The sequence below is a fragment of the Streptomyces sp. NPDC028907 genome, assembly GCF_055564995.1.
On the sequence record NZ_JBVHVE010000005.1, the window covers coordinates 333,072 to 447,863 of the forward strand.

At 70.3% G+C, this 114,792-nt stretch carries 98 protein-coding genes, 1 tRNA gene and 3 pseudogenes (2 of these 102 running past the window's edge); 51 read left to right on the forward strand and 51 right to left on the reverse strand.

What is annotated here, in order from left to right; all coding sequences use genetic code 11:
- On the forward strand, positions 1-905 hold the 3' portion of the coding sequence (locus ACZ4UU_RS17540) for a nucleotide pyrophosphatase/phosphodiesterase family protein (protein ID WP_468041120.1). It extends 550 nt beyond the left edge of the window; the window shows 905 of its 1,455 coding nt (coding positions 551-1,455); its start codon lies off the left edge, out of view; its stop codon occupies positions 903-905.
- A gap of 83 nt (positions 906-988) precedes the next feature.
- Entirely contained in the window at positions 989-2,047 is a 1,059-nt protein-coding gene (locus ACZ4UU_RS17545) for a sugar phosphate isomerase/epimerase family protein (protein ID WP_468040736.1), read from the forward strand.
- A gap of 111 nt (positions 2,048-2,158) precedes the next feature.
- On the opposite strand, the pseudogene ACZ4UU_RS17550 reads toward ACZ4UU_RS17545, so the two are convergent.
- The 5 genes and pseudogenes from ACZ4UU_RS17550 to ACZ4UU_RS17570 form a co-directional block, all read right to left on the reverse strand.
- Positions 2,159-2,566 (reverse strand): annotated as a pseudogene (locus tag ACZ4UU_RS17550) (MFS transporter); the annotation flags it as partial.
- A 1-nt stretch (position 2,567) separates the two neighbouring features.
- Positions 2,568-3,953 carry an OFA family MFS transporter gene (locus ACZ4UU_RS17555; RefSeq protein ID WP_468040738.1) on the reverse strand — a complete coding sequence of 462 codons (1,386 nt, stop codon included), beginning with the start codon at positions 3,951-3,953 and terminating at the stop codon, positions 2,568-2,570.
- A 120-nt stretch (positions 3,954-4,073) separates the two neighbouring features.
- Complete coding sequence (locus tag ACZ4UU_RS17560) at positions 4,074-6,218, reverse strand: acetate--CoA ligase family protein (RefSeq protein WP_468041122.1); 2,145 nt, start codon at positions 6,216-6,218, stop codon at positions 4,074-4,076.
- A gap of 4 nt (positions 6,219-6,222) precedes the next feature.
- Complete coding sequence (gene frc, locus ACZ4UU_RS17565) at positions 6,223-7,473, reverse strand: formyl-CoA transferase (RefSeq protein WP_468040740.1); 1,251 nt, start codon at positions 7,471-7,473, stop codon at positions 6,223-6,225.
- A gap of 10 nt (positions 7,474-7,483) precedes the next feature.
- Positions 7,484-9,166, reverse strand: coding sequence for a thiamine pyrophosphate-binding protein (locus ACZ4UU_RS17570; RefSeq protein ID WP_468040742.1), 1,683 nt, complete (start codon positions 9,164-9,166; stop codon positions 7,484-7,486).
- A 145-nt stretch (positions 9,167-9,311) separates the two neighbouring features.
- Between ACZ4UU_RS17570 and sucC the strand changes: the two genes are divergently transcribed.
- The 3 genes from sucC to ACZ4UU_RS17585 all read left to right on the forward strand — a co-directional run bounded on the left by sucC (position 9,312) and on the right by ACZ4UU_RS17585 (position 13,015).
- The gene (gene sucC / locus ACZ4UU_RS17575; protein ID WP_468040743.1) at positions 9,312-10,445 is read left to right on the forward strand and encodes an ADP-forming succinate--CoA ligase subunit beta; all 1,134 of its coding nucleotides are present in this window, start codon (positions 9,312-9,314) and stop codon (positions 10,443-10,445) included.
- Between the two features lie 14 nt (positions 10,446-10,459).
- Positions 10,460-11,344 (forward strand): succinate--CoA ligase subunit alpha, encoded by an 885-nt coding sequence (sucD, locus tag ACZ4UU_RS17580; RefSeq protein WP_468040745.1) that lies wholly within the window; start codon positions 10,460-10,462, stop codon positions 11,342-11,344.
- Positions 11,345-11,473: 129 nt separating this feature from the next.
- Positions 11,474-13,015 carry an aldehyde dehydrogenase family protein gene (locus ACZ4UU_RS17585; protein ID WP_468040747.1) on the forward strand — a complete coding sequence of 514 codons (1,542 nt, stop codon included), beginning with the start codon at positions 11,474-11,476 and terminating at the stop codon, positions 13,013-13,015.
- 39 nt (positions 13,016-13,054) lie between these two features.
- Here the strand turns inward: ACZ4UU_RS17585 and ACZ4UU_RS17590 are convergent, their stop codons facing one another.
- Positions 13,055-14,386 carry a DUF2254 domain-containing protein gene (locus tag ACZ4UU_RS17590; RefSeq protein WP_468040748.1) on the reverse strand — a complete coding sequence of 444 codons (1,332 nt, stop codon included), beginning with the start codon at positions 14,384-14,386 and terminating at the stop codon, positions 13,055-13,057.
- A gap of 142 nt (positions 14,387-14,528) precedes the next feature.
- Here ACZ4UU_RS17590 and ACZ4UU_RS17595 point away from each other — a divergent pair.
- Positions 14,529-14,613: transfer RNA gene (locus ACZ4UU_RS17595), tRNA-Leu, on the forward strand.
- A 100-nt stretch (positions 14,614-14,713) separates the two neighbouring features.
- The gene (locus ACZ4UU_RS17600; protein ID WP_468040750.1) at positions 14,714-15,079 is read left to right on the forward strand and encodes an iron chaperone; all 366 of its coding nucleotides are present in this window, start codon (positions 14,714-14,716) and stop codon (positions 15,077-15,079) included.
- A gap of 26 nt (positions 15,080-15,105) precedes the next feature.
- Here ACZ4UU_RS17600 and ACZ4UU_RS17605 read toward each other — a convergent pair whose 3' ends face one another.
- Positions 15,106-15,636, reverse strand: coding sequence for a MarR family winged helix-turn-helix transcriptional regulator (locus ACZ4UU_RS17605; RefSeq protein ID WP_468040751.1), 531 nt, complete (start codon positions 15,634-15,636; stop codon positions 15,106-15,108).
- A 214-nt stretch (positions 15,637-15,850) separates the two neighbouring features.
- Here ACZ4UU_RS17605 and ACZ4UU_RS17610 point away from each other — a divergent pair, with 214 nt between their 5' ends.
- From ACZ4UU_RS17610 to fusA, 4 genes are all read left to right on the forward strand, one after another.
- A complete protein-coding gene (locus ACZ4UU_RS17610) occupies positions 15,851-17,068 on the forward strand; it encodes a cytochrome P450 (RefSeq protein WP_468040752.1) in 1,218 nt (405 codons plus the stop codon).
- Positions 17,069-17,119: 51 nt separating this feature from the next.
- A complete protein-coding gene (locus ACZ4UU_RS17615; RefSeq protein WP_468040754.1) occupies positions 17,120-17,344 on the forward strand; it encodes a ferredoxin in 225 nt (74 codons plus the stop codon).
- 107 nt (positions 17,345-17,451) lie between these two features.
- The gene (locus ACZ4UU_RS17620) at positions 17,452-17,577 is read left to right on the forward strand and encodes a hypothetical protein (protein WP_468040755.1); all 126 of its coding nucleotides are present in this window, start codon (positions 17,452-17,454) and stop codon (positions 17,575-17,577) included.
- Between the two features lie 151 nt (positions 17,578-17,728).
- The gene (gene fusA / locus ACZ4UU_RS17625) at positions 17,729-19,795 is read left to right on the forward strand and encodes an elongation factor G (RefSeq protein ID WP_468040757.1); all 2,067 of its coding nucleotides are present in this window, start codon (positions 17,729-17,731) and stop codon (positions 19,793-19,795) included.
- Positions 19,796-19,861: 66 nt separating this feature from the next.
- On the opposite strand, the gene ACZ4UU_RS17630 is transcribed toward fusA, so the two are convergent.
- Entirely contained in the window at positions 19,862-21,664 is a 1,803-nt protein-coding gene (locus ACZ4UU_RS17630; RefSeq protein ID WP_468040758.1) for a coagulation factor 5/8 type domain-containing protein, read from the reverse strand.
- A 207-nt stretch (positions 21,665-21,871) separates the two neighbouring features.
- Between ACZ4UU_RS17630 and ACZ4UU_RS17635 the strand changes: the two genes are divergently transcribed.
- The 4 genes from ACZ4UU_RS17635 to ACZ4UU_RS17650 are packed head-to-tail and all read left to right on the forward strand — an operon-like array spanning position 21,872 to position 26,445.
- Positions 21,872-23,191, forward strand: a complete 1,320-nt coding sequence (locus ACZ4UU_RS17635) for an ABC transporter substrate-binding protein (RefSeq protein ID WP_468040760.1) — start codon at positions 21,872-21,874, stop codon at positions 23,189-23,191.
- 5 nt (positions 23,192-23,196) lie between these two features.
- Positions 23,197-24,186, forward strand: a complete 990-nt coding sequence (locus ACZ4UU_RS17640; RefSeq protein ID WP_468040762.1) for a carbohydrate ABC transporter permease — start codon at positions 23,197-23,199, stop codon at positions 24,184-24,186.
- Between the two features lie 7 nt (positions 24,187-24,193).
- A complete protein-coding gene (locus tag ACZ4UU_RS17645; RefSeq protein ID WP_468041123.1) occupies positions 24,194-25,033 on the forward strand; it encodes a carbohydrate ABC transporter permease in 840 nt (279 codons plus the stop codon).
- A gap of 47 nt (positions 25,034-25,080) precedes the next feature.
- Positions 25,081-26,445 (forward strand): GH1 family beta-glucosidase, encoded by a 1,365-nt coding sequence (locus tag ACZ4UU_RS17650; protein WP_468040763.1) that lies wholly within the window; start codon positions 25,081-25,083, stop codon positions 26,443-26,445.
- Positions 26,446-26,448: 3 nt separating this feature from the next.
- Here ACZ4UU_RS17650 and ACZ4UU_RS17655 read toward each other — a convergent pair whose 3' ends face one another.
- Positions 26,449-26,841 carry an SCO5389 family protein gene (locus ACZ4UU_RS17655; RefSeq protein WP_468040765.1) on the reverse strand — a complete coding sequence of 131 codons (393 nt, stop codon included), beginning with the start codon at positions 26,839-26,841 and terminating at the stop codon, positions 26,449-26,451.
- A gap of 50 nt (positions 26,842-26,891) precedes the next feature.
- A complete protein-coding gene (locus tag ACZ4UU_RS17660) occupies positions 26,892-27,839 on the reverse strand; it encodes an ATP-binding protein (protein WP_468040767.1) in 948 nt (315 codons plus the stop codon).
- Positions 27,840-28,009: 170 nt separating this feature from the next.
- Here ACZ4UU_RS17660 and ACZ4UU_RS17665 point away from each other — a divergent pair, with 170 nt between their 5' ends.
- The 4 genes from ACZ4UU_RS17665 to ACZ4UU_RS17680 are packed head-to-tail and all read left to right on the forward strand — an operon-like array spanning position 28,010 to position 33,063.
- A complete protein-coding gene (locus ACZ4UU_RS17665) occupies positions 28,010-28,546 on the forward strand; it encodes a GNAT family N-acetyltransferase (RefSeq protein ID WP_468040769.1) in 537 nt (178 codons plus the stop codon).
- Positions 28,547-28,549: 3 nt separating this feature from the next.
- Positions 28,550-30,043 (forward strand): ABC transporter substrate-binding protein, encoded by a 1,494-nt coding sequence (locus tag ACZ4UU_RS17670; RefSeq protein ID WP_468040771.1) that lies wholly within the window; start codon positions 28,550-28,552, stop codon positions 30,041-30,043.
- A 3-nt stretch (positions 30,044-30,046) separates the two neighbouring features.
- Entirely contained in the window at positions 30,047-31,837 is a 1,791-nt protein-coding gene (locus ACZ4UU_RS17675) for an ABC transporter permease subunit (RefSeq protein ID WP_468040772.1), read from the forward strand.
- Entirely contained in the window at positions 31,834-33,063 is a 1,230-nt protein-coding gene (locus ACZ4UU_RS17680) for an MDR family MFS transporter (RefSeq protein WP_468040773.1), read from the forward strand. Before ACZ4UU_RS17675 ends, ACZ4UU_RS17680 begins: the two co-directional genes overlap by 4 nt.
- A gap of 603 nt (positions 33,064-33,666) precedes the next feature.
- On the opposite strand, the gene ACZ4UU_RS17685 is transcribed toward ACZ4UU_RS17680, so the two are convergent.
- On the reverse strand, positions 33,667-34,428 hold the full coding sequence (locus ACZ4UU_RS17685; protein ID WP_468040775.1) for a CDP-alcohol phosphatidyltransferase family protein: 762 nt from the start codon (positions 34,426-34,428) through the stop codon (positions 33,667-33,669).
- 108 nt (positions 34,429-34,536) lie between these two features.
- Between ACZ4UU_RS17685 and ACZ4UU_RS17690 the strand changes: the two genes are divergently transcribed.
- From ACZ4UU_RS17690 to ACZ4UU_RS17710, 5 genes and pseudogenes are all read left to right on the forward strand, one after another.
- Positions 34,537-35,520, forward strand: coding sequence for a zinc-dependent alcohol dehydrogenase (locus ACZ4UU_RS17690; protein WP_468040776.1), 984 nt, complete (start codon positions 34,537-34,539; stop codon positions 35,518-35,520).
- 151 nt (positions 35,521-35,671) lie between these two features.
- Positions 35,672-36,070, forward strand: a complete 399-nt coding sequence (locus tag ACZ4UU_RS17695; protein ID WP_234768421.1) for a 6-pyruvoyl trahydropterin synthase family protein — start codon at positions 35,672-35,674, stop codon at positions 36,068-36,070.
- A 26-nt stretch (positions 36,071-36,096) separates the two neighbouring features.
- Positions 36,097-37,299, forward strand: a complete 1,203-nt coding sequence (locus ACZ4UU_RS17700; RefSeq protein ID WP_468041125.1) for a glycosyltransferase family 4 protein — start codon at positions 36,097-36,099, stop codon at positions 37,297-37,299.
- A 137-nt stretch (positions 37,300-37,436) separates the two neighbouring features.
- On the forward strand, positions 37,437-38,384 hold the full coding sequence (locus ACZ4UU_RS17705; RefSeq protein ID WP_468040778.1) for a class I SAM-dependent methyltransferase: 948 nt from the start codon (positions 37,437-37,439) through the stop codon (positions 38,382-38,384).
- A pseudogene (locus ACZ4UU_RS17710) lies at positions 38,381-39,433 on the forward strand (lysylphosphatidylglycerol synthase transmembrane domain-containing protein); the annotation flags it as partial. The gene ACZ4UU_RS17705 and the pseudogene ACZ4UU_RS17710, both read left to right, overlap by 4 nt.
- A gap of 155 nt (positions 39,434-39,588) precedes the next feature.
- On the opposite strand, the gene ACZ4UU_RS17715 reads toward ACZ4UU_RS17710, so the two are convergent.
- The gene (locus tag ACZ4UU_RS17715; RefSeq protein ID WP_468040779.1) at positions 39,589-40,377 is read right to left on the reverse strand and encodes a creatininase family protein; all 789 of its coding nucleotides are present in this window, start codon (positions 40,375-40,377) and stop codon (positions 39,589-39,591) included.
- 41 nt (positions 40,378-40,418) lie between these two features.
- On the opposite strand from ACZ4UU_RS17715, the gene ribA reads away from it, so the two are divergent.
- Entirely contained in the window at positions 40,419-41,087 is a 669-nt protein-coding gene (ribA, locus tag ACZ4UU_RS17720) for a GTP cyclohydrolase II (protein WP_468040781.1), read from the forward strand.
- A 12-nt stretch (positions 41,088-41,099) separates the two neighbouring features.
- On the opposite strand, the gene ACZ4UU_RS17725 is transcribed toward ribA, so the two are convergent.
- The 3 genes from ACZ4UU_RS17725 to ACZ4UU_RS17735 form a co-directional block, all read right to left on the reverse strand.
- Complete coding sequence (locus tag ACZ4UU_RS17725) at positions 41,100-42,332, reverse strand: serine hydrolase domain-containing protein (RefSeq protein WP_468040782.1); 1,233 nt, start codon at positions 42,330-42,332, stop codon at positions 41,100-41,102.
- A gap of 66 nt (positions 42,333-42,398) precedes the next feature.
- Positions 42,399-43,748: an MFS transporter gene (locus ACZ4UU_RS17730; RefSeq protein ID WP_468040784.1), complete on the reverse strand. Its 1,350-nt coding sequence runs from the start codon at positions 43,746-43,748 to the stop codon at positions 42,399-42,401.
- Entirely contained in the window at positions 43,745-44,326 is a 582-nt protein-coding gene (locus ACZ4UU_RS17735) for a TetR/AcrR family transcriptional regulator (RefSeq protein WP_468040785.1), read from the reverse strand. The genes ACZ4UU_RS17730 and ACZ4UU_RS17735 overlap by 4 nt, the downstream gene beginning before the upstream one ends.
- Before the next feature lie 113 nt (positions 44,327-44,439).
- Here ACZ4UU_RS17735 and ACZ4UU_RS17740 point away from each other — a divergent pair, with 113 nt between their 5' ends.
- Together ACZ4UU_RS17740 and ACZ4UU_RS17745 are read left to right on the forward strand one after the other, a co-directional pair.
- Positions 44,440-44,889 (forward strand): PPOX class F420-dependent oxidoreductase, encoded by a 450-nt coding sequence (locus tag ACZ4UU_RS17740; protein WP_468040786.1) that lies wholly within the window; start codon positions 44,440-44,442, stop codon positions 44,887-44,889.
- A gap of 774 nt (positions 44,890-45,663) precedes the next feature.
- A complete protein-coding gene (locus ACZ4UU_RS17745; RefSeq protein WP_468040788.1) occupies positions 45,664-46,104 on the forward strand; it encodes a VOC family protein in 441 nt (146 codons plus the stop codon).
- Between the two features lie 64 nt (positions 46,105-46,168).
- Here ACZ4UU_RS17745 and ACZ4UU_RS17750 read toward each other — a convergent pair whose 3' ends face one another.
- Positions 46,169-47,515 (reverse strand): MFS transporter, encoded by a 1,347-nt coding sequence (locus ACZ4UU_RS17750; protein WP_468040789.1) that lies wholly within the window; start codon positions 47,513-47,515, stop codon positions 46,169-46,171.
- Between the two features lie 173 nt (positions 47,516-47,688).
- Entirely contained in the window at positions 47,689-48,354 is a 666-nt protein-coding gene (locus tag ACZ4UU_RS17755) for a TetR/AcrR family transcriptional regulator (RefSeq protein WP_468040790.1), read from the reverse strand.
- Positions 48,355-48,523: 169 nt separating this feature from the next.
- Here ACZ4UU_RS17755 and ACZ4UU_RS17760 point away from each other — a divergent pair, with 169 nt between their 5' ends.
- Positions 48,524-49,417, forward strand: a complete 894-nt coding sequence (locus tag ACZ4UU_RS17760) for a shikimate dehydrogenase (RefSeq protein ID WP_468040792.1) — start codon at positions 48,524-48,526, stop codon at positions 49,415-49,417.
- A 29-nt stretch (positions 49,418-49,446) separates the two neighbouring features.
- A complete protein-coding gene (locus ACZ4UU_RS17765) occupies positions 49,447-51,243 on the forward strand; it encodes a bifunctional sugar phosphate isomerase/epimerase/4-hydroxyphenylpyruvate dioxygenase family protein (protein WP_468040793.1) in 1,797 nt (598 codons plus the stop codon).
- Positions 51,244-51,258: 15 nt separating this feature from the next.
- Here the strand turns inward: ACZ4UU_RS17765 and ACZ4UU_RS17770 are convergent, their stop codons facing one another.
- Genes ACZ4UU_RS17770 through tkt form a run of 8 tightly spaced genes read right to left on the reverse strand, consistent with a single transcriptional unit; the run spans position 51,259 to position 61,597 of the window.
- Positions 51,259-52,725, reverse strand: a complete 1,467-nt coding sequence (locus ACZ4UU_RS17770) for a membrane-associated oxidoreductase (protein WP_468040795.1) — start codon at positions 52,723-52,725, stop codon at positions 51,259-51,261.
- Between the two features lie 51 nt (positions 52,726-52,776).
- Positions 52,777-53,364: a histidine phosphatase family protein gene (locus tag ACZ4UU_RS17775; RefSeq protein ID WP_468040797.1), complete on the reverse strand. Its 588-nt coding sequence runs from the start codon at positions 53,362-53,364 to the stop codon at positions 52,777-52,779.
- 6 nt (positions 53,365-53,370) lie between these two features.
- The gene (gene gnd / locus ACZ4UU_RS17780) at positions 53,371-54,249 is read right to left on the reverse strand and encodes a phosphogluconate dehydrogenase (NAD(+)-dependent, decarboxylating) (protein WP_468040798.1); all 879 of its coding nucleotides are present in this window, start codon (positions 54,247-54,249) and stop codon (positions 53,371-53,373) included.
- 1 nt (position 54,250) lies between these two features.
- Entirely contained in the window at positions 54,251-55,903 is a 1,653-nt protein-coding gene (gene pgi, locus ACZ4UU_RS17785) for a glucose-6-phosphate isomerase (RefSeq protein WP_468040800.1), read from the reverse strand.
- Complete coding sequence (gene opcA, locus ACZ4UU_RS17790) at positions 55,896-56,831, reverse strand: glucose-6-phosphate dehydrogenase assembly protein OpcA (RefSeq protein WP_468040801.1); 936 nt, start codon at positions 56,829-56,831, stop codon at positions 55,896-55,898. Before opcA ends, pgi begins: the two co-directional genes overlap by 8 nt.
- Positions 56,828-58,357, reverse strand: coding sequence for a glucose-6-phosphate dehydrogenase (gene zwf, locus ACZ4UU_RS17795; protein ID WP_468040802.1), 1,530 nt, complete (start codon positions 58,355-58,357; stop codon positions 56,828-56,830). The genes opcA and zwf overlap by 4 nt, the downstream gene beginning before the upstream one ends.
- A complete protein-coding gene (gene tal, locus ACZ4UU_RS17800; protein WP_468040803.1) occupies positions 58,354-59,502 on the reverse strand; it encodes a transaldolase in 1,149 nt (382 codons plus the stop codon). Before tal ends, zwf begins: the two co-directional genes overlap by 4 nt.
- Positions 59,503-59,521: 19 nt before the next feature.
- A complete protein-coding gene (tkt, locus tag ACZ4UU_RS17805) occupies positions 59,522-61,597 on the reverse strand; it encodes a transketolase (RefSeq protein ID WP_468040805.1) in 2,076 nt (691 codons plus the stop codon).
- Between the two features lie 176 nt (positions 61,598-61,773).
- On the opposite strand from tkt, the gene ACZ4UU_RS17810 reads away from it, so the two are divergent.
- Together ACZ4UU_RS17810 and ACZ4UU_RS17815 are read left to right on the forward strand one after the other, a co-directional pair.
- A complete protein-coding gene (locus ACZ4UU_RS17810) occupies positions 61,774-62,673 on the forward strand; it encodes a helix-turn-helix domain-containing protein (protein WP_468040806.1) in 900 nt (299 codons plus the stop codon).
- Positions 62,674-62,740: 67 nt separating this feature from the next.
- On the forward strand, positions 62,741-63,133 hold the full coding sequence (locus ACZ4UU_RS17815; protein WP_468040807.1) for a spore germination protein GerW family protein: 393 nt from the start codon (positions 62,741-62,743) through the stop codon (positions 63,131-63,133).
- A 77-nt stretch (positions 63,134-63,210) separates the two neighbouring features.
- On the opposite strand, the gene ACZ4UU_RS17820 is transcribed toward ACZ4UU_RS17815, so the two are convergent.
- The 3 genes from ACZ4UU_RS17820 to ACZ4UU_RS17830 all read right to left on the reverse strand — a co-directional run bounded on the left by ACZ4UU_RS17820 (position 63,211) and on the right by ACZ4UU_RS17830 (position 66,061).
- Positions 63,211-64,608 carry a glycoside hydrolase family 16 protein gene (locus tag ACZ4UU_RS17820; RefSeq protein ID WP_468040809.1) on the reverse strand — a complete coding sequence of 466 codons (1,398 nt, stop codon included), beginning with the start codon at positions 64,606-64,608 and terminating at the stop codon, positions 63,211-63,213.
- Between the two features lie 202 nt (positions 64,609-64,810).
- The gene (locus tag ACZ4UU_RS17825) at positions 64,811-65,617 is read right to left on the reverse strand and encodes an IclR family transcriptional regulator (RefSeq protein ID WP_468040810.1); all 807 of its coding nucleotides are present in this window, start codon (positions 65,615-65,617) and stop codon (positions 64,811-64,813) included.
- Between the two features lie 18 nt (positions 65,618-65,635).
- The gene (locus ACZ4UU_RS17830) at positions 65,636-66,061 is read right to left on the reverse strand and encodes a MarR family winged helix-turn-helix transcriptional regulator (RefSeq protein WP_468041126.1); all 426 of its coding nucleotides are present in this window, start codon (positions 66,059-66,061) and stop codon (positions 65,636-65,638) included.
- A gap of 236 nt (positions 66,062-66,297) precedes the next feature.
- Here ACZ4UU_RS17830 and ACZ4UU_RS17835 point away from each other — a divergent pair, with 236 nt between their 5' ends.
- The 4 genes from ACZ4UU_RS17835 to ACZ4UU_RS17850 are packed head-to-tail and all read left to right on the forward strand — an operon-like array spanning position 66,298 to position 70,079.
- A complete protein-coding gene (locus ACZ4UU_RS17835; protein WP_468040811.1) occupies positions 66,298-67,215 on the forward strand; it encodes an SDR family NAD(P)-dependent oxidoreductase in 918 nt (305 codons plus the stop codon).
- 11 nt (positions 67,216-67,226) lie between these two features.
- Positions 67,227-68,102, forward strand: a complete 876-nt coding sequence (locus ACZ4UU_RS17840) for an amidohydrolase family protein (protein ID WP_468041128.1) — start codon at positions 67,227-67,229, stop codon at positions 68,100-68,102.
- 10 nt (positions 68,103-68,112) lie between these two features.
- Positions 68,113-69,615: an o-succinylbenzoate--CoA ligase gene (gene menE, locus ACZ4UU_RS17845; RefSeq protein ID WP_468040813.1), complete on the forward strand. Its 1,503-nt coding sequence runs from the start codon at positions 68,113-68,115 to the stop codon at positions 69,613-69,615.
- An 8-nt stretch (positions 69,616-69,623) separates the two neighbouring features.
- Positions 69,624-70,079, forward strand: a complete 456-nt coding sequence (locus tag ACZ4UU_RS17850; protein WP_468040814.1) for a MaoC family dehydratase — start codon at positions 69,624-69,626, stop codon at positions 70,077-70,079.
- 98 nt (positions 70,080-70,177) lie between these two features.
- On the opposite strand, the gene ACZ4UU_RS17855 is transcribed toward ACZ4UU_RS17850, so the two are convergent.
- The 8 genes from ACZ4UU_RS17855 to ACZ4UU_RS17890 all read right to left on the reverse strand — a co-directional run bounded on the left by ACZ4UU_RS17855 (position 70,178) and on the right by ACZ4UU_RS17890 (position 81,732).
- Positions 70,178-71,035 (reverse strand): hypothetical protein, encoded by an 858-nt coding sequence (locus ACZ4UU_RS17855; protein ID WP_468040816.1) that lies wholly within the window; start codon positions 71,033-71,035, stop codon positions 70,178-70,180.
- Entirely contained in the window at positions 71,035-72,720 is a 1,686-nt protein-coding gene (locus ACZ4UU_RS17860; RefSeq protein WP_468040817.1) for a PHP domain-containing protein, read from the reverse strand. Before ACZ4UU_RS17860 ends, ACZ4UU_RS17855 begins: the two co-directional genes overlap by 1 nt.
- Positions 72,721-72,739: 19 nt before the next feature.
- Positions 72,740-74,581 carry a LamG-like jellyroll fold domain-containing protein gene (locus ACZ4UU_RS17865; RefSeq protein WP_468040819.1) on the reverse strand — a complete coding sequence of 614 codons (1,842 nt, stop codon included), beginning with the start codon at positions 74,579-74,581 and terminating at the stop codon, positions 72,740-72,742.
- Between the two features lie 36 nt (positions 74,582-74,617).
- Entirely contained in the window at positions 74,618-77,539 is a 2,922-nt protein-coding gene (locus ACZ4UU_RS17870; protein ID WP_468040820.1) for a glycoside hydrolase family 2 TIM barrel-domain containing protein, read from the reverse strand.
- Positions 77,536-78,396, reverse strand: coding sequence for a carbohydrate ABC transporter permease (locus ACZ4UU_RS17875; RefSeq protein ID WP_468040821.1), 861 nt, complete (start codon positions 78,394-78,396; stop codon positions 77,536-77,538). Before ACZ4UU_RS17875 ends, ACZ4UU_RS17870 begins: the two co-directional genes overlap by 4 nt.
- Positions 78,397-78,410: 14 nt before the next feature.
- Positions 78,411-79,361 carry a carbohydrate ABC transporter permease gene (locus ACZ4UU_RS17880; protein ID WP_468040823.1) on the reverse strand — a complete coding sequence of 317 codons (951 nt, stop codon included), beginning with the start codon at positions 79,359-79,361 and terminating at the stop codon, positions 78,411-78,413.
- Positions 79,361-80,647 carry an ABC transporter substrate-binding protein gene (locus tag ACZ4UU_RS17885; protein WP_468040824.1) on the reverse strand — a complete coding sequence of 429 codons (1,287 nt, stop codon included), beginning with the start codon at positions 80,645-80,647 and terminating at the stop codon, positions 79,361-79,363. The genes ACZ4UU_RS17880 and ACZ4UU_RS17885 overlap by 1 nt, the downstream gene beginning before the upstream one ends.
- Before the next feature lie 65 nt (positions 80,648-80,712).
- Positions 80,713-81,732: a carbohydrate kinase family protein gene (locus tag ACZ4UU_RS17890; RefSeq protein WP_468040826.1), complete on the reverse strand. Its 1,020-nt coding sequence runs from the start codon at positions 81,730-81,732 to the stop codon at positions 80,713-80,715.
- A 127-nt stretch (positions 81,733-81,859) separates the two neighbouring features.
- Between ACZ4UU_RS17890 and ACZ4UU_RS17895 the strand changes: the two genes are divergently transcribed.
- Genes ACZ4UU_RS17895 through ACZ4UU_RS17910 form a run of 4 tightly spaced genes read left to right on the forward strand, consistent with a single transcriptional unit; the run spans position 81,860 to position 88,357 of the window.
- Positions 81,860-82,624: a DeoR/GlpR family DNA-binding transcription regulator gene (locus tag ACZ4UU_RS17895; RefSeq protein WP_468040827.1), complete on the forward strand. Its 765-nt coding sequence runs from the start codon at positions 81,860-81,862 to the stop codon at positions 82,622-82,624.
- A complete protein-coding gene (locus tag ACZ4UU_RS17900; protein WP_468040829.1) occupies positions 82,621-83,961 on the forward strand; it encodes a 6-phospho-beta-glucosidase in 1,341 nt (446 codons plus the stop codon). Before ACZ4UU_RS17895 ends, ACZ4UU_RS17900 begins: the two co-directional genes overlap by 4 nt.
- Positions 83,962-84,018: 57 nt before the next feature.
- On the forward strand, positions 84,019-87,102 hold the full coding sequence (locus ACZ4UU_RS17905; RefSeq protein ID WP_468040830.1) for an alpha-mannosidase: 3,084 nt from the start codon (positions 84,019-84,021) through the stop codon (positions 87,100-87,102).
- 4 nt (positions 87,103-87,106) lie between these two features.
- Positions 87,107-88,357, forward strand: coding sequence for an alpha-L-fucosidase (locus ACZ4UU_RS17910; RefSeq protein WP_468040832.1), 1,251 nt, complete (start codon positions 87,107-87,109; stop codon positions 88,355-88,357).
- A gap of 218 nt (positions 88,358-88,575) precedes the next feature.
- Here ACZ4UU_RS17910 and ACZ4UU_RS17915 read toward each other — a convergent pair whose 3' ends face one another.
- The 3 genes from ACZ4UU_RS17915 to ACZ4UU_RS17925 all read right to left on the reverse strand — a co-directional run bounded on the left by ACZ4UU_RS17915 (position 88,576) and on the right by ACZ4UU_RS17925 (position 92,432).
- On the reverse strand, positions 88,576-89,298 hold the full coding sequence (locus ACZ4UU_RS17915) for a hypothetical protein (RefSeq protein WP_468040833.1): 723 nt from the start codon (positions 89,296-89,298) through the stop codon (positions 88,576-88,578).
- Positions 89,299-89,453: 155 nt separating this feature from the next.
- Positions 89,454-91,139 (reverse strand): carbohydrate binding domain-containing protein, encoded by a 1,686-nt coding sequence (locus tag ACZ4UU_RS17920; RefSeq protein ID WP_468040834.1) that lies wholly within the window; start codon positions 91,137-91,139, stop codon positions 89,454-89,456.
- Between the two features lie 159 nt (positions 91,140-91,298).
- A complete protein-coding gene (locus tag ACZ4UU_RS17925; RefSeq protein WP_468040836.1) occupies positions 91,299-92,432 on the reverse strand; it encodes an ATP-grasp domain-containing protein in 1,134 nt (377 codons plus the stop codon).
- Positions 92,433-92,728: 296 nt separating this feature from the next.
- Between ACZ4UU_RS17925 and ACZ4UU_RS17930 the strand changes: the two genes are divergently transcribed.
- On the forward strand, positions 92,729-93,589 hold the full coding sequence (locus tag ACZ4UU_RS17930; protein ID WP_468040838.1) for a metallophosphoesterase family protein: 861 nt from the start codon (positions 92,729-92,731) through the stop codon (positions 93,587-93,589).
- The gene (locus ACZ4UU_RS17935; RefSeq protein ID WP_468040840.1) at positions 93,586-94,266 is read left to right on the forward strand and encodes a 4'-phosphopantetheinyl transferase family protein; all 681 of its coding nucleotides are present in this window, start codon (positions 93,586-93,588) and stop codon (positions 94,264-94,266) included. Before ACZ4UU_RS17930 ends, ACZ4UU_RS17935 begins: the two co-directional genes overlap by 4 nt.
- 27 nt (positions 94,267-94,293) lie before the next feature.
- On the opposite strand, the gene ACZ4UU_RS17940 is transcribed toward ACZ4UU_RS17935, so the two are convergent.
- From ACZ4UU_RS17940 to ACZ4UU_RS17950, 3 genes are all read right to left on the reverse strand, one after another.
- A complete protein-coding gene (locus ACZ4UU_RS17940) occupies positions 94,294-94,524 on the reverse strand; it encodes a hypothetical protein (protein WP_468040841.1) in 231 nt (76 codons plus the stop codon).
- A gap of 107 nt (positions 94,525-94,631) precedes the next feature.
- Complete coding sequence (locus ACZ4UU_RS17945; RefSeq protein ID WP_468041129.1) at positions 94,632-95,156, reverse strand: toxin-antitoxin system, toxin component; 525 nt, start codon at positions 95,154-95,156, stop codon at positions 94,632-94,634.
- Positions 95,157-95,196: 40 nt separating this feature from the next.
- The gene (locus ACZ4UU_RS17950) at positions 95,197-95,847 is read right to left on the reverse strand and encodes a helix-turn-helix domain-containing protein (RefSeq protein ID WP_468040843.1); all 651 of its coding nucleotides are present in this window, start codon (positions 95,845-95,847) and stop codon (positions 95,197-95,199) included.
- Between the two features lie 223 nt (positions 95,848-96,070).
- Between ACZ4UU_RS17950 and ACZ4UU_RS17955 the strand changes: the two genes are divergently transcribed.
- The 7 genes from ACZ4UU_RS17955 to ACZ4UU_RS17985 all read left to right on the forward strand — a co-directional run bounded on the left by ACZ4UU_RS17955 (position 96,071) and on the right by ACZ4UU_RS17985 (position 104,917).
- Positions 96,071-96,733 carry an MmyB family transcriptional regulator gene (locus ACZ4UU_RS17955; protein ID WP_468040844.1) on the forward strand — a complete coding sequence of 221 codons (663 nt, stop codon included), beginning with the start codon at positions 96,071-96,073 and terminating at the stop codon, positions 96,731-96,733.
- A 90-nt stretch (positions 96,734-96,823) separates the two neighbouring features.
- Positions 96,824-97,822: a LacI family DNA-binding transcriptional regulator gene (locus tag ACZ4UU_RS17960; RefSeq protein ID WP_468040846.1), complete on the forward strand. Its 999-nt coding sequence runs from the start codon at positions 96,824-96,826 to the stop codon at positions 97,820-97,822.
- A gap of 110 nt (positions 97,823-97,932) precedes the next feature.
- Entirely contained in the window at positions 97,933-99,279 is a 1,347-nt protein-coding gene (locus ACZ4UU_RS17965) for an ABC transporter substrate-binding protein (RefSeq protein WP_468040847.1), read from the forward strand.
- A 6-nt stretch (positions 99,280-99,285) separates the two neighbouring features.
- Positions 99,286-100,242 carry a carbohydrate ABC transporter permease gene (locus ACZ4UU_RS17970; protein ID WP_468040849.1) on the forward strand — a complete coding sequence of 319 codons (957 nt, stop codon included), beginning with the start codon at positions 99,286-99,288 and terminating at the stop codon, positions 100,240-100,242.
- Positions 100,239-101,099: a carbohydrate ABC transporter permease gene (locus ACZ4UU_RS17975; protein ID WP_468040851.1), complete on the forward strand. Its 861-nt coding sequence runs from the start codon at positions 100,239-100,241 to the stop codon at positions 101,097-101,099. Before ACZ4UU_RS17970 ends, ACZ4UU_RS17975 begins: the two co-directional genes overlap by 4 nt.
- A 32-nt stretch (positions 101,100-101,131) precedes the next feature.
- The gene (locus ACZ4UU_RS17980; protein WP_468040853.1) at positions 101,132-102,709 is read left to right on the forward strand and encodes a glycoside hydrolase family 13 protein; all 1,578 of its coding nucleotides are present in this window, start codon (positions 101,132-101,134) and stop codon (positions 102,707-102,709) included.
- 66 nt (positions 102,710-102,775) lie between these two features.
- Positions 102,776-104,917 carry a discoidin domain-containing protein gene (locus ACZ4UU_RS17985; protein ID WP_468040854.1) on the forward strand — a complete coding sequence of 714 codons (2,142 nt, stop codon included), beginning with the start codon at positions 102,776-102,778 and terminating at the stop codon, positions 104,915-104,917.
- Here ACZ4UU_RS17985 and ACZ4UU_RS17990 read toward each other — a convergent pair.
- The 4 genes from ACZ4UU_RS17990 to ACZ4UU_RS18005 are packed head-to-tail and all read right to left on the reverse strand — an operon-like array spanning position 104,886 to position 108,238.
- Complete coding sequence (locus ACZ4UU_RS17990) at positions 104,886-105,698, reverse strand: ABC transporter ATP-binding protein (RefSeq protein ID WP_468040856.1); 813 nt, start codon at positions 105,696-105,698, stop codon at positions 104,886-104,888. The genes ACZ4UU_RS17985 and ACZ4UU_RS17990 overlap by 32 nt on opposite strands.
- 25 nt (positions 105,699-105,723) lie before the next feature.
- Positions 105,724-106,500 carry an ABC transporter permease gene (locus ACZ4UU_RS17995; protein WP_468041130.1) on the reverse strand — a complete coding sequence of 259 codons (777 nt, stop codon included), beginning with the start codon at positions 106,498-106,500 and terminating at the stop codon, positions 105,724-105,726.
- Positions 106,500-107,273, reverse strand: a complete 774-nt coding sequence (locus ACZ4UU_RS18000; RefSeq protein ID WP_468040857.1) for an ABC transporter permease — start codon at positions 107,271-107,273, stop codon at positions 106,500-106,502. The genes ACZ4UU_RS17995 and ACZ4UU_RS18000 overlap by 1 nt, the downstream gene beginning before the upstream one ends.
- Positions 107,270-108,238, reverse strand: coding sequence for an ABC transporter substrate-binding protein (locus tag ACZ4UU_RS18005; RefSeq protein ID WP_468040858.1), 969 nt, complete (start codon positions 108,236-108,238; stop codon positions 107,270-107,272). The genes ACZ4UU_RS18000 and ACZ4UU_RS18005 overlap by 4 nt, the downstream gene beginning before the upstream one ends.
- A gap of 158 nt (positions 108,239-108,396) precedes the next feature.
- Here ACZ4UU_RS18005 and ACZ4UU_RS18010 point away from each other — a divergent pair, with 158 nt between their 5' ends.
- Positions 108,397-109,248, forward strand: coding sequence for an IclR family transcriptional regulator domain-containing protein (locus ACZ4UU_RS18010; protein ID WP_468041132.1), 852 nt, complete (start codon positions 108,397-108,399; stop codon positions 109,246-109,248).
- Here ACZ4UU_RS18010 and ACZ4UU_RS18015 read toward each other — a convergent pair.
- From ACZ4UU_RS18015 to ACZ4UU_RS18025, 3 genes are read right to left on the reverse strand one after another with little or no spacing between them, the layout of a single operon-like run.
- On the reverse strand, positions 109,163-110,101 hold the full coding sequence (locus tag ACZ4UU_RS18015) for a PDR/VanB family oxidoreductase (RefSeq protein ID WP_468040860.1): 939 nt from the start codon (positions 110,099-110,101) through the stop codon (positions 109,163-109,165). The two genes, ACZ4UU_RS18010 and ACZ4UU_RS18015, sit on opposite strands and share 86 nt — an antisense overlap.
- Positions 110,098-110,316, reverse strand: a complete 219-nt coding sequence (locus tag ACZ4UU_RS18020; protein ID WP_468040861.1) for a hypothetical protein — start codon at positions 110,314-110,316, stop codon at positions 110,098-110,100. The genes ACZ4UU_RS18015 and ACZ4UU_RS18020 overlap by 4 nt, the downstream gene beginning before the upstream one ends.
- Complete coding sequence (locus tag ACZ4UU_RS18025) at positions 110,313-111,383, reverse strand: Rieske 2Fe-2S domain-containing protein (protein WP_468040863.1); 1,071 nt, start codon at positions 111,381-111,383, stop codon at positions 110,313-110,315. Before ACZ4UU_RS18025 ends, ACZ4UU_RS18020 begins: the two co-directional genes overlap by 4 nt.
- Positions 111,384-111,959: 576 nt before the next feature.
- Between ACZ4UU_RS18025 and ACZ4UU_RS18030 the strand changes: the two genes are divergently transcribed.
- Positions 111,960-112,169, forward strand: a complete 210-nt coding sequence (locus tag ACZ4UU_RS18030) for a DUF1569 domain-containing protein (protein WP_468040864.1) — start codon at positions 111,960-111,962, stop codon at positions 112,167-112,169.
- A gap of 149 nt (positions 112,170-112,318) precedes the next feature.
- On the opposite strand, the gene ACZ4UU_RS18035 is transcribed toward ACZ4UU_RS18030, so the two are convergent.
- Positions 112,319-112,831 (reverse strand): 2,4'-dihydroxyacetophenone dioxygenase family protein, encoded by a 513-nt coding sequence (locus ACZ4UU_RS18035; protein WP_468040866.1) that lies wholly within the window; start codon positions 112,829-112,831, stop codon positions 112,319-112,321.
- A 212-nt stretch (positions 112,832-113,043) separates the two neighbouring features.
- Between ACZ4UU_RS18035 and ACZ4UU_RS18040 the strand changes: the two genes are divergently transcribed.
- Positions 113,044-114,012, forward strand: coding sequence for an AraC-like ligand-binding domain-containing protein (locus ACZ4UU_RS18040; protein ID WP_468040867.1), 969 nt, complete (start codon positions 113,044-113,046; stop codon positions 114,010-114,012).
- Positions 114,013-114,128: 116 nt separating this feature from the next.
- Here the strand turns inward: ACZ4UU_RS18040 and ACZ4UU_RS18045 are convergent.
- Positions 114,129-114,792 (reverse strand): annotated as a pseudogene (locus tag ACZ4UU_RS18045) (NF041680 family putative transposase) (its annotated part continues 98 nt past the right edge of the window); the annotation flags it as partial.

A 114,792-nucleotide genomic window follows, 5' to 3' on the forward strand; every position in this document is an offset into this window, starting at 1 on the left:
TCCACTTCTGGGGCCCCGGCGCCGACCTCGTGTCCAGCCGCTGGATCATCGACGCGACCCGCCACGTCATCCGCACCCGGCACCCCGACCTGGCCCTGTGCTACCTCCCTCATCTCGACTACGACCTGCAGCGCTTCGGCCCCGACGACCCGCGTGCGTTGAAGGCGGCCGCCGACCTCGACACCGCCATGGCCCCGCTGCTGGACGACGCCCGCTCCGAGGGCCGTACCGTCGTCGCGCTGTCCGAATACGGCATCACCCGGGTGAGCCGACCCGTCGACATCAACCGCGCCCTGCGGCGGGCAGGCCTGCTCGAAGTACACACGCAGGACGGCATGGAGTACCTGGACCCGATGGCGTCACGTGCCTTCGCGGTCGCCGACCACCAGATCGCCCACGTCTACGTACGCCGCCCGGAAGACCTCGACGCGACGCGGGCCGCCCTGGACAGATTGCCCGGCATCGAGCAACTCCTCGACGACGAGGGCAAGAAGGCCCACCACCTCGACCATCCGCGCTCCGGCGAACTCGTCGCCCTCGCGGAGCCGGATGCCTGGTTCACGTACTACTACTGGCTGGACGATGCACGCGCGCCCGACTTCGCGCGACTCGTCGAGATCCATCGCAAACCAGGCTACGACCCGGTCGAACTGTTCATGGATCCCCTCGACCCCTACGTCAAGGCAAAGGCGGCGACCGCGCTCGCCCGCAAGAAACTCGGCATGCGCTACCGCATGGCGGTCGTGCCCCTGGATCCCTCACCTATTCGCGGCAGCCATGGCCCCATACCAGCGAGCGACGACGACGGTCCGCTCCTCATTTGCTCCACCCCCCGCGCTGTCGGCGACCGCGTCGCGGCCACCGATGTGAAGTCACTTCTGCTCCAACTCGCCGGTCTCGGCTGAGTGGTCAGCCCGCTCAGCTCCGACTGATCACAAGTGAAGCACTCACCACTGACAACGGCCTTCGATCACAGGGAGTTCCAGGCATGAGCCGCTTTTCCCAAACGGATCCCGAACTCACCCACCGCCTCACCAGACGAGGCATGCTCGGCGTGGCCGCGGGCACCACGGCCACGGCGCTGCTGGGTGCTGCCGCTGCCCCCGCGACCGCCGCTGCGGGCACCACGTCCACGACCGAAGCGGCCTCGCGTGGCGCAGGCCGCGGCCGCCCCGTCCTGCCGCCCGGTCGCCTCGGCATCCAGCTCTACAGCCTGCGCGACAAGGTCTCCACGCTCGGCTTCGGGCCCGTCTTCGCCGAGTTGGAGAAGTACGGCTACGACGAGGTCGAGTTCGCCGGATACACCCAGGGCTCGGCCGGACCGATCACCCTCGCCCAGCTCAAGAGGCTGGCCCGGAACCATGGCCTGAACCCGATCGGCAGCCACGTCGGCTACTACTCCGACGACCCGAACGCCTACACCTTCGCCCAGAATCTCACCAAGGTCCTCGACGACGCCCAGGCCCTCGGCCTGAAGCACATAGGCACCGCGTCCGGCCCGTTCCGCTACGGCTCCACCGTCGACGCCTGGAAGCGTGCCGCCGAGGAGTTCAACACCTACGGCGCCGCGGCGAAGGCGCGCGGCATGAAGTTCTACCAGCACAACCACTCCGAGGAGTTCTCCTTCGCCACCGACAACCCCAAGGTACGCCTCTACGACGTGCTGCTCGCGGAGACCGACCCCGACCTCGTGTTCCTGGAGATGGACATCTTCTGGGCCTACTCGGGCCAGTTCCGCTTCTCGAAGCGGCCCGACGGGTCGGCCGCCCCCTTCGAGCCACTGGACTACGTGCTGAAGCAGCCGCACCGCTACCCGCTCTTCCACGTCAAGGACGGTGTGAGCGATCCGACCAACCAGTACGGCTACGACATGGTCGACGTCGGTGACGGCGACATCGACTACAAACGCTTCATCTCCGCCGTGACCAGGCTGCGCGGACAGCGGTTCGCCCATCACTGGCAGGCGGAGCACGACAACCCGACCGAGTCCTTCACCTTCGCACGCCGTTCGAGCGCGCATCTGCACTCGCTGCGGGAGAAGTGCTGACGGGCCTCGAACCGACATGAGGAGGCCCTCCCCGAGCGGGGAGGGCCTCCTCACATGCGCGATCCGTCAGTGCACGGGGTGCGGGACCGTCGCGCTCCGTCCCGGCCGGCGCAGGTGCGGGAGGGCGAGGAACCCCACCAGGCACATGCCCGAGCCCAGGTCCGTGGCCCTGCGGGCTGTCAAGGTGCCCTTCTCACGCAGCCGACCCGCCGGGAAGGCGATGCCGGCCTGCAAGAACACCCAGCCGCTGAGGACCCAGAAGGTGCTGCTTCGGGGCCAGCCGTGCGCGTGGGACAGGAAGCCCTCGGCAGAGCCGTACGCGTATTCGAAGACGCTGATGGTCATCAAGGCGATCCACGGGAGATACACCATGATCCTGCGGGAGTGGGCGGGGATGTCGCGGTCGGTCTCGCCGATGCGATAGACGCGTCCGCGCGCGTCGGTCACCTCACGGTGGGGACGGTGTGCGGCGTCGGATGGTACGGACGAGCTGCTTGCTGCGTACGGATCTGCCGTCATGTCAGGCCGTGTCCTCGCCGAGCGGTCGTGGGTTGGGAGCGATGCGCTTTTCCTTGTCACGTCCCGGCGGGCTGAGGAACACCGCCACGCAGCCGGCGAAGAGCGAGATGGAGCCGGCCAGGATGAACGCCCCGGAGTGTCCCCAGGCGCTGACGACCACGGCGCCCATGCCCGCGCCCAGACCGGAGACGAGCTTGGCGCTGTAGACCATGCCGTAGTTGGACGCGTTGTTGTTCTCGCCGAAGTAGTCGGCGGTGAGCGCCGCGAACATCGGGAAGATGGCGCCGCCGCCGAAGCCGGAGATCGCGGAGAAGATCAGGAACAGGGTGAGGTTCTTGCTCTCTGCCGACCAGAGGATGCCGTACTGGGCGAGGCCCAGGATGAGGCAGACGACGAGCAGGCACCGCTTGCGGCCGTAGAGGTCGGACAGCCAGCCGATCACGCCGCGGCCGGTGCCGTTGACGACCGCCTTCAGGGACATGGCCGTCGCCACGATGCCGCCCGCGAAGCCGGCCTCCTCGCCGATGTCCACCTGGAAGGCGATACCGAAGATGTTCACGCCGGACGTGCACGCCAGACAGAACCACATCAGGGCCACCCGGCCGGTCTTCCAGGCTTCCCGGGGCGTGTACTGGCGCACCGCGGGCGGGTTCATCCGCAGCGAGCGCGCGGCACGAGGGTCCTTGGGAGGGTTGAGCGGGTCGATCGTGGCGGGCCACCAGTTCTTCGGCGGGTCCTTGAAGAAGAAGCCGGCCGTCCCCACCATCAGAGCGAGGATGAGCCCGACGGAGACCAGTACCCAGCGGAAGTTGGTCAGGTCCATGTAGCCGGTGAAGAGGAATACGAAGGGCACCGAGCCGTAGGCGAAACCGCCGTTGACGAAGCCGGTCTTGCCGCCCTTGCGCTCCGGATACCACTTGCCGACCATGTTGACGCAGGTGGCGTAGACCATGCCCGCGCCCATGCCGCTGAACATGCTGAAGCCGATGTAGGCGACGACGACATGGGGTGCGTAGGCCAGCGAGAGATAGCCCAGCAGAGTGCCCGCAGCACCCAGCATCATGGCGAAACGGGCCGGCAGCTTGCCGGACTCGCGCAGTTTGCCGGCGGGGAAGGCCACCGCGGCCTGGAAGAACACCCAGACCGTCATCATCCAGAAGATGTGCGCACTGGCCCAGTGGTGCGCGGTGTGGAGCGTGTCCTCGGCGGACGCGAACGCGTACTCGGCGGAGGAGATGCCCATCATGCCGATCCAGGGCAGGATGACCATCCACTTGCGTTTGCGCCCCATGATGTCGATGTCGGACTCACCGACGCGGTAGACGCGTCCGTTCTTGTCGGTCACCTCCCGATAGGCGGCGACCCTTGGAACGTCGGTTGTGGTCACGTTAGTTGCACCCCTTGCGTCGAAAGTTCTGGCCAGCGCCCCCTGTCCAATGCCTTTCGTGTGCGCACGGGTCCCGGGGTCGGCCGACGCGCACCGTCGGCCGACCCGTGCTCCCTCACCTCATGAACCGCCCCCCAACAAGCCCGCCGCCCGCGCCCACCGGTACTTGGCGCCCAACGCGGCCACCGGCTTCTCGGTCGTGTACGGATACGCCACGACCCCCCGCTCGTACAGGTACTGGCAGGCCTCCTCGACCTCGACGTCACCCGCGAGCGACGCGACGACCGGCTTCTCGATGCCGCGTTCCCGGAACTCGGCCACCACGCGCGCGGTGAGCTCCGCGAAGACCATCGGGGGAGTGACGATCGTGTGCCAGTAGCCCAGGACCAGCGCGTGGATGCGTGGGTCCTCCAGACCGAGCCGGATCGTCGCCTCGTACGTCGACGGCGGCTCGCCCCCGGTGATGTCCACCGGGTTGCCCGCGGCCCCGAAGGGCGGGATGAACTTCCGGAAGGACTCGTCCAGGTCCGGCGGGATCTCCATCAGGGACAGCCCGTTGTCGGTCACGGCGTCCGACAGCAGCACACCGCTGCCGCCGGCGCCGGTGATGATCACGATGTTGTCGCCCTTGGGAGTGGGAAGCACCGGCAACGCGCGCGCGTACTCGAGCATCTCGTTCAGCCCCGGCGCCCGGATGACACCGGCCTGCCTGAGGATGTCGTCGTACACCGCGTCGTCGCCGGCGAGGGCACCGGTGTGCGAGCCCGCGGCCTTCGCGCCCGCCGCCGTACGACCCGCCTTGAGCACGACGACCGGCTTCTTCGGTACGGTCGCCCGCGCGGCCTCGACGAAGGCGCGCCCGTCCTTGAGGTCCTCCAGGTGCATCGCGATGCACTCGGTGTGCGGGTCCTCGCCGAACCAGGTCAGCAGGTCGTCCTCGTCCAGGTCCGACTTGTTGCCGAGACCGACGATCGCCGACACGCCCGTCTTGGTGGTCCGCGCGAAGCCCAGGATGGCCATGCCGATGCCGCCGGACTGCGAGGTCAGCGCCACCCCGCCCTTGACGTCGTACGGTGTGCAGAACGTGGCGCACAGGTCATGCCAGGTCGAGTAGTAGCCGTAGATGTTCGGTCCGAGCAGCCGGACGCCGTGCCGCTCGGCGATCTCCACGATCTCCGCCTGGAGTTCGTGCTCACCGGTCTCCGCGAACCCGGAAGGGATCAGGACGGCGTTCGGGATCTTCTTGCGTCCCACCTCCTCCAGGGCCGAGGCCACGAACTTGGCGGGGATAGCGAAGACCGCCACATCCACCTCACCTGGAACGTCCGTGACACTCTTGTACGCCTTGCGGCCCAGAATGTCATCGGCCTTGGGGTTCACCGGGTGGATGTCCCCGGCGAAGCCGCCGTCGATGAGGTTGCGCATGACCGAATTGCCGATCTTGCCCTGCTCGTTGGACGCCCCGATGACGGCGACCGACGACGGCTGCATCAGCCGGCGCATGGAAGTGAGGATCTCGTCGCGCGAGTAACGGCGACGCTGCTTCGCCGGCGCTTCGGAAAGGATCACTCGGATGTCGGCGGCGACCGCGCCCTGCGCGGTGGCGATCACCGGGTTGAGGTCCACCTCGGCGATCTCCGGGAAGTCCGTGACCAGCTGCGACACTCGGCGGATCTGCTCGGCAACCGCCCACCGGTCGACCGCAGCCTGACCGCGAACCCCGCGCAGGATCTCCGCCGACCGGATCGAGTCCAGCATGGACAACGCCTCGTCGGCGTCCACGGGAGCCAGCCGGAAGGTGACGTCCTTGAGTACCTCGACGAGCACTCCGCCCAGTCCGAAGGCCACGACCTTCCCGAACGTCGGGTCGGTGACCGCGCCGACGATGACCTCCTGCCCCTGCGGGAGCAGCTCCTGCACCTGCACGCCCTCTATACGGGCATCCGCGTCGTACGCGCGCGCGTTGTCGATGATCTTGTGGAACGCGGCCCGTACGTCCGTCGCCCCTTCGACGCCCACGATCACGCCGCCCGCGTCGGTCTTGTGCAGGATGTCCGGCGAGACGATCTTCATGACGACCGGTCCGCCGAAGCGCGCCGCGTACGCCACCGCCTCGTCGATGTCGGTCGCGAGCTCCTCACCCGGTACGGCGATGCCGTAAGCGTCGGCGATCACCTTGCCCTCGGGCGCGGTCAGCGCCGTACGGCCCTCGGCCCGCACTGAGTCGAGGAGCGTCCGCACCCGCAGGACGCGGTCTTCGGCCATCACGTCAGATCACTCCGTTCGACTTGAGCAGGCGCAGCTCCTCGTCACCGAGGCCGAGCTCGCCGATGTAGACCTCTTCGTTGTGCTGGCCGAGCAGCGGTGAACTGGACACCTCGACGGGAGAGTCGGAGAGCTTGAGCGGACTGCCGACGGTCACGAACTCGCCCCGCTCGGGGTGCGGCACGGTGACCACCATGTCGTTGGCGACCAGCGAGGAGTCCTCGATGATCTCCTTGGTGGAGAGGATCGGTCCGCACGGGATGTTGTGCGCGTTGAGCCGCTCCAGCACCTCCCACTTGGGCAGGGTCGAGGACCACTCCTCGATCAGCTGGAACATCTTGTTGAGCTTGGGCAGCCGGGCCTCCGGCGTCGCCCACTCGGGGTCGTCGGCGAGTTCGGGCCGGCCGATGAGCTCGGTGATCGGCTGCCAGCCGACAGGCTGCACGATGACGTACACGTAGTCGTTCGGGCCGCCCGGCGCGCACTTGACCGCCCAGCCGGGCTGACCCCCGCCGGACGCGTTTCCCGAGCGGGGAACTTCCGTGCCGAAGTCCTCGTTCGGATATTCAGCGAGCGGCCCATGTGCCAGGCGTTGCTGGTCCCTCAGCTTCACCCGGCACAGGTTGAGTACAGCGTGCTGCATGGCCACGTTGACCCGCTGCCCACGCCCGGTGTTCTCGCGCTGGAACAGCGCCGCGAGAATCCCCGCGACGGCGTGCACACCCGTCCCCGAGTCCCCGATCTGGGCTCCGGTCGCCAGCGGCGGCCCGTCCTCGAAACCGGTGGTCGACATCGACCCGCCCATGGCCTGAGCGACGACCTCGTACGCCTTGAAGTTGGTGTACGGGCCGTCCCCGAACCCCTTGATGGAGGCATAGACGATCCGCGGATTGATCTCCTGGATGCGGTCCCAGGTGAAGCCCATTCGGTCGACCGCGCCCGGCCCGAAGTTCTCGACCATGACGTCGGAACGCCGGATCAGCTCGGTGAGGATCTCCTTGCCGCGCTCGGTCTTGGTGTTGAGGGTGATGCTCCGCTTGTTGCAGTTGAGCATCGTGAAATAGAGGGAGTCGACGTCCGGGAGGTCGCGCAACTGCTTGCGCGTGATGTCCCCGGTCGGCGCCTCCAGCTTGACGACGTCCGCGCCGAGCCAGGCGAGCAGCTGGGTCGCGGAGGGCCCGGACTGCACGTGCGTCATGTCCAGGACGCGGATGCCTTCGAGAGCCTTGGACGGAGTACCCGTCGTGCCAGTCATGCAGGCCTCCTCACTTGTACATGGTCTGGTTCATGGTTCCGGGGGCGTACGCGTCCGGGTCGACCCAGACGTTGATCAGCGACGGCTTGCCGGATTCACGGGCGCGCCGCAGCGCGGGGCCGATGTCGGCGGGGTCACGGACCTCCTCGCCGTAACCGCCCAGCATCTGCGCGAACTTGTCGTAGTGGACGTCGCCGAGGGTGTTGCCGACCCGCTCGCGCTCCAGGCCGTACTTCTGGGCCTGGCCGTAGCGGATCTGGTTCATGGAGGAGTTGTTGCCGACGATGCCGACGAAGGGGAGGTTGTAGCGGACGAGCGTCTCGAAGTCCCAGCCGGTGAGGGAGAACGCGCCGTCGCCGAAGAGTGCGACGACCTCCTTGTCGGGCCGCGCCTGCTTGGCCGCGAGCACGAACGGCACCCCGACGCCGAGCGTGCCCAGCGGACCCGGGTCCATCCAGTGGCCCGGCGACTTGGGCTGCACGACCTGACCGGAGAAGGTGACGATGTCGCCGCCGTCGCCGATGTAGATCGAGTCCTCGGTGAGGAAGTCGTTGATCTCGCTGACCAGCCGGTACGGGTGGATCGGCGAGGCGTCCGACTTCAGGCTGGGCAGCCGCTTCTCCAGGGCGGTCTGCTCGGCGGCGCGCAGCTCGTCGAGCCATTCCTTGCGCTTCGACGCGCCTCCATTGACGCGTCCGGAGGCCGCCTCGGTCACCGACTTCAGCACGAGCCCGGCGTCGCCCACGATCCCGAGGTCGATGTCGCGGTTCTTGCCGACGGTGCGGTAGTCGAGGTCGATCTGCACGACGGTCGCGTCCGGGGAGAGCCGCTTGCCGTAGCCCATGCGGAAGTCGAAGGGTGTGCCGACGATGACGATGACGTCGGCGTTGGAGAAGGCGTACCGGCGCGACAGCTGGAAGTGGTGCGGGTCGCCGGGCGGGAGGGTGCCGCGGCCGGCGCCGTTCATGTAGGCCGGGATGTTGAGGGTGCGGACGAGTTCGATGGCCGCCTCGGTGCCTCGCGTCGTCCAGACCTGGCTGCCGAGCAGGATGGCCGGCTTCTCGGCGTGGACCAGCAGGTCGGCCAGCTTCTCGATGGCCTCCGGGTCGCCGGCCGAGCGGGTGGAGGCACGGTAGGCGCCCTGCTTCGGCACGCGTGCCTTGGCCGCCGGGACCTTGGCGTCGAGGACGTCGCGCGGGATCTCCAGGAAGGAGGGCCCGGGCGCACCGTGGTAGCACTCGCGGAACGCCATCGACACCATGTCCGCCGCGCGCGCCGTGTCCGGCACGGCCGCCGCGAACTTGGTGATCGGCGTCATCATGTCGACGTGCGGGAGGTCCTGGAGTGAGCCCATCTTGTGCTGGGTGAGGGCCCCCTGGCCGCCGATGAGCAGCATCGGTGACTCGGCGCGGAAGGCGTTGGCGACACCGGTGACGGCGTCGGTGGTGCCGGGACCGGCGGTGACGACCGCGCAGCCGGGCTTGCCGGTGATGCGGGCGTAACCGTCGGCGGCATGGGCGGCGACCTGCTCGTGACGGACGTCGACGACCTCGATGCCCTCGTCGACGCAGCCGTCGTAGATGTCGATGATGTGGCCGCCGCACAAGGTGTAGATGCGGTCGACCCCCTCGGCCTTCAGCGCCTTGGCAACGAGATGACCACCGGAAATGACGTCCTGGGTGTCGTCGGGCATGGCGAAGTCCTGTCCCTTCGTAGGGGGTTGGAACGGCTCTCGCGGTACATTGCATACAGTCGACGAATACTGTATGAACCTTGTTATCCCGCATCCGGTGGGTGGTGTCCAGGGGGCGTGCGGCACTTTTGAGTCAGGAGCCGGAATGGACCTGTACGAACACCAGGCAAGGGAACTCTTCGAGGAACACGGCATCTTGGTGCCGCGGGCAGAGGTGACGGACTCACCCAAGGAAGCCCGCGGGATCGCACGTCGGCTCGGCGGCCGGGTCGTGGTCAAGGCGCAGGTGAAGACCGGTGGCCGCGGCAAGGTGGGCGGTGTGAAACTCGCCGCGGACCCCGCGGCCGCCGAGATCACGGCACGCCAGATCCTCGGCATGGACATCAAGGGCCACACCGTCGGCAAGGTGATGCTGGCCCAACCCGTGGACATCGAGACCGAGTTCTACGTGTCCTACGTACTCGACCGCGCGGCGGGCGGCTTCCTCGCCATCGCCTCGGCCGAAGGAGGCATGGAGATCGAGGAGGTCGCGGCCACCCGGCCCGCGGCCGTGGCCCGCATCCCGATCGACCCGGCAGAGGGCGTCACCTCCGCGAAGGCGGGTGAGATCGCCGAAGCGGCCGGACTGCCGCCGCAGACCGTCGACGTCCTCGTACGGCTCTGGGAGGTGCTGGTCCGCGAGGACGCCCTCCTCGTCGAGGTGAACCCGCTCGTGCGCACCGCGCAGGGACAGATCCTCGCCCTCGACGGCAAGGTCACCCTCGACGACAACGCCCGCTTCCGGCAGGCGCGTTGGGGCGCCGACGCCGTGGAGCACGACGACGCACTGGAGGCTACGGCCGCCGCAAAGGGCCTCAACTACGTCAAGCTCGACGGCGAGGTCGGCATCATCGGCAACGGCGCCGGGCTCGTCATGTCGACCCTCGACGTGGTCGCGGGCTGCGGCGCCCGCCCCGCCAACTTCCTCGACATCGGTGGCGGCGCATCGGCCCAGATCATGGCCGACGGGCTCTCCGTCATCCTCTCCGACCCGGCGGTGAGGTCCGTCTTCGTCAACGTCTTCGGCGGGATCACCGCATGCGACGCCGTCGCCGACGGCATCGTGCGGGCCCTGGACAGCATCCAGCTGACCAAGCCGCTCGTCGTACGTCTCGACGGCAACAACGCCGCGCGCGGCCGAGTCATCCTCGACGACCGCGCGCATCCGCTGGTCCAGCAGGTCACCACCATGGACGGCGCCGCGCAGCGGGCCGCCCACCTCGCCGCCGCCGCAGCCTGAGGAGACATGACGACATGGCGATCTACATCACCAAGGAGAGCAAGGTCCTCGTCCAGGGCATGACCGGCGGCGAGGGCATGAAGCACACCCGGCGCATGCTCGCCGCCGGCACGAACGTCGTCGGCGGCGTCAACCCGCGCAAGGCCGGCCGCACCGTCGACTGCGACGACCGTGCCGTCGCAGTCTTCGGCTCGGTCGCCGACGGCATCCGCGCGACCGGCGCCGACGTGACCGTGGTCTTCGTGCCGCCCGCCTTCGCCAAGGCGGCCGTCGTGGAGGCCGCCGACGCCGGCATCGGACTCGCCGTCGTGATCACGGAGGGCATCCCGGTCCACGACTCCGTCGCCTTCACCTCGTACGCGAAATCCAAGGGCACCCGCGTCATCGGCCCCAACTGCCCCGGCCTGATCACCCCCGGCCAGTCCAACGCCGGCATCATCCCGGCCGACATCACCAAGTCCGGCCGTATCGGCCTGGTCTCCAAGTCCGGCACGCTCACCTACCAACTGATGTACGAACTCCGCGACATCGGCTTCTCGACGTGCGTCGGCATCGGCGGCGACCCGGTCGTCGGCACGACCCACATCGACTGCCTGGCCGCCTTCCAGGACGACCCGGACACCGAGCTGATCGTCCTCATCGGGGAGATCGGCGGCGACGCCGAGGAACGCGCGGCCGCGTACATCCGGGACCACGTCACCAAGCCGGTCGTCGGCTACATCGCCGGGTTCACCGCGCCCGAGGGCAAGACGATGGGGCACGCGGGCGCGATCGTGTCCGGTTCGTCCGGCACGGCGGCCGCGAAGAAGGAAGCCCTGGAGGCGGTGGGCGTACGGGTCGGACGGACGCCCACCGAGACCGCCCGCCTCGTGCTGGACCGTCTCGGCGCCGACGCGTGACGTCACTCATAGGTGACTCGTAGTCACTCGTACGCGACACGAGGTCACTTGCGGCAGTTCACGTCCCTCGCCGGCGCCCGCCGCAGCCATGAACGACCGCCCCGACTGTGCACCGTGAGCGGAGAACCGATGGCAACCACCCTCACCCTCAAATCAGGCACCTCCTGGGCCGACGCCTGGCAGCGCTGCCTCACCGCCGCCCCCGAGGCCTTCCGCGACGACCGGGTCCTCAACCTCTGGAACGCCAGCTGGCAGGCGGACGGCCGACCGCTGCCCGCCACCAGCCCCGTCGACGGCAGCCCGATCGCCGGCCCGCCACGCCTGGACCGGGCCACCGCCCACCAGGCCGTCCGCGCCTCGCTCGACCAGCACCGCGCCTGGCGGCACATCCCCCTGGACGAGCGCCGCGCCCGGGTCGCGGCCACCCTCGACGCCCTGACCCAGCACCGCGACCTGCTCGCCCTGCTCCTCGTCTGGGAGATCGGCAAGCCCTGGCGGCTCGCCCAGGCGGACGTCGACCGGGCCGTCGACGGCGTGCGCTGGTACGTCGACAACATCGAACCGATGGTCGCGGGCCGCGCTCCGCTGGACGGCCCGGTTTCCAACGTCGCGAGCTGGAACTACCCGATGAGCGTGCTCGTTCACGCAGTGTTGGTACAAGCATTGGCAGGCAACGCGGTCATCGCCAAGACCCCGACCGACGGTGGTGTCGCCTGCCTGACCCTGGCCTGTGCGCTGGCCGCCCGCGAGGGGATACCCGTCACCCTCGTCAGCGGCAGCGGAGGCGAGCTGTCGGAGGCCCTGGTGCGGGCGCCCGAGATCGGCTGCGTCTCCTTCGTCGGCGGCCGCGACACCGGCGCCGCGGTGGCCACGGCCGTCGCCGACCTCGGCAAACGACATGTACTCGAACAGGAGGGACTCAACACCTGGGGCATCTGGAACTACACGGACTGGGACGCGCTCACGGCGGTCGTGCCCAAGCTCTTCGACTACGGCAAACAGCGCTGCACGGCGTACCCGCGCTTCGTCGTCCAGCGTGAGCTGTTCGACGAGTTCCTGGCCGCGTACCTCCCGGCGGTGCGCAGGCTGAGGGTCGGCCACCCACTGGCGGTCGATAGGCGGGACGACCCCTACCCGCAGCTGGACTTCGGGCCGGTGATCAACGCGGCCAAGGCGAAGGAACTCCAGGATCAGGTCGCCGAGGCCGTCGACCGGGGCGCCGTCCCGCTGCACCGGGGTCGGCTGTCGCAGGCCCGTTTCCTGCCCGGCCAGGACACGTCGGCGTACGTACAACCGGTCACGCTGCTCAACCCGCCGCCATCCTCTCCGCTCCACCACGCGGAGCCTTTCGGCCCGGTCGACACGATCGTCCTGGTCGACACGGAGGCGGAACTGCTGGCGGCGATGAACGCGTCCAACGGCGCGCTCGTCGCCACCCTGTCCACCGACGACCGGGCGACGTACGACCGCCTGGCGCCGCAGATCCGTGCGTTCAAGGTGGGTCACGGCAAGCCGCGCTCCCGTGGGGACAGGGACGAGTTGTTCGGCGGCTTCGGCGCGTCCTGGCGTGGGGCGTTCGTCGGCGGCGAGCTGCTGGTGCGTGCGGTGACGCAGGGGCCGGCGGGCGAGCGGCTGCCCGGGAACTTCCCGGAGTACCAGCTTCTTCCGTGAGCGAAGAGGCGCCGGGGCATCGGCCGGCCGGCGAACCGGTCAGCCGATGCCCTGCCGGTCGGGGCGCAGCGCGAACGCGCGGTCCGTCGCGTTCGAGGCGCTCTCGTCGACCGCCTGGCGGAGCAGCTCGCGGTGCCGCAACAGCGGCTCGCGCCGATCCGGATGTGCGAGCAGCAGCAGGTCGTCGAGACCGGCCAGCATGCGACGGGACACTTGCGGGCTCCCGAGGGAACATCCGCGCACCTCGGTGAACCCGAGATCCACCAGCTCGGTCCACCCCGGCACGGGCTGCACCAGCCGCACGGCTCCCTCCCGGTCACGGTGCAGTGCGACGTCCAGCGGTTTCCGGGTCAGTGCCGCCAGGAACTGCACGATGCGGTCCAGCGCCTGCACGGCCGTCGTCGGATCGTTGATCGCGGGTGACAGGGCACGCAGCGCGATGTCGCACAACTGGCGCAGTCCGAAACCGAGATCCTGGTGGTAGGTCCGTTCCACCGCGACGGAAGTGGTGTAGCGCAGTGCGCCGAGCGGTGGGGCCGCCCCGCCGTGGACCGCCAGCAGGGGCGTGCCGGGTACCACGAAGTCCCCGATCCGCGGGATGAGTCGCAGGACGACACCGTGCCTGCGGGCCACCCGCACCAGCCGCGTGATGTGCACGTCCCGCAGCACCCCCGCCCGGCCCTCATGCGGCACCCAGGCCGTCGGGGAACCGAGTTCAGGTGTGTCCGGTCCGCCCGTGGGCGGGGGCATCGAAGCGATCGCCCGGAATGACTCCGTGGCGATCCGCGCGATCACATGGCTGATCCGCATCAGCCGCAGGGTGGTGTTCACGTACAGGACGAAGAGCAGCAGGCTCAGCGCGACCATGCAGAGCGTGAGGATCGACTGCACCAAGGGGAGCGTCGTCACGTTCCGGGGGTCGTCGGCGGTGTCGAAGGCGGTCAGCACCAGCAGGGTCAGCACGAAGGTGGCCAGGAAGACCGCGAAGGTCGCCTTGGTGATCCGGCTGCGGACGAAGAGCCGCACTACCCGCGGGGTGAACTGCCCGCTCGCCATCTGCACGGCCACCAGCGAGATACTGAAGACCACGCCGATGAAGGTCATCATCGCCGACCCGACGGCACTCACCACGGTCTTCGCGTCCTGCGCGAACCGCAGCAACTCGTCGAGCGTCTCGTAGTCGCCGTCCTCCCGCAGCGCCTCCACGATGGCCGTGTCGAGCGCCTGCGCCGCTAGCCAGACCACGAAGACACCCACCATCGCGGCGGTCGGCGCGAACCAGAACGTGTCCCGCAGATGCTCCCTGAAGGGCGACAGCGGACGCGGGCGACGGCCCGCGGGAGGGCTCTGCGTAACCAGCCAGTCACTCATGGTGCGACCATAGGTGCATCGGAGCGCGAGGTCCCGGACCACCGCCCGATGGAAGGAAACGCAGGTGAAGGGCACTCCGAAAGCTTGGTATTGTTGTCCACGTCGCCGCGGGGAACACCCCGGGCAAGGCGGCAGACACCTGGTCCGGGTGGCGGAATGGCAGACGCGCTAGCTTGAGGTGCTAGTGCCCTTTATCGGGCGTGGGGGTTCAAGTCCCCCCTCGGACACAGATTGATCCAGCTGATGCGGGTCGAGGGTTGCCTCGGCCCGCATCAGCTGTTTCCGCGGCCGATTGATCGGTGCAGCCCCCGGGCTTAACCTCACCGCATGGTGCACAGCACGGCAGAGGACGTCGACGGCTATCTCACCGAGGTGCCGGTCGAGCGCACGCAGGCCCTGACGAGACTCAGGGAGCTGTGCCGTGCCGAGCTGAGGGGTTTCAGCGAGGGCATGGCGTACGGCATGCCCACGTACCGGCGTGACGGGGTGGCCGAGATCGCGTTCGCGAGTCAGCGGCAGTACATCTCGTTCTATCTGATGCGCACCGATGTCCGGGACGCGTTCCAGGAACGGCTGGCCGGACAGGACATGGGCAAGGGCTGCTTGCGCTTCCGGAAGCCCGAGAAGATCGATTTCGAGCTGGTGAGGGATCTGCTGCGAGCCACCGCGGCCGGCCCGGGCTCGGTCTGCTGACAGTCCGACCCCGCGGCGGGGCGCGGTCAGTCGTGCTCGGTCGGTACCGGGCTCAGCCCGGAGGGAGGCCCGTGGCCGACAGGGCCCGCGTCGTCCGGGTCCCTCGGCCAGGGACGGCCCGTGATGCGTTCGATGTCCGTGTTGAACTGTCGTAGATCGTCGATGAACCGTTCCAGCCGCTCGGGCGTCCAGTCGGCCACGACCGTGGACAGGCCGGTGACGATCCCCTCGCGTTGTTCGGTGAGGAGCCGCAGGCCCTCCTCGGTGATGCGGAACTTGCGGGCGACCCCACCTGCCGGGTCGAGGGTGCGTTCCACCAGGCCGTTGCGCAGGAGGGCCGAGGTCTGGCGGGTGAAGGTCGACGCCGCGAGTCCGAAGGCCTCGACGAAGTCCGGGATGGACATGGGGCCCTGGTTCTCGAGCCTGGTGAGCAGTACGTAGGCGCTCTGGTCCAGCGGGTCCCCGCCGCGCGGGCCCCTGGGTGCCCTCATCTCCTTGTGACGGGTGAGGATCAGCAGCTCTCGCTCGATGCGTTCCGCGGCCTCTCGGGCGCCCACGCCGATCTCCTTCCCGGCCGCATGGCCACGTCTCCGCATTCCAGGCTCCGGATGCCGAGTCCCTGGGATCACAGCGCCCACCCTACGGTGAGATTGCGCCATACACGGGATGTGCATCATGCACTCTTGATGCATGATGCACAACGTGCGTAACGTGCCGTGCCGTGAACGCTTCCGCGCGCTCACCCACCTCCCCCATGCAAGGTGATGCCCGATGCGCGAGAACGACCTTCTCCGGCTGCCGTTGCCCAGCGACAACCCCTTGGAGCCCCCGGCCGAATGGGCGCGACTGCGCCGACAGTGCCCGGTGAGCACCGTTGAACTCCCCAGCGGCGACAAGGCGATCTATCTGACCCGCCACGACCACGTCAAAGCCCTGCTGTCCGACCCTCGTTTCGCCCGCCCGACCGCTGAGGACGAGGGCGCCGCCCGGATCGCCCCCGAAGGAGCCGGTGGCCCCGCCGCCGACGGAAGCACGACGCTGACCCTGCCCGACCGCGGTGAGCCCCACCTGCGCTGGCGACGGCAGGTGGGCAAGTACTTCACCGCCAAACGCATGACCGCACTGCGCCCCGGCATGGTGCGGACCGCCGAGGGTCTCGTCGACGACATGGTCCGCCAAGGACAGCCCGCCGACCTCAAGGCCGGCCTCGGCTTCCCGCTGCCCGTCTACGTCATCTGCGACATCCTGGGTGTCCCCGCCGCCGACCGGGACCGCTTCTCCCACTGGTCCGACGCCTTCCTCAACGTCAGCCGCTACACCGGTGAGCAGACCCGGGCGGCTTATGAGGAGTTCGCCGAGTACATGTCTGCGCACATCGCCGCGACCCGTGCCGAGCCCGGCGAGGACCTGATCAGCATGGTGATCAGGGAGAGCGAGGGGGAGGGGCAGGGGCTGACCGACGACGAACTGCTCGGTACCGCCATGGGGCTCCTGGTCGCCGGACACGAGACCACCGCCAACATGATCGGCAAGATGGCCGCCATGCTGCTCGCCGACCGCACCCGCTGGGAGCGGCTGCTCGCCGACCCGGGCCTCGTGCGCACCGCGGTGGACGAGGCGCTGCGTTTCGACGCCAATCTCGGCTTCGGCATCCGGCGCTATCTCACCGAGGACGTGGAGGTCGCCGGCGAGGTGCTACCGCGCGGCACGACCGTCGTATGCGGCATGCCCGCCGCGAACCGGGACGAGCGGGTCTTCACCCACGCGGACGACATGGTGCTCTCCCGGTCCCCGAACCCTCATCTGACGTTCGGCGCCGGACCGCACTCGTGCCTCGGGCAGAGCCTCGCGCGCACCGAACTGCAGGTCACCCTCGACGTCCTGCTTCGCAAGCTGCCCACCCTTCGACTCGCCGTGTCCATCGACGAGTTGCAGCGCGTGGAGGGGCTGCTGGTCGGTGGGTTGAGCACCGTGCCCGTGCGGTGGTGACGGTTCCAGGAAGGAAGGAATGCAGGCAGGCAGGCAGGCGGGCGACAAGTCGTGAAAGTCAATGTGGAACAAGGCCGTTGTTGCGGTGCCGGTCAGTGCGTGCTGATCGCACCTGAGGTGTTCGACCAAGGCGACGAGGACGGAATCGTCACGCTCCTCGAACCGAGCCCGGCAGCGGACCTGCACCCGGCGGTACGCGAGGCGGCCGCGGTCTGCCCCGCCTCCGCCATCACGATCGACGAGGACATCGACGAGGACATCGACGACGACCACTGAAAATCAGCTGCTTCGCCAGCGCCCGGCTCCCTAGACTCGCCACACCATCACGCGCCGCCGCACCACTCGGCGGCGCGTCGTCGTGACCAGTCGAGGGGAGCCGGGTCGTGCGTGACCGCACCGCTGCCGTCGTCTCCCCGTCCCGGTACGACCGGTACGACGTGATCCTCGTGTCCTCGTCCGCCCGGTGCCCGCTGCGCGGCCGGCACCGGATGCCCGTGACGAACGCCTGAGAGTGCCCGAGTACGTCGACGCCCCTGCCCTGACCCGGCTCTGACCGGGCGGCAGGTCACGCTCGCGTGCCCGCGCCTACGTACCGTCCCGGAATCGCGCTGACCCCTTTTCGCATCCGGACCACCCGGATCATCCGAAAGGCCACGGGCCGTGCGCACCAACCCGAACCCCAACCCCCTCGCCGTCGTCCGCAACCTCGGCATCCTCGCCCATGTCGACGCCGGCAAGACCACCGTCACCGAGCGGATCCTCTACACCACCGGCACCACGCACAAGCGCGGCGAGGTCCACGACGGCACCACCGTCACGGACTTCGACCCGCAGGAGCGCGACCGCGGGATCACCATCTTCGCGGCGGCGGTGAGCTGTGCCTGGGACGGTCACCTGATCAACCTCATCGACACCCCCGGCCACGTCGACTTCGCCGACGAGGTGGAGCGTGCGCTGCGCGTCCTCGACGGCGCGGTCGCGGTGTTCGACGCCGTCGCGGGCGTAGAGCCACAGAGCGAGTCGGTGTGGCGGCAGGCCGACCGGCACGGGGTGCCGAGGATCGCCTTCGTCAACAAGCTGGACCGTGCCGGGGCCGACCTCGACACGGCCGTCGAGTCGATCCGGGAACGGCTGCATCCGGCGCCGCTCGTCGTGCAGTTGCCCATCGGCGCGGAGGACGGATTCCGCGGCGTCGTGGACCTCGTACGGATGCGGGCGCTGGTGTGGGCCGACGGCACCGACACCGCTGTGGAGCAGGACGTTCCGGAGGAGCTGCGGGAGGAGGCCACCCGGCGTCGACGGCTGCTGGAGGAAGCCGTGGCCGAGCTGCACGCCGGTGCGCTGGAGGAGTTCTGCGCGCGCTCGGTCCTCTCGCCGGGGACCCTTCGGCTCGCCCTGCGCGAGCTGACCCGCGGCGGCGACGGCGTGGTCGTGCTGTGCGGCTCGGCCTACCGCAACCGGGGGATCGAACCGCTGCTGGACGCGGTGGTGGCCTATCTGCCGTCGCCGCTGGACGTGCCGCCCGTACGCGGCCTGCGGGACGGCGCCGACGAGGAGCGGCCCGCCGATCCGCGGGCTCCGTTCGCGGCGCTGGCGTTCAAGGTGAGCGCCACGCCGACGGGCCGGTTCACCTATCTGCGGGTGTACTCGGGAACGGTCGAGAAGGGAGACACCGTGTGGGACGTGGGCGCCGGGCGCACCGAGCGGATCGGGCGCATCCTGCGGATCCAGGCCGACCGGCACGCGCAGGTGGACCGGGCAGTCGCCGGGGACATCGTGGCCGTGGTCGGCCTGAAGTCGGCCCGCGCGGGCTCCACCCTGTGCGCACCGGCCGCGCCGCTCGTCCTCGAACCGCCCGGTGTCGCCGACCCGGTGGTGTCCGTGGCCGTCGAGGCCCGCAGGTCCACCGAGACGGACCGGCTGGCCTCGGCGCTGGCACGGCTGGCGGAGGAGGACCCCTCCCTCGTCGTACGGACCGACGCCGAGACCGGGCAGAGGGTGCTGTCCGGCATGGGTGAACTGCATCTGGAGGTCGCGGTGGAGAAGATCCGGCGCGACACCGGGCTGGAGGTCAACGTCGGACGCCCCCGGGTGTCCTGCCGCGAGACGGTCGGCCGAGGGGTGTCCGGTTTCGTGTTCCGACATGTCAAACAGGACGGCGGAGCAGGGCAGTTCGCGCATGTCGTCCTCGATGTCGAGCCGCTGGACCCGGAGTCCGGTTTCGAGTTCCGCTCGGCCGTCGTCGGCGGCAGCGTGCCGCAGGAGTACGTCCGTGCCGTGGAGGCGGGCTGTCGCGACGCCCTCGCCGAGGGCCCGCTCGGCGGGCACCCGGTGACGGGGCTGCGCGTCACGCTCACCGACGGGGCGACCCATGTGAAGGACTCCTCCGACACGGCGTTCCGCACCGCGGGCCGGCTCGGCCTGCGCGACGCCCTGCGCGCCTGCGCGATGCTCCTGCTGGAGCCGGTCGTCGAGGTCACGGTCACCGTGCCGCAGGACGCCCTCGGCGCAGTCCTCGGGGACCTCGCGGCTCGGCGCGGTCGGGTCTCGGGCTCCGTCACCAGGGCGGGCGCGGCGGTCGTCACGGCGACCGTGCCGCTGGCCGAACTCTTCGGCTATGCGACGCGGTTGCGCAGCCGGACGCAGGGCCGCGGCACCTTCACGGCCCGGCCCACAGGCTATGCGCCGGCGCCGGTCACGACGTCGGTCCCGACGCCGGTCCGGTGACCGACGGGGCGGTCCCACTCCTGCGTGAGTGGGACCGCCCTCGCGGTGTTGCCCGTGCCGTTGCGCTCAGGGATACGCCACCACGGTCGACGGCACCGTGGACGTCCCCGAAGTCGGCGCCCCGGCGTCGTTGATGACGCACTCGTACTGCCCGTTGCCGCCCAGCGAGACGACGAGCAGGTTGTGGAAGCGCACCCCGGGCCGCACGGGGGCGGCGAAGCCGTGGTGCTGCACGATAGACGGGTCGACGTTGTAGTAGCAGTAACTGCCCAGGCCCCAGCCTTCGTGCGAGGTCACGGTGTCCGAGACCTTGTAGGCGGCGTAACCCTTGATCGCCCCGTTCTGGACGGCGGCCTGGTCCGGGGCGTCGTACGCCTTCTCGTTCTGGAAGAAGATCGTGCGGCCGCGCTGGCCGAACCACTGGACGTCGTACTTGTTGAAGTGCTCCACGAACAGGCCGGTCGCCAGCACGTCGTCGCCGTTGACCACGACGCCGTAGTCGGCCCGGTTGGTCTCCCAGCCGACCCCTTCGCCGTGGTCGGCCCGCCACACCCAGGTGTGGTCGACGATGGTGTGTCTGCTGTTGATCACCATGCTGGTCGTGGCCTTGCCGGCGCCCGCGCCGCCGATGCGGACGAACACGTCCTGGACCGTGATCGGGTTGGCCGAGTGGTCCCTGGAAGCCCCGTGGGGCCCGATCTCCAGCAGGGTCGGGGAGTTGACCGGCCCGGCGTCGACCAGGAACCCGGCGAGCCGGACCCCGTCGACGTCGGCGACCTGGACGGCCGTGGCGCCGCCGTCCGGGATCAGGGTGGCGTAGCCGAGGCCCAGGACCACGGTGTTCGGGCGGTCGATCCGGATCGGCCGGTCGAGGTGGTAGATCCCCGGGGTGAGCAGGAGGTGCAGTCCCTGCGCCAGTGCCTGGTTGAGCGTGGCCGCCGGGACGCCGGGCCGGGCGACGTAGAACCGCGTCAGCGGCAGCGAGGTGCCTCTCGGGGTGCCGTTGCCCCAGGTCACACCGCGGGCGTTCGTCCGCTTCTCCGGCAGGAAGACCCGGAAGTCGCCGCCCTCGACGTACAGGAACGGCTTCTCCCGGGAGACCGGCGTCGTGTCGAGCGTGGTGTACGGGGGGTTCGGGAAGCTCTGTGCCGGGGCGCCCTCGACACCGGAGAACACCATGTTCCACACACCGTTGAGCCAGCTGCCGATCGCGCTGTCGCGGGTGTACCACTGCTGCTGTGAGTACGGTCCGACCTGGCCGTCGATGCGGCTGTCCGCGATGTAGCCGCCGCTCGCCCAGCCGTATCCGGTGGGGGAGAGATTGAGGCCGCCGCGGACATGCATCCGGCGGAAGGGGGCCGCCTGTGCGACCGCCCAGCGGTTGGTGCCGTTCGCGGGGACGAGGGCCAGGTTCTCGGCCGAACGCCAGAAGTTCTGCGTGGCGTTGCCGTTGAACCAGCCGGCGTCGACCGTGACGTCGCCGTTGATGGTGGTGTCGTCGGGGGACAGGCCGAGGCCCGCGACGGAGGTGTAGAAGCCGAGCTGGGCGTTGAGGCCGTGGTAGGTGCCGGGCCTGAACAGCAGCGCGTAGCGTCCGGTGCCGAACTGCGCCGCCTCCTGCCGCCGGAACACCTCGTCGAGGCGGGCCTGGATGCCGGGCGTGGAAGGGTCGAAGACGAGGACGTTCGGGCCGAGGTCGCCGCCGCCGGGGAGGGCACGAGGCTTCTTGCGGGCCGACGGCGCGGCCGACGGTGCGGCGGAGGCCCCAGCGGCCCCGCCGAGCACGACGGGTGTGGCCGCCGCGGCCGCGCCGAGCAGCGTGCGGCGACCGATCGAGGGCGGCCGGGAGTGCGGGGAGGAATCAGACATGGGGCGGCTCTCCTGGTTCAGGAAGTGAACGTGGTGAGGTCTGGGAGCGCTCTCTCGCCGGTGAATGGTTCAACCGCGAAACGAAAGAGTCAAGAGGTTCGACCAGAGTCCGGCGAGTGCGTCAAAAGCCTTGACGCGGGCTCGCCCCAAGGCTTAACTCACGCTCTAAATTAAGCAGCAGTACTCCCGGAAGGGACACCTGGAGCCATGCGCACAACGCGAGCCGCGGCCATAGCCGCCGTCACCATGTCTCTCGTCGTGACCGCCTCGGCCTGCGGAGGCGGTTCGTCGACCGACGGCGGCGGGTCCAACGACTCGCCGAAGACCCTCACGTACTGGGCCTCCAACCAGGGCGCGAGCATCGAGGTCGACAAGAAGGTCCTCCAGCCCGAACTCGACAAGTTCGAGAAGCAGACCGGCATCGAGGTGAAGCTGGAGGTGGTCCCCTGGTCGGACCTGCTCAACCGGATCCTGACCGCGACCACCTCCGGCCAGGGCCCCGACGTCCTCAACATCGGCAACACGTGGAGCGCCAGCCTCCAGGCCACCGGGGCACTGCTGCCCTGGGACGACAAGCACCTCGCCGCGATCGGCGGCAAGGACCGGTTCGTCGACTCCGCGCTCGGCTCGACCGGTGCCGAGGGCCAGGACCCGGCCGCGGTGCCGCTGTACTCGATGGCGTACGCGCTCTACTACAACAAGAAGATGTTCGCCGACGCGGGCATCTCCAAGCCGCCGGCCACCTGGGAGGAGTTCACGGCCGCAGGCAAGAAGCTCGCCAAGGGCGGCAAGTGGGGCATCGGCGTCGAGGGCTCGAACCCCTCGGAGAACATCCACCACGCCGTCGTCTTCGCCAAGCAGCACGGCGCCGACTTCTTCACGGCCGACGGCAAGCCCGACTTCACCTCCGACCAGGCCGTCGCGGGCGTCAAGCAGTTCGTCGACCTGATGGCCAAGGACAAGATCATCGCGCCGGGCAACGCCGAGTACGCCCAGAACCAGTCCGTCAGCGACTTCGCCAAGGGCAAGACAGCGATGCTGCTGTGGCAGTCCGCCTCCGCCAACCTGAGGTCGCAGGGCATGAGCGAGGACGCCTACGGAGTCGCCCCCGTGCCCGTCCAGTCCGGCACACCCGGCTCCGGCACCGGCGTCAACTCCATGGTGATGGGCATCAACCTGGCCGTCTTCAAGAACACCGACAACATCGACGGCGCGACGAAGTTCGTGAAGTTCATGACGAGCGACGAGGAACAGAAAATCCTCAACACCGCCTACAGCTCCATCCCGCCGGTCAAGGGGGCGCAGTCGGACGCGGCCTTCAACACCCCGGCGAACGCGGTCCTCAAGGACACCCTCGCGAAGAGCGCCGTGGCGGCACCGCAGGTCGCCGACGAGTCCCAGTTCGAGACGGCGGTCGGTACGGCCGTCAAGGAACTGTGGGCCGACGCCGCCGCCGGACGCCCGGTGACCGAGGCGTCGGTGAAGGCGGCCCTGGAGAAGGCTCAGCAGCAGATGCCGACGAAGTGAGCACGATGACGACCACGGTCCCCACCGAGGCGGCCGTGCGTCGGAGTTCCCCCGGGACGGCGGACGGCCCCCGCCGCCGTCCCGGGCGGATCCGCCGCATCGGGCTGCCGTACCTGCTCCTCCTGCCCGCCCTGCTCCTCGAACTCCTGGTCCACCTGGTGCCGATGGTCATCGGCATCTTCATGAGCTTCAAGGAACTCACGCAGTTCTACATCCGGGACTGGACCACGGCCCCCTGGAACGGCGTCGACAACTATCGGATGTCGGTGGACTTCAACGCCCCCGTCGGCGAGGCGCTGCTCCACTCGTTCCTGGTCACCGTCGCCTTCACGCTGCTCTCGGTCGGCCTGTGCTGGCTCATCGGCACGGCCGCCGCGATCTACATGCAGGACACCTTCCGCGGCCGGGGCCTGCTGCGGGCCCTGTTCCTCGTCCCGTACGCGCTGCCGGTCTACACGGCCGTCATCACCTGGGTCTTCATGTTCCAGCACGACAACGGCCTGGTGAACCACGTCCTGCACGACCAGCTCGGCCTCACCGACAAGCCTTCCTTCTGGCTGATCGGCGACAACAGCTTCATCGCCCTGCTCACGGTGTCGGTGTGGAAGGGCTGGCCGTTCGCCTTCCTCATCGTCATGGCCGGCCTGCAGAACATCCCGAAGGAGCTGTACGAGGCGGCGGCCCTGGACGGCGCGGGCCTGTGGCAGCAACTGCGCCGCATCACGCTCCCGTCGCTGCGTCCGGTGAACCAGGTCCTGGTCCTGGTGCTGTTCCTGTGGACCTTCAACGACTTCAACACGCCGTACGTCCTGTTCGGCAAGACCGCCCCGGCCGCCGCCGACCTCATCTCCGTCCACATCTACCAGGCCAGCTTCGTCACCTGGAACTTCGGCACGGGCTCGGCGATGTCCGTACTCCTGCTGCTGTTCCTGCTCCTGGTGACCGGCGGGTACCTCTGGCTCACCTCGCGCGGACGGAGGACGGCCGATGTCTAGCTCCCCGATGGCACCGCCCAGGTCCTTCCGCTGGTCCCGGCGGATCTTCCTGACCCTGCTCACCGGCTTCGTCCTGGTCCCCGTCTACGTCATGGTCTCCAGTTCGCTGAAGCCGCTCGCGGACGTCACGGGCAAGTTCCGCTGGCTGCCCAGCGAGCTGACCATCCGCCCGTACATCGACATCTGGTCGACGGTGCCGCTCGCGAAGTACTTCGTGAACTCGCTGATCGTGGCGGGCGCGGCGACGGTCTGCTCGGTGGTGATCGCGGTCTTCGCGGCGTACGCGGTCAGCCGCTACGACTTCCGCGGGAAGCGGGTCTTCACGGTCACCGTGCTGTCCACACAGATGTTCCCCGGCATCCTCTTCCTCCTCCCGCTGTTCCTCCTCTACGTCAACATCGGCAACGCCACCGGCATCGCCCTGTTCGGCTCCCGCGGCGGCCTGATCCTGACGTATCTGACCTTCTCCCTCCCCTTCTCGATCTGGATGCTGATCGGGTACTTCGACTCGGTGCCGCGCGATCTGGACGAGGCGGCGCTGGTGGACGGCTGCGGACCCCTCGGGGCGCTCTTCCGCGTGGTCGTGCCGGCGGCCATCCCCGGCATCGTCGCCGTCGCGGTCTACGCCTTCATGACGGCCTGGGGAGAAGTGCTGTTCGCGTCCGTCATGACCAACGACACCACCCGCACCCTCGCCGTCGGCCTCCAGGGCTACTCCACGCTCAACGACGTGTACTGGAACCAGATCATGGCCGCGTCGCTGGTCGTCAGCGTGCCGGTGGTCGCCGGTTTCCTCCTGCTCCAGCGCTATCTGGTCGCGGGCCTGACGGCGGGCGCCGTCAAGTGACCAGCCGTCCTCGACGGAACAACACCCCCCATTCCGAAGGGATCTCCGTGTCCGACCGCATCGACCTCGCCGCACTCCCGCACGACTTCCTGTGGGGCACGGCCACATCGGCGTACCAGATCGAGGGAGCCGTGGCGGAGGACGGCCGTTCCCCGTCGATCTGGGACACCTTCTCGCACACACCCGGCAGGATCGCGGGCGACGACCACGGTGACGTCGCCTGCGACCACTACCACCGCTGGCGCGAGGACATCGCACTGATGCGTCGACTGGCCACGAACGCCTACCGGTTGTCGATCGCGTGGCCGCGCGTCGTGCCGGGCGGCGACGGCCGGATCAACGAGAAGGGCCTGGCGTTCTACGACGAGCTGGTCGACGGCCTGCTGGCGGCCGGCATCACCCCGTCCGTCACCCTCTACCACTGGGACCTGCCGCAGGCGCTCCAGGACCGCGGCGGCTGGCCCGAGCGGGAGACAGCCGAGCACTTCGCCGCGTACGCGGCCGTCGTCGCCGAACGACTCGGCGACCGCGTCACCCACTGGGCCACCCTCAACGAACCCCTGTGCTCGGCGTGGATCGGCCACCTGGAAGGCAAGATGGCCCCCGGTCTCACCGACCTGACGGCCGCAGTCCGGGCCTCCTACCATCTCCTCCTCGGCCACGGCCTGGCCACCCAGGCGATCCGCGCCGCCGCTCCCGGGGCCGAGGTCGGCATCGTCAACAACCTCTCCACCGTCCACGCCGCCACCGACCGATCCGAGGACGAGGCAGCGGCCCGCCGCATGGACGGCCACACCAACCGCTGGTGGCTCGACCCGATCCACGGCCGCGGCTTCCCGACGGACATGCGGGAGGTGTACGGCGTCGAACTACCGGAGCGTGCGGGCGACTTGAACACCATCGCCGCCCCCCTGGACTGGCTCGGCCTCAACTACTACTTTCCGGCGACCGTCACCGACGACCCCACGGGACCGGCCCCGCGCGCCCGCCAGGTCCGCCGCGCCGGCGTCCCGCGCACCGGCATGGACTGGGAGATCGACGCGAGCGGCATCGAGACGCTCCTGCTCCGCCTCACCCACGACTACGGCGCCCGTCGCCTCTACGTCACCGAGAACGGCTCCGCCTACCCGGACGTCGTACGCCCCGACGGAACCGTCGACGACCCAGAGCGCCAGGAGTACCTGATCCAGCACCTCGCGGCCTGCGCTTCCGCGGCCCGCAAGGGGGCTCCGCTGGCGGGGTACTTCGCGTGGTCGTTGCTGGACAACTTCGAATGGGCGTACGGCTACGCCAAGCGGTTCGGCCTCGTCCACGTCGACTACGGGACACAGGTCCGCACCATCAAGGGGTCCGGGTACCGGTATGCGGAGGTCATCCGCGCGCACGGGGCATGGGCCGAGCGCGCGGCCTGACGGTCAGCAGTCCCGGAACTCCGGCGACTGGTTCAGCACCTGCGACCGCACCGACGTGAACCGCGTATACGTCTCCCCGTCCCGTGCCTCCGGCCGGAACGCCGCCACCCGGTGGCAGTTCTGGAAGGCGAGCGTCACGCCGAAGTGCCGTTCCAGGCTGCCGCGGATCGCGTCGCTCGCGAGGGCGCGCAGGAGTTGGCCGCGTTCCTTCTCGGACGGGGGAGGGGTCTGGTTGTCCGTGAAGTCGGCCGTTCCCTCGCGGAGTTCGATCGCGAGGGAGGCGATCAGGTCGTAGGCGTACGGCAGCGAGGTGCGGACGGTGTCCACGAAGTCCTCCTCGCGGATGTCACCGTGTTCGGCTTCGGCGAGGAGCTTCGGGGAGACGTCGAGGGACATGGGTGTGCGTTCCTGTTCGTGAAGTGGTGCGAGGAGTTGTGGTGGAGGCGTCAGGCCAGGGCCGGCGGGCCCGGCACGAAGTCCGGGTCGACCTGGGCGGCCAGGTCACCGCCCGTCCGGTCGTCCGCCCACGCGCGGGCGTTGCGCAGATGGAACTCGACGGCGTGGCCGTGCGTCGTGGCCCAGTCCTTCGGCAGTGCGTCGACCGTCTCGCGCAGGATGTTCAGGGCGTGGACGTTCTGGTACTCCAACTCGCCCTGCTCCCGGCCCTGTTCGGCCGCGCGGACCCAGGAGGAGTGGACCAGGTGGGTGAGGAGGTCGTCGCCGACCTCCTCCTTGAGGAAGAGCAGGTCGTCCTCGCCGGTCACCTTGTTGCCGATGACCGCGATGCGGATGCCGAACTCGCGGGCGTGGTCGCGGTACTGGCGGTAGACCGAGACGCCCTTGCGGGTGGGTTCCGCCACGAGGAACGTCATGTCGAAGCGGGTGAACAGGCCCGAGGCGAAGGCGTCGGCGCCGGCCGTCATGTCGACCACGACGTACTCGCCGGGGCCGTCGACCAGGTGGCCGAGGTAGAGCTCGACCCCGCCGAGCTTGGAGTGGTAGCAGGCCACTCCGAGGTCGCTCTCGTCGAACTCGCCTGTGACCATCAGCGGTACGTCGCCGACGCGCCGGACGTGCCGGGCGTGCAGTTCGTCGTCGCCGAGCAGGGTCAGCAGACGGGAGCCGCGGCCGGGCGGAGTCGTCTTGATCATGGCGTCGGCGGAGGGGATGCGCGGGTTGCTGCCGCGCAGGTACTCCTTGATGTCCCGCAGGTGGGCGCCGAGGGGCGGGGCGTCCAGGGAGTCGCCGTCGTGGCCCAGTGCCTCGGCGAGGTGCTGGTTGATGTCGCCGTCGATGGCCAGCACGGGCGCGCCGGAGCGGGCCAGGTGGCGGGTGAAGAGCGCCGACAGGGTGGTCTTGCCGCTGCCGCCCTTGCCGACGAACGCGATGCGCATCAGCGGCACCCCGCCTTCGCCGCCAGGGTACCCTTTTTGAAAATGGATGTCATGTGGCAAGGTTGGCGTTGATCTTCGAGCACTGTCAAATCGCGTGAGACGTAAGGGTGTTGTCCGGGTGGGCGGGGTGGGCGGAAAGGCCTTTCGCCCTTGATGCATATGATGTGCAAGTGCACGACTACAGCATCAGGGCGGCGAGCCCGGACGACCTCGACGGTGCGCGAGCCCTGATGCTCGACACCGTCTACCACGACTTCGGCACCGGCTATGTGCCGCGCTGGCACGCGGACATCATCGACCCGGCCGCCGCCTATCTCGCCTCGCCGCGCCACACCCTCCTCGTCGCCGTCGACCCGCACGGCAACGGTGTCGTCGCCACCGCCGCCCTCGACTCCCGCGGCCCGGCCCACCCGCCGAACCCGCGCGACCTCGCCGAGCGCTACCCCTCCGGCGACACCGCGCAACTGCGCCGCGTCTACGTCCGGGCCCAGCACCGCAGGCGCGGCCTCGCCGGGCGGATGGTCGACGAGCTGCTCGCCTTCGCGGCGGCGGACGGCGGCTACCGGGCCGTCTATCTGCACACCGACCCGAATGTGCCCGGCGCCGAGGCCTTCTGGCGCTCGCGCGGCAAGGTCGTGCTGGACGAGCGCGTGGACCCCGACGGCGCCTTCGGTGTCGTCCACTTCGAGATACCGATGGAGCGATAGCCCGTGCGACGCCGACTCCGCCCGCTCCTCGCCCTCGTGCTGGCCCCGGTCCTCGCCGGCTGCTTCGCCTCGGGCGGCGGGACCGACTCCGCCGACAGCGCCGACGGCGGCTCCCGCCTCCGCGTCGCCCTCGCCTTCCCGCCGGCCGAGAACCTCTCGCCGTACGGCGCCGACTCCACCATCCTCAGCCGCCTCGGCGTCACCGAGGGCCTGACCGCGCTGGACGCCAACGGTGCCGCGGTTCCCGCCCTCGCCGCCTCCTGGCGCCAGGAGAACGACCGCACCTGGCTCTTCAGCCTGCGTGAGGCCACGTTCCAGGACGGCTCCACCGTCACCCCGGCCGCCGTCGCCACCGCGCTCACCCACGCCGCACAGGCCAAGCCGGCCCCCGCCGCCCTCGCCGGAGTCACGTTCACCGCGAAGGCCGACGGCAGCACCGGCGTACGGATCACCACGAAGACCCCCGACCCCGTGCTCCCGCTGCGTCTGTCCAGCCCGTCCCTCGCCATCCTCTCCGGCAAGGCGTACGGCACGCAGGACAAGGTCGACCCCGTCGGCACCGCCACCGGACCCTTCGAGCTCACCAAGGTCCTCGGCTCCACGGCCGTCACCCTCGACCGCTACGACGACTACTGGGGCGGCCGCGCCCAGGCCCCCGGCATCGACGTCAAGTTCGTCGCCGACGGCACCGCGCGCGCCAACGCCCTGCGCACCGACCAGGTCGACCTCGCCGAGGCGATCCCCGTCGCCCAGGCCGCCACCCTCGACAAGGACACGGTCGAGGCGACCGCCACGACCCGCACCACGAGCCTGCTCCTCAACACCGAGAAGGGCGCCTTCAAGGACGCCGCGCTACGGGCCGCCGCCCGCGAGGCCGTCGACACCTCCACGCTCGCCAAGGGCGTCTACGAGGGATACGCCGACCCCGGCGCCGGCATCTACGGCCCCGCCGTCACCTGGGCCGCCGGCAAGCGGACCGAGCCGGCCGGACGCGCGAAGGCCGGCCGGCCCGACGGGACGCGCATCACGCTCGCCACGTACGACAACCGGCCCGAACTGCCCGAGGTCGCCCAGGTGCTGAAGCAGCAGCTGGAGAAGGCGGGGTTCGAGGTCACGCTGGAGGTACGCGAGTACGCGCGGCTGGAGAGCGACGCGCTGGACGGCAAGTTCGACGCGTTCGTCGGCGCCCGCAACAGCCTGGTCGACACCGGCGACCCCGTCGGCGTCCTCGCCGGCGACTACACCTGCGACGGCAGCTACAACCTGGCCCTGCTCTGCGACAAGAACGTCGACCGGGCCGTGGCCAAGGCCGCGGACATCGCCGACACCGCCGAGCGACAGGACGCGGTGATGGCGGCCGAGGCCGAGATCCTCGGCACCGACGCCGTCGTACCGCTCGTCCACCAGCGCATCATCACCGGTGTGGGCGGCTCCGTCCGCGGCGCGCTCCTCGACCCGTACGAGCGCACCCTCGTCGGCATCGGCACCCGGCGCTGACCCGTGCGACGCCAGGCAGTCACGCTCCTGTGGCGTGCGGGGATCGCGGCCGCCCTGGTGTGCGCCATCGGCGTACTGCCCTGGCTCACGCACACCGACCCGGCGCTCACCGTGCTCAAGGCCCGCTCGGCGGACCGCGACCCCACGCCCGAGGTGCTGGCGGACATCCGCGCCCAACTCGGCCTGGACCAGGGCCCGTTCCAGCTCCTCGGTGACTGGCTGGGCGGGCTGTGGCACGGGGACGCCGGCCGGTCCTGGATCTCCGGCAACGAGGTCACGCCCGCCGTCCTCCAGGCCCTCGGCGTCTCCCTGCTGCTGATGGCGGTGGCCCTCGCGGTCGCCGCCCTCACCGCCGCACTGATCTGCGCTCGCACCCTGTGGCTGGGCGCCCACCGCCGACTCGACGGACGGCGCGCGGGAGGCAGCGGCTCCGCGGTCCTCGCCGCACTCCCCGAGTTCCTCACCGCGTCCGTACTCGCCACCGTCGTGGGGGTCCAACTCGGCTGGCTTCCGGCCCTCGGCTGGTACGGCCCCCAGTGGACGATTCTCCCCGCACTGGCCCTCGGCCTGCCCGCCGGCGCCGTGCTGGGCCGGCTCCTCGACGACCTGCTGCCCGGTGCCTTCGCCGAGCCCTGGGCCCTGGCCGCCACGGCGCGCGGACTTCCGGGTCGCAGCGTGGCCCGCCAGGCCCTGCGCCGCTGTCTGCCAGGACTCCTCCCCAACACCGGCCTGTTCGTCGTAGGCCTGACGGGCGGATCGGTCACCGTCGAGCAGATCTTCGACATCCCCGGCCTCGGCCGCACCACCCTCCAGGCCGCCCTCGCCCAGGACCTGCCCGTCCTCCAGGGCGGCACCCTGGCCCTGATCCTGCTCGCCGCGGTCGCCGCCGGACTGGCCCACACCCTCGCCCATCTGCTGATCGGCCCGGCCCTGCGCGACGGCGCACTGCCGTCCCTGCACCGCCCGACACCGCCCGCCCGCACCGTCCTGCCGTTCGTCCACGCGGGCCTGCTCCTCACCGTCATCGCCCTCGGCCTGCCCCGCGACCCACTGGCCCTCGACACCACCGAACGCCTGGCCGCGCCCTCCCCGTCCCACCCGTTCGGCACCGACGCCCTCGGCAGGGACGTCCTCGCCCGCATCGCCCACGGGGCCCTCGACACCCTGCTGCTCGCCCTCGCGATCACCGCCGCCACCCTGCTCACCGGCTTGGCGCTCGGCCTGCTGCCCCGGCTGTCCGGCCCGCTCGTCGACACCGCCACCGCGCTGCCGCCGGTCCTCGTCGCCCTGCTGGTCACCGCGGTCGTCGGCAGCGGAACCGCCACCCCCGCCCTCGCCGTGGCCGCCGTGGCCTGGGCCCCGCTCGCCGCCCACACCTCCGCACTGCTCCGACAGGAACGCGCCGCCCTCCACCTCACAGCCACCCGAGCGCTGGGCGCGGGTCCCTGGTACCTCCTACGCCACGAACTCCTCCCCGCTGTCGTCCCACCCGTCACCCGACACGCCCTGCTCCGCCTCCCCGGCATCGCCCTCGCCCTCGCCTCCCTCGCCTTCCTGGGCCTCGGCGCCCAGCCACCCTCGCCGGAATGGGGCCTGCTCCTCGCCGAGAACCAGCCCTACGCCGAGCGCGCCCCCTGGGCGGTCCTCGCCCCGGCCGCCGTACTCGCTCTGCTGGGCGCGCTGGCGGTGACGACGGCCGGAGGCGTAGGGCGCCGACGACGGTCCGATGCCACCGAAACCGCGCCACCGTCCCAAACCCGCCCACCGGCCAGGGAGCTGGTGAGAACCGGATGACCTCCCTCGTGACACGCGGCCTGCGTCGCAAGGCGCCGCACCACCGCCCCCTGTCTCCTCTCCTCCGCCTCCTCATCCTCACCCAACTCGCCTTCAACATCGGCTTCTTCACCGTCCTGCCCTTCCTCTCCGAACACCTCGGACAGGCCGTCGGCATGGCAGGCTGGATGGTCGGGTTCGTGCTGGGGCTGCGGACCTTCAGCCAACAAGGCCTGTTCGTGGTGGGCGGGGCGCTGGCCGACCGGTACGGCATCCGGCCCGTCGTCCTCACGGGCTGCGTCCTGCGGATCGCTGGGTTCGCATGGCTCGGGTACGCACGCGAGACCTGGGCGGTCATAGGTGCGGTGCTGCTGATCGGGTTCGCCGCAGCGCTGTTCTCACCGGCCGTGGAGTCCGAGGTGGCCCGGCAGGCGGTGCTCTGGGAGGAGTCGGGGGCCGGTTCCCGCACCCGCGTTCTCGCGCTGCTCACCGTGGCCGGACAGGCGGGCGCGTTCGTCGGACCGCTGCTCGGCGCACTCCTGCTCTCGGTGGACTTCCGCACGGTCTGCCTCGCCGGCGCCGGCGTCTTCGTCCTCGTCCTCGCCGGGCACGCGTGGCTGCTGCCGCAGCGCATACCCGGGCGGGGCGGCGTGAGGTTCCGCGGCGGTATGGGGAATCTGCTGCGCAACCGCCGCTTCCTCGCCCTGTGCTGCGCGTACGGTGCCTACCTCCTGGCCTACAACCAGCTCTACCTCGCCCTCCCCGACGAGGTCGAGCGTGCCACCGGGTCCCAGGCTGCCCTGGCCTGGCTGTTCGCCCTGTCCTCGCTGCTGGTGGTGACCGCCCAGCTGCCCGTCACCCGGTGGGTGGGGGAGCGGCTCACTCTGCGCCGGTCCATGGTGGCCGGGCTGGTGCTGATCGCGGCGGGCTTCACCGTCGTGGCCGCTGCCCGGCCCGCCGGCTGGACGGGCCCGGCAGGTCTGTTGCCCGCGGCCGGCTTCGTCGTCCTGCTCACCCTCGGCCAGATGCTCGTCGCCCCGGTCGCCCGGGCGTGGGTCGCCGACCTGGCCGAGGAGGGGCGAGTCGGTCTCTACACCGGCGCGTTGTCCTCGGTCTCCGGTCTCATCGTCCTCATCGGCAGCTCGGCGACCGGCACGCTGCTCGACCCCGGCCTGCCGGCGGTTGTCCCCTGGCTGGTGCTGGCGGTTGTGCCGGTGGCTGCGATCGGGTTGCTGCCGCGCCGATGAGCCAGCCCACACCAGGTCTCCTCCTGACCGTTCCTCGCCCCCGCCGCCCCTACCCGTCCCATCCCAGGGGCTCCGCCCCTTCGACCCCGCCAGGGGGCTGTGCCCCCCGGACCCCCTCTATCGGCCCTCCGGGCCTCGTCCTCAAACGCCGGACGGGCTGAGAGTGTCTGGGCCTTTGTGGGTGGGTGGGGGCTTGGGGTGGCGGGGCGTGTCCTCGGGCGCGGGGCGGGTTGAGAGTGTCTGGGCCTTTGTGGGTGGGTGGGGGCTTGGGGTGGCGGGGTCTGTCCTCGGATGCGGGGCGGGTTGAGAGTGTCTGGGCCGGCGCCAAGAGTGGGCCGTGAGGCCGAGGCCCTCTGTGGGGCCTCGCGGCCGGACGGCGTACCCCCGCGAACCCGCGGTCGCCGACGGGGCGAAGGGGACGTGTCGGGGGTGTCCGCCCGCAGAGTCCGGTGTCAAGAGACAGGGTCTCTCGCGCAAGTCCGAGCACCGGACCGAAGACGGACACCCCCCCCGGCGCGGCCCCGACCCACCAACCCACCGAACCGCGCTAGGCGAACCCCCACCAGACAGCCACGGGCCGCCGCAGGCATCTCACCGCAAGCCTCAGGACGCCACCAGCTCCCGAACCTCCGTCACGCGCGCCCCCCGCCGCGTACGCGACGTGCGGTACAGCCACAGCACATCCCGGCCGAACGACCAGATCAGCGCCGCCAGAGCCGTAGCGGTGACCGCGAACGTCGCCGCGTACGGGAAGAAGCCGGACGCGGCCAGCAGCAGGAACACGCCCTGCATCGCGGCGACGGTCTTGCGGGCCGTGCTCGGCGGGAGCGGGGCGTTGAGCCAGGGCCACACGCGGGCGGCGGCGACGAAGGCGTAGCGCATGGCGCCGATCAGGAGGACCCAGGGACCCAGCGACATCGAGACGTACACGCTCAGCACCAGGATCAGGAACGCGTCGACCTCCATGTCGAAACGCGCGCCCAACGCCGTGGACGTACCCGTGTGCCGGGCCACCTTGCCGTCCACGCCGTCGAGGATCAGAGCGACCGCCGTCAGGCCGACGAACAACGTCACCGGCGGCGAGCTCTCGAAGGAGTCCGCGACCAGTGCGGTCACGCCGCCCACCAGCGTCGCGCGACCGAGGGTGACCCGGTTCGCCGGACCGAAGGAGCGGAGCCCGGACCGGTGCAGCGCCAGCGAGAGCATCGCCCATGTGGCGATGGCGAAGACGAGGCCGGTCAACCAGCCCGCCGGCCCCATGCCGATCGCCGAACCGAGCAGGGCCAGCAACAGGATCTGCACGCCCGCTCCCACAGCGGTCTCCTGCTGGACCAGCCTTGCTTCGTACGTGTTGTTCAGGGCCACCGCACATTCCTCCGGCCAGATGACAGAGTCGATCAAGGCCGCGTACTGTGCGCGACCTGTGCACACCTCGGTACGTGAACAGCTTCCCGATCGTTCAGGAGGATTCCGATGAACCGCACCGCACGTGCGTTCTGGCTCAGCTCTCCGGGTGAAGGAGAGATCCGGGAGGTCACCCTGCCGGAACGGGGCGAGGACGACGTCCTGGTGCGGTCGCTGTACTCCGGAGTCAGCAGGGGCACGGAGACGCTGGTGTTCCGCGGCGGCGTCCCCGAGAGCCAGCACGCGGCCATGCGGGCACCGTTCCAGGAGGGCGAGTTCCCCGCCCCGGTGAAGTACGGGTACCTGAGCGTCGGGGTGGTCGAGGAGGGCCCCACGGGACTCCTCGGCCGTACCGTCTTCTGCCTCTACCCGCACCAGACCCGCTACGTCGTCCCCGCGAGCGCCGTCACCGTCGTACCGGACACCGTGCCCGCCGAACGGGCCTTCCTCGCCGGCACCGTCGAGACCGCCGTCAACGCCCTCTGGGACGCCGCGCCCCTGGTCGGCGACCGGATCGCCGTGGTCGGCGGCGGCATGGTCGGCTGCTCGGTGGCCGCGTTGCTGGCCCGCTTCCCGGGCGTACGGCTCCAGTTGGCCGACGCCGACCCCGGCAGGGCCGACGTCGCCAAGGCACTCGGCGTCGCCTTCGCCTCGCCCGAGGAGGCGCTCGGCGAGTGCGACCTGGTCGTCCACGCCAGCGCCACCGAGCAGGGCCTCGCACGGTCCCTCGAACTGCTCAGGGCAGAGGGCACGGTCCTCGAACTCAGCTGGTACGGCGACCGGCGCGTCGGCCTGCCCCTCGGCGAGGCCTTCCACTCCCGGCGCCTGAACATCCGCAGCAGCCAGGTAGGCACCGTCTCCCCGGCCCGCGGCGGCAGCCGCACGTACGCCGACCGGCTCGCCCTGGCCCTCGATCTGCTCGCCGACCCCGCGCTGGACGCGCTCGTCACCGGGGAGAGCGCCTTCGAGGAGCTGCCCGGGGTGATGCCGAAGCTCGCCTCCGGGGAGATCCCGGCGCTCTGCCACCGCGTCAGGTACGCGGACACGCCCTGACGGACTCGTTCAATTGGGGACGAGCAAGAGCGCCTGACCTGAGAAAAGAGTGAGAGACGGCTGAACACGGGGAAGCGAAGAGCCGTACTACACGGCATCCCCGGCAGCGATGAGCCGGGGACTAGGCGTACCGCACCTGGAGGGTCGTCCGTTGTTCAGCATCACCGTCCGCGATCACATCATGATCGCCCACAGCTTCCGCGGCGACGTCTTCGGCCCCGCGCAGCGACTGCATGGAGCGACGTTCCTGGTGGACGCCACGTTCCGGCGCGAACAGCTGGACGACGACAACATCGTCGTCGACATCGGTCTGGCCACCCGGGAACTCGGCGCCGTCGTCGGTGAGCTGAACTACCGGAACCTCGACAACGAGCCCGACTTCGCCGGCGTCAACACCTCCACCGAGTTCCTGGCCAAGGTCATCGCGGACCGGCTCGCCGAGCGCATCGAGAAGGGCGCGCTGGGCGAGGGCGCCAAGGGCCTCGCGGGTCTCACCGTCACGCTGCACGAGTCGCACGTCGCGTGGGCGAGTTACGAGCGTGCCCTGTGACCGACGCGACCCTGGAGAAGAGGGCCCTGCCCCAGCCCGGCCCGGAGAAGAAGACGGGGACGGCCGAGAAGGCCAAGCTCGGCTATGTACCCGTCCAGCACTCCGTCCTGAAGAACGCCGAGATCATCCCCATGTCCCTGCGCTCCGTGCACTTCGTGATGCCGGGCGGCGTCGACGACCCGACCGTGCCGAGCGGCGGCAACGCCTATGACCGGCGCGTGAGTCTGGACCTGCCCGGTTTCGGCTGGCAGGTGCACAAGCACGCGGTCGACGGCGACTGGCCCCGCCCCGACGCCGCCGCCCGCACGGAACTCGCCCGCACACTGCGGGAGTTCCCGGACGGCACCCTCGTCCTGCTGGACGGGCTCGTCGCCTGTGGCGTGCCCGAGATCATCGTCCCGGAGGCCGAGCGGCTGAACCTCGCTGTCCTCGTCCATCTCCCGCTCGGCGACGAGACCGGACTCGACCCGGCGGTGGCCGCGGAGCTGGACGCCCGGGAACGCACCGTGCTCCGGGCCGTGCCCGCGGTGATCGCCACCAGCGACTGGGCGGTCCGCCGCCTCGTCTCCCACCACGGCCTCGCCCCCGAACGGGTCCACGTCGCCGCCCCCGGCGCCGACATCGCGCCCCTCGCGTCCGGCACGGACGGTGTGTCGCGCCTGCTGTGCGTCGCCGCCGTGACCCCGCGCAAGGGACAGCACCGGCTGGTGGAGGCCCTGGCGACGGTGACCGACCTGCCGTGGAGCTGCGTGTGCGTGGGCGGGCTGAACCAGGATCCCGAGTACGTGGCCGAACTGCGGTCGCTGATCGCACGGCACGGCCTCCAGGACCGGCTGATCCTGGCCGGCCCGCAGGCGGGCGCCGAACTCGACGCCAGCTACAACTCCGCCGACCTCATGGTGCTCACCTCCTACGCCGAGACCTACGGCATGGCGGTGACGGAAGCACTCGCGCGAGGCATTCCCGTACTGGCGACGGATGTCGGGGGAGTGCCGGAGGCGGTCGGCCGGGCACCCGACGGAGGCGTCCCCGGCATCCTCGTCCCGCCGGAGAACCCCGCCGCCATCGCCGCCGAACTCCGCGGCTGGTTCGGCGAGGCGGACGTACGACGCCGACTGAAGGCGGCGGCCCGCGGACGCCGGGCCGCCCTGAACGGCTGGGCCGGCACGGCCCGCAGCCTGGCCGCGGTACTGGGCCGACTGCCGAACGAACCCCGGAGGGCGGCATGAGGAAGACGGCTACGACACCGGTCGGGGGGACCATCCCGGCCCAGCCGGGACCGAGGGACGCGACGGATGCGGCGCAATCGCCCGAGCCGCAGCGCGGGATCGTTTCGGCGGCGGGCGCGCAGGGTGCGGAGGGCGACATGAGCGGCGTGTCCGGACCGGCGGGACCCGACACGGACGCGGTGATCCTCGGAGCCGGGCCCACCTTCCGCCCCGAGGAGCGGGCCACCGTACGCCTCCGGGACGCCGGGCCCGACGACCCGCCCCGCTACGCCCCCGAGTGGCTGGAGCTGCGCGAAGGAGCCGACGCCGCCGCGCGGGCCCACGACCTGCTCGATCCGCTGCGGATCCGCCTCGCCAACCTGCCTGGACGCGCCGGTCTTGTCATCCACGACGTGGGCTGCGGCACCGGCTCCATGGGCCGCTGGCTCGCGCCCCATCTGGACGGCGCCCAGCACTGGATCCTGCACGACCGCGACCCCTACCTGCTGCACTTCGCCGCCGTGGCCTCCCCGCGTTCCAGCGCCGACGGCAGCCGCGTCACCGTCGAGACCCGCCGCGGCGACATCGGCCGCCTCACCCCGGACGCCCTCAAGGGCGCCTCGCTGGTGACCGCTTCCGCGCTGCTCGACGTCCTCACCCTTGAGGAGGTCGGCACCCTCGCCGCCGCGTGTGCGGGCGCGGGCTGCCCGGCGCTGCTGACGCTCTCCGTCGCGGGACGGGTCGAGCTCACCCCGTCCGACCCCCTGGACACGGAGATCGCCGAGGCGTTCAACGCCCACCAGCGCCGCTCGGGCATGCTCGGACCGGACGCGATCACCGCGGCGGCCGAGGCGTTCGCCGAGCACGGCGCGACCGTGCAGGTGCACCCGAGCCCCTGGCGGCTCGGCCCCGCCGAGTCGGCGCTCACCGCACAGTGGCTGCGCGGCTGGGTCGGCGCGGCGGTCGAGGAACGCCCCGAACTCCGCGAGCGCGCCGAGCGCTACCTGTCCGAACGGCTCGCCGCCTGCGAGGCCGGCGAACTGCACGTCGTGGTCCACCACAGCGACCTGCTCGCACTGTGCCGGCCGACGGGCGGAGCGTCATGAGCGTGGAGACGGTGGCAAGGCTGCGGGTCACGCGCCCCACGGCGGCACCTACGGCGGCCCCCGCCCCGGCCCCCGCGTCTGCCCTGGCCCTCGCGCCTTCCCAGGCCCCCGCCCCCGCCGCCCTGGCCGTATCCCCCTCCCGCATCGGCGTCGTCGTCACCGAGCCCCGCCCGGAAGCCGACCCGCCGACCCCCCGCCCCCGTCCCCTCCGCGCCCTGCTGACCCGCCTCAACACCCCCGCCGTCCGCACCCATCTGGGCACGGCCGTCGGCGTCGCCATCCTCGTCGTGCTGTTCTGGCGGCTCGGCACCGGCGTCTTCCTCGACGGGCTGCGGCGGATCGACGCGACGGCACTGGTCGTCGCCCTCGGGATCGGGGGCGTCACCACCGTGTTCAGCGCCTGGCGTTGGCAGTTGGTGGCCCGGGGCCTCAGGATCCGGCTGCCGCTCGGCGCGGCCGTCGCCGACTACTACCGCGCCCTGTTCCTCAACGCGGCCCTCCCGGGCGGCGTCCTGGGCGATGTGCACCGGGCGGTGCGGCACGGGCAGAGCGCCGGTGACCTGGGGCGCGGTGTCCGCACGGTCGTTCTGGAGCGGACGGCCGGTCAGCTCGCCCTCGCGGTCGTCGGCGCCGTCGTGCTGCTGACCATGCCGTCGCCGGTGCTGAACGAGGCCCGCGACCTCACTCCGCTCGTCCTGTTCGCCGCCGTGGGCGCGCTCGCCGTCGTGGCGGCCGTCCGCATGAACCGTGCGCCGTCCCGCCGCGACCGGACGAACCCGACGGCGCTGGGCGCGACCCTCCGTGAAGCACGCGAGGCCCTGTTGTCCCGTCGCAACGGCCCCGGTGTCGCCGTCTCCTCGGTCGTCGTCCTCGCCGGCCATCTCGCGATGTTCGTGCTCGCCGCCCGGATCGCCGACTCCGCCGCCTCCGTGGCCGCCCTGCTGCCGCTCGCCGTCCTGGCTCTGCTCGCCATGGGACTGCCCCTGAACATCGGCGGCTTCGGCCCCCGGGAAGGCGTCACCGCCTGGGCGTTCGCAGCCGCCGGCCTCGGCGCCGACACCGGGTTCGCCGTCGCCGTCGTGTACGGCGTCCTCAGCTTCGTGGCCGCCGTGCCCGGCGCCCTCGTCCTCGTCGCCCGCTGGTACACCGGCCTGCGCACGGACTCCGGATCCGCCGTCACCATGGCGGACCCGGAACCCAGCCGCTATTTTCGTGCGTCTCCCGTGTCCCGTACGGAATCGTCCGCGGAGGTCAGCAGTGACACATACGCGCCGAAGGAATCCGCGAGGCTCGCCAGCAGCCGCTTCCCCTTTTCCGCGGAGCCCAGCGAAGGACGTCCGATGACACCCGAATCGGTATAGCCGGACATACCGAGGGTGAGCAGATGACGGCGGTCGTCCGATACGAAATCGGAAGTCTCATAACCGGGTCGGATCAATTCGGGATGAGCGTGCAGAAGGATGGAGGTCTCGATTTCTCCCGCGTGCATGTCGGTCAGCAGCGAGGTCTCCACCCCCGCCCGCTCCAGGGCCGCCTCCCAGTCCTCCGGGGCCGGGAACAGCGCCATCCGCTCACCGCGCGCGGAGGACTCCTGAACGACGTTGCCCAGTACGTAGTTTCCGCCGTGTCCGTTGACCAGTACCAGGGCGTCGACACCGGACCGGCGGAGCGAATCCGCTATGTCCCGTATCACCGCATGAAGGGTCACGGAGGAGATGCTGACGGTTCCCGGCCAGGCCGCGTGCTCGTGCGAGCAGGAGATCGTCACCGGCGGAAGGAGGTGCACCGGGTGCGCCGCGGCTATCTCGCGCGCGACCGCGCAGGCCACCAGCGTGTCGGTCGCCAGCGGGAGGAACGCGCCGTGCTGCTCGAAGCTTCCGACGGGAAGGACCGCGACCTGCCGTGAAACGCCCGCTCCTCGCGTCCGTACGTCTTCGGTGGTGTCCGCCGGCACCAGCGAGTGTGCCGCCGGCCGCTTTTGTGAACCACTCATCTTTTCACGGCCTTTCGTCTCTGCTTAGGAACTGAAGAATCATGACAGAAAAAATTGGCGTACTCGGCAAGAAGTCCGGCCAGCGGACGCAGCGTTCCGGTGTGGAGCGTGTGGTGAATGCCCCCCTGCCCACCGTGTACGGGGAATTCCGGGCGATCGGCTACCTCGACCATGACCGCGGTGACGAGCAAGTGGCCCTGGTGTACGGCGAGACAGGCACGGACGACGTCCTGACCCGGCTGCACTCCGAATGCCTGACCGGCGACGCGTTCGGCTCCCAGCACTGCGAGTGCGGCGACCAGCTCGCCTCCGCGCTGCGTGCCGTCGTCGCGGAGGGCAGCGGCATCGTCGTCTATCTGCGGGGCCACGAGGGGCGCGGCATCGGTCTGCTCGGCAAGCTGCGGGCGATGGCCCTCCAGGCGGAGGGCCTGGACACCGTCGAGGCCAACCTCGCGCTCGGTCTGCCCGTGGACGCCAGGGACTACGGCGTCGCCGCCGGGATCCTGCACGACCTGGGTGTGAACAGCGTCCGCCTGATGTCGAACAACCCGCGCAAGCGTGAGGCGTTGGTGCAGCACGGCATCCAGGTGGCCGAGCAGGTACCGCTGCTGATCCCGCCTTGCGAGAACAACATCACCTATCTGCGCACCAAGCGCGAGCGCCTCGACCACCACCTGCCCCATCTGGACGCGGTCGCGCACCTGTCCTGATGATGTGCTCCATCAGGCATCCGTGACGGCCTCGTTCACGAGCCGCTTGAGGTCCTGGAACAGGGTGTGCGAGGTCTTGGGCCGGACCTGTGTCATGAACTGCACCGTCAGGTCGTGGCGCGGGTCGACCCAGAACGTGGTGGTCGCCACCCCGCTCCAGCCGTAGGCGCCGAGGACGGTCGGGGTTTTCGTGCGCGCCGGGTCGATCACCACCGAGACGCCCAGACCGAAGCCCATGCCGTCGTTGCCGGCCTCGTCATGGGCCGGGCGGCTGCCGAAGGAGCGCATGTCGACGCCGCCCGGAAGGTGGTTGGACGTCATCAGGTCCACGGTCTCGGGGGACAGCAGACGGGTGCCGTCGAGCTCACCGCGGCGGCGCAGCAGTTCCATGAAGCGGTGCACGTCGTGCGCGGAGGCGGCCATCCCGCCGCTGCCGGACAGGAAGCGGGGCCGGCCGCGCAGCGGGAGGCCGGGGATCGGCTCGATCCCGCCGTCCGCGGTCCCCCCGTACAGCTCGGCGAGCCTGTCCGCCTGCTCGTCGCTCACGCGGAACCCGGCGTCGGTCATCCCGAGCGGCCCGAAGATCCGTTCGGCGAAGAACTCGTCCAGCGGCTGTCCGGACACGACCTCGATGACCCGGCCCAGGACGTTGGTGGCGACCGAGTAGTTCCACTGCGTCCCCGGCTCGAACTGCAACGGCAGGCTCGCGTACACGTCGACCGTCGTGGCCAGGTCGGAGCCGGGCAGCACGGCCGACTCCAGGTTGGCGTCCCGGTAGAGGGCGTCGACGGGGTGCGTGTGGTAGAAGGCGAAGGTCAGTCCGGCGGTGTGGGTCATCAGATGCCGGACGGTCATCGGCCCTTCGGCGGGGCGGGTCACCGTGTCGGCGCCGGATCCGCTGACGTACACCCGAGGCTCGGCGAAGGCCGGCAGATGGCGGCCGACCGGGTCGTCGAGCGACAGCTTGCCCTCCTCCACCAGCAGCAGCGCGGCGACCGTGGTGACCGGCTTGGTCATGGAGTAGATCCGCCACAGCGTGTCGGCCTCGACGGGCAGCCCGGCCGCGAGGTCCCGATGGCCGTGCGTGGCCAGGTGGGCGACGCGTCCACCGCGGGCGACGGACACCAGGTAGCCGGGTATCCGCCCCTCGTCGACACAGTGGGCGAAATGCCGGTCGAGGCGGTCCAGCGCCTTCGCGTCCAGCCCGACCTCACCGGGGTCGACCTCTTGTGTCAGCAGTGCCATCGCTCTCCTCCGCATACGTACGACGAGGGTGCGCTCCGGCATACCCCGACGGAACGGCCTCTGATCTCATCGTCGCGCAGGAACACGTGTACGGTCCCGCGATTGGCCATGATCGTCGATCGTCGAGGCCCGCCGCCCGGGAAGGGCCCGAGCCAGCCCCGCACCTGCCAGGGCGAGGGCGGCGAAGACCCCCAGCGGCAGCCCGGAGCCGCCGGCCGCTCCCATGAGGGCGGTCGCGGCGGCCACGCCCAGCACCGGCCCGACGTTCATCGCGGTCTGCTGGAGCCCGCCCGCCACCCCGGCCGACTCGACGGCGGCCTCCCGTACGACGACATGGGTCGCCGCCACCATCACCGTGCCGAACCCGGCCCCCACCAGGGCGAACCCGGCACAGAGGGCGGGCACGGCCGACGCGCGGGAGAGGACCAGGACCCCGAGCGCCAGGACCGCCATCGCCGCCATCGTCGTACGGCGTGCCCCTGCCCGGCGCAGCAGAACCGCGCAGGTCGGCGCCGCGAGCACCATCAGCAGGGCCAGCGGCAGACTCACCAGGGCGCTGCGGAACGGGTCCAGACCGAACGGGCCCTGCAGCAGGAACGTGCCGACGAACAGCGTGCCCGACAGCGCCGCCGACGCGGCCACCAGCATGCCGAGCGCCGATCCGACGGCCGCCGATCCGATGGTGTCGGGCGGCAGCAGCGGGCTCGCGGTACGGCGCTCGTGCCGGACGAAGGCCACGCCGGTGACCACGGCGGCCGCGGCGGTGAAGGCCCGGCCCGGCATCGCGACCAGAGCGTGCACGAGACCGGCCAGGGTCACCGCGAGCAGGAGTGCTCCGGGCAGGTCGAGCCGCGCGGGGGAGGCCGTGCGCGGGGGCCGTACGGTGAGGGCGAGCAGGCCGAGGACGAGGGCGGGGGCGACATTGAGCAGGAACACGGCCCGCCACCCCGGCCCCGCCACCAGCGCACCGCCCGCCACCGGCCCGACGGCGGCCGCCACCCCGATGGCGGCGGTCCGCACGGCGATCGGCGTCCGCAGCCGCTCCGGCGGGAACGCGGCCCGCAGCATCCCGAGCGTGGCCGGTTGCAGCAGCGCACCGAACACCCCCTGCACGACCCGCAACCCGATCACCCAGCCCACGCCGGACGCCGCCGCGATCCCGGCCGACGCGGCGCCGAACCCGAGCATGCCGATGCCGAAGACCCGATGGTGCCCGAACCGGTCGCCGAGTCGCCCGCCGAACACCAACAGGCCCGCCACCGCGACGAGATAGCCGGTGCTGGTCCACTGGACCTGGGCGAAGGAGGCGTCCAGGTCCCGTCGCAGGGCGGGCTGGGCGACGGTCAGGACGGTGCCGTCCAGCGCGACGATCACGGCCCCGACGACACTGGCGGCGAGAGTGAGCCGCGGGTTCACTCGCCGCCCACCGGCCCGAGGTGAGCGTCCACGGCCGACCGCAGCAGGGGTGCGAAGTCATCGGCGCCCGCGGCGAGTTGGAGACTTCCCCAGCACCACAGCTGCGCGATCCCGTGCAGATTGGCCCACAACGCGCCCGCGACAAGCCGTGCGTCGACGTCCGGGCGCACCTGGCCGACCAGGTCCACCAGTCGTCCGAAGAGGGGAAGGCTGGTGTCTCGAAGGCCCAGATGACCACTCTCCAGCAAATCATGACGGAACATCAGCTCATACATGCCGCGGTTGCCGAGGGCGAACTCCAGATAGACCCGTCCCAGCGCGGACACCTGTGCCCGCTCACTCGCCGTACCGTCCTCGACCGCCGCCGTCGCCCGCCGCCCCAGCTCCTCGAAGCCCCGGCCCGCGATGGCCGACAGCAGCTCCAGATGGGTGGGGAAGTAGCGTCGCGGGGCCCCGTGCGAGACGCCGGCCCGGCGGGCGATCTCCCGCAGGGTGAGTGCCTGGACGCCCTCGCGGGCCACGAGATCCACACCGACGTCGATCAGCCGGGCCCGCAGCCCGGTCGCGTTCTCCTGCATAGACAGTGTCTACCATGATCGAGTAGACAGTGTCTACGTAGGGGGGCGGGGATGGGGAGCGCAAGGTGGGGAGTCCGGGAATGGCCGGACTGCCCGGCACCGTTGCTCCAGACATGACTCAGGACGCCACCCAGAACGCACTGCTCGCCCTGCTCTCCGAGGGCCACGGCGGGGTGCTGGTCACCCTCAAGCGCGACGGCCGGCCGCAGCTGTCGAACGTCGGCCACGCCTATTACCCCGACGAGCGGATCATCCGAGTCTCGATCACCGACGACCGCGCCAAGACCCGCAACCTGCGCCGGGACCCGAGGGCGTCGTACCACGTCACGTCCTCCGACCGGTGGGCGTACACCGTCGCCGAGGGCACGGCCGACCTGTCGCCGGTCGCGAAGGACCCGTACGACGACACGGTCGAGGAGCTGATCCGCCTCTACCGGGACGTCCTGGGCGAGCACCCCGACTGGGAGGACTTCCGGGCCGCGATGGTCCGCGACAGGCGGCTGGTGCTGCGGTTGCGGGTGGAACGGGTGTACGGCATCCCGAAGGCCGCCGACCGGGACTGAGCCTCCGTCACCTCCCCTGTCTGCCGCTAGGGTTGATCACCTGAGAGTGAACGGGGGACCACCGACGGGGAGTGCGCGGCAAGTTGGATCCGATTTCGCTGGGCGCGATCGGCGCGGTGCTCGGAGCGGTCGGATCGGGCATGGCGAACGAGGCCGGCAAGTCGCCGCCGCACGCGACGAACGCGCCGCCGGACACGTACGGGGCCACGCCTCCGCCGTCGAGTTCCTCGGCCTGCTGCGCCCTCCCGTGCCCGCCAGCAACTCGGCGACCCCCGCCCGGAACGCCGACGACCCCTGACACGTCGCCAGCAACTGCACCCGGAGGTCGTCGTGGAACAGCGGAAGTACGTCCAGCAGCCGGGTCGCGGCGGTCACGTAGTGGACGACCAGGAGGACCTTCGCGGTCTTCCCGCGAGTCGCCCAGCGCGCCGCGTCGTCGCCGACCGGCACCCGTATCCACCCGGCCGCCGCCACGTCCCGTCCGCCTCTCGTCCCCGGTCGAATGATCGGGCAACGATAGTCAACGCCCACTTCGCGCACGCCGGCCGCCCCTGAATCCGGCCGGTGCACGCGAAGCCCATTTGTGCCGTTCTTCTCTGTTCGTTCTGGCCGATGTTCATGCGTGCGACGTCAACTGTCAACGGGGCCCATGGCCGACGACGGGACCTAGGGCGCCGGGCGGAGGGCCTATGGCCGATGGTTCCGGCGCACCCGGGCCGCCTACGCTGCCGAAGGGATCAACGCAGATCAGGACGTCACGCGCAGGGGGACGACATGCCGGTCGACGGCAGCAGCCACATCCGTATCGCCCGTCCGTCCCGGGACCTCGCCGCCGCGGAGCGGTTCTGGCGCGAAGGGCTGGGACTCGCCGTCGTATGGCGGGCGGAGGGTGGTCCGGAACCGGGTGAGCACGACCTGTTGATGCTCGGCCGGCCGGACGCCGGCTGGCATCTGGAACTCGTCCACGAGCCTGCCCGCCCGGTCGAGCCCCGGCCGACCGAGGAGGACCTCCTCGTCGTCTACCTGGACGGCCCCGTGCCGGACGACCTGGTGGCCCGGCTGGAGCGGCACGGCGGCAAGCGGGTCCTGTCTCCCAACCCGTACTGGAACGAGTGGGGCGTCACGATCGAGGACCCGGACGGATACCGGCTGGTGCTGTGCAGGAGGGGCTGGTCGAACCTGGTGCCGCCACCCGTCGAGCCCGGCCTGGCGTGACTCAGGCCTCAGGCCCCCGGAGCCGCCTGGGGTCCGAGGGCCTGAGTGACCAGCCGGGGAGAGGTCAGGCCGCGACCGTCTCCCGCTCGGCAGTCTTGCCGGAGGCCCGTTCGCCGAGCTGTTCCGTCGGGACCTTGGCGGTCTCGCGGGCGGAGAGGGCGGCCACGACCGGCGGCACGCACAGGGCCGCCGTAAACAGGGCCACCGAGAACCAGTCGTCGCCGTCCGGGCCGGCGATCTGCGCGGCGAAGGTGACCGCGAAACCGGCGACAGCGAAGCCGATCTGGGTGCCGATGGCCATGCCGGACAGCCGGACCCGGGTGGAGAACATCTCGCCGTAGAAGGAGGGCCACACGCCGTTGGCGGCGCTGTAGACCACACCGAAGGCGATGATGCCGAGCAGCAGGGTCAGCGGGTAGGAGCCGGTGGAGATCGCCCACAGGTAGAGGAACATCGTCACCGCGCTGCCCGCCGCGCCGATCAGGTACACCGGGCGACGGCCGATGCGGTCCGACAGCGTGGCCCACAGTGGGATCGCGGCCAGCGCGACCAGGTTGGCGAGCGCGCCCACCCACAGCATCGCGGACCTGTCCATCCCGACGGCGTCACTGGTGGCGTACGACAGCGCCCACACCGTGAAGATCGTGCTGACCGAGGCGACCAGCGCACCGGCGATCACCCGCAGCACATCAGCCCAGTGCTCCCGCACCAGCACCGCGAGCGGCAGCTTGACGACGCCCTCGGCGGCCGCCTGCTGCTCGAAGGCCGGTGTCTCGTCGAGCTTGCGGCGGATGACGTAGCCGACGACGGCGACCGCGATGCTCATCCAGAACGGCACCCGCCAGCCCCACGACAGCAGCTGCTCCTCCGGCAGCGCGGCGACCGGGATGAAGACCAGCGTGGCCAGCAGCTGCCCGCCCTGGGTGCCGCTCAGCGTGAAGCTGGTGAAGAAGCCGCGCCGGTTGGGTGGCGCGTGTTCCAGCGTCATCGAGTTGGCGCTGGCCTGCTCACCCGCCGCCGAGATGCCCTGGAGAACACGGCACAGCACAAGGAGTACGGGCGCGAGGGTGCCGACCTGGTCGCGAGTCGGCAGACAGCCGATGAGGAACGTCGACACGCCCATCAGGATCAGCGTGAAGACCATGATCTTCTTACGGCCCATGCGGTCACCGAAGTGGCCGAGGAACAGCGCGCCGACCGGCCGGGCGGCGTACGCCACACCGAACGTGGCCAGCGACAGCAGGGTGGCTGTCGCCGGGTCGGACTCGTCGAAGAAGACCTCGGGGAAGATCAGCGCGGCGGCGCTGCCGTAGATGAAGAAGTCGTAGTACTCGAGGGCGCTGCCGATCCAGGCGGCGGTGGCGGCCTTCTTCGGCTGCCCGGGCGGGGACGGGGAGACGGGGACGGACACGGCGTGCTCCTTCGAGGGGGCTCCAACATAAGCGGAGTGCGGATGTGAGCGGCGGGGAGAGGAGCCGGATCGCGGCTAATTAACCCACTGGATAGTTAGTACGTGGTGGGTAGGGATGTTGCGCTCACGTTTCCCGGGTGTCAAGAGGGTGCGCCGAGCAACCCCTGCGCCGCTCAGTCCGCGGCGCGGTCAGCCGTCAGGTACGCGATCACCATGTCGCCGAGCATCGCGCGGTAGTGCTCGCGCTGCGCCGGATCGACCAGGTCGCGGCCGAACAGGGCGCCGAAGGTGTGCCGGTTGGCGACCCGGAAGAAGCAGAAGGAGCTGATCATCGCGTGCAGGTCGACGGCGTCGACGTCGGCCGTGAACAGGCCCGACCGCTGTCCCGACTCCAGGATCCGGCGGATCACGTCCAGCGCCGGTGAGCCGATCCTGCCGAGCTTCTCGGAGGCGGCGATGTGCTCGGCCCCGTGGATGTTCTCGATGCTGACCAGGCGGATGAAGTCGGGGTGCTGCTCATGGTGGTCGAAGGTCAGCTCCGCCAGCCGGCGGATGGCCGCGACCGGGTCCAGGTGCTCGACGTCGAGCTCCTGCTCGGCGTCGCGGATCACTCCGTACGCCCGCTCCAGCACGGCCGTGAACAGTTGCTCCTTGCCGCCGAAGTAGTAGTAGATCATCCGCTTCGTGGTGCTGGTGCGGGCGGCGATGTCGTCGACCCGCGCCCCGGCGAAGCCGACCCGGGCGAACTCCTGCGTCGCGACGTCGAGGATCTCGGCCTGGGTGCGGGCGGCGTCACGGGTCCGCCCGTTGCTGCGTGCCGGCTCTTCGACGCTGGTCATCGGCTTCCTTCGGCGAGGGGCGGGCGCGCCCCGGTGGCCCACCCGCGTGCCGGTGATTGTAGAAGCCCGGTCGCCGGGTGTGCCGGGACGGGCCTTCCCAAGCTCCGGTCCACCTGCTATTACTAACTCACCAGTTCGTACATTAGTGAGCCGCTCAGGAGGTCCCCCGGTGGCCAAGGAGACCAACGACTCGTATCTCGTCGGGCTGATCGGCTCCGGCATCGGACCGTCGCTCAGCCCGGCGCTGCACGAGCGGGAGGCCGATCGGCAGGGGCTGCGCTATCTGTACCGGCTCATCGACATCGACACGCTCGGTGTCCCGCCGCGGGCGGTGGGAGACCTGGTGCGGTCCGCACGCGACCTCGGCTTCGACGGGCTCAACATCACCCACCCCTGCAAGCAGCTCGTCATCGAGCACCTGGACGCGCTCGCCCCGCAGGCCGAGGCGCTGGGCGCGGTCAACACCGTCGTCTTCGAGGACGGCCGGGCCATCGGCCACAACACGGACGTCACCGGATTCGCCGCGTCGTTCGCGCGAGGCCTGCCCGACGCGCCGCTGGAGCGGGTCGTGCAGCTCGGCGCGGGGGGCGCGGGAGCGGCCGTCGCGCATGCCATGCTGACCCTCGGCGCCGAGCGGGTCACCGTCGTGGACGCGCTGAGCGACCGGGCCGTCGATCTCGCCGCGTCCCTGAACCGGCACTTCGGCGCCGGCCGGGCGGTCGGCACCACCCCGGACGCGCTGCGCACCCTGATCGGCCACGCCGACGGCCTCGTCCACGCCACCCCCACCGGTATGGCCGCCCACCCCGGCCTGCCCCTCCCGGCCGAGCTGCTCCACTCGGCGCTGTGGGTCGCCGAGGTCGTCTACCGTCCGCTGGAGACGGAGTTGCTGCGCACGGCCCGGGCACTGGGCTGCGCCACCCTCGACGGGGGCGGCATGGCGGTCTTCCAGGCCGTGGACGCGTTCCGCCTGTTCACCGGGCGCGAGCCCGACAGCACCCGGATGCTCGCGGACATCGCCGAGCTCGCCGAGCGCGCGGGCACCGTGGGAACCCCCAGCTAGCAGAGGCAGGAACAGGAAGAGGTACCGGCATGCGCACGTCCATCGCCACCGTCTCGCTCAGCGGATCCCTCACCGAGAAGCTGACGGCCGCCTCCCGGGCCGGCTTCGACGGCGTGGAGATCTTCGAGAACGACCTGCTGGCCAGCCCGCTGACCCCGGAGGAGATCCGGGCGCGCTGCGCGGATCTGGGGTTGAGCATCGACCTCTACCAGCCGATGCGGGACATCGAGGCCGTGCCCGCCGACGAGTTCACCCGCAATCTGCGGCGCGCCCGGCACAAGTTCGAGCTGATGCGGCGGCTCGGTGCCGACACCGTCCTCGTCTGCTCCAGCGTCCACCCGCTCGCCGTGGACGACGACGCGCTGGCGGCGTACCACCTGCGCCAACTCGCCGACCTCGCCCAGGAGTTCGGCATCCGGGTGGCGTACGAGGCGCTCGCCTGGGGCCGGCACGTCAGCAGGTACGACCACGCCTGGCGCATCGTCGAGGCGGCCGACCATCCCGCGCTCGGCACCTGCCTGGACAGCTTCCACATCCTCTCCCGCTGCGCCGACCCCAAGGACCTCGAAGGCATCGCGGACATCCCCGGCGAGAAGATCTTCTTCCTGCAGCTCGCCGACGCCCCCCTGCTCGCGATGGACGTCCTGCAGTGGAGCCGGCACTACCGCTGCTTCCCCGGCCAGGGCGGCTTCGACGTCGCCGGACTCGTTCGCCACGTCCTGCACACGGGATACGACGGCCCCCTCTCCCTGGAGGTCTTCAACGACGTCTTCCGCCAGGCCGAGGCCGGCCCGACGGCCGTGGACGCGCTCCGCTCCCTCCTCGTCCTCCAGGAGACGCTCGCCGTCACCACCCCGCCCGCACCCGTCGTCCCCACCGGCGTCGCCTTCGCCGAACTGGTCACTCCCGACGCCGAACCGGTCTCAGCCGTACTCGGCGCCCTCGGCTTCGCCCGCACCGCACGGCACCGCGGCAAGCCGGTCGACCTCTGGCAGCAGGGCGGGGCCAGAATCCTGGTCAACACCTCGGGCGCCGCCCGCCGCGACGGCACCGGACTCGCCGCGATCGGCCTGGAGTCACCCGACCCGACCGGCGCCGCCCGCCGCGCCGAGGCCCTCCTCGCCCCCGTCCTGCCCCGCCGCCGCGCCCCGCAGGACGCCCCGCTCGACGCGGTCGCGGCACCCGACGGTACGGAACTGTTCTTCTGCGCGACGCAGCTCGACGAACTGCCCAACTGGCGCGCCGACTTCACGGACGTCCCACACGAGGCGGGCACCCCCGGCGTCAAGGGCATCGACCATCTCGCCCTCACCCAGCCCTGGCACCACTTCGACGAGGCGACCCTCTTCCACCGCAGCGTCCTCGGCCTGCACGCCCAGGAGAGCGTGGACGTCGCCGACCCGTACGGCCTGATGCGCAGCCGCGCCGTCACCAACGCCGACGGAAGCGTGCGGATCGCGCTGAGCGTGGGTGCGGCGCCGACCGACGACACGGTGCACGCCCAGCACATCGCGCTGGCCACGGACGACGTGGTCGCCGCCGCGCGCCGCTTCCGGGACGCCGGCGGCCGACTGCTGCCGATCCCCGCGAACTACTACGACGACCTGGCGGCGCGGTACGCGTTCGCGGACGGCGAGCTGGAGACGTACCGCGAGCTGGGCATCCTCTACGACCGGGACGCGCACGGCGAGTTCCGGCACTGCTACACGGTGACGGTCGGCCGCGTGTTCTTCGAGCTCGTGCAGCGCGACGGGTACCGGGGTTACGGCGCCCAGAACGCGCCGGTGCGGCTGGCCGCCCAGCACGCCGGGCGGCCGGCGCGATGACGGGAGCCGTGGGAGTCACTGGCGGCTGACGGTCCGGGTGACGCCGGCGATGACCGTGGTGGCCAGGATCCAGCCGGTGAGGACGAGGACATAGGCCAGGGCCTGCTGCCCGCCCTCCGGGGCGAACGCCGGTTCCTGGCCGAAGGAGATCACCGGCAGCAGCAGGTCGAGCGTGTAGAACACCGGGTTGAACTGCGGTGCCTCGTCCGCCTTCAGCGGCGGGGGAGCGTCCAGCGCGAAGGCGACGGAGCCGACGGCGAGCAGCGACAGCAGCCAGCCGAGCGCCCGCATCGGCCGGAACCCGTAGCCGACGGTGGCGTCCTGGACGTGGCCCCACAGACGGCCGTACCAGGGCAGGGTCCTGCGGTGGCGGCGCTGCTTGGCGAGCTGGACCAGGCGGGCGGCGTGGTCGTCGCCGGTGCGCCGGTAGGCGGCGGTCAGCTGCTCGTATCCGTGCGGGTCGAAGGTGTCTCCGTCCCGCGCCAGCATGGGCAGCCGCTGCTCGGGCGGCACGTGCGGCGTCAGGGAGACGTAGGTGAGGTCGAGTATGCGGACCTGGTCCGACAGCATCTCGGGTGCCAGGTTCAGGTGGTCTATCTGGGAGCGCCGCAGGTTCAGCATGCCCTCCATCGAGGGGCCCTTGCGCAGCCACACCTCGCCGATGACACAGCTGCTCGCGTGCAACGCGGTGCCGCCGGGGTTGGACAGGCGGCTGTAGAGCAGGTCGAGGAGACCGGGTATCCGGGCGCCGCGCAGATCGATCCGGCCCTGCGCGCTCAGGCGTCTGCACATGACGTTGGCGCCCACCTCCAGCGCTTCGGCGTGGAGCACGAGGCCGCCGGGACGCCGCAGGTCGGCGTTCTGCAGGCGGAGCGAGCCGCTCACCGTGGCGCCGTCGAGCCGGATCTCCCCGAGGGTACGCAGACGCGAAGCGCACAGGTCTTCCCCGACGGTCACCTGGTGGAGCTGGAGCACGGGATCCTCGCTCCCCTCGGGCGCGACGACCTCCGCACCCTCCAGATACAACGCCCCGGCGATCTGCGCCCCACCGAGCCGCACCCGCCCCGCGAACCGGCAGTTCGTCAGCCGCAGCCCTCCGTCGACCCGAATCCGCGCCGCCCCCAGCCCCGGCAACCGCGACCCGCTCAGATTGAGGTACTTCAGCTGGGCGCCGGAGAGGTCGGGAACCTCCTCGAAGTGACAGTGACTGAGCCGGGCCACACTGTCGATGACCGCGTACCGCAGGTCCAGTACGCCCGTGACGCGTGCCCCTGCCACCTTGAGAGCGGCCACTTCGCCGCTCTCCACCGGTCCGTCGAGCAGCAGTGCCCGCAACACCGTTGCCCGTACCGTGCGTTCGGACCCCCAGTCGGCGCCCTCGACCGCGCCCTCGCCCTCGCCCGTGCGGAAGTCCACGGCCTCGCCCTTGGGAAAGGCCTGCCACACCCGCAGTTCGGCCGGCGTCAGATCGTTGATCTCCATCAGCGGGGACTCTGACGCCGGCCTGCCGAAACTGTCAACTCCGCCAGGGAGTCAGGGCCGGGCGTTCCACGCCGCGATCACCGGCCGCCCGTGTTCCGTCGACAACCGGCTCACCGTGCCCGTCGCCAGCTGGAACAACCGCCCCTCGGCCGGGGCGAGCCCCAGTCGGCGCGCCGTCACCACGCGCAGGAAGTGCCCGTGGGCGACGAGGACGACGTCGCCGTCGAGCAGCGCCACGTCCACCCGGGACAGCAACCGGTCGGCACGCGCGCCCACCTCGGCCGGGGATTCCCCGGGGTGACCGTCCGGGCCGGGTGGCACTCCGTCGGTCCACAGGTACCAGTCGGGGCGGGAGCGGTGGATGGTGTCGGTGGTGATGCCCTCGTAGCCGCCGTAGTCCCATTCATGCAGGTCGGCGTCCGCTACGGCGCCCGTCACGCCCGCCAGTTCGGCGGTGCGGACGGCGCGGCGCAGCGGGCTGGTGAGGGCCAGGGAGAAGGGGCGGCCGGAGAGGAGCGGGGCCAGGGACTTGGCCTGTTCCTCGCCGGCCTGGGTGAGGGGCAGGTCGGTCCAGCTGGTGTGCTGTCCCGACCTGCTCCACTCCGTCTCTCCGTGGCGGACCAGTAGGAGATCCCCCACGGCGGGCTACTCCTTCGACTCGACGGCGTGACCGCCGAACTGGTTGCGCAGTGCCGCGATCATCTTCATCTGCGGGGAGTCGTCCTGACGGGACGCGAACCGTGCGAAGAGGGACGTGGTGATCGCGGGCAGCGGGACGGCGTGGTCGATGGCGGCTTCCACCGTCCAGCGGCCCTCGCCGGAGTCCTGCGCGAAGCCCTTCAGCTTCTCCAGGTGCTCGTCCTCGTCGAGGGCGTTGACCGCGAGGTCCAGCAGCCAGGACCGGATGACCGTGCCCTCCTGCCAGGAGCGGAACACCTCCCGGACGTTGTCCACCGACTCGACCTTCTCCAGGAGCTCCCAGCCCTCGGCGTAGGCCTGCATCATTGCGTACTCGATGCCGTTGTGGACCATCTTCGCGAAGTGCCCGGCGCCCACCTTGCCCGCGTGGACATAGCCGTACGGCCCCTCCGGCTTGAGCGCCTCGAAGATCGGCTTGAGCCGGTCGACGTGCTCCTTCTCGCCGCCGACCATCAGGGCGTAGCCGTTCTCCAGGCCCCACACGCCACCGGAGACGCCCGCGTCGACGAAGCCGATGCCGTGCTTGCCCAGCTCCTGGGCGTGCTTCTCGTCGTCCGTCCAGCGGGAGTTGCCGCCGTCGACCACCGTGTCGTACGGCTTGAGCAGGCTCCCCAGCTGGTCGATGACGAGCTGGGTGGGGTGGCCGGCCGGGACCATGACCCACACCGTGCGCGGCGCGTCGAGCTGGTCGACGAGGTCGGCCAGGCTCGCCACGTCGGACAGTTCGGGGTTCGTGTCGTAACCGACGACGGTGTGGCCGGCGTTGCGCAGACGCTCGCGCATGTTGCCGCCCATCTTGCCGAGACCAACAAGACCGATCTGCATGTCAGTTCACTTCCTTGAGTTCACGGTAGGCGGTCACGAGGGCGGCGGTGGAGGGGTCGAGGCCGGGGACCTCGGTCCCTTCTGTCAGGGCGGGCTCGACCCGCTTGGCGAGGACCTTGCCCAGCTCGACGCCCCACTGGTCGAAGGAGTCGATGTTCCAGACGGCGCCCTGCACGAACACCTTGTGCTCGTAGAGGGCGACCAGCTGGCCGAGGACCGACGGGGTCAGCTCGGGGGCGAGGATCGTGGTGGTGGGGTGGTTGCCGAGGAACGTGCGGTGCGGGACCTGCTCCTCGGGCACACCCTCCGCGCGCACCTCGTCCGCGGTCTTGCCGAAGGCGAGCGCCTGGCCCTGCGCGAAGAGGTTCGCCATCAACAGGTCGTGCTGCGCCTTGAGTGCGTCGCTCAGCTCGGCGACCGGACGGGCGAAGCCGATCAGGTCGGCCGGGATGAGGCGGGTGCCCTGGTGGATCAGCTGGTAGTAGGCGTGCTGCCCGTTGGTGCCGGGCGTGCCCCAGACCACCGGACCGGTCTCCCAGCCCACGACCTGGCCGTCCCGGTCGACCGACTTGCCGTTGGACTCCATGTCGAGCTGCTGGAGATACGCCGTGAATTTCGACAGGTAGTGCGAGTACGGCAGCACCGCATGGGACTCGGCGCCGAAGAAATTGCCGTACCAGATGCCCAACAGACCCAGGATCAAGGGGGCGTTGGCCTCGGCGGGCGCGGTGCGGAAGTGCTCGTCGACGGTGTGGAAGCCGTCCAGCATCTCCCGGAAGCGGTCCGGTCCGATGGCGATCATCAGGGACAGGCCGATCGCCGAGTCGTACGAGTACCGCCCGCCGACCCAGTCCCAGAACTCGAACATGTTGTCCGGGTCGATGCCGAAGTCCGTCACCTTCTCGGCGTTGGTCGACAGCGCGACGAAGTGCTTGGCGACCGCCTTGTCCTCGCCGCCGAGCCCGGCCAGCAGCCAGGTGCGGGCCGAGGTGGCGTTGGTGATCGTCTCGATCGTGGTGAACGTCTTGGACGCCACGATGAACAGCGTCTCCGCCGGGTCCAGGTCCCGCACCGCCTCGTGCAGGTCGGCGCCGTCGACGTTGGACACGAACCGGAACGTCAACTCGCGTGCCGTGAACGGGCGAAGTGCCTCGTACGCCATCGCGGGCCCGAGGTCGGAGCCGCCGATGCCGATGTTGACGACATTGCGGATACGGCGGCCCGTGTGGCCGGTCCACTCGCCGGAGCGGACGCGGTCCGCGAACGCGCTCATCTTGTCGAGCACCGCGTGGACCTTGGGGACGACGTTCTCCCCGTCGACCTCGATCACGGCCTCGCGCGGCGCCCGCAGCGCGGTGTGCAGCACCGCCCGGTCCTCGGTGACGTTGATCCGCTCGCCGCGGAACATCGCGTCCCGCAGCCCGAACACATCGGTCGCGGCGGCCAGTTCCCGCAGCAGGGCGAGCGTCTCGTCGGTGATCAGGTGCTTGGAGTAGTCGAGGCGCAGATCACCGACGCGCACGACGTACCGCTCGGCGCGGGACGGGTCGGCCGCGAACAGCTCACGCAGCCGGGGCCGCTGCAGCGCCTCCGCGCGGTGGTCCTCCAGAGCCGCCCACTCGGGGCGCCGGGTGAGCCGGGGGGTCTCAGACATGGGAGGGCGTCTCCTTGGTGACCTCGCCGCGCAGGGCGATGGCGTACATCTCGTCCGCGTCGAGGCGCCTGAGCTCCTCGGCGATGAGTTCGGAGGTGGTGCGGACCTTCAGCGCCAGGGTGCGCGACGGCTGGTCCGGCAGGGACAGCGTGGCCAGCGGGCCCTCGGGGCGGTCGATGACGATCTCGCCGTTCTCGGTGCCCAGGCGCACACCGGTGACGACCGGTCCGGCGGTGACGACCCGCTCGGCGGTGACGTGCAGACGCGCCTCCAGCCAGCGGGCCAGCAGTTCGGCGGCCGGGTTGTCGGCCTCGGCCTCCACGACGGCCGAGATGATCGGCACCCGGGCCTGGTCCAGGGCCGCGGCGAGCATGGAGCGCCACGGGGTGAGCCGGGTCCAGGCGAGGTCGGTGTCGCCGGGCGCGTAGGAGCGGGCCCGGGCCTCCAGCTCCACCTGCGGGTTCTCGGTCGTGTACAGGTCGGTGATCCGGCGCTGGGCCAGCGCGCCCAGGGGGTCCTTGGCCGGGTTCTCCGGCGCCTCCACCGGCCACCACACGACGACCGGCGCGTCCGGCAGCAGCAGCGGCAGCACCACCGAGTCGGCGTGCTCGGAGACCTCGCCGTACATCCGCAGCACCACGGTCTCGCCGGTACCGGCGTCGGCGCCCACCCGGACCTCGGCGTCGAGGTGGGAGCGGGTGCGGTCGCGTGGGGTGCGGGCGTGCCGCTTGATGACGACCAGGGTGCGCGAGGGGTGCTCGTGCGAGGCCTCCTCGGCCGCCTTGATCGAGTCGTAGGCGTTCTCCTCGTCCGTGACGATCACCATCGTCAGGACCATGCCCACGGCCGGCGTGCCGATCGCGCGGCGGCCCTGCACCAGCGCCTTGTTGATCTTGCTTGCCGTGGTGTCGGTCAGGTCGATCTTCATGGCCTGCGCCAGCTCCGTCCGTCTCGTGCGAGCATCTCGTCGGCTTCCTCGGGTCCCCAGCTCCCGGACGCGTACCGCGCCGGCTTGCCGTGCGTGTCCCAGTACTCCTCGATCGGGTCGAGGATCTTCCAGGACTCTTCCACTTCCTGGTGACGGGGGAACAGATTGGCGTCACCGAGGAGGACATCCAGGATGAGCCGCTCGTACGCCTCCGGGCTGGACTCCGTGAACGACTCGCCGTAGGCGAAGTCCATCGTCACGTCCCGGATCTCCATCGAGGTGCCCGGCACCTTGGAGCCGAACCGCACCGTCACGCCCTCGTCCGGCTGGACGCGGATGACGATGGCGTTCTGGCCGAGCTCCTCGGTGGCGGTCGAGTCGAACGGGGAGTGCGGCGCCCGCTGGAAGACCACCGCGATCTCGGTGACCCGCCGCCCGAGCCGCTTGCCGGTGCGCAGATAGAACGGCACGCCCGCCCAGCGCCGGTTGTCGACATTCAGCTTGATCGCGGCGTACGTGTCGGTCTTGGACCGCTTGTCGATGCCCTCCTCCTGGAGGTACCCGAGGACCTGCGCGCCGCCTTGCCAGCTCGCCGCGTACTGCCCGCGCACGGTGTGCTTCCCCAGGTCCTCCGGCAGCTTGACCGCCTTGAGCACCTTCAGCTTCTCGGTGAGCAGCGAGGCGGCGTCGAACGCGGCCGGCTCCTCCATCGCGGTGAGCGCCATCAGCTGCAGCAGATGGTTCTGGATGACGTCACGGGCCGAGCCGATGCCGTCGTAGTAGCCCGCCCGGCCGCCGATGCCGATGTCCTCGGCCATCGTGATCTGTACGTGGTCGACATACGACCGGTTCCAGATCGGCTCGAACATCTGGTTCGCGAACCGCAGCGCCAGGATGTTCTGGACGGTCTCCTTGCCCAGGTAGTGGTCGATCCGGAAGACCTGCTCCGGGTCGAACACGTCGTGCACGATCGCGTTCAGCTCCCGGGCGCTCGCGAGGTCGGAGCCGAACGGCTTCTCGATGACCGCCCGGCGCCACGAGCCCTCCGGCGCGTCCGCCAGGCCGTGCTTCTTCAGCTGCCGCACGACCTCCGGGAAGAACTTCGGCGGTACGGAGAGGTAGAAGGCGTAGTTGCCGCTCGTACCGCGCGCCGCGTCCAGCTCGTCCACCGTCTGGCGCAGCTGCTTGAACGCCTCGTCGTCGTCGAAGGCACCCGGGATGAACCGCATGCCCTCGGCGAGCTGCTGCCAGACCTCCTCGCGGAACTCGGTGCGGGCGTGTTCGCGCACCGAGTCGTGCACGACCTGCGCGAAGTCCTGGTCCGCCCAGTCCCGGCGGGCGAACCCGACGAGGGAGAAGCCCGGCGGCAGCATCCCGCGGTTGGCCAGGTCGTACACGGCCGGCATCAGCTTCTTGCGGGACAGGTCGCCGGTGACCCCGAAGATGACGAGCCCGGACGGGCCGGCGATCCGGGGCAGACGGCGGTCGCGCGCGTCGCGCAGGGGGTTGTCCCAGTCGGAGATCATTCTGCGTCAGCTCCCTTGCTGCCGAGCGACTTCTTGACGGCGTCCAACAGGTCCTGCCACGCCACCTCGAACTTGGCGACGCCCTCGTCCTCCAGTCGGGTGACGACGTCGTCGTACGAGATCCCGAGTGCTTCCACGGCGGCGAGGTCGGCGCGGGCCTGCGCGTAGCGGCCGGTCACCGTGTCGCCGGTGATCTCGCCGTGGTCGGCGGTGGCATCGAGCGTGGCTTCGGGCATCGTGTTGACAGTGCCCGGCGCGACCAGCTCATCCACGTACAGCGTGGACTTGTACGCCGGGTCCTTCACCCCGGTGGAGGCCCACAGGGGGCGCTGCTTGTTGGCCCTGGCGCCGGTGAGGGCGGTCCAGCGGTCGCCCTCGAAGATGTCTTCGTAGGCCTCGTAGGCCAGGCGGGCGTTGGCGAGCGCGGCCCTGCCCTTGAGCGCGAGGGCCTCGTCCGTGCCGATCGCGGTCAGCCGCTTGTCGATCTCGGAGTCGACGCGGGAGACGAAGAAGGACGCCACGGAGTGGATGCCGGACAGGTCCAGGCCCCGCGCGGCGGCCTTCTCCAGACCGGCCAGGTAGGCGTCCATGACCTCGCGGTAGCGCTCAAGGGAGAAGATCAGCGTGACGTTGACGCTGATGCCCTCGGCGATGACCTCGGTGATGGCGGGCAGGCCGGCCTTGGTCGCCGGGATCTTGATCATCACGTTGGGCCGGTCTACCAGCCAGGCCAACTGACGGGCCTCGGCGATCGTTGCGGCGGTGTTGTGGGCGAGCCGCGGGTCGACCTCGATGGAGACCCGGCCGTCCCGGCCGGCGGTGGCGTCGTACACGGGCCGCAGGACGTCGGCGGCCGCACGGACGTCGGCGGTGGTCATCATCCGTACGGCCTCGTCGACCGTCACGCCCCGCACCGCGAGGTCGGCGAGCTGCTCCTCGTAGCCCTCGCCGGAGCCGATGGCGGCCTGGAAGATGGACGGGTTGGTGGTGACGCCCACGACGTGCTTGTCCGCGACGAGTTCGGCGAGGTCGCCCGACTCGATCCGCTTGCGCGACAGGTCGTCCAGCCAGATCGAGACGCCTTCGTCGGAGAGGCGCTTCAGGGTTCCGGCGGTCGCGGTTGCTTCGGTGGTCACTGTGCTCAACTTCTCTCTGGCGTTCGGATCAACCGCGGGCGAGGGCAAGGGATTCCCTCGCGGCGGCGACGACGTTCTCGGCGGTGAAGCCGTACTCGGCGAACAGGGTCTTGGCGTCCGCGGAGGCACCGAAGTGCTCCAGGGAGACGATGCGTCCCGCGTCTCCGACGAACCGGTACCAGGTGAGCCCGATCCCGGCCTCGACGGCGACGCGCGCCTTCACGGCCGGCGGCAGGACGCTCTCGCGGTACTCGCGCGGCTGCTCCTCGAACCACTCGACGGACGGCATCGACACCACCCGGGTACCGATCCCGTCGGCCTCCAACCGCTCCCGCGCGGCAACGGCGAGCTGGACCTCGGAACCGGTGGCGATGAGGACCACGTCGGGCGTCCCGGTCGAGGACTCCTCAAGGATGTAACCGCCCTTCGCCGCATCGGCGTTGACCGGGAGCGTCGGCACTCCCTGGCGGGTGAGCGCGAGGCCGTGCGGGGCCGGGTCGGTGGAGTGCCGCCTGAGGATCTCGGCCCACGCGATGGCGGTCTCGTTGGCGTCGGCGGGGCGGACGATGTTCAGGCCCGGGATCGCCCGCAGCGACGCCAGGTGCTCGACCGGCTGGTGGGTCGGGCCGTCCTCGCCGAGACCGATGGAGTCGTGCGTCCACACGTACGTCACGGGCAGCTGCATCAGCGCGGACATGCGGACCGCGTTGCGCATGTAGTCGGAGAACACCAGGAACGTGCCGCCGTAGACACGGGTGTTGCCGTGCAGGGCGATGCCGTTCATCTCCGCGGCCATCGAGAACTCGCGGATGCCGAAGTGGATGGTGCGGCCGTACGGGTCGGCCTCCGGCAGCGGGTTGCCCTTCGGCAGGAACGAACTCGTCTTGTCGATGGTGGTGTTGTTGGAGCCGGCCAGGTCGGCCGAGCCGCCCCACAGCTCCGGGACGACGGCGCCGAGCGCCTGGAGCACCTTGCCGGAGGCGGCGCGGGTGGCGACGGACTTGCCCTCCTCGAAGACCGGCAGGGCGTCCTCCCAGCCCTCGGGGAGCTGGCCCGCGACGATTCGGTCGAACAGGCGGGCGCGCTCGGGGTCGGCGGCACGCCAGGTGCCGAGCTGCTTGTCCCAGGCCGCGTGCGCCTCGGCGCCCCGGTCGAGGGCGCGGCGGGAGTGGGCGAGGACCTCGTCGGCGACCTCGAAGGTCTGCTCCGGGTCGAAGCCGAGGAGGCGCTTGGTGGCGGCGATCTCGTCGACGCCGAGGGCGGAGCCGTGGGAGGCCTCGGTGTTCTGCGCGTTCGGAGCGGGCCAGGCGATGATCGTGCGCATGGCGATGATCGAGGGGCGCTCGGTCTCGGCCTGCGCGGCCTTGAGCGCCGCGTACAGCGCGTGGACGTCGATGTCGCCGCCCAGCGCGGGCTCGATCCGCTGCACGTGCCAGCCGTACGCCTCGTACCGCTTCAGCACGTCCTCGGAGAACGCGGTCGCCGTGTCGCCCTCGATGGAGATGTGGTTGTCGTCGTAGAGGAAGACCAGGTTGCCGAGCTTCTGGTGGCCGGCGAGCGAGGATGCCTCGGCGGAGACGCCCTCCTGAAGGTCGCCGTCGGAGACGATCGCCCAGATGGTGTGGTCGAACGGGGACTCGCCCTTTGGGGCGTCCGGGTCGAACAGGCCGCGCTCGTAACGGGCGGCCATCGCCATGCCGACGGCGTTGGCGACACCCTGACCCAGCGGACCGGTGGTGGTCTCCACGCCCGCGGTGTGCCCGTACTCGGGGTGACCCGGCGTCTTCGAACCCTGCGTCCGGAACGACTTGAGGTCGTCGAGCTCCAGCTCGTACCCGGCGAGGAAGAGCTGGGTGTAGAGGGTCAGCGAGGTGTGCCCGGGGGAGAGGACGAAGCGGTCACGCCCGGTCCACTCGGGGTCGGCCGGATCGTGCCGCATCACCTTCTGAAAGATCGTGTACGCGGCCGGGGCAAGGCTCATCGCGGTGCCCGGGTGGCCGTTGCCGACCCGCTGTACGGCATCGGCCGCCAGGAGGCGGGCCGTGTCGACGGCACGCCGGTCGAGTTCGGTCCATTCGAAGCTGTCCGGTGTCTGCGTGCTCATCTTCAGAAGTCCTCGATCGCAGCGAAGTGGCTGGTCCAACGCGTTCAAAAGTAAAAGTCTGACTTTTACTAGGGAAGGTCGGGGTGTGTCACGCTGTGGTGAAAGTGGGACACCGCGAGGAGTGCCGCGCACGGCTGAGCGCGGGGCGCGCACGAGTGAGACGGTATGAGACGGACATGGCGGATATGACGGATGCGAGGGCCGAAGGCGGCGACGGGATACGGACGTTCCCGTTCCCGGTCGATCTGAGCGTCCTCGGCGTCGGCATGCAGGTCGGCCAGATGGGCACGGGGCGCACTTGGCACGCCGCCGACGCGCCACTGGAGCGCGTGCACCGCATCGATTTCCACGTCGTGATGCTCTTCGACAGGGGTCCCGTACGCCACATGATCGACTTCGCCGAGTACGAGGCGAACGCGGGTGACGTGGTGTGGATCCGGCCGGGTCAGGTGCACCGCTTCTCCGGGACCGGCGACTACCGGGGCACCGTCCTGACCATGCAGCCGGGCTTCCTGCCCCGCGCCACGGTGGAGGCCACGGGGCTCTACCGCTACGACCTGCCGCCTCTGCTCCACCCCGACGAGGCCCAGTCGACCGCTCTGCGTGCGGCGCTCGCCCAGCTCCAAGTCGAGTACGAGGACACGGCGACCCTGCCGTTGAGCCTGCACACGGCGGTGCTGCGGCACTCGCTCACGGCGTTTCTGCTGCGGTTGGCCCATCTCGCGGCGAGTTCGGCGGAGGCCGCGCGGCAACAGGGGGACACGACGTTCACGTTGTTCCGGGACGCGGTGGAGAAGGGGTTCACCACCAACCACAGCGTCAGTGCGTACGCCGATCAGCTCGGGTACTCGCGGCGGACCCTTGTCCGCGCGGTGCGCGCCGCGACCGGGCTCACGCCCAAGGGGTTCATCGACAAGCGGGTGATCCTTGAGGCGAAGCGGCTGCTTGCCCATACGGATATGGCGATCGGGCGGGTGGGGGTGGCCGTCGGGTTTCCGGATGCCGCGAACTTCACGAAGTTCTTCCATCAGCACACGGAGGTCACGCCCGCGGTGTTTCGGGCGGAGATTCGTTGAGTCTTCGGGTTCCCCGGCCTCCGCGGGTCTTCTTGACAGGGGTGGCCCGGTTGTCTACGAGTGCTGGATGACCGACCACGAGGAGAACCCCGCCGTCGCGACGCATGCCGCGGACGCGCTTTTGGAACACCTGGCCGACAGACTCGGTGGCAGTGCCTCGGTCACCGCCGTCTACGGCGAACCCGTCACCGCTGACGGCGTCACCGTCATTCCGGTCGCCAGAGTCGCCTTCGGGCTGGGCGGCGGAGCCGGGTGGGCCGGTGAGGCCGGAGGCCGTGAGGGCGGTGGTGGTGGGGGAGGGGCGGACGCCAGACCGGTCGGCTACATCGAGATCAGCAACGGTGTCGCGACGTACCGGTCCATCCGCCACACGTGGACCGACGTCGCGTTGCCGCTGGCCGCGCTGGTTCTCGGCGTCGCGCTCCCGAAAGCCGTCCGGATGCTACGCCGACGACGATGACCGTGACGGTGCCCCGCAAGGGCCGGTGGGCTCTCGCGGGGCATCGACCAGGCGGAGATGTCGGGGCAACGCGCCTGTCAGCGGCCGAAGTTGAACCAGTTCACGTTCACGAAGTCCGACGGCTGGCCGCTGGTGAAGGTGAGATAGACGTCGTGCGTGCCGGTCACCCCGCTGATGTTCGCCGGAATGGTCCGCCACGACTGCCACCCGCCGGTGTTGCCCACCGCGAAACTGCCCACGGGGGAGTTGCCACGGCTGTCCAGGCGTACTTCGACCAGGCCGCTGACGCCGCCCGCCGCGCCGCTCGCCACCCGGGCGACGAACTGGGTGGCCGCGGTGGAACCGAAGTTGACGCCCTTGTACAGCGCCCAGTCGCCGTTCGCCACGGCACCGATGTTCTGCCCGCCGCCCGAGTCGGAGGTGGTCTCGGCGCTCACGCCGCTCTGGCTGTCGTACGACTCGGCCTGGATGGCGCTGTAGGCGTCCCGGTTGCCGGTCGGCGGGGGCGTGGTACCGCCCCCGGTGGCCGAGAGCACCTGGACGTAGTCGACGACCATGGCGTGCCCGGGCTGCGTTCCGCTGTCCGGGCCGCCGCCGAAGGCGTCCGGGAAGGCGCCGCCCATGGCCACGTTGAGGATGATGAAGAAGCCGTGGTTCGTGGCGTTCGCCCAGGTCGTCGCGTCGACCTGGTTGGCCCGCACGGTGTGGAAGTTGGTGCCGTCGAGGTAGAAGCGGATCTCCTCGACACTCGTCGAGCGGTCCCACTCCATCCGGTAGGTGTGGAAGCCCGCCTGGCAGGTGGCGCCGGAACAGGTGGTGTTGCCGCCGATGCCGCTGGTCTCGTTGCAGGGGCCGCCCGGTGAGGTGCCGCAGTGCATCGTGGCGAACACCGTGTTCATGCCCTGTGTGTTCTCCATGATGTCCAGCTCGCCGACGGCGGGCCAGTTCCAGTAGTTGCCCCGGTAGGGCGCGCCGAGCATCCAGAACGCCGGCCAGTACCCCTTGGCGGCGGCCCCGGTCACGTTCGGCACCTGGATCCGCGCCTCCACGCGGAGCTTGCCGCCCGCCGGGGGCTGGAAGTCGGTGCGGTTGGTCTCGATGCGACCGGAGGTCCAGTTGCCGGACGCGTCCCGCCGCGGGGTGATGCGGAGGTTGCCGTTGCCGTCGAGCGAGACGTTGTCGGTGCTGTTGGTCATCGTCTCGATCTCGCCGGTGCCCCAGTTGGCGGGACCGCCGGGATAGCTCTTGCCGGTCGCGTACTGCCAGTCGGCGGTGTTCACGCCGGTGCCGGCGGCGCCGTTGAAGTCGTCGAGGAACACCTGCGTCCAGCCCGACGGCGGCGTGGGCGCGGAGGCGTTGGCGGAGGGGACGGCGGCGGTGGCGGCGGCCGCCGCGAGGCCCAGGGTGCCGAGCAGGGCGACGAGCGTCCGCCTGAGGGAGCGGTGTCTGCGGTGTATGCCGGAGGGTTCACTCATGGGGGTGCTGCCTCTCGGTGTACGGGGTGGGGATGCGGGGTGCCTTGGGCGTTGAGAGCGCTCTCAAAGTGTCGCCAATGTGCTCCCCGTCCCTCCGGTCGTCAAGAGGTGAAGCACAGAAAACCCTTCCCGCACAGGGGAGTTCACCCTGTGAAAGCGGAAATGTGCGCATCGAACTCTCGTGACCCGCGCCCTTCAGCCCCTACGCCCCCTTCTCCGGGCGCCACCCCAGCCCTCGTGAGATCCCGCGCGCCGCGAGCCGCACCGCAGGTACCAGGACCGGGACCTGGGCATCGGCCTGGGGTACGACCACGGACACCGCGGCGGTGACCGGACCGCCCGGGCCGCGGATCGGGGCGGCCACCGACAGGGCGTCGTCGGTGACCTGGCGACTGCTGACCGCAACGCCCGTGCGGCGCACGTCGGCCAGCATGCGGCGTAGGCGGGCAGGTTCGGTGACGGTGTACGGGGTGAAGGAGGCGAGGGGGCCCGCGCAGTACTCCTCCTGGAACTCGGGGTCGCTGTGCGCGAGCAGGGCGAGCCCGACCCCGGTGGCGTGCAGCGGCCAGCGCGCCCCGACGCGGATGTGCACGCCGACCGCGGAGCGTCCCGACAGCCACTCGATGTAGACGACCTCGGCTCCGTCCCGTACCGCCAACTGCACGTTCTCGTGCGTGGCTTCGTACAGGTCCTCCAGATACGGCAGCGCGAGCTGCCGCAGCGCCGGCCCGCGCGGCGCCAGGGCCGCGAGCTCCCACAGTCGCAGCCCGACGTGGTAGAGACCGGAGTCGTCCCGCTCCAGGGCGCCCCACTCGGTGAGGGCGTTCACCAGCCGGTGCGCGGTGCTCAGGCTGAGCCCGGCCCGGCGGCTGATGTCCGTCAGACACAGCGCGGGATGTCCGAGGTCGAAGGCCCCGAGCACGGACAGCAGCCGGTCGGGTGCGGAACGCGTCCCTTTGGCCGGCCCGGACGGCGCGGGCGGCGTGGACGGCACTGCGTCGGAGGTCATCGGCACCTCATCGCCCGGTCACCCCAGCCCGGACTCGGTGACCCGCTGAAGCAGCCCGTGGAGCTGCTCCCGCTCGGCCGGGCCGAGGGGCTGGAGGAGTTCGTTGGTGACCCGCTGACCGGCCTCGTCGGTGTCCCGCAGGAACGCGCGGCCGCCCTCGGTCAGGACGATGATCCGGCTGCGGCGGTCGTCGGGGGAGGGGCGCCGCTCGGCGAAGCCCAGCTTCTCCAGGTCGTCGACCAGACCCACGATCGCGCTCGGGTCGTAGCCGAGCGACGCGCTCAGCTCGCGCTGGAGGGCGCCCGGGGACGTGGCGAGGAACCGCAGCACCGCGTAGTGGCGCAGCCGCAGCCCCGACTCCTGGAGGAACGTGTTGAACAACTGACCCGAGCGCAGACCCAGGCGGTACAGCAGATACCCCGTGTCCGCGTGCAGTCCGCGCATCCACGGTTCGTTCGCGTCGATGAGTGCCGGGTTCGTGGCGTGCTGGCGGGCGATGGCGGACTCCCTGGTCTCGGCCCCCGGTGGGGGTTCCTCTGTGCAGATTCCAGCATGACGCACCCGAAGGTCACCAACAACTATTGACGACAACAATTATTGCTCTTAACTTCGATCTCGTAGCCGCACTCCCGCGTCGAAGCAGCCCATGGCGCAGCACCCCACGTCGAAGGGACCCTCCCGTGCCCAGCATCGATCTCACCGGCAAGGCCGCCGTCGTCACCGGCAGCGGCCGGGGCCTCGGCCTCGCCTACGCCCACGCCCTGGCCGCGCACGGCGCCTTGGTGGTCGTCAACGACGTCGACGAGGCCGTGGCCGAGGCGGCCGTGAAGTCCATCACCGAGGCGGGCGGCACCGCCGTCGCCGAGGTCGTCCCGGTCGGCACGACGGAGGCCGCGGAGCGGCTGGTGAACCGCGCGGTCGAGGAGTTCGGGCGGCTCGACATCCTGGTGACCAACGCGGGCATCCTGCGCGACAAGGTCCTGTGGAAGATGACCGACGACGACTTCGACGCGGTGATCACCACCCACCTCAAGGGCACCTTCACCTGCGCCCGGGCCGCCGCCGTCCGCATGCGCGAGCAGGGCGAGGGCGGCACCCTGGTCCTGGTCGGCTCCCCGGCCGGCCAGCGCGGCAACTTCGGCCAGACGAACTACGCCGCCGCCAAGGCCGGCATCGCCGCCATGGCCCGCACCTGGTCCATGGAACTGGGCCGCGCGAACATCACCGTCAACGCGATCGTGCCGGTCGCCGCGACCGCCATGACCGAGACCATCCCCGCCTTCGCCCCGTACATCGAGGCCATGAAGAACGGCGAGCCGCTCCCCGACTTCCTGCGCAAGGGCGAGGGCTTCGGCACCCCCGAGGACTGCGCGGCCCTCGTCCCCTTCCTCGCCTCCGAGGCGGCCCGGGGCATCACCGGCCAGGCCATCGGCGTCGGCGGCGACAAGGTGGCACTCTGGTCGCATCCGCAGGAGATCGCGGCCGCGTACGCCGACGGCGGCTGGACCGCCGAGACCCTGGCCGACGTCTGGCCCACCTCGGTCGGCACGGCACTCCAGTCGGTCGGCATCCCGGCGCCCAAGTTCCCGGAGGCGTGATGGCCCCGTCCATGAACCCCGACGAGCTGGTCGCGATCGACGTCCACACCCACGCGGAGGTCTCCTCCAAGGGCCACGCCTCCCTGGACGACGACCTGCACGAAGCCTCCTCCGCCTACTTCAAGGTCGAGGGCAAGCGGAAGCCGACCCTGGAGGAGACCGCCGCGTACTACCGCGAGCGGAAGATGGCCGCCGTGATCTTCACGGTCGACTCCGAGTCCGCGACGGGCACGCCACCGGTCCCGAACGAGGAGGTCGCCGAGGCGGCCGCCGCCAACGCGGACGTACTGATCCCCTTCGCCTCCATCGACCCCTTCCGCGGCAGGGCGGGCGTGAAGCAGGCGCGCCGCCTGGTCGAGGAGTACGGGGTCAAGGGCTTCAAGTTCCACCCCAGCATCCAGGGCTTCTTCCCCAACGACCGCTCGGTGGCGTACGCCCTCTACGAGGTGATCGAGGAGACCGGCACGATCGCCCTCTTCCACACCGGCCAGACGGGCATCGGTGCCGGAGTGCCGGGAGGCGGCGGCATCCGCCTGAAGTACTCGAATCCGCTGCACGTGGACGACGTGGCGGCCGACTTCCCGCACCTGAAGATCATTCTGGCGCACCCGTCCTTCCCCTGGCAGGACGAGGCCCTCGCCGTCGCCACCCACAAGCCGGGCGTCCACATCGATCTGTCCGGCTGGTCGCCGAAGTACTTCCCGCCGCAGCTGGTGCAGTACGCCAACACGCTGCTGAAGGACAAGGTCCTCTTCGGCTCCGACTTCCCCGTCCTCACCCCCGACCGCTGGCTCGCCGACTTCGAGAAGCTGTCGGTCAAGGACGAGGTCAAGCCGAAGATCCTCAAGGAGAACGCCGCCCGGCTGCTCGGGCTGACGAAACCGTAAGGGGCGTGACATGCGCAACGAGGGACTGGGGTCATGGCCCGCACGCCGGGCCCGCAAGACCCCGCACCGCACCGCCCTGATCCACGGCGGGACGTCCATCGACTACCGCACCCTGCACCTGCGTACCACCCGTCTCGCCCACGCCCTGCGTGAGCGAGGCGTCCGCCGCGGCGACCGCATCGCCTACCTCGGCCCGAACCACCCCTCCTACCTGGAGACCCTGTTCGCGGCCGGCACGCTCGGCGCGGTCTTCGTCCCGCTCAACACCCGCCTCGCCGGCCCCGAGATCGCCTACCAGCTCGCCGACTCCGGAGCCAAGGCCCTCGTCTACGGCCCCTCCCACGCCGGGCTCGTCGCCGGACTGCCGGGCAGCACGGACGTCCGTACCTACGTCGAAGTGGGCGCCGAGTACGAGGAGGCGCTCGCCGCGGCCGCCGAGGAACCCGTCGACACGCCGGTCACCCCGGACGACACCTGCATCATCATGTACACCTCGGGGACGACGGGCCGTCCCAAGGGCGCGATGCTCACCCACGGCAACATCACCTGGAACGCGCTCAACGTCCTCGTCGACACCGATCTGATCGCCGACGAACGCGCCCTGGTCTCGGCCCCGTTGTTCCACACGGCGGGCCTGAACATGCTGACGCTCCCGGTCCTCCTCAAGGGCGGCACCTGCGTCCTGGTCGAGGCCTTCGACCCGGACGCCACCTTCGACCTGATCGAACGGCACCGGATCACCTTCATGTTCGGCGTACCGACCATGTTCGACCAGATCGCCCGCCACCCCCGCTGGCCCGACGCCGACCTGTCCTCCCTGCGCATCCTCACGTGCGGCGGCTCGCCGGTACCGACCCCGCTCATCGCCGCCTACCAGCAACGGGAACTGACGTTCCTTCAGGGCTACGGCATGACCGAGGCCGCACCCGGCACCCTGTTCCTGGACGCCGAACACGCCGTGGACAAGGCCGGTTCGGCGGGCGTGCCGCATTTCTTCAGCGACGTACGCGTCGTACGGCCGGACCTGGCGCCGGTCGATGTCGGCGAGACCGGCGAGGTCGTCGTCAGCGGCCCGCACGTCATGCCCGGCTACTGGGGGCTGCCCGAGGAGACGGCCGCCTCCTTCGCGGACGGCTGGTTCCGCAGCGGGGACGCGGCCCGGATCGACGAGGACGGCTATGTCTTCATCGTCGACCGCATCAAGGACATGATCATCTCCGGCGGCGAGAACATCTACCCGGCCGAGATCGAGGACCTCCTCCTCGCCCACCCGGACATCGTCGAGTGCGCGGTGATCGGGGTGCCGGACGACAAGTGGGGCGAGGTGCCGCGCGCGGTCGTCGTCCCGCGCGAGGGAACCACGCCGGACCCCGACGCGATCCTCGCGTCCCTCGCCGGCCGCCTCGCCAAGTACAAGATCCCGAAATCGGTGGTCCTCGCGGACGAACTCCCGCGCACCGCCTCAGGAAAACTCCTCAAGTCCCGCGTCCGTACCCGGTACGGCAACAGTTAAGGATCCCCATGAGCATCACCGTGAACGGCCTCGACGAACTGAAGAAGCTCGCGGGCAGCGACCTCGGCACCAGCGAATGGATCGAGATCACCCAGGAGCGCATCAACACCTTCGCCGACGCCACCGGCGACCACCAGTGGATCCACGTGGACCCGGAGAAGGCGGCCGAGGGCCCGTTCGGCGCCCCCATCGCCCACGGCTATCTCACCCTCTCCCTCTTCATCCCCCTGTTCACCGAGCTGTTGGACGTCCAGGGCGTCACCACGAAGGTCAACTACGGCCTGAACAAGGTGCGTTTTCCCTCGCCGGTGAAGGTCGGCTCCCGGATACGGCTGGTCGGGAAGCTGGCGGAGGTGGAGGAGGTGCCGGGCGGGGTGCAGATCACCGTGGACGGGACGGTCGAGATCGAGGGCGGTGGCAAGCCGGCGGCGGTGTTGCAGAGCCTGTCACGGTTCTACGCCTGATCGGCACCGAGGTGGTGCGGCTGGGAAACTGACAAACCGTTGTCCATCGTCCCTCGTGCCCCAGATCATCCGGATGCGCGGGTGCCTCCGGGGCTCGATCAGCTCGTGACCTGCTGATACGAGTACACGGCCGTCCCCGCCGCGCACACCCCGGGCGGAATCATCTGGGCGCGCAGAGTGCCGCTGTTCGGGTCGTAGTCGACGCCCTCCGTCTCGAACGTGCCGAACGAGCCCGCACAGATGCTGCGCTGCGGCAGCGCGAACAGACTCGTCACCGCTCCCGTGATCGGCTGCCCGTCCACCTTGTGCGGCAGGTCGACCTGGAGCAGCGGGCGGATCTCCGGGAAGAGCGTGCCCGAGGCGTCGTTCGAGGCGCACACCAGGCGGGTGTCCGTCACGAAGTCACAGCCCTGGATGTCGCGGACGGGCTTGTCCAGGGTGATCTGCCAGGCCTCCTTGAGGTCGCCGCCGGACTGCGGGGTGGACGGGTTGAGCAGGGGTGCGGGAAACACCTGGAGTCTTCGCTGCTCACCCCACTCGCCCGACACCAGCCACTGCCCGTCGGGCGAGACGGCCGCGAAGGAGTTGTTCAGCTTCTCGCCCGGGTTGAGCCGATGCACGTACTCGTAGCGCTGCCCGGCCGGGGTCGTCACCGCGAACATCTTGGACGTGGCCGTGTCCGGGCCCTGGTAGGCGTCGAAGACATGGCCGCGTGCGATGTCCGGGTCGCCGACGTGGTTCCAGCCCTTGATGCGCAGGTCCAGCGGAATGGAGGCGAGCCCGCGGTACAGCAGTGAGCCGTCCGCGCGGCTCGCCAGGCCCTGTCCGCCGCCGAGCGTGTCCGTGTACGCCGTGCCGGTCTCCGCCCAGCGCGGGGCGCCGGCGGCGGACGCCGTCCCCGCGCCGAGGGTGAGAGCACCCAACAAGCAAGCGAGAGTGCTTAGATGACGCTTCATCAGGCTCCTGCCACGTCGACGAATACCGGGTTCGAATAGAACCACGTATCCGTCCACGGGTCACCGTCTCCGGGCGCGTGCGGGATCGGCCCGTGCGGGTCGACCGACGCGCCGAGGTAGCCGGCGCCGTTGCGGTTGCCGTCGCTGCCGCGCAGCCGCACGTAGAAGGACTCGTCCCCGGCGGTCAGCGGGATGCGCAGGGTGTACGTCCCCTTGCGGCCGCTCACGTCCGCCGTCCGCACGACCCTGGTGTCGGGGGCCCGCCAGGTGTCCCGGTCGGTCACCGGGCCGCGCACCGCGCCCCGCACGACGTCCACATGGGCCAACTCCGGCAGGATTCCCTGGGGGTTGGGCCGGGAGGCCGTCGTGACCGTCACGTTGAGCGTGAGCTTCTCGCCCTTGCGCACGCGCAGTCGGCCGCCCAGCGTGACGCCCCGGCCGTGGTCGCAGTCCCGCTTGAGCCGGACGTCGAGGCCGTCGAGCAGATGCCCGTGGTCCAGCCAGACCCGGCCCGCGCGCAGGCCCGCCATCACCGCGAGGTAGCCGTAACGGGTCACGCCGACGTGGGTGCGGCTGAACTGGCCCGGCCAGAAGTCGCTGCCCGGCTGCGGGGTGGTGGTGTTCACCGGGTCGGGCAGCTTGCCGGTGGTGTCGAAGTTCTGGCCCGCCGGCCAGTCGCCGTTCTTCCAGGTGTCGAAGACGATGCGGTGGGCGTCGGAGTTCGTGGTGATCGAGAACAGGCGGCCCTCCGCCAGCATCGAGTCCCACAGACCGCCGACCGTCGCCGTCGACCAGTCGAAGCCGCCGTACGTCAGATACGCGTCCGCGGGGTAGCCGGCCCAGGACTGCGCCGACGGCTTGTTCTCGTACTCGCCGCGGATCGAGTTCGCGCCGCGCCAGCCGGGGATGGCCGCGCCCTGGGCGCCGGGCGCGCCCTCCATGCCGATCATGATCTCGGGGGCCGCGTCCCGCCAGGCCCGCATCTCGTGCGGGGAGTCGATACCGAGGCGCATCGGGTGGTTGGCGAGGACGAGGACGTCGTCCACGTAGCGCCTGCGGCGCTGTTCGGCCAGCCACTGGATGGCCTTGACCGCGTGGGCCTCGTTGCGGGCGGTGTCCGCGTCGGCCGCGCCGCCCTTGTCGTAGCCGAGCAGCTTGCCGTCGTAGGCGCTCTCGAACCGGGTCAGCAGGTCCACCTCGTGGCGGCCGGGCGCCGCGAACACCGTGCAGTGCTCGGCGGCCGGGATGTACCACTCCAGGCCCTGGAAGATGAGCTGGCGCGGATTCTCGGCCCGCGCCCTGAGGATCTCCTCGTGCTCCAGCGCGGCCCCGAACTTGGCGTGCCCGAAGTTGGAGTGCTCGGTGAACACCATCCAGTCCAGGCCGAACTTGGCGCTCGCGGCGGCCAGTTGGGAGAACGTGTACTTGGCGTCGTGGCTGTAGACGGAGTGGACGTGGTGGTCACCCACGAGATAGGCCAGGCGCGGGTCGTCGCCGCCGAGACGCCGGTCGGAGGCGGCCGAGGCCGGTCCCGCCAGCGCGGGTACGGCCGTGCCGCCCAGCGCGAACGCGGCGCCGAACAGGCCCGCGCGGCGCAGGAGGCCGCGCCGGGAGACGCCCTGCGGGTCGAGGTCGGCGGGGGAGACGGACGGGTCGGCCCAGCTGGGCAGCTGCTGCTCGGTCATGGTGATGGTCCCCTGAAGGTCAGTGGTTCATGAAGGACTTGACGGGCAGCGCCCGCGCGACGATCCGGACGTCGCCGAGGCGGCCGTGGAGGATCTGGTCGATCTTGCCGCCGTACTCGTAGCCGCCGAGCAGCCACGGCAGCCCGACGGACGTGATGCCGGTCGAGCGTGCCTTCGGGTTGCGGACCACCGGGCAGCCCTCGACGTACATCGTGGTGTGCTCGCCGTCGTTGACGACCGCGAGGTGCCACCAGGTCTTAAGCGGGGTCTCCTGGGCCCAGTTGGTGGCGATGCCCTCCTGGTTCAGTGGGCGCATCGCCCACTGGGGCTCCCGGTCGTTCGACAGGGAGAGCGTGGCGAGCGGCTCGTCCGGGTCGTCGGCGGTCTTGCCGGCGGCGCCGCCCGTGCCGGTACGGCTCACCAGGCCGGACCAGGCGTGGTGGGCGGGATCCCAGTCGGCGGGGAGACGGTAGAAGGCCTCGATGGTGTAACCGTCCCTGAACGTCGCCGAGTTGAGCGGCGCCCCGTCGACCGTGCGCAGGTACGCGCCCTTCAGCGGGGACTTGAAGCCCTCGAACTCCAGGCTGCCGTGCCCGGGCTGGTCGGGGTGGTGGTCGGCGGACCAGCCCAGCTCGCCGCCGCCGACCGAGACGAGCGAGAGGTCGTTGCCGTGCCCGGAGACGTCACGGACCGTGCCGCCCGCCACCGGCTGCTCGAAGCGCCAGTACGCCACCGTGCCCGGGATCAGCAGCCGCGACGCGGGGCGCGCCGGGCGCGCGGGCACCGGGGCGAAGCCGGTGAAACGGTCGCCGAAGTCGATGTCGACGCTGAACCGGTCGGTGTCACCGCTGAGTTCGATCTCCTGCCGCTCCAGCTCGTTGAGCCCCTTGGCGGCCCGGCCGAGGATCCACGGGGACACCGTCTCCACGTCGATGACGTTCCGGTCGAGGTCGAAGCGGTACAGGCGGATCATCGCCGCGCCGCCGAAGTAGCGGTTCTGGTAGTTCGTCAGATGCAGGTGGACGTCGTTTCCGGCGGCGTTCTTGCGGATCGCCCGGCCGGCCGGCCAGTAGTGCCCGTTGAGGGTGAGGAAGATCTGGTCGTGGTCCTCGATCAGCTGGTCCCACAGCTGCTGCCCGTACGACGACAAGGTGTCGTCCTCGACGACCAGCTCATGGGTGGTGAGGACGACCGGCGTCCTCGGATGCCGGGCCAGGACATCCTTGGCCCACGCGTAGCCCTTCGCCGACAGCCGCCAGTCCAGCGCGAGCACCATCCACTCACGTCCGGCGGCCTTGAACAGGTGGAAGGTGTTGTAGCCATCGGGGGAGGCGCCACCGAAGGTCTTCTTCCCCTGGAACCGCTTCGGCCCGAAGGCGTCCAGATACGGCGTCGTCCCGCGCTGGTCGTCCGTGGACGACTTCACGTCGTGGTTGCCGGCGAGGACGCTGTAGCCCACGCCCCGCCGGTCCAGGAGCCGGAACGCCTCGCTGATCGCGGCGACCTCGGGCCGAGTGCCGTTCTGGGTGAGGTCGCCGAGGTGCGACAGGAAGACGATGTTCTCCTTCCGGGCGTGCTCCAGCAGGTACCGCAGCGACGCCTCGACCGGCGCCTTGTCGATGCTCGGCCCGTCGAAGAGGTACTGGGTGTCCGGCATCACGGCGAGCGTGAAGCGGCGGCTGTCGGAGTCGGGCCGCCAGTCGGAGGCCGTGGCCTCGGCGGGCGCGGCTTCGGCGACCGCGGGCATGGCGACCGCGGCGGTGGCGGCGGCGCCCATCAGCGCCGTTGCGCGCAGGAAACCGCGTCTTCCGGCGGCGGCCTGCGCGGCCTCGCCCTGGTCGTGGGCATGCGAAGTACACATGGGTGCTCCATGGAGAGGAGGGAGGGGAGGAGGAGTTCAGAGGACGCGCAGGGTCCAGCTCCAGCGGTGGATGCCCGGTGCGACGCGGTACGAGGGGAAGGTGTCGGGGCCGCACGACGCCGTGCCGAGGCCCCGGTGCGCCGCGTCGAGGTGGACCACGCAGCCGGGGCGCGGCACCAGTTCGTCGTGGTGTGTGGCGGCCGTCAGATCCTCGGCACGGTAACGGGTGACGCAGACCTGACGCGGCTCGTCCAGCGCCACCGAGAGACCGGTGGCGTCCGGCGCGGACAGCGTGAACCGCCGTACGCCGTGCCGGCCACCGCTCTCCTGCGGGCGCAGATAGGGGGTGAACAACTCGTCGACGGGGACGGAGTGATGGCCGACGGGCGCACCCGCGCGGCGATCGGGGTACGACTCCCAGGGCCCCTGCCCGAACCACTCCAGCAGGTCGAGCCCCGCGACCGTCTCGAAGACCGTGCCGACCCGCGCCACGTCGTCGAACGCCTCCGGCAGCTCGGCCTCCTCCTCGACGCGGACGCCGCCCTCGACGGGCGTGAGCACCTGCCGGTGCCGTACGACACCGGTGGTGCCCGCGTACTCGGACCGCACGGTCACCTGTCCGGCGTCCTCACGCACGGACACGACCTTGCGCACCAGCGCGTCGAGCCCCCAGCTCCGCCAGCGACCCGCCATGCCGCCCAGCTCGTCGTTGTCGGTGGGCGCACGCCACAGCGAGAGGGCGGGTGCCACCGTCAGCAGCGGGTGGACGAGGAACCCCTCGCCGTCGACCTCCACCGAACCAGCGGCGACCGGCTCCCGCCGCACGTCGGCCGCCCGCAGCTGTATCTGCGGCACGCACACCTCCGTGCCGCGCGGCGCCCACGGCAGGTCCCGCGCCGTCGTCACCCGCAGTGTCAGCCACGCCTCGCCGCCGTCCTCCGGCAGCGCGAACGGCAGCGGCACCGCCGCCGTCTCACCCGGACACAGCTCGGGCAGTTCGGCCGACGCGGTCACCTCGCGACCGTCCGCCAGCGACAGCTCCCATACGGCGGCCAGCCAGTCGAAGCCGCGGAAGTGCTGGTGGTTGGTCAGGACGACGCCCTCGTGCCGGTAGCGCTCGATGCGCACCGGCGCCGCGATCTCCCGGTGCTCGTACATCGCCGGCTTGGGCGTGCGGTCGGGAAACACCACGCCGTCCGCGATGAACGCGCCGTCGTGGATCGTCTCGCCGAAGTCACCGCCGTACGCCCAGCGGTACCCGGGCGCGGCGACACCGTTGTCGTACAGCCCGGCGCCCCCACGCCCGGCCGGTCTTCCGTCGCTCACGCGTTGCAGAATCCCGTGGTCCCAGAACTCCCAGATGAACCCGCCCTGAAGACCCGGGGTGGCCTCGATGGCGGCCCAGTGGTCGGCCAGCGTGCCGTTGCTGTTGCCCATGGCGTGCGAGTACTCGCACTGGATCAGCGGCTTGGTCTGCTCACCGGAGACCGCGTGGGCCACGCAGTCCTCCAGCGGCGCGTACATCGGGCAGGCGATGTCGGAGGCGAGGCCCGGGTCCGCCCAGCCGAGTTTGGCCGCACCCTCGTACTGGATCGGCCGGGTCGGGTCGTGCCGGCGCACCCAGCCCGCGGCCGCGTCGTGGTTGGCGCCGTAGTCGGACTCGTTGCCCAGCGACCAGATGATGACCGACGGATGGTTCTTGTCGCGCAGCACCATCCGTGAGACCCGGTCCACGAAGGCGTTCAGATAGCGCGGGTCGTCGGCGATCTCGTGTGCGTGGTCGTGGGACTCGATGTCCGCCTCGTCGACGACGTAGAACCCGAGCTCGTCGGCCAGGTCGTACAGCGTCGGGTCGTTCGGGTAGTGGGCGGTGCGGATCGCGTTGAAGCCGAAGCGCTTGAGCAGGACCAGGTCGGCGCGCATGTCGTCGTACGACACCGTCCGGCCGGTCAGCGGGTGGAAGTCGTGCCGGTTCACGCCCCGGATGAACACCCGCTCGCCGTTGACCAGCAGGTCCCGGCCGGCGATCTCGACGTCCCGGAAGCCGATCCGGTGGCGGGAGGTGTCGGCGACCGTGCCGTCGGCGCGGTGCAGCCGGACGGTCAGGTCGTACAGCTCGGGCGTCTCCGCGTTCCAGGTGCGCACCTCGGGGACGGTGGCCAGCAGCCGTGCCTCGCCGAGGAAGTCGGAGACGCGCTCGTCCTCGGCGTTGGCACGGTCGAACTCCGCGTCCTGCGCGAGCGGCCGCCCGTCCAGGTCACCGGTGAGACACCACCCCTCGGGCAGCGCACCGCCCGCGTCCCGGACCCGGCAGTCCACGCGCAGCTCACCGCTGTACCGGGCGCGCACGGTCACGTCCGCGAGATACAGCGGGTCCGTCGCGTACAGCAGCACCGAGCGGGTGATCCCGCCGTGCCACCACTGGTCCTGGTCCTCGATGTGCGAGGCGTCGGACCACTTGACGACCGTGAGCCGTACGGTCGCGGACGCGCCGGGGCGTACCAGTGCCGTCAGATCGAACTCGGCGGCCAGATGCGAGTCCTTGGACACGCCCACCGGCCGCCCGTCCACGTGCACCAGCAGCACGCTCTCGGCGGCCCCCACCTGGAGCACGATCCGGCGTCCGGCCCAGTCGGCGGGGACGTCCACCTCGCGCTCGTACACGCCCGTCGGATTCGCCGCAGGGGAGGCGGGCGGGTACTCGGGGAACGGCATCCGGACGTTGGTGTACCGCGGGAGGTCGTCGGTGCCCTGCACGGTCCAGACGCCGGGGACGTGCGACGTCGACCAGGCACCGCCGACCGGCGCGTCCGGAGCGGACAGCAACTCAAAGCGCCAGTCGCCGTCCAGGGGGAGTGCTCCGTCGCGCCGGTCGACGGCGTTCATGGGGAGTCGCCCCAAGGAGGTCACCTCGGGTGCCTCCCAGGGGCGCAGGGCCAGCAGCGGATCGCTGGTCATCCGCGGACGGCTCCCTTCGCGAGGTCGCCGATGATCTGCTTGGCGCCGATCGCGAACACGATCAGCAGCGGGATGAGGGCGAGCAGGGCACCGGTCATCACGATGCCGTAGTCGGTGGTGCCGTGGGTGCCGTTGAGCTGCGACAGCGCGACCTGGAGGGTGACGTTGTCGGGGTTGGTGAGGGCGATCAGGGGCCAGGCGAAGTCGTTCCACTGGCCCATGAAGGTGAAGATGCCGAGGAAGGCGAGGCCCGGCCGGACCACCGGGAGGGCCACGTGCCAGTACTGGCGCAGGAAGTTCGCGCCGTCGAGCTTGGAGGCGTCGAGCAGCTCGTCGTGGATGGCTGTCTTCATGTACTGGCGCATCCAGAAGATGCCGAAGGCGTTGGCCGCGGCCGGCACGATCAGCGCGGTCATCGAGCCGATCCAGCCGATCTTCGCCATGACGACGAACTGCGGGATGACCGACAGCTGCGCCGGCACCATGAAGATGACCATGAGCAGCCCGAACAGCAGTCCCTTGCCCGGGAACTCGAACTTCGCGAAGACGAAGGCCGCGAGGGAGTCGAAGAGCAGGACCAGGAAGGTCACCGCCGTCGCGACCAGCAGCGAGTTCCACATCGACCCGAAGAAGTCGATCGCGTCGAACAGGCCCCGGACGTTCTCCAGGAAGTGCGTGCCCGGCAGCAGCTTCGGCGGGTAGGAGAAGATCTCCGAGGAGCTGTGCGTCGACATGATCACGGCCCAGTAGAACGGGAAGGCCGAGATCACCGTGCCGACGAGCAGCGGGAGGTGCAGCGCGATCCCTCTGCGGCGGGACCCCTTGACGGAGGTGCGGGACTCCTTGATGGATGCCATGATGCGCGCCCTTCCTAGTCGCCGCGGCGCTGCACGAGGCGCCAATTGATGATCGAGAACAGGACGACGACGAGGAAGATGCCCCAGGCCACCGCGGCGCCGTACCCGAAGTCGTTGTTGTCGAAGGTCTGCTGGAAGAAGTAAAGGACCATCGTCTGGCCGGAGTGGCCCGGCCCGCCCGCGAACGTGGAGTCGTTGGACGAGGTCTGGAGCAGGACCTGTGGTTCGGAGAAGCTCTGCAGGCCGGTGACCGTCGAGACGACCAGCACGAACAGCAGCGTGGGCCGCAGCAGCGGCAGCGTGATCCGGAAGAAGGTCTGGATCGGTCCGGCGCCGTCCATGCGCGCCGCCTCGTACAGGTCGCTCGGGATGGTCTGGAGTCCGGCGAGGAAGATGATGGCGTTGTAGCCGGTCCACTGCCAGGTCATCAGGGCCGCGATGGTGACCTTGATGCCCCAGGGCGTGTTCAGCCACGCCACCTGGTCGATGCCCACCGCGTTCAGGACGGCGTTCACCATGCCGGCGTTGGTGGAGAAGATCGAGCCGAAGACGATCGCGATGGCGACGACCGAGGTGACGTTCGGCAGGAAGTACGCCACCCGGTACAGGCCCTTGAACCGGACCGCGGAGTTGAGCATCACGGCCGTGACCATCGCCAGGAAGATCATGGGGAAGGTCGCCAGGGCCCAGATGACGACCGTGTTGCCGATCGAGTTCCAGAAGTCGGTGTCGCTCAGCAGGTACTGGTACTGCGAGAGCCCGGCCCACTCCATCGAGCCGAGGCCGTCCCAGCGGTGGAAGGACAGGTAGAGCGAGAAGCCGACCGGGAACAGGCCGAAGCCGAGGAAGATCAGGTAGAAGGGGGAGATCGCGGCGTAGAGGTGCCAGTACTTGCGGAAGCCCTTCCTGGGCTGCGTGGGCGAGGGCTGTGCCACGGCGGGCCGGGTCTGCTCCAGGACGGCCATCAGTAGCTCACCCCCAGGTGCTTCGCGATGCGACGGCACTTGCTCATGGCGTCACTCCAGGCCTTCTTCGGGTCCTTGCCGAGGACGCCGACGTTCTTGATCTCGTCCTTGAGGGGCTGTCCGAGCGCGATGTCGAACGGGCTGTTGTAGGCGACCGCGATCTTCTGCGCGGCGGGCCCGAAGACATCGGTCGTGACCTGGCCGCCGAAGAACTCGTCCGGCTCCTGCATCTGCTTCAGGCCGTACGAGGCGGGCGTCGAGGGGAAGAGGCCCGCGTCGACGTAACCCTGCGCCTGGTTGGCCGCGTTCAGGATCCAGGTGATGATCTCGAAGGCCTGCTCGGGCTCCCGGCACGCCTTGGTGATCGACAGGAACGAACCTCCGCTGTTGGCGGGCCGCACCGGCATCTGCGCCACCCGCCACCTGCCCTTGGTCTTCGGCACGCCGTTCTTGATGTCGAAGGAGGCCCAGGAGGCGTTCAGTTGGCTCGGCAGCTTGCCGTCCTGGACGGCCGACTGCTGGTCCGGGGTGCCGCTGACCAGGTCCGAGACGATCCCGCGCCGCTTGGCCTCCACGGCGAGCGCCCAGGCCCGCCGCACATGCTCCTGGTCGCCGATGAAGTGGCGGTCCTTGTCGACGTAGCGCTTCGCCCCCTGCTGTACGACGTTCTCGAAGACCGAGTTGACGTCGGTGAGCAGCTTGGCGTGCGGCACCCGCTTGCCGAGCCGCACGCCCGCGTCGAAGAACTTCTCCCAGGTGTTCAGCTCGTTCGTCACGTCGTCGGGCTCGTACGGCAGCCCGGCCCGGCGGAAGATCTCGTACTGGTAGTAGTGCGCGACCGGCCCGCAGTCGATCGGGAAGCCGACCATCGTGCCGTCGTCGGCGATGCCCTGGTCCCACTTCCAGGGCAGGTACTGGCTCCGGTACTTCTCCGCGCCCAGCGTCCGCAGATCGATGAACTGGTCCGCGTTCGGCAGGTAGGCGGCCATGTCCTCGCCCTTGAGCCCCGCGATGTCGGGGATGTGGGCGCGGCCGGTGATGGTGGTGATGAGCTTGGAGCGGTACTGGCCGCCGATCTGGATGGCGTCGAGGGCCACGGAGTGGTCGTAACGCGCCTTGGCGTTCTTGACGACCGTGTCGCTCAGACCGCCGCTCCAGTACCACAGGACCATGTTCCGGCCGGTCGAGCCGGTCGGAACGGCACAGCCGGACGCCAGGCCGCCGAGCGCCGTGGCGGCCGTACCGGCCAGGCCCGCGCGGAGCAGGCCTCTTCGTGAGAGCCGCACAGCTCCCACCGCCTTTCGGATCTTTTCGGGACTTCGCATGAGAGGGGCGTGGGGGGGGAGGTCGTTCAGTTCTGCCGTGCGGGCGGGGTCACCGGGGCGTACGCGACGGGCGGCCCCGGGTCGTCGGGGAGCCGGTCCGCCAGGAAGCCGTACGACCGCTTCAGTTCGGGGTCGGTCAGGGAGCGCCACCAGCGGTCGACGCCGTACCAGCCGGGGGCGGCCAGCGCCCCGCCGTGCCGCCCGACCGACAGGCCGGCGGCCAGGACGGCGAACCTGAGCCGCTCCTCCAGGGGCCAGCCGTCGAGCGAGGCCGCGACGAAGCTCGCCCCGAACACGTCACCGGCGCCCGTCGCGTCGAGGACGTCGACGTCGAGGGCGGGGACCTCGGCGTACTCGCCGGTCGTCTGATCGACGGCGACGGCGCCGTCCCTGCCGCGGGTCACCACGGCCACCGGCACCAGTTCGCTGAGCGTGCCCAGGGCCGCGGCCGCGTTGTCGGTGCGGGTGTAGGCCATCGCCTCGGTCTCGTTGGGAAGGAAGGCATGGCACAGGCGGAGCTGTTCGAGCAGGTCGGTGGACCACCGCTGGGTGGGGTCCCAGCCGACGTCGGCGTAGATGCGGGTGCCGTTCGCGGCGGCCTTGGCCAGCCATGCGCGGGGTTCGGCCTCGATGTGCACGAGGGCCGTGCGCGCCTCGGGCGGGTCGCCCATCAGTGCGTCCTGCGAGTAGGGGGGTTCCTGGCCGTGGGTGACGAGGGCCCGGTCGTGGCCGTAGGCGAGGGAGACGGTGACCGGGGTGGGCCAGCCGTCCGCCGTGCGGGAGAGCGAGAGGTCGATGTCCTCCTGGTCGCACAGGACGTCCCGGCAGTACTCGCCGTAGAGGTCGTCGCCGAACACCGTGGCCAGCGAGGTCCGCAGACCGAAGCGGGCGGCGGCGACCGCGAGGTTGGCGATGCCGCCCGGGCCGCAGCCCATGCCGCCCGTCCAGATCTCCTCGCCCGGTGTGGGCGGCTTCCCGAGCCCCGTGAGGACGAGGTCGTAGAAGAGCAGCCCGGTCAGCAGCACATCGGGCCGGTCGTCGTCCACGGCTGGGTCCTCTCGTCAAAACTCTTCATTTCGGTGAGCGGAATCGTGCGCCGATCGGGGAGATTGGTCAATACCCGAGCAGAAATGAGCATGGCGATGATTGAAGATGACGAGTAGTGTTCACGTCGTGCTGGCAGAACGACGACACCAACTCATCCTGCGGGCCCTGCGCGCCGGTGGCCCAGCGGCCGTGACCGATCTCTCCGAGCAGCTGGGTGTGAGCCCGGCCACGATCAGGCGTGACCTGGTCAAACTCGAGGAGGACGGCCTGCTCACACGGGTGCACGGCGGGGCGGTCGTGGAGGAGGGCGACCAGCCCTTCGCCGAGGTCGCCGAGATGCGCGTGCCCGAGAAGGACGCCATAGCCGCGCATGCCGCCGCGATGATCAAAGATGGTCAGTCGGTGCTGCTCGACATCGGCACCACCGCCTTCCGGCTGGCCCGCCAGCTGCACGGCCGCCGTCTGACGGTGATCACCAGCAACCTGGTGGTCTACGAGGAGCTCGCCGACGACGAGGGCATCGAGCTGGTCCTGCTCGGCGGCATGGTCCGCCGCGAGTACCGCTCCCTGGTCGGCTTCCTCACCGAGGACAATCTGCGCCAGTTGCATGCCGACTGGCTGTTCCTGGGCACCAGTGGAGTACGGCCGGGCGGTCAGGTGATGGACACGACGGTCGTCGAGGTGCCGGTCAAGCGGGCCATGATCAAGGCCGGCGAGAAGGTCGTGCTGCTCGCCGACGCGGCGAAGTTCCCGGGTACGGGGATGGCGAAGGTGTGCGGTCCGGACGACCTGGACGTGGTGGTGACGAACGCGCCGGTCGACGCGGCGACCAGGTCCTCCCTGGAGGAGGCGGGCGTCGAGGTGGTCGTGGCAGGAAAGGTGCAAGAGTGAAACTGACGATTCTGGGCGGCGGCGGATTCCGCGTGCCGCTCGTGTACGGGGCGCTCCTGACGGACCGCGCCGAGGGCCGGGTCACCCGGGTCGTGCTGCACGACCTGGACGCCGGCCGCCTGAAGGCCGTGACCCGTGTCCTCACCGAGCAGGCGGCCGGGGTGCCGGGCGCGCCCGAGGTGAGGGCCACCACCGATCTGGACGAGGCGCTGCGCGGCGCCGACTTCGTCTTCTCCGCGATCCGCGTGGGCGGCCTCGAAGGCCGGGCCGACGACGAGCGGGTCGCTCTCGCCGAGGGCGTCCTAGGCCAGGAGACGGTCGGCGCGGGCGGCATCGCCTACGGCCTGCGCACGGTCCCGGTCGCCGTCGACATCGCCCGGCGCGTCGCCCGCCTCGCGCCCGACGCCTGGGTCATCAACTTCACCAACCCCGCCGGCCTGGTCACCGAGGCCATGTCCCGCCACCTCGGCGACCGCGTCATCGGCATCTGCGACTCACCGGTCGGCCTCGGCCGCCGCATCGCCCGGGTGCTCGGCGTGAAGAACCCCGGCGAGGCGTGGATCGACTACGTCGGCCTCAACCACCTCGGCTGGGTGCGCGGCCTGCGCGTCGCCGGCCGCGACGAACTGCCGCGCCTGCTCGCCGACCCCGACCTGCTCGGCTCCTTCGAGGAGGGCAAGCTCTTCGGCGTCGACTGGCTCCAGTCCCTCGGTGCGATCCCGAACGAGTATCTGCACTACTACTACTTCAACCGGGAAGCCATCCGCGCCTACCAGCAGGCCGACAAGACCCGCGGCGCCTTCCTCGCCGACCAGCAGGCGCACTTCTACCGCGAGGTCGAGCGGTCGGACGCCTCCGCCCTGGAGATCTGGGACCGCACCCGCGCCGAGCGCGAGGCCACCTACATGTCGGAGAACCGGGAGACGGCCGGCGCCGGCGAGCGCGACGCCGACGACCTCTCCGGCGGCTACGAGAAGGTCGCGCTGGCCCTGATGCGAGCCATCGCCCGCGACGAACGCACCACCCTGATCCTCAACGTCCGCAACCGGAACACGCTGTCGGTGCTCGACTCCGAAGCCGTGATCGAGGTGCCTTGCCTGGTCGACGCCAACGGCGCCCACCCGGTCGCCGTCGCCCCTCTGCCCGACCACGCCACCGGCCTCGTCTGCTCGGTCAAGGCGGTCGAGCGCGAGGTGCTGGCCGCCGCCGAGTCAGGCTCCCGTGCGACCGCCGTGAAGGCCTTCGCGCTGCACCCGCTGGTCGACTCCGTGGGCGTCGCCCGCAGGCTGGTCGAGGGATACAGCTCGGTCCACCCGGGCCTCGCGTACCTTAAGTAGCGCCCGCTTCCTGGAAAGCGTTTTCTCGAGCTCTTCCGCCCCCTCTGGAGACCTTTCATGCACGACGAACGCACCCGCATCGAGGAGCGCGTCCAGCGCGCGCACGACCAGCGCATCAAGCCCGCGATCTACGCGGCCACCGTCCCCTTCGAGGTCGAGGCGTGGCAGGCGCCGGGGGAGCCGGTCTCCTTCGAGGAGGCCGCGGCAGCCCGCTATGAGCCCTTCGCGATGAACACCCCGTGGGGCCCGCCCTGGGGCACCACCTGGTTCAGGATGCGCGGTCAGGTGCCCGCGGAGTGGGCCGGCAAGCGCGTCGAGGCCGTCATCGACCTCGGTTTCGTCGGCGACTGGCCCGGCAACCAGGCCGAGGCCCTGGTCCACCTGGCCGACGGCCGCCCCCTGAAGGCCGTGAACCCGCTCAACCAGTACGTCCCCATCGCCAACCCGGCGACCGGTGGTGAGCAGATCGACTACCTGGTCGAGGCCGCCTCCAACCCGGACATCCTCAAGGACAACTTCTCGAAGATCACGCCGATGGGCGACAAGCTCACGGCCGGTTCCGCGCCGCTCTACACCTTCCAGCGCGCCGACCTCGCGGTCCTCGACGAGGAGGTCTTCCACCTCGACCTGGACCTCCAGGTGCTGCGCGAGCTGATGGTCCACCTCCCCGACCACGAGCCGCGCCGCCACGAGATCATGCACGCCCTCGACCGGGCCATGGACGTCCTCGACCTGGACGACGTCTCCGGCAGTGCGGCCGCCGTACGCGAGGTGCTCGCCCCGGTGCTGGCCCGCCCCGCGCACGCCAGCGCGCACACGATCTCCGGTGTCGGCCACGCCCACATCGACTCCGCCTGGCTCTGGCCGATCCGCGAGACCAAGCGCAAGACGTCCCGCACCTTCTCCAACGTCACGTCCCTCGCGGACGAGTACGAGGACTTCATCTTCGCCTGCTCCCAGGCCCAGCAGTACGAGTGGGTGCGCGACAACTACCCGCACGTGTGGGCCCGGATCCAGGAGTCCGTGAAGAAGGGCCAGTGGGCGCCCGTCGGCGGCATGTGGGTCGAGGCCGACGGCAACCTGCCCGGCGGCGAGGCCATCGCCCGCCAGCTGATCCACGGCAAGCGGTTCTTCATCGAGCACTTCGGCGTCGAGACCAAGGGCGTCTGGCTGCCGGACTCCTTCGGCTACACCGCCGCCTACCCGCAGCTGGCCAAGCTGGCCGGCAACGAGTGGTTCCTGACCCAGAAGATCTCCTGGAACCAGACCAACAAGTTCCCCCACCACACCTTCTGGTGGGAGGGCATCGACGGCACCCGCATCTTCACCCACTTCCCGCCCGTCGACACCTACAACGCCCGCTTCAGCGGCGAGGAGATGGACCGCGCGGTCCGCAACTACTCCGAGAAGGGCGGCGGTACACGCTCGCTGGCACCCTTCGGCTGGGGAGACGGCGGTGGCGGCCCCACCCGCGAGATCATGGAGCGGGCGCGCAGGCTCGCCGACCTGGAGGGCTCGCCCAAGGTCGTCGTCGAGCACCCGGACGAGTTCTTCGCCCAAGCCCGCGAGGAGTACCCGGACGCCCCGGTCTGGGTCGGCGAGCTCTACCTTGAGCTGCACCGCGCCACCTACACCTCCCAGGCCCGTACCAAGCAGGGCAACCGCCGCTCCGAGCACCGGCTGCGGGAGGCCGAGCTGTGGGCGACGACGGCCGCGCTGCACGCGCCGGGCTACTCCTACCCGTACGAGAAGCTCGACCGGCTGTGGAAGACGGTCCTGCTGCACCAGTTCCACGACATCCTGCCGGGCTCCTCGATCGCCTGGGTGCACCGCGAGGCGGAGGCCGAATACGCCCGTGTCGCCGAGGAGTTGGAGGCGCTGACGGCCGAGGCGGTCGCGGCGCTGGGCGCCGGAGGCACCCGGGTGTTCAACACCAGCCCGTTCGACCGGGCCGAGGTGATCCGTACGGCGGACGGGACCACGGCATACGTGAAGGTCCCCGCGAGCGGCAGCGCGCCGCTGACGGACGCGGAGCCCGCCCAGTCCGTGAAGACCGAGGGCCGAGTCCTCGACAACGGCCTGGTGCGCGTGGAGGTGGCGGAGGACGGCACCCTGTCCTCGGTCCTCGACCTGCGCGCCGGGCGTGAAGTCCTCGGCGACAAGGGCAACCTGCTCCGCTTGCACACCGACCTCCCGAACTACTGGGACGCCTGGGACATCGACAAGCACTACAAGAACCGCTACACGGATCTTCTGGAGCCCACGTCGATCGAGGTCGTCTCGGACGACCCGCTGCTCGGCGCGATCCGTGTGACGCGCGCCTTCGGCAAGGGCTCGACGATCACCCAGACCATCACCCTGCGCGCCGACAGCCCCCGTATCGACTTCGAGACCGAGATCGACTGGCACGAGGCGGAGAAGATCCTCAAGGCCGCCTTCCCGGTGGACGTCCGGGCCGCGCACTCCTCCGCGGAGATCCAGTTCGGCCACATCCAGCGGCCCACCCACACCAACACCAGCTGGGAGGCGGCCCGCTTCGAGGTCTCCGGCCACCGCTGGGTGCACGTCGGCGAACCCGGCTACGGCGTCGCGGTGCTGAACGACTCCACCTACGGCCACGACGTCTCCCGCACGGTCCGCGACGCGAGCGAAGCGAGTTGGGGGTCCCCCCGGCCGGAGGCTGGGGGAGGTACGACGACCACGGTCCGGCTCAGTCTGGTCCGTGCCCCGCGCATCCCGGACCCGGAGGCCGACCAGGGCAGGCACCGCCTCACCTACTCGCTGCTGCCCGGCGCGAGCATCGAGGACACCGTCGCGGAGGGCTACTCCCTCAACCTGCCGCTCCGGGTGGCGGACGCGGCCGGCGCACCCGAGCCGGTCGTCTCCGTCGACGGCCGGAACGTGACGGTCGAGGCGGTCAAGCTCGCCGACGACGGGTCCGGTGACGTCGTGGTGCGGCTGTACGAGTCGGGCGGCGGCCGCGCCCGGGGCGTGCTGCGGACCGGGTTCCCGCTGGCCGGCGCCCAGGTGACGGATCTGCTGGAGCGGCCGCTGGACGAGAGCGTCGAGGTCTCGGACGGCGCGGTGGCGGTGTCCCTGCGGCCCTTCCAGGTGCTGACGCTCCGGCTCCGGAGGGGCTGACCCCGTGCCCATGCAACCCTGGTTCACCGACGCCAAGTTGGGGATCTTCATCCACTGGGGCATCTACGCCGTGGACGGCGTGCAGGAGTCCTGGTCGTTCTACGACGACATCGTCCCGTACGACCGGTACATGTCCCAGTTCGACCGCTTCACCGCCTCCCGCTACGACCCGCGCGACTGGGCGAAGCTCTTCGCGCGGGCCGGCGCCAGGTACGCCGTCCTGACCAGCCGGCACCACGACGGCGTGGCCCTGTGGGACACGGCCCACGGCGACCTGAACGTGGGCCGCGACCTGATCGGCGGCTACGCGGACGCCCTGCGCGAGCAGGGCCTCAAGGTAGGCCTCTACTACTCGCACTCGGACTGGAGCCACCCCGACTACGCCTCCACGCGCAAGCCGGGCCGCCCGCCGGAACTGGAGGACAACCGCTACTCGGAGGTCGCGGCCGAGGACGAGGACCTGGACGCCTGGGAACGCTTCCTCGCCTACCGGGACGGCCAGATCCGGGAACTCACCTCCCGCTACCGGCCGGACCTGCTGTGGTTCGACGGCGAGTGGGACCGCAGCGAGGAGCAGTGGCGGATCCCCGAACTCGCCGCGCTGATCCGCTCCGAGGTCCCGGACGTCGTCTTCAACGCCCGCATGCTCAGCGAGGGCGACTACGCGACGCCGGAACAGGGTGCCCCGGTCGTTCCGCCCGAGGGTCCCTGGGAGCTGTGCCTGACGATCAACGACTCCTGGGGCCACCAGCACCACGACCACAACCACAAGTCGGTCGACCAGCTGATCCGCTACTTCACCGAGACGATCGGCGGCGGTGGCAACCTGCTGCTCAGCGTCGGGCCACGCGAGGACGGCACGATCCCGCGTGAGCAGTCCGAACGCCTGGAGGGGCTCGGCGACTGGATCGCCAAGCACGCGGAGGCGGTGTACGGCACCCAGCGCGGTCTCCCGCCGGGCCACCACTACGGCCCGAGCACCCTCTCCAGGGACCGCCGCACCCTGTACCTGATCGTCTTCGACGCCCCGCGCGCCGAGATCAACGTACGCGGACTGCTCGGCTCGGTACGCCGGGTCACGGTCCTCGGCAGCGGCACCGAACTGGCCCACCGCGTCACCGGCGGCCTGCACGAAACACCCGGCGTCCTCTGGATCGAACCGCCCACCGGAGCCGACCTCGACCCGCACGCCACGGTGCTCGCCGTCGAACTGGACGGGGAACTGGAGCTGTACCGCGGCGCGGGCCGCTTCTGACGACCCCGCAACGCACCTTCGGGCCGGCCGGCCGCCACCCCCGTGACAGCGCCGGCCGACCCGAAGCCCCCGTACATCCCCCGTGGTGGTGCTTCCCCCATGGCCCCCTCGTGGATCCCCCGTTGATCCCCGTGGGTTGCCCCGTTCCCTTTCACGCTTATGAGCACGCGGTCCGCCCCCTGATACACCCCTCGCTCAATTCTTTTGGCGAACCCACGTCACAGATACCCGTCCCGCCCTCCGGCCCGCTCGCGCCGGGCCTCTCGGCGCGCCTGTACGAACTCCGCGAGGGGAGCGCGGAACGCGTAGAGAGCCAGCAACGCGGCCGCGACACTGCCGAGGGCGATCAGCCAGTTCCGCATCGAGTCGAGGCGGTTCGACCAGGTGTTCTCGATCTGGAGGCGCACAGTGATGGGCGGGGTGAGCGTGTCGAGCGCTCGGTCCGAATCCCCTTGGTACGTGGTGAGGCTCAGCACGAGGTCGTAGGAGCCCGGCTCGCTCGCGGTCAGGCCCCAACGCCATTCGACGGTGTCCCCGGGTTCGGCGATGACCTGGCGCGTCTTGATGTCGGCGAGGCGGACGACCCGGACCTGACCGCTCGCCGAGGTGAGCGAGGCACCCTCCACACCGCCCACCTGGAACGCCCTGGTCTCTGTGGCCCGCTCCGGATTCACCCTCCGCGAGGCGTCCTCGCCCAGCGCCGTGAGCTTGATCGAGTAGGTGACGGACTCGCCGACCGGGGCCGAGACCCGGGACCGGTAGCTCAGGCTCCCGTCGAAGAGCTGTCTGCGGTCGTCGACGATCTTGGCCTGGAAGTCGGCCTGGTCGGGCCGCCCCGGCTCCTCCCCGGTCCCCAGCATCAGCGTGAGAGTGACGCTTGTGGCGACAAGGAGCGCGAGGCCGACCAGGAACCCCAGGCATCCCCCGAAGTAGGACCTCACGCGAATGCCGCCTCGACCCCGAACCGCCCCCGCACCGCCACCCTCGCCGCCTTCCCCCGACCCAACGGCAACCCCCGCACCGGGGCCGCGTCTTCAGCGCGACGATTCTTCCCGATGCGGGGGGCTGCCGACGGCTCTTTCGGCTCGGTGCGCCGCTACCCGGTGAACCCGGCCGTGATCGACGTGAACTGCCAGTTGTCCTGACTGATCCCGGAGCAGTTGCTCGTCACGCCGCCGCCCGGGCAGGGCCGGTCGCGGTTGACGGACCAGAACGCGAGACGCGCGATGTGACGGGAGTTCGCCCAGTCGCGGATCTGCGTCCAGGTCGCGGGCGAGGTGAGCTCCTGCTGGTCGGACAGGCCGTTCATGCCGGAGATGCCGATGTGGGCGTAGGCCGTGGTGTCGTCCCAGCCGAACGTCGACTTCAGCTTGGTCTTCAGCCCCTCCGTGGCGTTCACGGTGTTGCCGTACATGTCGGCGCCGCCGCCGAAGTCGAACGGCATGATCGTGAAGACGTCGATGTCCGCGTTCAGCGCCTTGGCCTGCTCGATGAGCCGGTTGCCCCAGTAGTTCGGGCCGGTCGTCGAGGTACCGAAGGTGACGATGGTGCGCAGCCCCGGGTTGTTCGCCTTGACGATCTTCAGGGCGTTCAGGATCCGGTCCTGCACGGTCGCGTTCTCGAACTCGTCGGTGTTCTCGATGTCGACGTCGATCGCCTTCAGCCCGTAGGCGTCGATGACCTTCTGGTACGCCCCGGCCAGTGCCTCGGCGCTGGAGCAGTTCGGCCCGAGCTTGTTGCCGCTCCAGCCGCCGATCGACGGCACGATGTCACCGCCCGCGGAACGGATGGAGTTGATGACGCTCTGATCGTTTCCGCCGGTCAGCGGCCGCGTCCCGTCCCAGGCGGGGTTGCAGCCGCCGGAGGAGAGGATGAACGCCATCGTGTACCACTTGACGCCGGTCGCGCTCATCACCGACGTGGCGCTCGGCGGATCGCCCCAGCCCAGGTAGAGATAGGGCGCGGCCTGCTTGAAGCCGGTGCCGCCACCGCCGCCCGCGTCCGTCGTGACGCTGACGGCGTTCGACGCCGCCGAGACGTTCCCGGCCGCGTCCCGGGCCTTCACCGTGAAGGAGTAACCCGTGCTCGGCGACAGCCCGCTGACCGTGGCACTCGTCCCGGGCACGCTGAGCACCTGACTGGAGCCACGGTAGATGTCGTACGCCGTCACCCCGACGTTGTCCGTCGAGGCGTTCCACGACAACGACACGCTCGACGACGTCTTGCCGGTGGACCGCAGGCTGCCCGGCGCGGACGGCGCCCGGCTGTCCGAACCGCCCCCGCCGGGGCCGTCGAGGCTGATGTCGTCGGCGTAGTAGGTGCCCTGGGCGTACCAGCCGTGGACGTAGACGGTGGCGCTGGTCTGGGAGGCGCCGGTCGTGAAGGCCACGGTGAGCTTGCTGTACACCGACGGAGACGACGTCCACGTGGACGCGCCGCCGTTCACACCGAGGTAGACGTACGACCCGCGCACCCAGCCGCTGAGCGAGTACGTCGTGTTCGGCTGGACCGGGACGGTCTGGGTGCACCGGGCGATGTCACTCGAACTCACCGCCCCCGCGAGGGCCTTGGACCCGGCGTGCGCGGGGGAGGACACGACCGAGCCGAGGCCCCCGCCGCAGGACCACGGCGTGAGCGCGCCCGACTCGAATCCGGAGTTGTTCAGGAGGTTGGCCGCGTGGGCCGTACCGGGCAGGGCGACGGCTCCGGTGACCGCGAGGGCGGCGGAGCCGAGCAGGGCGAGAAGACGACGTCTGAGCCGTCCGAAAGGTTGGTTGCGCACGCGATCTCCCTGGGGAATGTGGGGTGTTCGGGAGTGCACGAAATGCTGAGCGGTGCGGAGAGGTGCGGAAGAGGTACGGAAGAGGTGCGCAGACCAAGTTGGTATGGACCAATCCCGGTGTCAAGATGTGACACCGGGATTGGTCCATACCGGAGGTTCTTACAGCGGCAGGGCCTGGGCCGCCCCGCTCGCGACGGAGTCGACCGGCGCCGGTGCGGGCACCGCCGGCAGCAGCGGTCCCTCGACCTCCGCCCGCTGCTGCGGAATCGACACCGGCCGCAGCGGCCGTGGCCCGGAGACCACCGTGTAGTCCTGCCCCAGGAACGGCGGCGCCACCTCGCCCGGATCCTCGCCGAGCGCCAGCTGCACAGCCAGCCAGGGCACGTTGACCCCGCACAGCGACAGCTGATGCAAGCCCCCGGCGGGCCGCGTGTTCACATCCATCAGCACCGGCGTCTCCCCGAACATCCGGAATTGGATGTTGGACAGATAGTGCAGCCCGAACCCCTCCGCGATCAGCCGCGCCGGCTCCAGCCACTGCTCCTGCAGCGTGAACCCACGGCGACGGCCGTTCTTGAGCCGGCCGATCGCCAGCCGCACCCGATTGTCCGGACCGGTGAGGCAGTCCACCGACACCTCGGGCTGCTCAAGACGCGGCATGACCAGCCAGTCCACCGGTTCCTCGGCCCGCCGCAACGCGTCCACGACAAGGTCCAGCTGCACGTACGGAGTCGGGAACCCGCTGAGGTGCATGAGCGAGAAGGGGGCGCGCGTGATGACCCGGAAGCCCACCCCGCCGGCGCCGGACGCCGGCTTGAAGCAGGCCTTGTACCCGCCCGCCTCCAACTCCTCGACCGCGGCGACCAGTTCATCGGCGTCCCGCACCCGCCACCACGGCGGCACCGGCACGCCGATGGCCTGCACGGCCTCGTACGCGATCACCTTGTCCTGGAAGACCGCCACGGCCTCCGGCGGCGGCGCCAGCAACGCCGTACCGGCCGCCTCGAACTCCGCGCGGTGCGCCACGATCGCCGACTGGTGCAGCCGCGGCACGAACACGTCGATTCCCCGGCGCTGGCACTGGTCCAGCGCGTACTCGACGTACGCGGCCGGGGACAGGCCCTCCGGCTCCAGCTCGGCGGTGTCGGCGGCGGCGAGCACGGGCGAGTCGGCGTCCCCGTGCGTCGCATGGATCTCGACGGCCCGATCGCTGGGATTTCTCCGCAGCTGATCCATGAAGAACACGTTCTCCGCGTACGTGCGGTTGAGCCAGACGCGTACGCGAGAGACCATGCAGGGCCGTCCTTTCGGGGTTCGCGGGCAGGGCGAAGCAGGCCCGTGCCCGGGCAGGGTGGTTGGAGGGACACCAAACCGCCCCTTGCGAAGGGAAGTTCCGGCGGTGGTGTTGGGGCGATCATACGGCTTTCAAAGGGTGCCGCGTGCAACGTACGTGTTACGGAATCGCGGATCATTCCTGACCGTCCCGCCCGCCCCGGGCAGCCCCCGCCGGGCCGCCGCGTGTCCCCCTTGTACGGTGAACACATCCTGTGTTCTCGTGGTGTCATTCGTGTGATCGAAAGGGGCGAGGGGTGACGTCGACGGTCGGCGGTGCCGGGCAACTGCTGGCCATCAGTGACCTGCACATCGGGTACGACGAGAACCGCGCCCTGGTCGAGAAGATGCGGCCGGACTCCGACGACGACTGGCTGCTCGTCGCCGGTGACGTCGCGGAGACCGTGGCCGACATCCGCTGGGCGCTGAAGACGCTCGCCGGCCGCTTCCGCAAGGTCGTCTGGGCACCCGGCAACCACGAACTGTGGACCCACCCCAAGGACACCGTCACCCTGCGCGGCGTCGCCCGCTACGAGCATCTGGTCGAGATGTGCCGGGAACTCGGCGTGACGACCCCCGAGGACCCCTACCCCGTCTGGGACGGCCCCGGCGGCCCGGTCGCCGTCGCTCCGCTGTTCCTGCTGTACGACTACTCGTTCCTGCCCTCCGGCTGCACCACCAAGGAGGAGGGGCTGACCTACGCCCACGGCACCGGGATCGTGTGCAACGACGAGTACCTGCTGCACCCCGACCCGTACCCGTCCCGAGAGGCCTGGTGCGAGGCCCGGGTCGCCGAGACCGAGCACCGGCTCGCCGCACTGCCCGAGGACCTGCCCACCGTCCTCGTCAACCACTATCCGCTGGACCGGCACCCGACCGACGTGCTGTGGTACCCCGAGTTCGCCATGTGGTGCGGCACCCGGCGCACCGCGGACTGGCACCGCAGGTTCCGGGTCGAGACCATGGTCTACGGCCATCTGCACATCCCGCGGACCACCTGGCACGAGGGCGTCCGCTTCGAGGAGGTCTCGGTGGGCTACCCCCGCGAGTGGCGCAAGCGGCCGGGCCCGCCCGGACGGCTGCGCCGGATTCTGCCCAGGGAGGACGGGACCCGTTGATCGAGGAACTGCTGCCGGCCTCGGTCGTCACCGTCGAGGCGTACGGCGACGAGGAGCCCGCGGACACGGCCCTGTACCCGCAGGAGGAGGCGGTCGTCGCCCGGGCGGTCGGCAAACGGCGTCGGGAGTTCGCCGTCGTCCGCTCCTGTGCGCGCCGCGCCATGGAGAAGCTCGGAGTGCCGCCCCAGCCGATCCTGCCGGGCGAACGCGGCGCCCCGACCTGGCCGGCGGGCCTGACCGGCAGCATGACCCACTGCGACGGCTACTGCGCCGCCGCCCTGGTCCGTGCCGCCGATCTGGCCTCCCTCGGCATCGACGCCGAACCCCACCAGCCCCTCCCCGACGGCGTCCTGCCCGCCGTCGCCCTGCCCGCCGAGGCGGAGCGGCTGCGCGGGCTGTCCGGCGAGAACTGCGGCATCCACTGGGACCGGCTGTTGTTCAGCGCCAAGGAGTCCGTCTACAAGGCGTGGTTCCCGCTCACCGGAAAGTGGCTGGACTTCACCGAGGCCGACATCGAGATCTTCACCGACCCCGGTGAACAGCGCGGCGGCGGCTTCCGCGCCCGCCTCCTCGTGCCGGGCCCGTGGGTCGGCGACCGTCGGCTCGACCGGTTCGAGGGGCGGTGGACCGTCCAGCGGGGGCTGGTGGCGACAGCGGTGAGCGTGCCGCACAGCTGAGCCCCCGCGGGACAGGCGCGCGTTCCGCTACGGCTCCGCCGGGCACCAGCTGCGGAGCATCCGGAAGAACTCCTCCTCGTTGCCCGTCAGTCCCGCGTCCGCCAGGGCCTGTTCCGCCTCGGCGAGGACGGCGGGCGGCACGACGGTGGGTCGGCCGCCCCCGGGAGGACCGTCGAACGCGGCCCGTACGGTGTGCAAGAGCCGCAGATAGGCCTGGACGGCGGTGCGCTCGCGGTCGGTCAGTACGGCGGTGGGCATCGGTCGGCTCTCCCCGGGTCGGCGTCTTCGCGTCACGCCCCGCACATGAGGGCGTACCACCAGCTTGCCGTCCACCACTGACAATCGGTCCTCAACAGGGCGGCGGGTCAGCCCTGTGGCCCCAGGTAGCCCAGTGACGCCTCGATCCGCCCGGCCAGATGGTCACGCTGTCCACGTGCCGAGGAAACCGCCAGCCAGGTACGGCACTTGCTGGCGAGCAGCAGGCCGAAGCTCTCGGCCTCCTTCTCCTCGGCCTGGTCGAAGTGGTCGCGGGCGGCGACCTTCAGGACCGTCGACCGTAAGTCGGCGTCGTCGTTCAGGAGCCGGGCCGCCACGGTGGCGCCCTCTACACTGTGGCGGCCGTGGCCAGCCTTCATGTGCCACAGCTCGTGGCCGAGGATCACCAGCTGGTGGTCGGGCGCGGTGCGTTCCTCGATCACCACGAGGTCCTGGTCGGCCATGTCGAGCCACAGTCCGCTGGCGGTGCCGGGCGGGAAGGCGGCCGTACGGAAGTGGACGGGACGGCCGCGGCGTCTGCTCATCGCGTCGCACAGCGCGCGGTACAGCTTCTCCGGCGGGGCGGGCGCCGACAGCGCCAGCTCCGCGACCAACTCGCCGCACAGGCGGCGCATTTCCCTACCGATGCCCACTGGTCTCCCGTTCTCCCCGGTTTCACGACTCTGGCCGCTTGACGCTCTCCAGGAGCATGTCCAGCCACTCAGCGACCTTGTCGCGATGCTGGTCGGTGGGCAGTTGGGCGGCCCGCCAGGCGATGCCGCGCACCCCGTGGTCCTGGAGGAGTCTCTCCAGCGGATCCTCGGCGGCCTGGGCCGCCTCGCGCTCGGCGAGCTTTTGGAGCAGGTCCTGCTCGGTGCGCTGGAGTGCGCCCGCGAGCGCCTCGGGGTCCTCGGCCGTGAGGAATCCTGCGTGGACGCGGAAGAAGCGCTGGATGGCGTCGCAGTGCTCCATGGTGGGGCGCCGGTCGCCGTTGATCAGGGCGCCCGCCTGCTGCCGTGACATGCCCGCGCCGTCGGCGATCTCCTGCTGGGTGTACTTGCGGCCGTTCGGTTTGAGTCGGGTGCGCCGCAGGAGGTCGAGGCGCTGGAGGAACCGGGCCTGTACATCGGGCTCACCCGCGGGGCGCCCGCTCAGCAGGGCCTTGACCACCGGCACCGGGACGCCGGAGGCGACGGACAGACGGCCGGTGTCGAAGACCTCCGCGTGCGGCACGCCGAGCCGGTCGGCGAGCGCGGTGACACGAGCGACGACGGCCGGCAGCTCAGCCGTCGGCGTGGCGCCCGGACCCTCGATGCCATCCGTCACCGACAGATCTCCTAGGTCTCTCACAGGCTTCTCACAAGCGGTTGCCGTGAACTCGACGGAGATTACCGGGTAGTTCGAACTCACATCCAGGTCTCGCCACAACTGTGTCCAATTTCAGCCGTCAACCGGCACGAAATGCCACGATAGTTGACACGGCTCCGGCGCGGGCAGCAGGATCAAGGCGCCGCGTGAAGGCCGCATAGGCAAGAGGGGTGACCTCCCGATGGCATATCAGGCAGGTGGACAGCGGTCCGTACCGCGGTCCGTCCCCGAGCGGTCCGAGGCCGAGGCGTACCTACGGGACTACGCCACCCTCGTGCAGGCCGTGCCCTTCCCGTCCGTCGTCGTCGACCACCGCTGGGACGTCGTTCTGGCGAACACCGCTTTCGCGTCACTTTTCCGGGGCGTGGGCCCACACCCCACGGCGATGCCCGGCGACAACTTCCTCAGGTTCGTGCTCTTCCACCCGGACGCGAGCACGGTCCTCGGCGACCACGAGTCCAGCTGGTGCCTGCCGATGCTGGCCCACTTCGCCGCCGCCGTGGAGTCGCACGGCCATGACCACGGCCTCCAGGCCATCCGCCGGGAGATCGCCCAGGACCCCATCATGGAGGCCGCCTACCGGCAGGGCCTGCCGCACTGGATCCGCGCGGTCGGCGAGCGGGCGGTCGCCCAGGACGGTGCCGTGCGTCCGCTGCTGCACCCGGATCCGCGCTGGGGCGCCACGGACTGCCGGGTCGTCGACGAGACGCCCCGGACCCTGCGGGAGACGGGGCACACCCGGCTGACGCTGGTGCTGCGCGAGGTGCGCCGCGACCGGCCCAGGGCGCGTGCGGTGCGCCGCGGCGCCGCGCATCTGCGCGTGGTGCCGACCCCCGAGAACTGAACGGGGCACCGTCGGCGTTCAGGTCGTCGACGGCGCCCCGTCAGAAGACCGACGCAAATGGCTTGCAATCCTTGCGCTATTCTTGCGCGCATGACGCGACGACTTGCTGAAGTGGCGAAGAAGGTCGGGGTCAGCGAGGCCACGGTCAGCCGGGTGCTCAACGACAAGCCCGGCGTCTCCGAGGCCACCCGGCAGGCGGTGCTCTCCGCCCTGGACGTCCTCGGCTACGAGCGGCCCACGCAGCTGCGCGGCGAACGCGCCCGCCTCGTCGGCCTCGTGCTCCCCGAGCTCCAGAACCCGATCTTCCCCGCGTTCGCCGAGGTGATCGGCGGTGCGCTCGCCCAGCTCGGGCTCACCCCGGTGCTGTGCACGCAGACCAAGGGCGGCGTCTCCGAGGCCGACTATGTCGCGCTGCTGCTGCAACAGCAGGTCTCCGGTGTCGTCTTCGCCGGCGGGCTGTACGCCCAGGCCGACGCGCCGCACGACCACTACAAGGAGCTCGCCGACCGCAACATCCCGGTGGTGCTGGTCAACGCGGCCATCGAGCACCTGGGCTTCCCCGCCGTGTCCTGTGACGACGCCGTGGCCGTGGAGCAGGCCTGGCGGCACCTGGCCTCGCTGGGGCACGAGCGCATCGGACTCGTGCTCGGGCCGGCCGACCACATGCCGTCGGCGCGCAAGCTGGCCGCGGCGCGGAGTGTCGCCGGCGACCTGCCCGAGGAGCGGGTGGCGCGGGCCATCTTCTCGATCGAGGGCGGTCACGCCGCCGCCTCCCGGCTGATCGACCGAGGCGTCACCGGCATCATCTGCGCGAGCGACCCGCTGGCGCTCGGTGCCATCAGGGCCGCCCGGCGCAAGGGGCTCGGCGTCCCCTCGCGGATCTCGGTGGTCGGGTACGACGACTCGGCGTTCATGAACTGCACCGAGCCTGCGCTCACCACGGTCAGGCAGCCCATCGAGGCCATGGGCAGGGCGGCGGTGGAGCTGCTGAACGCGCAGATCGCGGGCAGTGCCGTGCCCGCCGAGGAACTGCTCTTCGAGCCGGAACTGGTGGTGCGCGGATCGACCGCGCAGGTGCCTCGTCCCTGAGATCCCATTGGCTGTTCAAAAATTGCAAATTGCGCGCGACATCTTGCGTTCAGATGTCGGCGGTGCTTGAGTGTGCGGCGCCCACCGCTCCTGCCCAGAGGGGTCCACCGATGAGAAGCACCGGGTTCCGCCGTACCTTCGCCGCGCTCAGCGTCTGCTCCTTGGCTCTCGCCGCCTCCGCCTGCGGGGCGAGCGACGACTCCGCGAGCGGCAAGACCCGCATCACGGTCAACTGCATGCCGCCCAAGAGCGCCAAGGTCGACCGGCAGTTCTTCGAGCAGGACGTCGCCGCCTTCGAGAAGCAGAACCCGGACATCGACGTCGTCGCCCATGACGCGTTCCCCTGCCAGGACCCGAAGACCTTCGACGCCAAACTCGCCGGCGGGCAGATGGAGGACGTCTTCTACACGTACTTCACGGACGCCCGGCACGTCGTGGACATCGACCAGGCCGCCGATCTCACGCCGTATGTCAAGGAGTTGAAGAGCTACGACACCATCCAGCAGCAGCTGCGCGACATCTACACCGTGGACGGCAGGATCCACGGCATTCCGCGCACCGGCTACTCGATGGGCCTGATCTACAACAAGAAGCTCTTCGAGCAGGCCGGCCTCGACCCCGAGAAGCCCCCGGCCACCTGGGACGAACTGCGCGCCGCCGCCAAGAAGATCGCCGGCCTCGGCGACGGCACCGTCGGCTACGCCGACTACAGCGCCCAGAACCAGGGCGGCTGGCACTTCACCGCCGAGCTCTACTCCCAGGGCGGCGACGTCGTGAGCGCCGACGGCAAGAAGGCCACCGTCGACACCCCCGAGGGCCGCGCCGTGCTCCAGAACCTCCATGACATGCGCTGGACCGACGACTCCATGGGCAGCAAGCAGCTCCTGGTCATCAACGACGTCCAGCAGATGATGGGCTCAGGAAAGCTCGGCATGTACCTTTCCGCCCCCGACAACATCCCGATCCTGGTCAAGGAGAAGGGCGGCGACTACAAGGACCTCGCGCTCGCCCCCATGCCCGGCGGCCAGGGCACGCTCATCGGCGGCGACGGCTACATGTTCAACAAGAAGGCGAGCCCCGAGCAGATCCGCGCCGGACTGAAGTGGCTGGACCACATGTTCCTCACGCCCGGCGACGGCTTCCTCGGCGACTACGCCCGCGCCCAGCAGAACGACGCCCCCGTCGGACTGCCCGAACCCCGCCTGTTCACGGGCGCCGCCGACGTCAAGGACCAGCAGGTCAAGGAGGCCAACGCCAACGTCCCGGTGGAGAACTACCAGGCCTTCCTCGACGGCAACCAGAGCCTCGACATGAAGATCGAGCCCCCGCACGCCCAGCAGATCTACTCCGTCCTCGACGGGGTCGTCTCCGCCGTCCTCACCAAGCAGGACGCCGACATCGACCAGCTCCTGAAGGACGCCTCCGACAAGATCGACAGCATCCTCGCCCGGGGCTGACGGGCCATGACCGAGACGGCTCAGCGACGGACCGTGGCGAAGGTCGCGGTCCGCCCGATGCAGGCGCCGCCCCCGGCAGGGGACCGGAGGCGGCGCCGCCTCACCGACCAGGTGCGCGCCTACGGATTCCTCCTCGGCGGCCTCGTCTGCTTCGCCCTGTTCTCCTGGTACCCGGCGATCCGAGCCGTCGTGATCGCCTTCCAGAAGTACACGCCCGGCAGCGACCCCGAGTGGGTCGGCACCGCCAACTTCACCCGCGTCTTCGCCGACCCGGAGTTCGCGGCGGCCTGGCGCAACACCCTCACCTTCACCCTCCTCGCCCTGCTGGTCGGCTTCGCCATCCCCTTCGTACTCGCCCTCGTCCTCAACGAGCTGCGGCACGCCAAGACGTTCTTCCGAGTCGTCGTCTACCTGCCGGTGATGATCCCGCCCGTGGTCAGCGCCCTGCTGTGGAAGTGGTTCTACGACCCCGGCACCGGACTCGCCAACGAGGCGCTGCGCTTCCTGCACCTGCCCACCTCGAACTGGTCCAACGGCGCCGACACGGCGCTGCTGTCCCTGGTGATCGTGGCCACCTGGGCCAACATGGGCGGCACGGTGCTGATCTACCTCGCCGCCCTCCAGTCCATCCCGGGCGAGCTGTACGAGGCCGCCGAACTCGACGGCGCGAACCTGCTCCAGCGCATCCGCCACGTCACCGTCCCGCAGACCCGCTTCGTGATCCTGATGCTGATGCTCCTACAGATCATCGCCACGATGCAGGTCTTCACCGAACCGTTCGTGATCACGGGCGGCGGACCCGAGAACGCCACGGTCACCGTCCTCTATCTGATCTACAAGTACGCGTTCCTCTACAACGACTTCGGCGGTGCCTGCGCCCTCAGCGTCCTGCTGCTCGCGCTCCTCGGTGCCTTCTCCGCCGTGTATCTGCGGCTGACACGCACCTCGGGGGAGGACGTATGAGCACCCGGACCCTCGTCTCTCCGGCGGCGCTGGCCCGTCCGCGTGGCAGGGCCGTCTACTGGTCCGTCTTCACCGGCACCGTCCTGCTGTTCACACTGGCCTTCCTCTTCCCCGTCTACTGGATGGTGACGGGCGCGATGAAGTCACCGGACGAGGTGACGCGGACCCCGCCCACCGTCGTGCCCGAGCGGTGGCGGCTCAGCGGCTACACGGACGCCTGGGACCTGATGCAGCTGCCGACCCACCTGTGGAACACCGTCGTCCAGGCCGCCGGTGCCTGGCTGTTCCAGCTGGTCTTCTGTACGGCCGCCGCCTACGCGCTGTCCAAGCTGCGGCCCGTCCTCGGCAAGGTCGTCCTCGGCGGCATCCTCGCCACCCTGATGGTCCCGGCCCAGGCACTGGTCGTACCGAAATACCTCACCGTGGCCGACCTCGGTCTGCTCAACGACCCGCTCGCCATCTGGCTGCCGGCCGTCGCCAACGCCTTCAACCTCTATCTGCTGAAGCGGTTCTTCGACCAGATCCCGCGCGATGTCCTCCAGGCCGCCGAGATCGACGGCGCCGGGAAGCTGCGCATCCTGTGGTCCGTCGTGCTGCCGATGTCCCGCCCGGTCCTCGGCGTGGTCTCGATCTTCGCGCTGGTGGCCGTGTGGCAGGACTTCCTGTGGCCGCTGATGGTCTTCTCCGACACCGACGAACAGCCGATCAGCGTGGCGCTCGTGCAGTTGTCGCAGAACATCCCGCTGACCGTGCTCATCGCCGCGATGGTGATCGCCAGCATCCCCATGGTCGCGATGTTCCTGGTCTTCCAGCGGCACATCATCGCCGGGATCGGCGCGGGCGGCTCGAAGGGCTGACGCCCTCACCTCCCCTACAGAAGGGACGCACCGTGGCCCAGCCCGACCCTGCCCGCAACCAACCGGACTGGTGGCGCACCGCCGTCATCTACCAGGTCTACGTCCGCAGCTTCGCGGACGGCGACGGCGACGGCACCGGCGACCTCGCCGGCGTCCGCGCCAGGCTGCCGTACCTCGACGAACTCGGCGTGGACGCCCTGTGGTTCACCCCCTGGTACGCCTCCCCGATGAAGGACGGCGGCTACGACGTCGCCGACTACCGCGCCATCGACCCGGCGTTCGGCACCCTCGCCGAGGCGGAGAAGCTCATCGCCGAGGCGCACGAACTCGGCATCCGCACGATCGTCGACATCGTGCCCAACCATGTCTCGGACCAGCACCCCTGGTTCCGGGCGGCGCTGAAGGGCGGACCGGAGCGGGAGCTGTTCCACTTCCGGGCCGGCCACGGCGGCGACCGGCCGCCCAACGACTGGCGCTCCCAGTTCGGCGGCCCGGCCTGGACCAGGCTCCCCGACGGCACCTGGTATCTGCACCTGTTCGCCCCCGAGCAGCCCGACCTCAACTGGGCCCACCCGGCCGTCCGGCGCGAACACGAGGACATCCTGCGCTTCTGGTACGAACGCGGCGTCGCCGGCGTCCGCATCGACTCCGCCGCCCTCCTCGCCAAGGACCCCCGCCTGCCGGACTTCGTCGAGGGCCGCGACCCGCACCCGTACGTCGACCGCGACGAACTCCACGACATCTACCGCTCCTGGCGTGCGATCGCCGACGAGTACGGCGGCATCTTCGTCGGCGAGGTCTGGCTCCCCGACACCGAACGCTTCGCCCGCTACCTGCGCCCCGACGAGCTCCACACCGCCTTCAACTTCGCGTTCCTGTCCTGCCCTTGGGACACGCGACGGCTGCGCGCCTCGATCGACGAGACCCTCGCCGAGCACGCCCCGGTCGGCGCCCCCGCCACCTGGGTCCTGTGCAACCACGACGTCACCCGCACGGTCACCCGCTACGGCCGCGCCGACACCGGATTCGACTTCGCGGCCAAGGCTTTCGGCACCCCGACCGACCTCGCCCTGGGCACCAGGCGCGCCCGCGCGGCTGCCCTGCTCTCGCTGGCGCTGCCCGGAGCGGTCTACGTCTACCAGGGTGAGGAACTCGGCCTGCCCGAGGCGGACATCCCGCTCGACCGCATCGAGGACCCGATGCACGTCCGCTCCGGCGGCACCGACCCGGGCCGCGACGGGTGCCGAGTGCCGCTGCCCTGGGCGGCGGGGGAGCCGTACGCCGGATTCGGCGGCGAGCCCTGGCTGCCGCAGCCCGCCGACTGGGCGTCGTACGCCGCCGACCGCCAGGCCGCGGACCCCGGCTCGATGCTCAGTCTCTACCGCACGGCGATCCGTCTGCGGCCCGTCTTCGGTGAGGGCCCGCCGACCTGGCTGCCCGCCCCCGAGGGGGTCCTCGCCTTCCGCCGCGGCGAGGGCGCGCTGTGCCTGGTGAACCTCGCCGACCAGCCGACCGACCTGCCCACGTACACCGAACTCCTCGTCAGCAGCGCGCCGTTGGACACCGAAGGGAGGCTGCCGAAGGACACCGCGGTCTGGCTGCGCGCCTGAGACCGCACCCCCCACTGTCGAAGGGACCAGCACATGCACACCTACAGATCCAGGAATGTCAGGGTCATGCCATCCGTGATGGTCGCCGCTCTGGCGGCGGGCCTGCTCACCGCGACCGCCCCCACGGCCCGGGCTGCGGCCGGTGCCACCCTCCCCTTCACCTCCGTCGAGGCGGAGTCCGCCACCACCACCGGCACGAGGATCGGCCCCGACCACACCCAGGGCACCCTCGCCTCCGAGGCCTCGGGCCGCCAGGCGGTACGGCTCGACTCCGGCCGGCGCGTCGAGTTCACCGTGCCGCGCGCGGCCAACGCGGTGAACGTCGCCTACAGCGTCCCCGACGGCCAGTCCGGGTCCCTGAACGTGTACGTCAACGGCACCCGGCTCGACCGGACCATCCCCGTGACGTCCAAGTACTCGTACGTGGACACCCCGTGGATCCCGGGCGCCAGGACTCACCACTTCTACGACAACGCCCGCCTGCTGCTCGGCCGTGATGTGCGGGCCGGGGACAAGGTCGCCGTCGAGGCGACCGGCGTCCAGGTCACGGTCGACGTCGCCGACTTCGAGCAGGCCGCCGGGCCCGCCACGCAGCCGGCCGGATCGGTGTCCGTCATCTCCAAGGGCGCCGACCCGAGCGGCCAGGGCGACTCCACGCAGGCCTTCCGGGACGCCATCGCCGCGGCGCAGGGCGGCGTGGTCTGGATCCCGCCGGGGGAGTACCGGCTCGGCTCGTCCCTGAACGGCGTCCAGAACGTCACCCTCCAGGGCGCCGGCCACTGGCACTCCGTCGTGCGCACCTCCCGCTTCATCGACCAGTCGAGCTCGACCGGCAACGTCCACATCAAGGACTTCGCGGTCATCGGCGAGGTCACCGAGCGCGTCGACTCCGACCCCGACAACTTCGTCAACGGCTCGCTCGGGCCGAACAGTTCCGTCTCCGGGATGTGGCTCCAGCACCTCAAGGTCGGCCTCTGGCTGATGGGCAGCAACGACAACCTCGTCGTCGAGAACAACCGGTTCCTCGACATGACCGCCGACGGACTCAACCTCAACGGGAACGCGCGCGGCGTCCGCGTCCGCCACAACTTCCTGCGCAACCAGGGCGACGACGCGCTCGCCATGTGGTCGCTGTACGCGCCGGACACCAACAGCAGCTTCGAGAGCAACACGATCACCCAGCCGAACCTCGCCAACGGCATCGCGGTCTACGGCGGCACCGACATCACCGTCAAGGACAACCTGATCGCCGACACCAACGCCCTCGGCAGCGGTATCGCGATCTCCAACCAGAAGTTCCTCGACCCCTTCCACCCGCTGGCCGGCACGATCACGGTCGACGGCAACACGCTGGTCCGCACGGGCGCGATGAACCCCAACTGGAACCACCCGATGGGCGCCCTGCGCGTCGACTCCTACGACAGCGCCATCGAGGCCGACGTCCGCATCACCAACACGACCGTCACCGACAGCCCGTACAGCGCCTTCGAGTTCGTGTCGGGGAGCGGGCGTGGCTTCGCGGCGAAGAACATCACCGTCGACGGCGCCACCGTACGGAACACCGGTACGGTCGTCGTCCAGGCCGAGACCCAGGGCGCCGCCACCTTCCGCGACGTCACGGCGAGCGGTGTCGGCGCGGCGGGCGTGTACAACTGCCCCTACCCGGCAGGCTCCGGCACCTTCACCCTCACCGACGGCGGCGGCAACTCCGGCTGGAACAGCACCTGGTCCGACTGCTCGACCTGGCCGCAGCCCGGTCAGGGCAACCCCGACCCGGATCCGAACCGCAACCTCGCCAAGGGCCGGCCGGCCACCGCCACCGGATCGCAGGATGTCTACACCCCCGGCAAAGCGGTCGACGGTGACGCCAACACCTACTGGGAGTCCACCAACAACGCCTTCCCGCAGGCGCTGACGGTGGATCTCGGTTCGACGGAGGCGGTACGCCGACTGGTGCTGAAGCTGCCGCCTTCCTCGGCCTGGGGCGCGCGCACCCAGACCGTCACCGTGCTGGGCAGCACCGACGGCTCCACCTACTCGACGGTCGTCGGCGCCACCGGCTACCGCTTCGACCCGGCCACCGGCAACACCGCCACCGTCGCCCTGCCCGCCGGCACGAACCTGCGCCATCTGCGGCTGTCCGTCAGCGCCAACACCGGTTGGTCGGCTGGTCAGTTCAGCGAGGTGGAGGCGTATCCGACTTCGTGATCGCGTCCCGCACGACCCCGCGCTTCGCCGCCTGGATCTGCTCGTACACATGGGTGCGCAGCTCGGCGAAGCGCGGGTCGACGCGGGTGTGCAGCTGGTCGCGCTCGGCGGGCAGGTCGACCTTCAGCTGTTCCTGGACGACGGTGGGTGAGGCGGACAGGACGAGCACCCGCTCGCCCAGGTACACGGCCTCGTCGATGTCGTGGGTGACGAACAGGATCGTGATCCCGCGTTCCCGCCACAGCCCCCGTACCAGGTCCTCCAGATCGGCCCGTGTCTGCGCGTCCACGGCCGCGAACGGCTCGTCCATCAGCAGCACCCGGGGTTCGTACGCGAGCGCGCGGGCGATGGCGACGCGCTGCTGCATGCCGCCGGACAGCTGCCACGGATACGCTCCGACGGCGTCCGTCAGCCCCACCGACTCCAGTGCGTCACGCACCAGCTCCCGGCGTCGTGCCTTGCTCAAATCCTTCTGCTTCAAGGGGAGTTCGACGTTCTCGCCGACCCGCATCCACGGGAACAGGCTGCGTCCGTACTCCTGGAAGACGAACGCCGTCCCGGGCGGCGGACCGTCCACCCTCCGCCCCTCCAGGAGAACTTCGCCGCTCGTCGGCGTGAGCAGCCCTCCCATGCACTTCAGCAGGGTCGTCTTGCCACAGCCCGACGGGCCGACGAGACAGACCAGTTCGCCCGCGTCGACGGTGAAGGTGAGATCACGCACCGCCTCCACGCGCCGTCCGGAACCCTCGTAGACCTTCTTCAGACCGCGTACGTCGAGCATGACCCGCCCCTTCACTTCAGTTCACTCAGGACCGCCGGGTGGTCGCGCGCAGACCCCGGTACCAGCCGAGCACCCGGCGCTCGACCAGCTGGAAGACGACGGACAGCAGGAAGCCGAGCAGACCGAGGACGAGGATGCCGGTCCACATGTCGGGAATGGCGAAGCTGCGTTGGAACTGGACGACTGTGAAGCCGATGCCGTTGTTCGCGGCGAACATCTCGCTGATGACCATGAGGATGATGCCGATGGAGAGGGCCTGGCGCAGTCCGGCGAAGATCTGCGGGCTCGCCGAGCGCAGCACGAGATGGCGCAGACGGGCGACCCCGGTGACACCGTAGGAGCGGGCCGTCTCCAGCATCACCGAGTCGACCGCGCGCACGCCCTCCACGGTGTTGAGCAGGATCGGCCAGACGCAGCCGCTGGCGATGACGACGATCTTCATCGCGTCGCCGATGCCCGCGAACAGCATGATGACCGGGACCAGCACGGGCGGCGGCACGGCCCGCAGGAACTCCAGGACCGGCTCGCAGACCGCGCGCACCCCGCGGTAGGAGCCGATGACCGTGCCGAGCGCGACTCCGACCACGGCGGCCAGCGTGTAGCCGCCCAGGAGACGCAGGAGGCTCGGTACGACGTCCGTGCGCAGGCGGTCGGCCGTCCAGACGTCCGGGAAGGTATCCAGGATCGTCCGCAGCGGCGGCCAGAAGGGGTCGTTGCTGCCGCTCGACGCCGCCCACCACACGGCGACCAGCACCGCGGGCAGCGCGACGGCGAAGAGCAGCCTCAGCAGCAGGCGTCCGATCACACCGCCACCTCCCCGCGCACCGACTGGTGCCAGGCCAGCGCCCGCCGCTCCACCGTCCGCGCGCCCACGTTGATGAGCAGCCCCAGCAGCCCGGCGACCACGATCAGCGCGTACATCTCCGGGACCGCCTGCGAGGTCTGCGCGACCGCGATCTGCCGGCCCAACCCCGGGGCGCCGATGACGAGTTCGGCGGTGATCGCGAGGATCAGCGCCACCGCCGCGGCCAGCCGCACCCCGGTCATGACGTACGGCAGGGCCGTCGGCCACAGCACATGGCGGACGCGTGCCCAGGTTCCGAGGCCGTAGCTGCGGGCCGTCTCCTCGGCGACCGGGTCGACGTCCTGGACGCCGTACAGGGTCTGGATCAGTACCTGCCAGAAGGAGGCGTACACCACCAGCAGGAGCACCGACTTCAGTTCGGTGCCGTAGAGCAGCACCGCCAGCGGGATCAGTGCCACGGAGGGGATGGGGCGCAGGAACTCGATCGTGGACGCCGTCGCCTCGCGCAGATACGGCACGACCGATACGGCCACGCCCACGACGACACCGGCGCAGACCGCGAGGGCGAGGCCCAGCGCCCAGCCGGTGAGTGTGTCGCCGAGCGCGCTCCAGAAGGCGGCGTCGGCGGCCTCGTCCACCAGCGCTTCGGCGATCCGGCTCGTCGGCGGAACGTAGGCCTCCTTGACCAGGCCGAGCCGCGGCGCGGCCTCGCCCAGGGCGAGGAAGGCCGCGAGTCCGGCCGCACCGAGTGCGACGTTCCGGCCCCTCACGGCAGGAGCGCGTCCAGGTCGGGCGTCTTCTTGAAGAGGCCGTCCGTCTCGCCGAGCTTCATCAGGGCCTCGATGGAGGACCGGTTCGCCTCGGCCGGCCACTTCGGCAGGGTGACCTTGGCCAGCACGTCCGCCGGGATCTTCGTGTACGTCGTGATGATCTGGCGGGCCTCGTCCGGGTGGGCGTCGGCGTAGGCGAGGGACTCGGCGGTGGCGGCCTGGAACTTCTTCACCACCTCCGGGTTCTGCTGCGCGTACTGCGTGGAGGCGAAGTACATGGCGACGGTGAGGTTCGGGGCGACGTCCACCAGGGGGGAGGCGATCTCCACGCCGTCCTGGCTCTTGATGGTGGCGGTCGCCGGCTCCACGACCATGGCGGCGTCGATCTGGCCCTGGTCGAGGGCGGCCGGCATCTGGTCGAAGGCCAGCTCGACGAAGTCCACCTCGTCCGGATCGCCGCCGGCCTTGCGCACGGACTCGCGCACGGCGGTCTCGTTGATGTTCTTCAGCGTGTTGATGGCGACCTTCTTGCCCGCCAGCTGCTTCGGGGACTTGAGCTCGCTGCCCTTCTTGACCATGAGAGCGCCGAAGTCCTCGCCCGCCACGCCGGTCGACGCGATGCCGTTGGCGACCGCCTTCACCGGAACGCCGTTGGACTGGGCGACCATCAGGGACGTCACGTTGCTGAACCCGAACTGGAACTGCCCGCTCGCCACACCCGGCACGATCGCCGCGCCGCCCTGCGCGGTGGTGAACTCCAGCTTCAGGCCCCGCTTTTCGAAGAACCCCTGCTTCTGGCCGAGATACAGCGGCGCGACATCGACGATCGGGATGAGTCCGACCTTGACGGTGGTGACTCCGCCGGACGACGCGCCCGCGCCCGACGAACCGTCGTCGGACGAGCCACAGGCCGTCGCGACGAGCAGCAGGACGCCGGCGGTGAGACCGGCCGACAGACGACGCATGGCTCCTCCTGTACAGACAACGGGTGCAGCGGTGTTCCGACAGGTTGTGCGCAAGGCGCACAGTAGTGCGCGGGAACGCTCAGCGGGAAGGTAGAAGTCTCAACCGGTCCGGGTCAATGAGTTCGCCGACAAAATTGTTGACACTATTGGAGGTGGCGATGCTTCCGGCAGACCGCGCACCGCACTTCGTGAGGTCCTTCGAGCGCGGCCTCGCCGTGATCCGCTCCTTCGACGCCGACCACCCCGCCCGCACCCTCAGCGAGGTCGCCCAGACCTGCGAGCTGACCCGCGCCGCCGCCCGTCGTCTGCTGCTCACCCTCGTCGACCTCGGCTACGTCCACCAGGACGGCCGCCACTTCCGCCTCACCCCGCGCGTGCTGGAGCTCGGCTACTCCTACCTCTCCAGCGTCACCCTGCCGCAGATCGCCGAGCCGCACCTCGAACGACTCGTGGCGCAGGTACGGGAGTCGTCGTCGCTGTGCGTCCTGGACGGCGACGACATCGTGTACGTGGCGCGAGTCCCGACCCGGCGCATCATGACGGCGGCCATCACGGTGGGGACCCGGTTCCCGGCGTATGTGACGTCGGTGGGCCGGGTGATCCTCGCCCATCTGCCGGAGGAGGAGGTCGAACTCCGGTTGGGGGGAGCGGAGTTGAAGCAGCTGACCGCACGCACGATCACCTCGCCGGACGACCTGCGGGCGGAACTGGGGCGCGTCAGGCGGCAGGGATACGCCATCGTCGACCAGGAGTTGGAGGAGGGACTCCGGTCGGTGGCCGCCCCGGTGCGGGAACCGGACGGCGAGGTGGTGGCCGGCGTGAACATCGCGGTGCACGCCGGCCGTACCTCGGTGGACTCGATCCGAACGGACCTGCTGCCCCATCTGCTCGCGGCGGTGGCCCGGATCGAGGCCGACCTCAGGATCACAGGTCCAGCACGAGCCGCTTCCCACGGCACCGGGACACACAGATCATCATCGTCTCGCCGCTCTTCCGCTCCTCGGCCGTGAGCACGGAGTCCCGATGGTCCGGGGTGCCGTCGACGACGTCGGTCTCGCAGGTCCCGCAGGTGCCCTCGGTGCAGGAGAACAGCACCTCGACACCGGCGGCGCGCACGGCGTCCAGCACGGACACGTCCGCGGGCACGGTGACCGTCCGGCCGCTCTGCGCGAGCTCGACCTCGAACTCCGTGTTCTCGCCGCCCGCCTGCTCCTTCGGCGCGAACCGCTCCACATGCAGCAGCCCGGCCGGGCAGCGCGCCTCCACCGCGTCGAGCAGCGGCCCGGGTCCGCAGCAGTAGACGAGGGTGCCCTCGGGGACGTCGTCGAGCACCGAGGCGAGGTCGAGAAGGCCGCTCTCGTCCTGCGGCGCGACGGTGACCCGGTCGCCGCCGTAGCGGCTCAACTCCTCGGTGAACGCCATGGACCGGCGCGACCGTCCGCCGTACAGCAGGCTCCACTCCGCGCCCGCGGCATCCGCCGCCGCCAGCATCGGCAGGATCGGAGTGATGCCGATGCCGCCCGCGATGAAGCGGTAGCGGGGCGCCGGCCGCAGGGCGAAGTGGTTGCGCGGCCCGCGCACCCGTACTTTGTCGCCCTGCCCCAACTGCTCGTGCACATGGGCGGATCCGCCCCGCCCGTCCGGCTCCCGCAGCACGGCGATCCGCCAGGTGTCCCGGTCGGCCGGATCGCCGCACAGCGAGTACTGCCGCTCCAGTTCGGGACCGAGGACCACGTCGACGTGGGCCCCGGGCTCCCACTCCGGGAGCGGCTCACCGAGCGGGTGGCGCAGGGTGAGGGCGAGCACGCCGTCGGCCGCCGACTCCCTGCGGTCGACGACGAGTTCGGCTTCGTACACGGTCATGAGCTGTTTCCTCGCGGCTCGTGGCCCTGCGGCGGCTGCCCTGGTGGCTGCTGTCCCTGGGGCTGGTGTCCTTGTGGATGGGCGAGCATCCACTCCCACATCTCGATGGGGTCCTGCGCGGTGTGCTCACGTCCGCAGTGGCAGGTGCCGTGCAGGATGTCGGTGCCCGGCAGCCAGTCGATGCGGTAGATCTCGCCGGTGGGGCTGCCGCTCACAGGACCTTCTCCACGGGCTTGTCGCCCTCCTCGACCAGCCGGGCGAGGATACGGCGGGCGGCCAGGCCGCCGGTGTCGATGTTGATGCTCAGCTCCTGGTAGCCGGTCCGCTCGGTGCCGAGGGTCCGCTGGAGCAGGTTGAGGGCGGTGACGTCCTGCATCACGACGGTGTGGTTGTTGCCCCGCAGGAACTCGGTGACCTCGGCGTCGTCCGTCGCCCAGTCCCGGGAGACCGCCCAGAAGTCGTACACCTTGCCGTCGCCGGACGGGGTGATGGCGTAGGTGATCTCGGTGTGGAAGCCGTTCGGGTCGCTGCCGTCCGCCTCGGGCAGCACACCGACCGGGGCGATCCGGCTGTGCAGCAGATACAGGCAGGGCGCGTGGTACTCGATGTCCTGCCAGCGCGTGATCCGGCCCTCGATGCCGGTCGACCTGGCGTAGAACGGCGGGCACTCGGCGTCGTCCATGTGCCGGCTCACCCGGACGATGCCGGCGCCCTCGTCGACCTCCGTGGTGATCGGCGTCTCGGCGACCTCGGGGGTGCCGATGTAGCCGCCGTGGAGGTAGGTCTCGTGGGACAGGTCGAGGAGGTTGTCGACCAGGAGGCCGTAGTCGCAGTCGATGGGCTCCATACCGCGCACGGTGACCCAGCCGGGGGCGTCGAGGTGCCTGGCCCGCGGGATGCCCTGCGGATCGGCGAGCGCCGGGTCGCCGATCCACACCCAGATCAGGGAGTCCTGCTCGACGACGGGGTACGAGGCGACCCGCGCGGTCCGCGGCACGCGCTTCTGCCCCGGCACGTACACACACGTACCGGTCGTGTCGTACGTGAACCCGTGGTACCCGCAGACGATCCGGTCACCGTCGAGCCGGGTCGGAGCCTCGGACAGCGGGTACCGGCGGTGCACACAGCGGTCGTGCAGCACGACCGGCGTCCCTTCCTCCTCCGTGCGGTACAGCACGAGGGTCTCACCGAGGATCGTCCTGCCGAGCAACTCCCGCCCCACCTCATGGCTGTAGGCGGCGACGTACCACTGGTTCCTGGCGAAAGCGGTCGTGTGAGGCATGAGGGCTGGCTCCCGTCTCTGTGTCGTGGCGACATGGTCCGGATGGGCTGCATGGGGGCGCAATACGGCTTCCGTGTCACGGAAGAGCGCTTGGAAAGTGCCTGGTGAGAGCAGTGATGCTAGGCGCGGTGCCGCTGCCGGCAGGCAGGCGAAGTGCGAGCTGCCCCTTCAGGTCGTACACGCGGCCCACGACAGGATCGAGGGCACGTTCGAGAGCGCCGAACCGACGCTGAACGTACTCGGCGACGCCTACCGGCATCGGAGTAGTCGGCACGGGGGCGCCAGCTCGGCCTCCAGCACACCATCACCGTGTGACGGGTGCCGATCCGATGCAGGTGCGTTCATGCGACGGAACTCGGTTCGCTTTGTGGCTGGCGCCCGCAACCGCCCCACGACACCCTTCACCTCGCCCATCGTCCCTGGTCGCGGCCCTCTTGTGCTGCTCGGGACCTCGGTCGCCCCAAGCGTGTCCCGTTGGCGCCGCGAGGCGCCTGAAACCTGACCCAGACGTTGCGACGGCAGGCGCTCCGGGGAAACGGGTCTTCCTGCGCCGCGGAGCGATGAAACACTCGCTCGGTGCGGAGATCGACGGACCGCCGCTGGAACCCGAACCTGCCGGTGACCGAGGCTGTGGCCGGCTTCGTGGGCGCGGTGGCCCCGTTCGCCAGCCACACGGGCGGACACGCCTTCCACTCGGCTTACGGCGGGCGCTGTACGCACGACGAGTTCGTGCGACTGCACGCCATGCATCTCGTCGAACATCTCCCGGGACTGGCCGATGCCTGACACCGCCTCGCGGCGGCGACGCCTTGGCGGTGCCCAGGCCGGTGGCGGAGTCCGTCGGACCGTCCCGGTGCGACTGTCGTCGTTGAGCGTCTCGCAGGGGCGGACCATGACTTCCATCCCTGCGGGCCGCTCACAGTGAGGGGGCTGTGTTACAAATAGAGCCTCTCGTTGATCTCGATTCCGTTGGCCTTGCAGTGGCTTTCGTAATGATCGATGAACCAGAACACATCGACCGTTTCGAGCACCCGGTCCTCGTCATCAAGGAATTCCAGCGGACCGTTGAGCCAGAACATCGTCTTCATGCCGCGTTCGGAGTAGAGCGTGTGGCTTCGCCCCGGGCTCTCTCGTACGAAGTCGCCGGGTCGTGCGACCCAGTCGTATTCCATGTAGCGCCAGCTGCCTTCCAGCACATAGCCGGAGACCGGGCCGCGGTGGCGGTGGCGGCCGAGCACACCGCCCTCCTGCACCCACAGCACGTTCGCTGCGCTGCTGGTACGGACGTCGAAGGTGAGGTGCTTGATGAAGACATTGGGGACAAAGGGCACCCATGGAGTGCTGTCGTCGTTGATATAGCCCTCTTCCAGGGCGTACTTGTCCCGCATGAGGTCCACTCGAGCCTCTGTCGCGATGTACTGCTTCATGATCTCGTCGGAAGTAGTCATCTCTCCTCTTTTTCTGACGCCGGGGAAGGAGGGGAATTTCGCAACAACCGATTCCGGTGCGGCTGCCGCTGTCGGGCGCCGGTTCACGGGCCCGCCCCGAAAGTAGGGGGAGGCGGTCGGCCGGGTCTTGACTCCCGCCGCACGGGATTGTTGACTCTGCGCGCACACGGATCTCCGTGGTCCGTGCGGCATCGGCAGCGAGGTAGGACCGCATGAGTCTGGAATTCTCCACAGCGACGGTCGATGACCCCTCACAGCTGTCGTACTGGCGCCAGGTGGTCAGCGAGGCGTTCGTCCCTTACGACGTCACAGCGCCGCGGCACCGCACCGGGGGCTTCCAAGGGAGGGTCAGCGCTCACGCGATCGCCGGCATGCAGGTGGCCACGGTTGACGCCGATCCGCACACGGTGTTCAGGACGCCGTCACTGATACGCCGGTCGCCACAGGACGACTTCCTCGTCAACCTGGCCGTCCGTGGCTCGGTCATCGTGACCCAGGACGAGCGCGACGCGGTCCTGCAGCCGGGCGAGTTCACCCTCTACGACAGCGCCCGGCCGTGCCGGATCACTGGTCCCGATCGGTTCGGGTTGGTATCGCTGAGGATCCCCCGGGCCCTGTTCACTGCATACTGCCGCCTGCCGCGGGGCGCGACGGCGACCGTCGTCCGAGGCGATCATGGTGTGGGCGCCCTGTTCTCGCCCTACCTCCGCTCCCTGACCAGGCACGCGGCGGAACTGGCGCCCGATGTCGTCCAGCAGGTCGGCATCAATGTTCTGGAGCTCCTTGGGGCCGCGCTGCCGAAGGGGCCGGCCGCCGGTGACGGCTCGGCGCTCCCTCGAGCGGCACAGTGGCTGCGGGCCAGTCAGTACATCGCGGAGCACATCGCGGACCCGCAGCTCTCGCCCACCATGGTCGCCGACGCCCTCGGTGTGTCCATCCGGTATCTGCAGGTGCTCTTCCGGGCCGAGGGCACCACACCCTCCCGGTCGATCCAGGAGCAGCGGCTCGAACGCGCCGCGCGGCTCCTCACGGACCCTCGCCATGCGGGGCGGACGATCACCGACATCGCCTTCGGTCTCGGTTTCAAAGACGCTTCCCACTTCACCAGGGCGTTCAAGAACCACTACGGAACGGGTCCACGCGCCTACCGTGACAGGCAGGCGCCCTCTGGCCCCGCTTGACAGGCGCCCAGCCCTGCGGCCCGTCGCACTCGGCTGGCGAACAGTGGTCGGAATCGCTGCGCCGCCAGGCAGGCCGGGACGGCCGGTGCGACGGTGGCGCGCCCTAAGCTTGTTCTTTACGGTCTGAGTCGGTTTCGTTCGGTGATGCTCTCGGGTCGTTTCACGGTCTTGGCCACGTCGTAGCGGGTGGCGGGCCGCCGGTTCTTCGAGCCAGGTGGCCTTCCAGGACCGGGAGTTGATGGTTTCTGTGCACGGGCCGGGCAGTGCAGGCGCGGGCGGAGGTCTCTGAACCCCCGGCGGACCCGGGCTGGGGTGAGCCGGCCGGGTTCGGCGGGCTTCTCCCACGGCCGTCGCAGGTCGGCGGCGGCCTCGCGCAGGAGGCGGATCTGGGTGTGGGCTGCGATGATCAGCCAGGTCCAGCGCTCGCCGGCTTCGGGGGTGCGCAGCTTCGGTCGGGGCCACCCGAGGGTCTGTTTCATCAGCCTGAAGAGGTGCTCGATGTCGAATCTCCTCAGGAACGCCTGCCAGCGCACGTCGGCGTCCTCGCTGTTCAGGCCGGTGGCGGACGACAAGAGCCAGAGCGGGAGGGGGTCGCCTCCGGCGGGCAGGCGGTCGATCTGGAGGCGGATCAGCGTGCCTTCGATGATGGGGAGTTCGCCGGTGTGGTCGATCCAGGCGGAGCGGGTGGTCAGGCGGGGGTGGATGCGGTCCCAGGCCATCGCGCGGGCGGTTCCGTACGGGTCGGTGACGTGCACGGTTGCCGCGTCCGGGTCGCCCCAG

Coding starts and splice junctions, on each gene's coding strand:
- ACZ4UU_RS17545 (WP_468040736.1), top strand. CDS start 989: ATGAGCCGCTTTTCCCAAACGGATCCCGAACTCACCCACCGCCTCACC.
- ACZ4UU_RS17560 (WP_468041122.1), bottom strand. CDS start 6,218: ATGGCCGAAGACCGCGTCCTGCGGGTGCGGACGCTCCTCGACTCAGTG.
- frc (WP_468040740.1), bottom strand. CDS start 7,473: ATGACTGGCACGACGGGTACTCCGTCCAAGGCTCTCGAAGGCATCCGC.
- ACZ4UU_RS17570 (WP_468040742.1), bottom strand. CDS start 9,166: ATGCCCGACGACACCCAGGACGTCATTTCCGGTGGTCATCTCGTTGCC.
- sucC (WP_468040743.1), top strand. CDS start 9,312: ATGGACCTGTACGAACACCAGGCAAGGGAACTCTTCGAGGAACACGGC.
- sucD (WP_468040745.1), top strand. CDS start 10,460: ATGGCGATCTACATCACCAAGGAGAGCAAGGTCCTCGTCCAGGGCATG.
- ACZ4UU_RS17585 (WP_468040747.1), top strand. CDS start 11,474: ATGGCAACCACCCTCACCCTCAAATCAGGCACCTCCTGGGCCGACGCC.
- ACZ4UU_RS17590 (WP_468040748.1), bottom strand. CDS start 14,386: ATGAGTGACTGGCTGGTTACGCAGAGCCCTCCCGCGGGCCGTCGCCCG.
- ACZ4UU_RS17600 (WP_468040750.1), top strand. CDS start 14,714: ATGGTGCACAGCACGGCAGAGGACGTCGACGGCTATCTCACCGAGGTG.
- ACZ4UU_RS17610 (WP_468040752.1), top strand. CDS start 15,851: ATGCGCGAGAACGACCTTCTCCGGCTGCCGTTGCCCAGCGACAACCCC.
- ACZ4UU_RS17630 (WP_468040758.1), bottom strand. CDS start 21,664: ATGTCTGATTCCTCCCCGCACTCCCGGCCGCCCTCGATCGGTCGCCGC.
- ACZ4UU_RS17635 (WP_468040760.1), top strand. CDS start 21,872: ATGCGCACAACGCGAGCCGCGGCCATAGCCGCCGTCACCATGTCTCTC.
- ACZ4UU_RS17640 (WP_468040762.1), top strand. CDS start 23,197: ATGACGACCACGGTCCCCACCGAGGCGGCCGTGCGTCGGAGTTCCCCC.
- ACZ4UU_RS17645 (WP_468041123.1), top strand. CDS start 24,194: ATGGCACCGCCCAGGTCCTTCCGCTGGTCCCGGCGGATCTTCCTGACC.
- ACZ4UU_RS17655 (WP_468040765.1), bottom strand. CDS start 26,841: ATGTCCCTCGACGTCTCCCCGAAGCTCCTCGCCGAAGCCGAACACGGT.
- ACZ4UU_RS17660 (WP_468040767.1), bottom strand. CDS start 27,839: ATGCGCATCGCGTTCGTCGGCAAGGGCGGCAGCGGCAAGACCACCCTG.
- ACZ4UU_RS17680 (WP_468040773.1), top strand. CDS start 31,834: ATGACCTCCCTCGTGACACGCGGCCTGCGTCGCAAGGCGCCGCACCAC.
- ACZ4UU_RS17690 (WP_468040776.1), top strand. CDS start 34,537: ATGAACCGCACCGCACGTGCGTTCTGGCTCAGCTCTCCGGGTGAAGGA.
- ACZ4UU_RS17705 (WP_468040778.1), top strand. CDS start 37,437: ATGAGCGGCGTGTCCGGACCGGCGGGACCCGACACGGACGCGGTGATC.
- ACZ4UU_RS17715 (WP_468040779.1), bottom strand. CDS start 40,377: ATGAGTGGTTCACAAAAGCGGCCGGCGGCACACTCGCTGGTGCCGGCG.
- ribA (WP_468040781.1), top strand. CDS start 40,419: ATGACAGAAAAAATTGGCGTACTCGGCAAGAAGTCCGGCCAGCGGACG.
- ACZ4UU_RS17725 (WP_468040782.1), bottom strand. CDS start 42,332: ATGGCACTGCTGACACAAGAGGTCGACCCCGGTGAGGTCGGGCTGGAC.
- ACZ4UU_RS17735 (WP_468040785.1), bottom strand. CDS start 44,326: ATGCAGGAGAACGCGACCGGGCTGCGGGCCCGGCTGATCGACGTCGGT.
- ACZ4UU_RS17740 (WP_468040786.1), top strand. CDS start 44,440: ATGACTCAGGACGCCACCCAGAACGCACTGCTCGCCCTGCTCTCCGAG.
- ACZ4UU_RS17745 (WP_468040788.1), top strand. CDS start 45,664: ATGCCGGTCGACGGCAGCAGCCACATCCGTATCGCCCGTCCGTCCCGG.
- ACZ4UU_RS17755 (WP_468040790.1), bottom strand. CDS start 48,354: ATGACCAGCGTCGAAGAGCCGGCACGCAGCAACGGGCGGACCCGTGAC.
- ACZ4UU_RS17765 (WP_468040793.1), top strand. CDS start 49,447: ATGCGCACGTCCATCGCCACCGTCTCGCTCAGCGGATCCCTCACCGAG.
- ACZ4UU_RS17770 (WP_468040795.1), bottom strand. CDS start 52,725: ATGGAGATCAACGATCTGACGCCGGCCGAACTGCGGGTGTGGCAGGCC.
- gnd (WP_468040798.1), bottom strand. CDS start 54,249: ATGCAGATCGGTCTTGTTGGTCTCGGCAAGATGGGCGGCAACATGCGC.
- pgi (WP_468040800.1), bottom strand. CDS start 55,903: ATGTCTGAGACCCCCCGGCTCACCCGGCGCCCCGAGTGGGCGGCTCTG.
- opcA (WP_468040801.1), bottom strand. CDS start 56,831: ATGAAGATCGACCTGACCGACACCACGGCAAGCAAGATCAACAAGGCG.
- zwf (WP_468040802.1), bottom strand. CDS start 58,357: ATGATCTCCGACTGGGACAACCCCCTGCGCGACGCGCGCGACCGCCGT.
- tkt (WP_468040805.1), bottom strand. CDS start 61,597: ATGAGCACGCAGACACCGGACAGCTTCGAATGGACCGAACTCGACCGG.
- ACZ4UU_RS17810 (WP_468040806.1), top strand. CDS start 61,774: ATGGCGGATATGACGGATGCGAGGGCCGAAGGCGGCGACGGGATACGG.
- ACZ4UU_RS17815 (WP_468040807.1), top strand. CDS start 62,741: ATGACCGACCACGAGGAGAACCCCGCCGTCGCGACGCATGCCGCGGAC.
- ACZ4UU_RS17820 (WP_468040809.1), bottom strand. CDS start 64,608: ATGAGTGAACCCTCCGGCATACACCGCAGACACCGCTCCCTCAGGCGG.
- ACZ4UU_RS17825 (WP_468040810.1), bottom strand. CDS start 65,617: ATGACCTCCGACGCAGTGCCGTCCACGCCGCCCGCGCCGTCCGGGCCG.
- ACZ4UU_RS17830 (WP_468041126.1), bottom strand. CDS start 66,061: ATGCGCGGACTGCACGCGGACACGGGGTATCTGCTGTACCGCCTGGGT.
- ACZ4UU_RS17840 (WP_468041128.1), top strand. CDS start 67,227: ATGAACCCCGACGAGCTGGTCGCGATCGACGTCCACACCCACGCGGAG.
- menE (WP_468040813.1), top strand. CDS start 68,113: ATGCGCAACGAGGGACTGGGGTCATGGCCCGCACGCCGGGCCCGCAAG.
- ACZ4UU_RS17850 (WP_468040814.1), top strand. CDS start 69,624: ATGAGCATCACCGTGAACGGCCTCGACGAACTGAAGAAGCTCGCGGGC.
- ACZ4UU_RS17855 (WP_468040816.1), bottom strand. CDS start 71,035: ATGAAGCGTCATCTAAGCACTCTCGCTTGCTTGTTGGGTGCTCTCACC.
- ACZ4UU_RS17860 (WP_468040817.1), bottom strand. CDS start 72,720: ATGACCGAGCAGCAGCTGCCCAGCTGGGCCGACCCGTCCGTCTCCCCC.
- ACZ4UU_RS17865 (WP_468040819.1), bottom strand. CDS start 74,581: ATGTGTACTTCGCATGCCCACGACCAGGGCGAGGCCGCGCAGGCCGCC.
- ACZ4UU_RS17870 (WP_468040820.1), bottom strand. CDS start 77,539: ATGACCAGCGATCCGCTGCTGGCCCTGCGCCCCTGGGAGGCACCCGAG.
- ACZ4UU_RS17875 (WP_468040821.1), bottom strand. CDS start 78,396: ATGGCATCCATCAAGGAGTCCCGCACCTCCGTCAAGGGGTCCCGCCGC.
- ACZ4UU_RS17880 (WP_468040823.1), bottom strand. CDS start 79,361: ATGGCCGTCCTGGAGCAGACCCGGCCCGCCGTGGCACAGCCCTCGCCC.
- ACZ4UU_RS17905 (WP_468040830.1), top strand. CDS start 84,019: ATGCACGACGAACGCACCCGCATCGAGGAGCGCGTCCAGCGCGCGCAC.
- ACZ4UU_RS17925 (WP_468040836.1), bottom strand. CDS start 92,432: ATGGTCTCTCGCGTACGCGTCTGGCTCAACCGCACGTACGCGGAGAAC.
- ACZ4UU_RS17940 (WP_468040841.1), bottom strand. CDS start 94,524: ATGCCCACCGCCGTACTGACCGACCGCGAGCGCACCGCCGTCCAGGCC.
- ACZ4UU_RS17945 (WP_468041129.1), bottom strand. CDS start 95,156: ATGCGCCGCCTGTGCGGCGAGTTGGTCGCGGAGCTGGCGCTGTCGGCG.
- ACZ4UU_RS17955 (WP_468040844.1), top strand. CDS start 96,071: ATGGCATATCAGGCAGGTGGACAGCGGTCCGTACCGCGGTCCGTCCCC.
- ACZ4UU_RS17960 (WP_468040846.1), top strand. CDS start 96,824: ATGACGCGACGACTTGCTGAAGTGGCGAAGAAGGTCGGGGTCAGCGAG.
- ACZ4UU_RS17965 (WP_468040847.1), top strand. CDS start 97,933: ATGAGAAGCACCGGGTTCCGCCGTACCTTCGCCGCGCTCAGCGTCTGC.
- ACZ4UU_RS17970 (WP_468040849.1), top strand. CDS start 99,286: ATGACCGAGACGGCTCAGCGACGGACCGTGGCGAAGGTCGCGGTCCGC.
- ACZ4UU_RS17975 (WP_468040851.1), top strand. CDS start 100,239: ATGAGCACCCGGACCCTCGTCTCTCCGGCGGCGCTGGCCCGTCCGCGT.
- ACZ4UU_RS17985 (WP_468040854.1), top strand. CDS start 102,776: ATGCCATCCGTGATGGTCGCCGCTCTGGCGGCGGGCCTGCTCACCGCG.
- ACZ4UU_RS17990 (WP_468040856.1), bottom strand. CDS start 105,698: ATGCTCGACGTACGCGGTCTGAAGAAGGTCTACGAGGGTTCCGGACGG.
- ACZ4UU_RS18005 (WP_468040858.1), bottom strand. CDS start 108,238: ATGCGTCGTCTGTCGGCCGGTCTCACCGCCGGCGTCCTGCTGCTCGTC.
- ACZ4UU_RS18010 (WP_468041132.1), top strand. CDS start 108,397: ATGCTTCCGGCAGACCGCGCACCGCACTTCGTGAGGTCCTTCGAGCGC.
- ACZ4UU_RS18015 (WP_468040860.1), bottom strand. CDS start 110,101: ATGACCGTGTACGAAGCCGAACTCGTCGTCGACCGCAGGGAGTCGGCG.
- ACZ4UU_RS18025 (WP_468040863.1), bottom strand. CDS start 111,383: ATGCCTCACACGACCGCTTTCGCCAGGAACCAGTGGTACGTCGCCGCC.
- ACZ4UU_RS18035 (WP_468040866.1), bottom strand. CDS start 112,831: ATGACTACTTCCGACGAGATCATGAAGCAGTACATCGCGACAGAGGCT.
- ACZ4UU_RS18040 (WP_468040867.1), top strand. CDS start 113,044: ATGAGTCTGGAATTCTCCACAGCGACGGTCGATGACCCCTCACAGCTG.